Origin of the sequence: Afipia massiliensis, assembly GCF_001006325.2 — a bacterium.
GTDB lineage: Bacteria > Pseudomonadota > Alphaproteobacteria > Rhizobiales > Xanthobacteraceae > Afipia > Afipia massiliensis_A.
On the sequence record NZ_LBIA02000001.1, the window covers coordinates 461,374 to 575,421 of the forward strand.

The 114,048-nt window shown below is 62.2% G+C and carries 106 protein-coding genes and 2 tRNA genes (2 of these 108 cut by a window edge); 52 read left to right on the forward strand and 56 right to left on the reverse strand.

Translation table 11 applies throughout. The annotated features are described in order from the left end of the window. On the forward strand, positions 1-204 hold the 3' portion of the coding sequence (locus tag YH63_RS21985) for a DUF6527 family protein (RefSeq protein WP_433995110.1). 36 nt of this gene lie to the left of the window's left edge; only the last 204 of its 240 coding nucleotides appear in the window; the start codon falls outside the window, past its left edge; the stop codon is at positions 202-204. Positions 205-439: 235 nt separating this feature from the next. On the opposite strand, the gene YH63_RS02055 is transcribed toward YH63_RS21985, so the two are convergent. The 4 genes from YH63_RS02055 to YH63_RS02070 all read right to left on the reverse strand — a co-directional run bounded on the left by YH63_RS02055 (position 440) and on the right by YH63_RS02070 (position 4,459). Beyond that, positions 440-2,290: a hypothetical protein gene (locus tag YH63_RS02055; protein WP_052753874.1), complete on the reverse strand. Its 1,851-nt coding sequence runs from the start codon at positions 2,288-2,290 to the stop codon at positions 440-442. After that, positions 2,290-2,799 carry an ABC-three component system middle component 2 gene (locus YH63_RS02060; protein WP_046829046.1) on the reverse strand — a complete coding sequence of 170 codons (510 nt, stop codon included), beginning with the start codon at positions 2,797-2,799 and terminating at the stop codon, positions 2,290-2,292. Before YH63_RS02060 ends, YH63_RS02055 begins: the two co-directional genes overlap by 1 nt. Next, positions 2,796-3,935 (reverse strand): ABC-three component system protein, encoded by a 1,140-nt coding sequence (locus YH63_RS02065; protein WP_246658000.1) that lies wholly within the window; start codon positions 3,933-3,935, stop codon positions 2,796-2,798. The genes YH63_RS02060 and YH63_RS02065 overlap by 4 nt, the downstream gene beginning before the upstream one ends. Before the next feature lie 449 nt (positions 3,936-4,384). Then, positions 4,385-4,459, reverse strand: a tRNA-Gln gene (locus tag YH63_RS02070). 512 nt (positions 4,460-4,971) lie between these two features. Here YH63_RS02070 and YH63_RS02075 point away from each other — a divergent pair. Continuing rightward, positions 4,972-6,756, forward strand: coding sequence for an acyl-CoA dehydrogenase (locus tag YH63_RS02075; protein WP_046829045.1), 1,785 nt, complete (start codon positions 4,972-4,974; stop codon positions 6,754-6,756). A gap of 6 nt (positions 6,757-6,762) precedes the next feature. On the opposite strand, the gene YH63_RS02080 is transcribed toward YH63_RS02075, so the two are convergent. Genes YH63_RS02080 through YH63_RS02090 form a run of 3 tightly spaced genes read right to left on the reverse strand, consistent with a single transcriptional unit; the run spans position 6,763 to position 9,158 of the window. Further along, a complete protein-coding gene (locus YH63_RS02080; protein WP_046829044.1) occupies positions 6,763-7,734 on the reverse strand; it encodes an NAD(P)H-dependent flavin oxidoreductase in 972 nt (323 codons plus the stop codon). Between the two features lie 52 nt (positions 7,735-7,786). Further along, complete coding sequence (locus YH63_RS02085) at positions 7,787-8,164, reverse strand: nuclear transport factor 2 family protein (RefSeq protein ID WP_046829043.1); 378 nt, start codon at positions 8,162-8,164, stop codon at positions 7,787-7,789. 46 nt (positions 8,165-8,210) lie between these two features. Beyond that, complete coding sequence (locus YH63_RS02090; protein ID WP_046829042.1) at positions 8,211-9,158, reverse strand: ring-cleaving dioxygenase; 948 nt, start codon at positions 9,156-9,158, stop codon at positions 8,211-8,213. Between the two features lie 136 nt (positions 9,159-9,294). Here YH63_RS02090 and YH63_RS02095 point away from each other — a divergent pair, with 136 nt between their 5' ends. From YH63_RS02095 to YH63_RS02105, 3 genes are all read left to right on the forward strand, one after another. After that, on the forward strand, positions 9,295-10,059 hold the full coding sequence (locus YH63_RS02095; RefSeq protein ID WP_046829041.1) for a crotonase/enoyl-CoA hydratase family protein: 765 nt from the start codon (positions 9,295-9,297) through the stop codon (positions 10,057-10,059). 138 nt (positions 10,060-10,197) lie between these two features. After that, the gene (locus YH63_RS02100) at positions 10,198-11,127 is read left to right on the forward strand and encodes a histone deacetylase family protein (protein WP_046829040.1); all 930 of its coding nucleotides are present in this window, start codon (positions 10,198-10,200) and stop codon (positions 11,125-11,127) included. A gap of 231 nt (positions 11,128-11,358) precedes the next feature. After that, positions 11,359-11,610, forward strand: a complete 252-nt coding sequence (locus tag YH63_RS02105; RefSeq protein WP_046829039.1) for an exodeoxyribonuclease VII small subunit — start codon at positions 11,359-11,361, stop codon at positions 11,608-11,610. 21 nt (positions 11,611-11,631) lie between these two features. Here the strand turns inward: YH63_RS02105 and YH63_RS02110 are convergent, their stop codons facing one another. After that, the gene (locus tag YH63_RS02110) at positions 11,632-12,168 is read right to left on the reverse strand and encodes a hypothetical protein (RefSeq protein ID WP_137325091.1); all 537 of its coding nucleotides are present in this window, start codon (positions 12,166-12,168) and stop codon (positions 11,632-11,634) included. Between the two features lie 264 nt (positions 12,169-12,432). Here YH63_RS02110 and dxs point away from each other — a divergent pair, with 264 nt between their 5' ends. The 3 genes from dxs (at position 12,433) to YH63_RS02125 (ending at position 16,529) form a co-directional block, all read left to right on the forward strand. Next, positions 12,433-14,367, forward strand: coding sequence for a 1-deoxy-D-xylulose-5-phosphate synthase (gene dxs / locus YH63_RS02115; RefSeq protein WP_046829037.1), 1,935 nt, complete (start codon positions 12,433-12,435; stop codon positions 14,365-14,367). A 186-nt stretch (positions 14,368-14,553) separates the two neighbouring features. Beyond that, positions 14,554-15,285 carry a TlyA family RNA methyltransferase gene (locus tag YH63_RS02120; protein ID WP_046829036.1) on the forward strand — a complete coding sequence of 244 codons (732 nt, stop codon included), beginning with the start codon at positions 14,554-14,556 and terminating at the stop codon, positions 15,283-15,285. 5 nt (positions 15,286-15,290) lie between these two features. Then, on the forward strand, positions 15,291-16,529 hold the full coding sequence (locus YH63_RS02125; RefSeq protein ID WP_046829035.1) for a class I SAM-dependent RNA methyltransferase: 1,239 nt from the start codon (positions 15,291-15,293) through the stop codon (positions 16,527-16,529). A 158-nt stretch (positions 16,530-16,687) separates the two neighbouring features. Here YH63_RS02125 and YH63_RS02130 read toward each other — a convergent pair whose 3' ends face one another. Then, the gene (locus tag YH63_RS02130) at positions 16,688-17,530 is read right to left on the reverse strand and encodes a DUF1194 domain-containing protein (protein WP_137325092.1); all 843 of its coding nucleotides are present in this window, start codon (positions 17,528-17,530) and stop codon (positions 16,688-16,690) included. Between the two features lie 328 nt (positions 17,531-17,858). Here YH63_RS02130 and YH63_RS02135 point away from each other — a divergent pair, with 328 nt between their 5' ends. From YH63_RS02135 to YH63_RS02145, 3 genes are all read left to right on the forward strand, one after another. Then, positions 17,859-19,541 (forward strand): methyl-accepting chemotaxis protein, encoded by a 1,683-nt coding sequence (locus YH63_RS02135; protein ID WP_046829033.1) that lies wholly within the window; start codon positions 17,859-17,861, stop codon positions 19,539-19,541. A gap of 318 nt (positions 19,542-19,859) precedes the next feature. Further along, positions 19,860-21,551: a methyl-accepting chemotaxis protein gene (locus YH63_RS02140; protein ID WP_046829032.1), complete on the forward strand. Its 1,692-nt coding sequence runs from the start codon at positions 19,860-19,862 to the stop codon at positions 21,549-21,551. 306 nt (positions 21,552-21,857) lie between these two features. Next, complete coding sequence (locus YH63_RS02145) at positions 21,858-23,540, forward strand: methyl-accepting chemotaxis protein (protein ID WP_046829031.1); 1,683 nt, start codon at positions 21,858-21,860, stop codon at positions 23,538-23,540. A gap of 89 nt (positions 23,541-23,629) precedes the next feature. On the opposite strand, the gene YH63_RS02150 is transcribed toward YH63_RS02145, so the two are convergent. From YH63_RS02150 to fabI, 5 genes are all read right to left on the reverse strand, one after another. Further along, positions 23,630-24,856 carry an adenylate/guanylate cyclase domain-containing protein gene (locus YH63_RS02150; protein WP_046829030.1) on the reverse strand — a complete coding sequence of 409 codons (1,227 nt, stop codon included), beginning with the start codon at positions 24,854-24,856 and terminating at the stop codon, positions 23,630-23,632. 56 nt (positions 24,857-24,912) lie between these two features. Next, on the reverse strand, positions 24,913-26,079 hold the full coding sequence (locus YH63_RS02155; RefSeq protein WP_046829029.1) for a GNAT family N-acetyltransferase: 1,167 nt from the start codon (positions 26,077-26,079) through the stop codon (positions 24,913-24,915). A 130-nt stretch (positions 26,080-26,209) separates the two neighbouring features. After that, positions 26,210-27,292, reverse strand: coding sequence for a chorismate synthase (gene aroC, locus YH63_RS02160; RefSeq protein WP_046829028.1), 1,083 nt, complete (start codon positions 27,290-27,292; stop codon positions 26,210-26,212). Positions 27,293-27,407: 115 nt separating this feature from the next. Then, positions 27,408-28,007, reverse strand: a complete 600-nt coding sequence (locus tag YH63_RS02165; protein WP_046829027.1) for a histidine phosphatase family protein — start codon at positions 28,005-28,007, stop codon at positions 27,408-27,410. A 108-nt stretch (positions 28,008-28,115) separates the two neighbouring features. Next, positions 28,116-28,937 carry an enoyl-ACP reductase FabI gene (gene fabI / locus YH63_RS02170; RefSeq protein WP_046829026.1) on the reverse strand — a complete coding sequence of 274 codons (822 nt, stop codon included), beginning with the start codon at positions 28,935-28,937 and terminating at the stop codon, positions 28,116-28,118. Between the two features lie 337 nt (positions 28,938-29,274). Here fabI and YH63_RS02175 point away from each other — a divergent pair, with 337 nt between their 5' ends. Then, positions 29,275-29,766, forward strand: a complete 492-nt coding sequence (locus YH63_RS02175; RefSeq protein WP_046829818.1) for a sigma-70 family RNA polymerase sigma factor — start codon at positions 29,275-29,277, stop codon at positions 29,764-29,766. 218 nt (positions 29,767-29,984) lie between these two features. After that, the gene (locus tag YH63_RS02180) at positions 29,985-30,755 is read left to right on the forward strand and encodes an anti-sigma factor family protein (RefSeq protein ID WP_046829025.1); all 771 of its coding nucleotides are present in this window, start codon (positions 29,985-29,987) and stop codon (positions 30,753-30,755) included. Between the two features lie 6 nt (positions 30,756-30,761). Here the strand turns inward: YH63_RS02180 and YH63_RS02185 are convergent, their stop codons facing one another. The 5 genes from YH63_RS02185 to YH63_RS02210 all read right to left on the reverse strand — a co-directional run bounded on the left by YH63_RS02185 (position 30,762) and on the right by YH63_RS02210 (position 36,535). Next, complete coding sequence (locus YH63_RS02185) at positions 30,762-32,036, reverse strand: hemolysin family protein (protein WP_083992659.1); 1,275 nt, start codon at positions 32,034-32,036, stop codon at positions 30,762-30,764. Between the two features lie 122 nt (positions 32,037-32,158). Next, positions 32,159-33,043 (reverse strand): DMT family transporter, encoded by an 885-nt coding sequence (locus YH63_RS02190; RefSeq protein WP_046829024.1) that lies wholly within the window; start codon positions 33,041-33,043, stop codon positions 32,159-32,161. Positions 33,044-33,079: 36 nt separating this feature from the next. Then, positions 33,080-33,367, reverse strand: a complete 288-nt coding sequence (locus YH63_RS02195; RefSeq protein ID WP_083992658.1) for a hypothetical protein — start codon at positions 33,365-33,367, stop codon at positions 33,080-33,082. A gap of 1,425 nt (positions 33,368-34,792) precedes the next feature. After that, positions 34,793-35,812, reverse strand: a complete 1,020-nt coding sequence (locus tag YH63_RS02205; RefSeq protein WP_046829023.1) for a DnaJ C-terminal domain-containing protein — start codon at positions 35,810-35,812, stop codon at positions 34,793-34,795. A 201-nt stretch (positions 35,813-36,013) separates the two neighbouring features. Beyond that, complete coding sequence (locus tag YH63_RS02210) at positions 36,014-36,535, reverse strand: RT0821/Lpp0805 family surface protein (RefSeq protein ID WP_046829022.1); 522 nt, start codon at positions 36,533-36,535, stop codon at positions 36,014-36,016. A 15-nt stretch (positions 36,536-36,550) separates the two neighbouring features. On the opposite strand from YH63_RS02210, the gene pdxH reads away from it, so the two are divergent. Next, on the forward strand, positions 36,551-37,192 hold the full coding sequence (gene pdxH / locus YH63_RS02215) for a pyridoxamine 5'-phosphate oxidase (RefSeq protein ID WP_046829021.1): 642 nt from the start codon (positions 36,551-36,553) through the stop codon (positions 37,190-37,192). Between the two features lie 207 nt (positions 37,193-37,399). Then, the gene (locus YH63_RS02220; protein WP_046829020.1) at positions 37,400-38,164 is read left to right on the forward strand and encodes an SDR family NAD(P)-dependent oxidoreductase; all 765 of its coding nucleotides are present in this window, start codon (positions 37,400-37,402) and stop codon (positions 38,162-38,164) included. Between the two features lie 62 nt (positions 38,165-38,226). Here the strand turns inward: YH63_RS02220 and YH63_RS02225 are convergent, their stop codons facing one another. After that, positions 38,227-38,652, reverse strand: a complete 426-nt coding sequence (locus YH63_RS02225) for an organic hydroperoxide resistance protein (protein WP_046829019.1) — start codon at positions 38,650-38,652, stop codon at positions 38,227-38,229. A gap of 215 nt (positions 38,653-38,867) precedes the next feature. Between YH63_RS02225 and YH63_RS02230 the strand changes: the two genes are divergently transcribed. Continuing rightward, complete coding sequence (locus YH63_RS02230; protein ID WP_046829018.1) at positions 38,868-39,326, forward strand: MarR family winged helix-turn-helix transcriptional regulator; 459 nt, start codon at positions 38,868-38,870, stop codon at positions 39,324-39,326. A 2-nt stretch (positions 39,327-39,328) separates the two neighbouring features. Here YH63_RS02230 and YH63_RS02235 read toward each other — a convergent pair whose 3' ends face one another. Beyond that, a complete protein-coding gene (locus YH63_RS02235; RefSeq protein WP_046829017.1) occupies positions 39,329-40,204 on the reverse strand; it encodes a Ku protein in 876 nt (291 codons plus the stop codon). A gap of 134 nt (positions 40,205-40,338) precedes the next feature. On the opposite strand from YH63_RS02235, the gene ligD reads away from it, so the two are divergent. Next, a complete protein-coding gene (gene ligD, locus YH63_RS02240; RefSeq protein ID WP_046829815.1) occupies positions 40,339-43,011 on the forward strand; it encodes a DNA ligase D in 2,673 nt (890 codons plus the stop codon). Positions 43,012-43,058: 47 nt separating this feature from the next. On the opposite strand, the gene YH63_RS02245 is transcribed toward ligD, so the two are convergent. Then, positions 43,059-44,033: a magnesium transporter CorA family protein gene (locus tag YH63_RS02245; RefSeq protein ID WP_046829016.1), complete on the reverse strand. Its 975-nt coding sequence runs from the start codon at positions 44,031-44,033 to the stop codon at positions 43,059-43,061. A gap of 583 nt (positions 44,034-44,616) precedes the next feature. On the opposite strand from YH63_RS02245, the gene YH63_RS02250 reads away from it, so the two are divergent. Beyond that, a complete protein-coding gene (locus tag YH63_RS02250; RefSeq protein ID WP_046829015.1) occupies positions 44,617-45,309 on the forward strand; it encodes a L,D-transpeptidase in 693 nt (230 codons plus the stop codon). Between the two features lie 52 nt (positions 45,310-45,361). Here YH63_RS02250 and YH63_RS02255 read toward each other — a convergent pair whose 3' ends face one another. Beyond that, a complete protein-coding gene (locus YH63_RS02255) occupies positions 45,362-46,357 on the reverse strand; it encodes an extensin family protein (RefSeq protein ID WP_137325093.1) in 996 nt (331 codons plus the stop codon). 63 nt (positions 46,358-46,420) lie between these two features. On the opposite strand from YH63_RS02255, the gene YH63_RS02260 reads away from it, so the two are divergent. After that, positions 46,421-48,049 carry a fatty-acid--CoA ligase gene (locus YH63_RS02260; protein ID WP_046829013.1) on the forward strand — a complete coding sequence of 543 codons (1,629 nt, stop codon included), beginning with the start codon at positions 46,421-46,423 and terminating at the stop codon, positions 48,047-48,049. A 146-nt stretch (positions 48,050-48,195) separates the two neighbouring features. Next, complete coding sequence (locus YH63_RS02265) at positions 48,196-49,044, forward strand: DUF1499 domain-containing protein (RefSeq protein WP_046829012.1); 849 nt, start codon at positions 48,196-48,198, stop codon at positions 49,042-49,044. Here the strand turns inward: YH63_RS02265 and YH63_RS02270 are convergent. The 4 genes from YH63_RS02270 to YH63_RS02285 form a co-directional block, all read right to left on the reverse strand. Then, entirely contained in the window at positions 49,017-49,946 is a 930-nt protein-coding gene (locus YH63_RS02270; RefSeq protein ID WP_046829011.1) for an MBL fold metallo-hydrolase, read from the reverse strand. The two genes, YH63_RS02265 and YH63_RS02270, sit on opposite strands and share 28 nt — an antisense overlap. 27 nt (positions 49,947-49,973) lie before the next feature. After that, complete coding sequence (locus YH63_RS02275) at positions 49,974-51,188, reverse strand: acyl-CoA dehydrogenase (RefSeq protein WP_046829010.1); 1,215 nt, start codon at positions 51,186-51,188, stop codon at positions 49,974-49,976. 98 nt (positions 51,189-51,286) lie between these two features. Continuing rightward, complete coding sequence (ribB, locus tag YH63_RS02280; protein ID WP_046829009.1) at positions 51,287-52,363, reverse strand: 3,4-dihydroxy-2-butanone-4-phosphate synthase; 1,077 nt, start codon at positions 52,361-52,363, stop codon at positions 51,287-51,289. A 235-nt stretch (positions 52,364-52,598) separates the two neighbouring features. Continuing rightward, the gene (locus YH63_RS02285) at positions 52,599-54,326 is read right to left on the reverse strand and encodes a cation:proton antiporter (RefSeq protein WP_046829008.1); all 1,728 of its coding nucleotides are present in this window, start codon (positions 54,324-54,326) and stop codon (positions 52,599-52,601) included. A gap of 352 nt (positions 54,327-54,678) precedes the next feature. On the opposite strand from YH63_RS02285, the gene YH63_RS02290 reads away from it, so the two are divergent. Continuing rightward, positions 54,679-55,119, forward strand: a complete 441-nt coding sequence (locus YH63_RS02290) for a DUF2147 domain-containing protein (protein WP_046829007.1) — start codon at positions 54,679-54,681, stop codon at positions 55,117-55,119. A 79-nt stretch (positions 55,120-55,198) separates the two neighbouring features. Here the strand turns inward: YH63_RS02290 and YH63_RS02295 are convergent. After that, a tRNA-Pro gene (locus tag YH63_RS02295) sits at positions 55,199-55,275 on the reverse strand. Between the two features lie 98 nt (positions 55,276-55,373). Between YH63_RS02295 and YH63_RS02300 the strand changes: the two genes are divergently transcribed. Genes YH63_RS02300 through YH63_RS02310 form a run of 3 tightly spaced genes read left to right on the forward strand, consistent with a single transcriptional unit; the run spans position 55,374 to position 58,287 of the window. Beyond that, entirely contained in the window at positions 55,374-56,360 is a 987-nt protein-coding gene (locus YH63_RS02300) for an L-threonylcarbamoyladenylate synthase (protein ID WP_046829006.1), read from the forward strand. A gap of 44 nt (positions 56,361-56,404) precedes the next feature. Further along, positions 56,405-57,832, forward strand: a complete 1,428-nt coding sequence (locus tag YH63_RS02305) for an FAD-binding oxidoreductase (protein ID WP_046829005.1) — start codon at positions 56,405-56,407, stop codon at positions 57,830-57,832. Continuing rightward, the gene (locus YH63_RS02310; protein ID WP_046829004.1) at positions 57,829-58,287 is read left to right on the forward strand and encodes a GNAT family acetyltransferase; all 459 of its coding nucleotides are present in this window, start codon (positions 57,829-57,831) and stop codon (positions 58,285-58,287) included. The genes YH63_RS02305 and YH63_RS02310 overlap by 4 nt, the downstream gene beginning before the upstream one ends. A gap of 72 nt (positions 58,288-58,359) precedes the next feature. On the opposite strand, the gene YH63_RS02315 is transcribed toward YH63_RS02310, so the two are convergent. After that, a complete protein-coding gene (locus YH63_RS02315) occupies positions 58,360-59,133 on the reverse strand; it encodes an SOS response-associated peptidase (RefSeq protein ID WP_046829003.1) in 774 nt (257 codons plus the stop codon). A gap of 96 nt (positions 59,134-59,229) precedes the next feature. Between YH63_RS02315 and YH63_RS02320 the strand changes: the two genes are divergently transcribed. The 4 genes from YH63_RS02320 (at position 59,230) to YH63_RS02335 (ending at position 61,032) form a co-directional block, all read left to right on the forward strand. After that, a complete protein-coding gene (locus YH63_RS02320) occupies positions 59,230-59,724 on the forward strand; it encodes a hypothetical protein (protein WP_046829002.1) in 495 nt (164 codons plus the stop codon). Between the two features lie 2 nt (positions 59,725-59,726). After that, entirely contained in the window at positions 59,727-60,155 is a 429-nt protein-coding gene (locus tag YH63_RS02325; protein ID WP_046829001.1) for an NUDIX hydrolase, read from the forward strand. A 52-nt stretch (positions 60,156-60,207) separates the two neighbouring features. Continuing rightward, a complete protein-coding gene (locus YH63_RS02330; RefSeq protein ID WP_046829814.1) occupies positions 60,208-60,585 on the forward strand; it encodes a TIGR02301 family protein in 378 nt (125 codons plus the stop codon). A 180-nt stretch (positions 60,586-60,765) separates the two neighbouring features. Next, positions 60,766-61,032, forward strand: a complete 267-nt coding sequence (locus YH63_RS02335; protein WP_046829000.1) for a hypothetical protein — start codon at positions 60,766-60,768, stop codon at positions 61,030-61,032. 283 nt (positions 61,033-61,315) lie between these two features. Here the strand turns inward: YH63_RS02335 and YH63_RS02340 are convergent, their stop codons facing one another. Continuing rightward, positions 61,316-61,489, reverse strand: coding sequence for a hypothetical protein (locus YH63_RS02340; RefSeq protein WP_170978636.1), 174 nt, complete (start codon positions 61,487-61,489; stop codon positions 61,316-61,318). A gap of 657 nt (positions 61,490-62,146) precedes the next feature. Between YH63_RS02340 and YH63_RS02350 the strand changes: the two genes are divergently transcribed. The 5 genes from YH63_RS02350 (at position 62,147) to YH63_RS02370 (ending at position 64,623) form a co-directional block, all read left to right on the forward strand. Beyond that, entirely contained in the window at positions 62,147-62,416 is a 270-nt protein-coding gene (locus YH63_RS02350) for a hypothetical protein (RefSeq protein WP_046828997.1), read from the forward strand. Continuing rightward, complete coding sequence (locus tag YH63_RS02355; RefSeq protein ID WP_046828996.1) at positions 62,409-62,705, forward strand: hypothetical protein; 297 nt, start codon at positions 62,409-62,411, stop codon at positions 62,703-62,705. The genes YH63_RS02350 and YH63_RS02355 overlap by 8 nt, the downstream gene beginning before the upstream one ends. 85 nt (positions 62,706-62,790) lie before the next feature. Continuing rightward, complete coding sequence (locus YH63_RS02360) at positions 62,791-62,994, forward strand: hypothetical protein (RefSeq protein ID WP_046828995.1); 204 nt, start codon at positions 62,791-62,793, stop codon at positions 62,992-62,994. A gap of 27 nt (positions 62,995-63,021) precedes the next feature. Further along, positions 63,022-63,750, forward strand: a complete 729-nt coding sequence (locus YH63_RS02365) for a sensor histidine kinase (protein ID WP_046828994.1) — start codon at positions 63,022-63,024, stop codon at positions 63,748-63,750. Between the two features lie 69 nt (positions 63,751-63,819). Continuing rightward, the gene (locus YH63_RS02370; RefSeq protein ID WP_137325278.1) at positions 63,820-64,623 is read left to right on the forward strand and encodes a transglutaminase-like domain-containing protein; all 804 of its coding nucleotides are present in this window, start codon (positions 63,820-63,822) and stop codon (positions 64,621-64,623) included. Positions 64,624-64,708: 85 nt separating this feature from the next. Here YH63_RS02370 and YH63_RS02375 read toward each other — a convergent pair whose 3' ends face one another. Next, a complete protein-coding gene (locus YH63_RS02375; RefSeq protein WP_046828992.1) occupies positions 64,709-66,043 on the reverse strand; it encodes a dihydroorotase in 1,335 nt (444 codons plus the stop codon). 159 nt (positions 66,044-66,202) lie between these two features. On the opposite strand from YH63_RS02375, the gene YH63_RS02380 reads away from it, so the two are divergent. Together YH63_RS02380 and YH63_RS02385 are read left to right on the forward strand one after the other, a co-directional pair. Continuing rightward, complete coding sequence (locus YH63_RS02380; RefSeq protein WP_046828991.1) at positions 66,203-67,084, forward strand: YgfZ/GcvT domain-containing protein; 882 nt, start codon at positions 66,203-66,205, stop codon at positions 67,082-67,084. Continuing rightward, complete coding sequence (locus YH63_RS02385; RefSeq protein ID WP_046828990.1) at positions 67,081-67,695, forward strand: DNA-3-methyladenine glycosylase I; 615 nt, start codon at positions 67,081-67,083, stop codon at positions 67,693-67,695. Before YH63_RS02380 ends, YH63_RS02385 begins: the two co-directional genes overlap by 4 nt. Before the next feature lie 4 nt (positions 67,696-67,699). Here the strand turns inward: YH63_RS02385 and YH63_RS02390 are convergent, their stop codons facing one another. After that, positions 67,700-67,936: a hypothetical protein gene (locus YH63_RS02390; RefSeq protein ID WP_046828989.1), complete on the reverse strand. Its 237-nt coding sequence runs from the start codon at positions 67,934-67,936 to the stop codon at positions 67,700-67,702. A 139-nt stretch (positions 67,937-68,075) separates the two neighbouring features. On the opposite strand from YH63_RS02390, the gene YH63_RS02395 reads away from it, so the two are divergent. The 5 genes from YH63_RS02395 to YH63_RS02415 all read left to right on the forward strand — a co-directional run bounded on the left by YH63_RS02395 (position 68,076) and on the right by YH63_RS02415 (position 74,445). Beyond that, the gene (locus YH63_RS02395; RefSeq protein WP_046828988.1) at positions 68,076-68,702 is read left to right on the forward strand and encodes a YfbR-like 5'-deoxynucleotidase; all 627 of its coding nucleotides are present in this window, start codon (positions 68,076-68,078) and stop codon (positions 68,700-68,702) included. An 82-nt stretch (positions 68,703-68,784) separates the two neighbouring features. Further along, complete coding sequence (locus tag YH63_RS02400; protein ID WP_052753873.1) at positions 68,785-69,939, forward strand: OmpA family protein; 1,155 nt, start codon at positions 68,785-68,787, stop codon at positions 69,937-69,939. Between the two features lie 123 nt (positions 69,940-70,062). Further along, positions 70,063-70,569, forward strand: coding sequence for a tyrosine phosphatase family protein (locus tag YH63_RS02405; protein ID WP_046828987.1), 507 nt, complete (start codon positions 70,063-70,065; stop codon positions 70,567-70,569). Positions 70,570-70,666: 97 nt separating this feature from the next. Beyond that, positions 70,667-71,647 carry an NUDIX hydrolase gene (locus tag YH63_RS02410; protein ID WP_046828986.1) on the forward strand — a complete coding sequence of 327 codons (981 nt, stop codon included), beginning with the start codon at positions 70,667-70,669 and terminating at the stop codon, positions 71,645-71,647. A gap of 74 nt (positions 71,648-71,721) precedes the next feature. Next, positions 71,722-74,445: a DUF2339 domain-containing protein gene (locus YH63_RS02415; RefSeq protein ID WP_046828985.1), complete on the forward strand. Its 2,724-nt coding sequence runs from the start codon at positions 71,722-71,724 to the stop codon at positions 74,443-74,445. A 109-nt stretch (positions 74,446-74,554) separates the two neighbouring features. On the opposite strand, the gene YH63_RS02420 is transcribed toward YH63_RS02415, so the two are convergent. Together YH63_RS02420 and acuI are read right to left on the reverse strand one after the other, a co-directional pair. Further along, entirely contained in the window at positions 74,555-75,094 is a 540-nt protein-coding gene (locus YH63_RS02420; protein WP_046828984.1) for a hypothetical protein, read from the reverse strand. A 137-nt stretch (positions 75,095-75,231) separates the two neighbouring features. Then, positions 75,232-76,218, reverse strand: coding sequence for an acrylyl-CoA reductase (NADPH) (gene acuI / locus YH63_RS02425; protein WP_046828983.1), 987 nt, complete (start codon positions 76,216-76,218; stop codon positions 75,232-75,234). A 348-nt stretch (positions 76,219-76,566) separates the two neighbouring features. On the opposite strand from acuI, the gene nadA reads away from it, so the two are divergent. From nadA to nadC, 3 genes are all read left to right on the forward strand, one after another. Then, a complete protein-coding gene (gene nadA / locus YH63_RS02430; protein ID WP_046828982.1) occupies positions 76,567-77,679 on the forward strand; it encodes a quinolinate synthase NadA in 1,113 nt (370 codons plus the stop codon). A gap of 148 nt (positions 77,680-77,827) precedes the next feature. After that, entirely contained in the window at positions 77,828-79,441 is a 1,614-nt protein-coding gene (locus YH63_RS02435) for an L-aspartate oxidase (protein WP_046828981.1), read from the forward strand. 2 nt (positions 79,442-79,443) lie between these two features. Next, complete coding sequence (gene nadC / locus YH63_RS02440) at positions 79,444-80,337, forward strand: carboxylating nicotinate-nucleotide diphosphorylase (protein ID WP_046828980.1); 894 nt, start codon at positions 79,444-79,446, stop codon at positions 80,335-80,337. Positions 80,338-80,517: 180 nt separating this feature from the next. Here the strand turns inward: nadC and YH63_RS02445 are convergent, their stop codons facing one another. Both YH63_RS02445 and ppdK read right to left on the reverse strand, forming a co-directional pair. After that, positions 80,518-81,960 carry a cell wall hydrolase gene (locus YH63_RS02445; RefSeq protein WP_046828979.1) on the reverse strand — a complete coding sequence of 481 codons (1,443 nt, stop codon included), beginning with the start codon at positions 81,958-81,960 and terminating at the stop codon, positions 80,518-80,520. A gap of 456 nt (positions 81,961-82,416) precedes the next feature. After that, a complete protein-coding gene (gene ppdK, locus YH63_RS02450) occupies positions 82,417-85,287 on the reverse strand; it encodes a pyruvate, phosphate dikinase (protein ID WP_246658001.1) in 2,871 nt (956 codons plus the stop codon). On the opposite strand from ppdK, the gene YH63_RS21780 reads away from it, so the two are divergent. Continuing rightward, on the forward strand, positions 85,184-85,456 hold the full coding sequence (locus tag YH63_RS21780) for a hypothetical protein (protein ID WP_246658150.1): 273 nt from the start codon (positions 85,184-85,186) through the stop codon (positions 85,454-85,456). The genes ppdK and YH63_RS21780 overlap by 104 nt on opposite strands. Positions 85,457-85,465: 9 nt before the next feature. Here YH63_RS21780 and YH63_RS02455 read toward each other — a convergent pair whose 3' ends face one another. Continuing rightward, positions 85,466-85,609, reverse strand: coding sequence for a DUF3096 domain-containing protein (locus YH63_RS02455; protein WP_083992656.1), 144 nt, complete (start codon positions 85,607-85,609; stop codon positions 85,466-85,468). A gap of 313 nt (positions 85,610-85,922) precedes the next feature. Here YH63_RS02455 and YH63_RS02460 point away from each other — a divergent pair, with 313 nt between their 5' ends. After that, positions 85,923-86,285 carry a DUF1236 domain-containing protein gene (locus YH63_RS02460; protein ID WP_046828977.1) on the forward strand — a complete coding sequence of 121 codons (363 nt, stop codon included), beginning with the start codon at positions 85,923-85,925 and terminating at the stop codon, positions 86,283-86,285. A 204-nt stretch (positions 86,286-86,489) separates the two neighbouring features. Here the strand turns inward: YH63_RS02460 and YH63_RS02465 are convergent, their stop codons facing one another. From YH63_RS02465 to YH63_RS02495, 7 genes are all read right to left on the reverse strand, one after another. Further along, a complete protein-coding gene (locus YH63_RS02465) occupies positions 86,490-87,596 on the reverse strand; it encodes a hypothetical protein (RefSeq protein ID WP_046828976.1) in 1,107 nt (368 codons plus the stop codon). A 230-nt stretch (positions 87,597-87,826) separates the two neighbouring features. Further along, a complete protein-coding gene (gene glyS, locus YH63_RS02470) occupies positions 87,827-89,899 on the reverse strand; it encodes a glycine--tRNA ligase subunit beta (protein ID WP_046828975.1) in 2,073 nt (690 codons plus the stop codon). 1 nt (position 89,900) lies between these two features. Beyond that, positions 89,901-90,848: a glycine--tRNA ligase subunit alpha gene (locus YH63_RS02475; protein ID WP_046828974.1), complete on the reverse strand. Its 948-nt coding sequence runs from the start codon at positions 90,846-90,848 to the stop codon at positions 89,901-89,903. A gap of 373 nt (positions 90,849-91,221) precedes the next feature. Beyond that, complete coding sequence (locus tag YH63_RS02480) at positions 91,222-91,407, reverse strand: hypothetical protein (protein ID WP_046828973.1); 186 nt, start codon at positions 91,405-91,407, stop codon at positions 91,222-91,224. Between the two features lie 15 nt (positions 91,408-91,422). Continuing rightward, complete coding sequence (locus YH63_RS02485; RefSeq protein ID WP_046828972.1) at positions 91,423-92,310, reverse strand: S49 family peptidase; 888 nt, start codon at positions 92,308-92,310, stop codon at positions 91,423-91,425. Between the two features lie 364 nt (positions 92,311-92,674). Then, on the reverse strand, positions 92,675-93,466 hold the full coding sequence (locus YH63_RS02490) for a tRNA1(Val) (adenine(37)-N6)-methyltransferase (protein ID WP_137325094.1): 792 nt from the start codon (positions 93,464-93,466) through the stop codon (positions 92,675-92,677). Continuing rightward, the gene (locus YH63_RS02495; protein WP_046829812.1) at positions 93,459-93,686 is read right to left on the reverse strand and encodes a DUF2007 domain-containing protein; all 228 of its coding nucleotides are present in this window, start codon (positions 93,684-93,686) and stop codon (positions 93,459-93,461) included. The genes YH63_RS02490 and YH63_RS02495 overlap by 8 nt, the downstream gene beginning before the upstream one ends. A gap of 264 nt (positions 93,687-93,950) precedes the next feature. On the opposite strand from YH63_RS02495, the gene YH63_RS02500 reads away from it, so the two are divergent. Continuing rightward, on the forward strand, positions 93,951-94,961 hold the full coding sequence (locus YH63_RS02500) for a polyprenyl synthetase family protein (RefSeq protein WP_046828970.1): 1,011 nt from the start codon (positions 93,951-93,953) through the stop codon (positions 94,959-94,961). Positions 94,962-95,112: 151 nt separating this feature from the next. Here the strand turns inward: YH63_RS02500 and YH63_RS02505 are convergent, their stop codons facing one another. From YH63_RS02505 to YH63_RS02515, 3 genes are all read right to left on the reverse strand, one after another. After that, entirely contained in the window at positions 95,113-95,997 is an 885-nt protein-coding gene (locus YH63_RS02505) for a 4-(cytidine 5'-diphospho)-2-C-methyl-D-erythritol kinase (protein ID WP_046828969.1), read from the reverse strand. Between the two features lie 146 nt (positions 95,998-96,143). Continuing rightward, positions 96,144-97,952, reverse strand: coding sequence for a tetratricopeptide repeat protein (locus tag YH63_RS02510; protein WP_046828968.1), 1,809 nt, complete (start codon positions 97,950-97,952; stop codon positions 96,144-96,146). Between the two features lie 151 nt (positions 97,953-98,103). After that, the gene (locus YH63_RS02515; RefSeq protein WP_046828967.1) at positions 98,104-99,765 is read right to left on the reverse strand and encodes an electron transfer flavoprotein-ubiquinone oxidoreductase; all 1,662 of its coding nucleotides are present in this window, start codon (positions 99,763-99,765) and stop codon (positions 98,104-98,106) included. 130 nt (positions 99,766-99,895) lie between these two features. On the opposite strand from YH63_RS02515, the gene YH63_RS02520 reads away from it, so the two are divergent. After that, a complete protein-coding gene (locus YH63_RS02520; RefSeq protein ID WP_046828966.1) occupies positions 99,896-100,690 on the forward strand; it encodes a uracil-DNA glycosylase in 795 nt (264 codons plus the stop codon). 94 nt (positions 100,691-100,784) lie between these two features. Here YH63_RS02520 and YH63_RS02525 read toward each other — a convergent pair whose 3' ends face one another. Next, a complete protein-coding gene (locus YH63_RS02525; RefSeq protein ID WP_046828965.1) occupies positions 100,785-101,207 on the reverse strand; it encodes a GFA family protein in 423 nt (140 codons plus the stop codon). 201 nt (positions 101,208-101,408) lie between these two features. Here YH63_RS02525 and YH63_RS02530 point away from each other — a divergent pair, with 201 nt between their 5' ends. Then, positions 101,409-102,623 (forward strand): MFS transporter, encoded by a 1,215-nt coding sequence (locus YH63_RS02530; RefSeq protein WP_083992728.1) that lies wholly within the window; start codon positions 101,409-101,411, stop codon positions 102,621-102,623. Between the two features lie 151 nt (positions 102,624-102,774). Here YH63_RS02530 and YH63_RS02535 read toward each other — a convergent pair whose 3' ends face one another. The 4 genes from YH63_RS02535 to YH63_RS02550 form a co-directional block, all read right to left on the reverse strand. After that, positions 102,775-104,103: an NCS2 family permease gene (locus YH63_RS02535; RefSeq protein ID WP_046828964.1), complete on the reverse strand. Its 1,329-nt coding sequence runs from the start codon at positions 104,101-104,103 to the stop codon at positions 102,775-102,777. Between the two features lie 27 nt (positions 104,104-104,130). Continuing rightward, on the reverse strand, positions 104,131-105,657 hold the full coding sequence (locus YH63_RS02540) for a glycosyltransferase family 39 protein (protein ID WP_137325095.1): 1,527 nt from the start codon (positions 105,655-105,657) through the stop codon (positions 104,131-104,133). A 231-nt stretch (positions 105,658-105,888) separates the two neighbouring features. Further along, a complete protein-coding gene (locus YH63_RS02545; protein ID WP_046829810.1) occupies positions 105,889-106,644 on the reverse strand; it encodes a ribonuclease HII in 756 nt (251 codons plus the stop codon). A gap of 72 nt (positions 106,645-106,716) precedes the next feature. Beyond that, positions 106,717-107,877 carry a PA0069 family radical SAM protein gene (locus YH63_RS02550; protein ID WP_046828962.1) on the reverse strand — a complete coding sequence of 387 codons (1,161 nt, stop codon included), beginning with the start codon at positions 107,875-107,877 and terminating at the stop codon, positions 106,717-106,719. Positions 107,878-108,117: 240 nt separating this feature from the next. Between YH63_RS02550 and YH63_RS02555 the strand changes: the two genes are divergently transcribed. Next, positions 108,118-108,690 (forward strand): glycosyl transferase, encoded by a 573-nt coding sequence (locus YH63_RS02555; RefSeq protein ID WP_046828961.1) that lies wholly within the window; start codon positions 108,118-108,120, stop codon positions 108,688-108,690. Positions 108,691-108,778: 88 nt separating this feature from the next. Beyond that, a complete protein-coding gene (locus YH63_RS02560) occupies positions 108,779-109,714 on the forward strand; it encodes a bifunctional helix-turn-helix transcriptional regulator/GNAT family N-acetyltransferase (protein ID WP_046828960.1) in 936 nt (311 codons plus the stop codon). 7 nt (positions 109,715-109,721) lie between these two features. On the opposite strand, the gene moaB is transcribed toward YH63_RS02560, so the two are convergent. Both moaB and ypfJ read right to left on the reverse strand, forming a co-directional pair. Next, complete coding sequence (gene moaB / locus YH63_RS02565) at positions 109,722-110,270, reverse strand: molybdenum cofactor biosynthesis protein B (RefSeq protein WP_046828959.1); 549 nt, start codon at positions 110,268-110,270, stop codon at positions 109,722-109,724. A gap of 9 nt (positions 110,271-110,279) precedes the next feature. After that, the gene (ypfJ, locus tag YH63_RS02570) at positions 110,280-111,227 is read right to left on the reverse strand and encodes a KPN_02809 family neutral zinc metallopeptidase (protein ID WP_046828958.1); all 948 of its coding nucleotides are present in this window, start codon (positions 111,225-111,227) and stop codon (positions 110,280-110,282) included. Positions 111,228-111,622: 395 nt separating this feature from the next. On the opposite strand from ypfJ, the gene YH63_RS02575 reads away from it, so the two are divergent. After that, a complete protein-coding gene (locus YH63_RS02575) occupies positions 111,623-112,756 on the forward strand; it encodes a site-specific DNA-methyltransferase (RefSeq protein ID WP_046828957.1) in 1,134 nt (377 codons plus the stop codon). Positions 112,757-112,770: 14 nt separating this feature from the next. On the opposite strand, the gene YH63_RS02580 is transcribed toward YH63_RS02575, so the two are convergent. Both YH63_RS02580 and YH63_RS02585 read right to left on the reverse strand, forming a co-directional pair. Further along, positions 112,771-112,908, reverse strand: a complete 138-nt coding sequence (locus YH63_RS02580) for a DUF1127 domain-containing protein (protein ID WP_083992727.1) — start codon at positions 112,906-112,908, stop codon at positions 112,771-112,773. Positions 112,909-112,996: 88 nt separating this feature from the next. Beyond that, positions 112,997-113,425 carry a nuclear transport factor 2 family protein gene (locus YH63_RS02585; protein WP_046828956.1) on the reverse strand — a complete coding sequence of 143 codons (429 nt, stop codon included), beginning with the start codon at positions 113,423-113,425 and terminating at the stop codon, positions 112,997-112,999. 92 nt (positions 113,426-113,517) lie between these two features. On the opposite strand from YH63_RS02585, the gene YH63_RS02590 reads away from it, so the two are divergent. Next, positions 113,518-114,048, forward strand: the 5' portion of a protein-coding gene (locus YH63_RS02590) for a LysR family transcriptional regulator (RefSeq protein ID WP_046828955.1). 396 nt of this gene lie beyond the right edge of the window; the window shows 531 of its 927 coding nt (coding positions 1-531); its start codon is at positions 113,518-113,520; its stop codon lies beyond the right edge, outside the window.

Below are 114,048 nucleotides of genomic sequence, written 5' to 3' on the forward strand. Positions count from 1 at the left end.
TCTTTGCCCATGCAGCCGCCACACAACCCACGATGGCGCCTATCATTGAGCGCAGCTGGCCGCGCGACGCTTTCACCCTCGGTGTGGCGCAATAAGGGCTGCATGAGCCACTTCTGGATCAGGGACGGCCGCGTGTACTGGACGCGAGATACAGGAACGGAACCCTGGCTGGCTCGACCAGATAGGTATTCCAAGCGAGCATAGATTGTTCGGCCACGCGCGGATGCCATGCAGATCGCGACGTCCGATATAAACGCAACCGTTGCCGGTGCGCCTTTTTGGATAGAGTCCGCTTTCAGGAACATAGAGGGTCGTCTTCGACGACCGAATTTGGGGGCAAAGCAGTAATCCGAGACTTGATCTATTGAGTCATCTTTGGGTCAGGACCACACGTTCGGATAGCTGAGCTGATAATGCCCACAATCAGTTGACCCAGCCATCATTTTGGGATGAAGCCTTTTCTTTCACCGTCCTTGGCTTTTTTACCGGGGAAGAACGTGTAGGCTAAAATAGCCGCAACGCCTTTCGGCGGCTCTTTGTTGTCCAGAACGATGATCTGCAAATCTGACTGAAGCTTTGCGATGCTTGCCCAAAACGCCGTTTGGATGCCCTCACCAACGCTATCATTTGGATCCTCTTGACCCTCATCTCGACCTTCTTTGAATGTCGTGAGAGGCGAGTCTAGAACGAGAAAGCCCGGATGCGGCATACTATTTTCATGACAGAAACGCAGAAGTCCAATCGCGAACGCTGCGTGAAGAATCGCTCGGACACCCTTGCCGTTTGATTGGCGCGGCTTGCCATCAACTTTGATATCGAACCGCTTGTGGTCGAACTCAACTCGCGCAGGTCCGTCCCAAGCCCATTCTTTAAGAACTTTTTCGATTACCAAACAAAATTTGTGTACAGCGATCTCATCAATACTCGCCCAGTCCTTCGGCGCAGATATTGGCTTGACGAGAGTGCTCTCCAAGGATTCTCGCACGGTATTAAGCGCGTTCGCCTGTTCCGAATCAGATTTGAGATTTTCTAACTCAAGGCGACGCGCAATCAATTCATCCAACTGGAGTTTGGTTACGCGCAATGCCGGCGCAAGTTCCTGCTCGACACGCGCATCGATCTTTGCGAGGGCAGCACTACCAGTCGCCCTCTCGGTTTCCCTCGCGCCGCGGCGAATTCCAAGGCTGCTAATTGTATCAACTAACTCGTTCCGAAGTCCGAGAATTTTAGCAGCTTCGGACTGCGCCGATTTGTAAACTGTTCCGACCTTCGCATAGCCCTCGAACTTGTGACGGTGTTCGTCATTCATTGGCTGGTCACAAACCGGACAGCGCGCTTCTTGCAAGCCCCCGAGAAAGTGCGAGCCTTCCGCAATGAAATCCAATCTCTGAAGATCAGAATCATAACGTTCAGTAAGTAAATTATAGCGGCTCAAAAGCTCATCAATCGCAATCAATTGCGATTCTGCGTTTTGAACAATTGCAATAGCTTCACTACGGTCCCGATGTAGCCGCGCTCTTTCTTCCCGATCTTCTGCGAGGGAATTCGATAAACGCTCAATTGCTTCATCGACACGTTCAATTGTCGACTCTTGCTCCTTAGACCTAAACGGCTCCAAACGCTGCTCGATCGGTTTAAGTAACTCCGAAATCAGCGCCAATTTCGCCCTAGCTTCCGCCTGGGCAATTTCAGATCGTTCAGCGCTAATGATTCCTTCGTCATCGATCCCGGTCAGAAGATAAGACAGCAACCGTTTTCTCGCCGTCTGATCATATCCCGAATTGCCGAACATCGGTGAACTCTCAGCGATGATAGAGGTTTCATCGACAAGGAATGCAGGCAATAGAGTCCTAACAGTTAGGCGCTGGGTTTTGCCTTTGGCATTTGAGCGAAGTTGCGCTTCTTTCATTCCAGCAAAAGAAAGAAAGATCGATGAAATATCAGGACCAGCGCTTTTTCCAGGACGTCTTTTCCACGCCACGGTCGTCCCATCACCGCTGATACTGTCAATCCTTGAGTAATGGACTTTGATATCGCCGCCGGTTAGGTGACGTATCAATGTCAATGGCTCATTGTTCGCACCGGCGAACTCCAGATGAACTAATTCATATCCGGCGTCCTCGTCGATCTTTTTAGTCATCTCCGACGCGCCCAAGACGTAATCCATACAGCGCAGCATATAACTCTTGCCCGTGTTCGATAGGCCGGCCAGCACATTTGCGCCGGGCTCAAACTTAACCGATGCGCTGAGCTTTCCGGCACCCGTTAGGCGGATTTCGCGAAGCTGCATCAACCCAGCTCCAAATCGCGCAAGGCCGTCAAACGCTCAAACTCAGCACCCCAGCGACCTACGTTTTCGGTCATAAAATCTTCCAATTCAGCATCGGTGATTTCGCCAAACCTTTCCACCACCCAACTCGCACGCGAAACTAGGCTTTTCGCGTAGCCAGATTTCAGAAGCGCGATAAAATTGGCGGTAAGTGGTGAGGCGGCATAAAAAATGCCCTTCGCCTCTAGCCGCTTGTCGACCAGTTCGCGTGCAAACATTAAATCAAGTGCATCTCTGACTATATCGCGCTTAACCAGCCATTCGGAACCCCTGAATGGTACAGCGGGATGTAAGCTACCTAGGCTTCCGTCGACGTCACCAGAATGCACGAGCAAATAGTCGTAAGTAATGAGGCGCTGTAGGTCCAGTTTCTTTGGCTTGCTGGCGTTGAGCAAATACAGCAACCTCAGCCCGCATTCCAAGGGAGTATTGAATAATCGCTCCATCGGCGTCGCTTCTGACAAACTCATTTCTCGCACCACTCGATAGAACCATCATTCGCCAGATGATGACAAACGCCTTCGCGATCGTTTGGCGTGGCGTGAAGATCGAGAACATGTCCGCCTAATTGAAGCGATTGAGACGCAAGCACTGTGCTCTGAAGGCGAACAAGTCCAGCTTGGCCAGAGGTCGTGTAAGCGTGAAAAAGACCGTCCCGGAAATGCCCTAATAGGGTATCGAAGAATGTAGCATCGGCCATCTGATCACGCGCCAATTCTTTCAATCCCTCCGCACTGTAGAAAGTGATGCGTGACCGATCAAAGAGTTTTTGCATCGCTGGGCTTTGCGCAAAATCGGCAATCGACGCGACATTGACACCCAATTTTTCCGCAATGACTGCATAAAGCTGCGTCACGTATCGCGTTTCCTCGGGCGCGACCGTCGACGGTGGAGCTGGCGGCGCGGGTCTATCAATCAAAGGAAGGCCGAAGACAGCTAAGTGATACGATGTTTGTGCGTGTTCGTTGATAAGCTGAAGAGGCTGCTTCGCTTTAAAGATGCTGAAGTCGAACGCGTTGATATGCGCTGTCAATTCCGGAGATAGCGCGACGGGATCTGTAGTTATTTTGGTCGCGCAATGCTTTGACCAGTTCGCAAGAATGAACGATCTCAATTTAGATGGATCGTCCAATAAGTCTTGCAAATCCCCAGTCACGCCTTTGTGCGTGACAAACCAATAGCTTTCTGGCGGCGTGTAATCTCCACGCTCCGTATAGTATAGAACCTTTGCGATTTCAGCGGCTGCAACACCTGAGCCGAGCCGACCTGCATAGCGCTTACACTGATATAGATGCCACCGACGGGGTTGGATATTCGAAGGGTCTAGCCAAACAACGATATCGCGGCCTTTGTCGCCCGCCCCTCCCCGCTGTTGAACATCAGCAACGCCGATTGGCAGTTTTGCCAAATAGCCGTCAGCCCATTCCAGAATGAATCTCTCAAAATCATTCGGGCTAAAGGTTGCAAGACGATCAAGGCTACTGACTGGCAGGCCTGCCCCAATACCGAGAAGACGAGCGTTCGCGTTCGGCCAAGGAGCGGGCTTGGGAATCGCGACAAACGCGCCGGGACCGATAGCCGCCGCTTTAATAGTCGTCTTCGCCACCCGCCCCCCAAGACGTTTGGGCTAACGCTATCACACGTTGTGAATTCGTCGCAATTTCGTCGAGAAACTTGCGATTGATAAAATGTCAGAGGAGCTGGATTTGACGGTACGCATCCGCTTCACGACTTTCGCCACCGTTCTTTGGAGCTTGCACGCGTATGCTTTAGGGTAGGCAAACATAACAAGTTCGGGACGCCCCTGCGACATAAAGGGTCGTCTGCGCATGTTTTGACGACTGCCAGCCGCCCACTCCGCACTGATCGAACCGCGTCTCCGCCAGCAATCTCTCGAAAACGGGAATATCGGGGGCACCCGCCGGAGACTTCGCTCGTTCCACTGCGAGACAATGCTAATCGGGAGGCCAGAGACCGCACCGTTGACGTCAAAAGCCCGCCAATGGCGGGCTTTTCTGCGATTTCGGAAGAAGAAATTCTACTCGCTAGACTGGCTGGCTGGGGCGGGAGGATTCGAACCTCCGCATGGGGGAATCAAAATCCCCTGCCTTACCACTTGGCGACGCCCCAATAGCGCTGAACGGTTTACGGCGAGGCCGGCCTGAGCCGTTTCGCGCCGCTCGTGTCGGAAGGTGGCGAGCAGATGTCCTTGACGGAAGTCATGCGCCGCACCGATTCACCGTGGCAGCGCAGGTCTTAGAGCATTTTCCGTCAAAGTGGAAACCCGGTTTTCGGTGGCAAAATGCGGCCAAACACAACCCTTTTATCGTAATCGGCCGCCATGGTGCCGGATACCGCGACAGAGCACCGAACGACAAAACGACCGGCCGCTGGTCCGCCTGCGCGATAGTCCGCCAATAGAAAAGCCGTCACGGGCTCGCGAAAATCGGCCTGCGCCGCAGTTGAGAGCCGGTCGTTTTCATGGGAAGACAGGGGGCGTCGGGCGGGCCGGACAAGACCCGCCGGCGCGAGGAAAACTGACCACCAAACAACGAGTTGCAGGCGTTCTCCCGCCTCCGGCCAATGGCCGTAGCGCGGAACGAGCGCCGCCCGAGGCTCTGCCCGAACAGCGAGATCATGCCATGACCTACCGCGCGCCGATCAACGACATGCTCCTCTCCCTCAATCACGGCGCCGGCCTTTTGGCCGCCGTGGAAGCGGGACATTATAATGGCTACGATCCGGAGTTCTCGGCCGCAGTGATCGAGGAAGCCGGCAAGTTCGCCACCGATGTGCTCGATCCGCTGAATCAGACCGGCGATCGCGAGGGCATCAAGCTCACCGACAAAGGCGTCGTCACCGCGACCGGCTGGCCCGATGCCTACAAGCGCTGGTGCGAAGGCGGCTGGAATGCGGTGTCCGGTTCGGAGGACTTCGGCGGACAGGGCCTGCCGCTCGCCGTGCATTCCGCGGTCAATGAAATCTGGAGCGCCTCGAACCTCGCGTTCGGCCTGTGCCCGCTGCTGACCCTGAGCGCGATCGACGCGCTCGATGCCCACGGCAGCGACGAGCTGAAAAAGATCTACCTCGCCAAACTGATTTCCGGCGAATGGCCGGGCTCCATGCAGCTCACCGAGCCGCAGGCCGGCACCGATGTCGGCGCGCTGCGCACGCGGGCGGAAAAGCAGGACGACGGCAGCTATCGCCTGTTCGGCACCAAGATCTTCATCACCTACGGCGACCACGACATGAGCGACAACATCGTTCATTTCATTCTCGCCCGCCTGCCCGGCTCGCCTCCCGGCTCGAAGGGCATCACGCTGTTCCTGGCACCGAAATATCTCGTCAATACCGACGGCTCGCTCGGCGCGCGCAACGACATTTACGCCAGCGGCATCGAGCACAAGCTCGGCATCCATGCCTCGCCCACCTGCACCATGACCATGGGCGACAAGGGCGGCACCATCGCCTGGCTCGTCGGCAAGGAAAACGGCGGCATGGCCGCGATGTTCACCATGATGAATCAGGCCCGCCTCGGCGTCGGCCTGCAGGGCGTCGGTCTCGCCGACCGCGCCTATCAGCGTGCGCTGGCCTATGCGCAGGAGCGCAGGCAGGGCAAGGCGCCGGGCAGCAAGGGCGACGGCTCCGATCCCATCATCATGTACCCGGACGTGAAGCGTAACCTGATGCTGATGCGCGGCATGACGGCGGCAGCGCGCACCATCTGCTACGCGACTGCAGTGGCCATCGATGTGTCGCATCGCGCCACCGATCCGAAGGTAAAGGCGAAGGCCGCGGCGCGCGGCGCATTGCTGACGCCGATGGCGAAGGCTTTTTCCACCGACATCGGCAACGAGGTCGCTGCCATCGGCGTGCAGGTGCACGGCGGCATGGGCTTCATGGAGGAAACCGGCGCCGCGCAATACGTCCGCGATGCGCGCATTCTCACCATCTATGAAGGCACCAATGGCATTCAGGCCAACGACCTCCTGATGCGCAAGCTTGCCATGTCCGGCGGCGAGGCGGTGTGGGATCTGCTTGGCGAACTGACCGCGATCGTCAAGAAGGTCGAAGCCTCCAACGATCCGGCCTTCGGCACCACCGGCGAAAAGTTGCGCGATGCGGTTGCCTCGGTGGAGCGCACCAGCAAATGGCTGCTGGAAAAGATCGCAAGCTCGCCTGCGGAAGCGCTGGCTGGCGCGACGCCCTATCTGCGGATGTTCTCCACCACGCTTGGCGGCTGCATGCTGGCGAACGAAGCGCTGGCGGCGCGCACCGACGAAGCGCTGCAGAACGATGCGCAGCGTTATGTCACGCTGGCTCGGTTCTTCGCGGAGAATGTCACAGTGCAGTCCGGTGCGCTGGAACGCACAGTGATAGACAGCGCCGGTGCGATCACCGGCGCGGATGCCGTGCTGGTGGCGTGATCCGCGCTATCGGCCTGATGTTGAGAAAGCAGGGCCGCGCCGCAACAACTCTTCTGCCTGCGCAATCATCGCATTCATGATTGCGTCGGCAGGCTGTTGCACCCGCACCAGATCGATACCCTCGCCGACGATGATTGCGGAAATACTGGTATCGCCGGCGTCGCGCGCCTTGGCGTAACGCGCCTGCTCCTGCGTCAGATTGCGGCCAAGTCCATCGAGATCGTTGACCCACTGCCGCGTAAAATCGTTGGTCAGCGTGCGGATCGTCCATTGCTCGGGCCAATCGATCCCGCGCGCGATATCGAACAACGAACCTCTTGTGGTGGCGTCGCCGTTACCCGCGACCGCGTCCTTCTTGATGTTGGGATGAGCCAGCGATTCATCGGCGACCACAAAGGCCGTACCGCAAAGCACGCCCGCCGCACCCAGCATCAACGCCGCTGCAAGGCCTCGACCATCGGCGATCCCGCCGGCCGCGACGACGGGAATGTCGCCGACGGCGTCCACCACTGCAGGCACCAGCGGCATGGTCGCGCGCATGCTGCCATGACCACCGGCCTCTGTTCCTTGCGCAATGATCACATCGGCGCCCTCACCGGCGGCGCGGCGCGCCTGCTCGACCGACTGCACCTGCGCGATCAGCGGCAGATTGGCGCGCTTCACCGGAGCGGCGAAACTTCCGAGCTCGCCGAATGACAGAAAGATTGCTTTCGGCTGCTGATCGATCACCCTGTTCAGAACGTCCGGATTTCGCTCCAGCGCCCAGGTGATGAACCCGACGCCGACCCGTGTATTGCCAGCCTCCTTCATCTCTTTCGCGATCCAGTCCGGATCGCAGTAGCCGCCGCCGATGAAGCCAAGCCCTCCAGCGTTGGTCACCGCAGCAGCGAGTTTTCCGCCGCTCACACCCGCCATCGGCGCCAGCAGCACCGGCGCGGAAATCCCGAGTTTTTCAGTCAGAACAGTTTGAATAGCCACGTCTCGCCCCTCGCATGGTCTTGATACTGCGGCACGCCTCGGTGCCTGCTGTTTATGAATCGCGAAGGTCGAAATGAAAGACTTTCGAGATGATCTGCCAGCGCCCGTCGAGATGGACGAAGGTCAGAAAATCCTTGAAGCGCTTCGGCCCGATGGCGCATTCGGCATGAACGAACGCCGTGACGGGTCCCGCGAACTCGATCGAGACGATCTTGTCCGCGCGCGCCTCGTTGCTGCTCGCAGGCGAAGGCCGCTTGTCCACAATCGGAAAATACTGCGCCATGGTCAGCTGCGTTAGCGTGCCTTCCGTTGCGCAAGCATAGAGTGCCTGAGTATGGAACACTTGTCCCAGCAAAGACGTATCGCTGCGATAAAGGCCGTCGAAATAGGTCGACATCGCGGCGGTTACTTCGGCAAAACGCTGGTCCATCAGCCCCCCTGAAATTCTGCACGCATCCTTCGATGCAACGGTACGCCTATGTGATCGGCTTCAGCCCGGCTTCGATTTCCTTGCGGCGCGGCTCAAGAAATGGCGGCAGCGCCAGTTTCTCGCCGAGCGTTTCCATCGGCTCATCCGTGGCGAAGCCAGGCCCGTCGGTCGCGATCTCGAACAGGATACCGTTGGGCTCGCGGAAATACAGGCTGCGGAAATAGAAGCGGTCGATCTCGCCGCTGGAATGAACACCGAACTCCGAAAGCCGCGCCGTCCAGGCGTGATACTGCTCTTCATCCGGCGTGCGGAACGCGACGTGATGCACCCCGCCCGCGCCCTGACGCGACGCCGGCAGATCCTTCTGCTCAAGCACATGCAGTTCGGCCGCAGGCCCGCCCTCGCCCATCGAAAACACCTCGATGCGATGTTCGCCGTCGGGCGAGGCGTAATCCCGCACGCGTTTCATGTTCATGACGTCGCTCAGCACCGGCGCGGTGCGCGCGAGATCCGGCACGTTCAGCACGATCGGGCCGAGACCGCGAATCTGATGTTCCGCCGGCACCGGACTTTTCTCCCACGGATGCGCCTCGCCGCGGCCCCCGTCATCGACCAGCACCAGCCGCTGGCCTTCGGGGTCCTCGAACGGCAGCGTCAGGCGGCCGTCGACCTCGGTGACCTTGCCGACATGCGCGCCGAGCTTGATCAGCCGGTCCTGCCAGAAGCCCAGCGCCTTTTCGCCGTTGACCCGCAACCCGGTGCGCGACACGCTTCGGGTGCCGCGATGTTCCCGCGCCGCCGGCCAGTCGAAGAAGGTCAGGTCGGTACCCGGGTTGGCCTTCCCGTCCGCATAAAACAGGTGATAGGCGCTGACATCGTCCTGATTGACGGTCTTTTTGACCAGCCGCATGCCCAGCACGCCGGTATAAAACGCCACATTGCCCTTGGCGTGCGCCGAAATCGCCGTCAGATGATGGATGCCGGTCAGTTGCATGGCAGCGTCCCTTTTGAACTGGGGCCGGAAATCGGCTGGCCAAGATTGCCGTTCTGGCCATGATGTAGGATGAACAATCGGGCAGCGCCAGCCACCTCCATGCTGCAGCGCCCTTCACTCTTCCAAGGAAACGACCATGACCGACCATGTAACTGTCACCGACGAGGATAGCGCGCGCATCATCACCATGCGGCGGCCCGACAAGAAGAACGCGCTGACCCAGGGCATGTACACCGCGATGGCTGACGCGATCAATTCCGCGCAGTCCGATCCGAACATCCGCAGCATTGTGATCTCCGGCGGCCCCGGCGTATTCACCGCGGGCAACGACCTTGAGGATTTCGCCAGAGCCAATACATCGAACGACGACAGTTCGCGGCCGATGGCAGCGACCCTGTTTCTCAGGGCGCTCGCCGACAACGAGAAGCCGCTGATCGGCGCGGTCGACGGCATCGCCGTCGGCGTCGGCACTACCATGCTGTTTCACTGCGACTATGTTGTCGCGGGCTCCACCGCGACATTCTCGACGCCGTTCATCCATCTCGGTCTGGTTCCGGAAGCCGCCTCCAGCCTGCTCGCGCCGCGCGTGATGGGACATCAGCGCGCCTTCTCCATGCTGGTGATGGGCCGCACCGTCACCGCCGAGGAAGCCCGCGAGGCCGGTTTCGTCAACGCGGTGGTCGCACCCGGACATACCGAGGCCGAGGCGCGCAAGATTGCGCGTGAAATCGGCTCGCTGCCGAAGGACGCCGTGGCGCTGACCCGCAAGCTGCTCAAGCCGGCGCGGGAAGATGTGCAGCGCAGGATGGACGAGGAATCGCACCATTTCGGCGAGCGGCTAAAATCTGACGAGGCGCGCAACGCTTTCAGCGCCTTTTTCGCGCGCAAGAAGAAGGCCTGAGCGCGGTTTATCGACCGCCCGCATCCTCAGCTAATATCGAAGTCAAGGCGCAGATGCCCGGGACAAGCCCGGGCATGACGCGTTAATATAGGCCACTTGCGAGGAATCCCTTCGGCACCAGAAGAAAGACAACGGTCCATGCCGACACTGTACTATCACCACAAAGCAGGCCTGAACCATGTGACCGCCCCCGGCCACCCCGAGCGGCCGGATCGGCTGCGTGCGATCGAGGAAGGCTTGTCGGCGGATCGGTTCAAGACAATGGTCCGCGTGGACGCGCCGGAAGCGGATCTCGATGTGGTCGCACTCTGCCACAGCAACGAATACATCGACGAGTTGCGCCACATCGCCCCGAAGGACGGCATCGTCTATCTCGACGGCGATACGTCGATGTCGCCGGGCACATTGGAAGCCGCACTGCGCGCCACCGGCGGTGCAGTTGCCGCCGTCGATGCGGTGATGAAGAACAAGCGCACCAATGCCTTTGTCGGCACCCGTCCGCCGGGGCATCACGCCGAAACGTCGCGGCCGATGGGCTTCTGCTTCTTCGACAGCGCTGCGATTGCCGCGCGCTATGCGCAGCGCAAGTACGGCATCACGCGCGCCTGCGTGGTCGATTTCGATGTCCATCACGGCAACGGCAGCCAGGAAATCTTCTGGGCCGATCCAACCGTGATGTACGCCTCCACCCATCAGATGCCGCTGTTTCCCGGCACCGGCAGCATGCAGGAGCGCGGCGATCAGGATACCATCGTCAACGCGCCGCTGCGCGCTGGCAACGGCAGCCGCGAATTTCGCGAAGCCTTCGATCTTGCGATCCTCCCCCGACTGGAAGCCTTCGAGCCCGAACTGATTGTGATTTCGGCGGGCTTCGATGCGCACTGGCGCGACCCGCTCGGCAGTCTCGAATTGCGCGAAGAAGATTTCGCATGGGTCACGCGCAAGCTGATGGAGATCGCCGACAAGTCGGCCGAGGGACGGATCGTCTCCGTGCTGGAAGGCGGCTACGACCTGCAGGGCTTGCGGGATTCGGTCGCCGTTCACGTCGCCGCGCTGATGAACAACTGAGTCGTCACCCTGAGGTGCGCGCTCTTGCGCGCCTCGAAGGGCGACGGCCTTCACGGAGAAAACCAGCAACGCGCATCCTTCGAGGCTCGCCGCACGAGCGGCTCGCACCTCAGGATGACGCTGCGCGAACCTCTTCCCCCACCGCCGCAAATCGCGCTAGATTGCCGCCACATTGCGCCCGCAAATCGTTTCTAGATTCCGCAGCGCTATCACCGATTCAGGATTCGCATCATGACCGACACACCCCATGCGGACGTCAAGAAGCTCAGCTTCGAACGCGCAATCGAGGAATTGGAAACGATCGTGAAGCGCCTCGAGGACGGCAAGGTGCCGCTCGAGGAATCGGTTGCGATCTATGAGCGTGGCGAAAGCCTCAAGCGCCGCTGCGAAGAGCTGCTGCGCCAGGCCGAAGCGCGCGTCGACAAGATCACCACCGACGCGTCAGGTCAGGCCGTGGGCACCGAGCCGCTCGACGTTCAGTGAACTTCGACTGCCTGAGCTTACTCATTCCAATTCGCCGCTTTGCAACGCTTCCCATTCACTGACTTGTTTTTTAGCTAGCCCCACGAGCGCGAGCGAAAATAATCTATGCGTATCAACGCGACGGTTGAAGACATAAATATTCTTTGAAATGCACTTATTGGGATTTGCTCGTCCATTGGAAGTACGCTCGCAAATCCCTACTGAAATTAGATAGTTTGCGAGTTTGCCGTCGTGCCGAACGGCAGAAATCGTCTTGTTTTCTCCAACAATATGAAACGCCCAAGGGCATATCGCGACATCCGCGTTAAATAAAACCCTTTTGATCGACAATATGTTTCCAATCGCCTCAACCAATTTGGGATCCGAATATTTCTTCCCATTAAAGGCCTGATCGCGCGATTCAATCGAAAGACAACTAACCTCGTCGATACGGACCACCGATTGATTCTGGGCAGTTACAGCCAGAAGTTCGCGCGTGTTGCCGGGTACCGCCAACGCGATGGCTGCGATAGTAAAACCAGGCAAAAGCAACCCTGCGACAGCCCAACGGGGTTTCATCTTCCTCAAAATATGCACTCGAATACGTTCGTAGAACCGCGCGCAGGGGAACTTTGCCCGAGATTGCCGCCAATACCTAGGGCTACAGGGGCGATTTAAACCGGTTTACCCGACCCTTTATGCCCGAAAAGTGAGACTTTTCGCGCCTGCCTAACGGATTGGCATTGTTTTGGAATTGGTATAAGTCACGGGTCCGTTTCGGGCCTTTCTGGGCATTTTTGCATGCCGGGCCGAGCGCCCCAAAATCATTGCGGATAAATTGAAGTGTCAAATTCGAGCAAGACTCCCCTCCTCGACGCTGCGCCGACGCCTGACCTGCTGCGCAAGCTCAAGCCCGAGCAACTGCGCCAGTTCGCCGACGAACTGCGGCTGGAGACCATCGATACGGTGTCGGTGACCGGCGGTCATTTCGGCGCGGGCCTCGGCGTCGTGGAACTGACCACCGCGCTTCACTACGTGTTCAATACCCCGGCCGACCGCATCATCTGGGACGTTGGCCATCAGGCCTATCCGCACAAGATTCTCACCGGCCGCCGCGATCGCATCCGCACGCTGCGCACCGGAGGCGGCCTGTCCGGCTTCACCAAGCGGGCCGAGAGCGAATACGATCCGTTCGGCGCCGCGCATTCCTCGACCTCGATTTCGGCCGGCCTCGGCATGGCCGTGGCGCGCGATCTCACCGGCGGCAAGAACAACGTGATCGCTGTGATCGGCGACGGCTCGATGTCCGCCGGCATGGCCTATGAGGCGATGAACAATGCCGGCGCGATGCACTCGCGCCTGATCGTTATTCTCAACGACAACGATATGTCGATCGCGCCTCCAGTCGGCGCGATGTCGGCCTATCTCGCACGCCTGCTCTCCGGGAAAACCTATGGGTCGGCGCGCGAAGCGCTGAAAAATCTCGCACACAAACTGCCGAAGTTCTTCGAGGATCGCGCGCTGCGCGCCGAGGAATATGCCCGCGGCATGGTCACCGGCGGCACGCTGTTTGAAGAACTCGGCTTCTTCTACGTCGGGCCGATCGACGGCCACAACCTCGACCATCTTCTACCGGTGCTCACCAATGTGCGCGATGCCCCGACCGGGCCTATCCTGGTTCACGTCGTCACGCAAAAAGGCAAGGGCTACGCACCCGCTGAAGCTTCTGACGACAAATATCATGCTGTTGCCAAGTTTGATGTCGCGACCGGCGCACAGACCAAGGCGAAATCCAACGCGCCGTCGTACACGGCTGTGTTCGGGCAAAGCCTGGTGAAGGAAGCGCAGAAAGATGACAAGATCGTCGCCATCACCGCGGCGATGCCGGGCGGCACCGGCGTCGACATATTCGCCAAGGCCTTCCCGAAGCGCACCTTCGATGTCGGCATCGCCGAGCAGCATGCGGTGACGTTCGCGGCAGGCCTCGCCACCGAAGGCTTCAAGCCGTTCTGCGCGATCTATTCGACGTTCCTGCAGCGCGGCTACGATCAGGTCGTGCACGACGTGGCGATCCAGCACCTTCCGGTGCGCTTCGCCATCGACCGCGCCGGCCTCGTCGGCCAGGACGGCCCGACCCACGCCGGTTCGTTCGACAACGTCTATCTCGGCTGCCTCCCCGGCTTCGTCATCATGGCGGCGGCCGATGAAGCTGATCTGGTTCACATGGTGGCAACGCAGGTTGCGATCGACGACGCGCCGAGCGCCTTGCGTTATCCGCGCGGCGAAGGCCGCGGCGTCGACATGCCGGAAGTCGGCGTGCCGCTGCCGATCGGCAAGGGCCGCATCATGCGCCAGGGAGATAAAAAGGGCTCGAAGGTCGCGCTGCTGTCGTTCGGCGCCCGGCTCGGCGAATGCCTCAAGGCTGCCGACGAACTCGATACGCTCGGCTTGTCCACCACCGTCGCCGACGCGCGCTTCATGAAGCCGCTCGATCTCGACATGATCCTCAAGCTGACGCGCGAGCATGACGTGCTCATCACCATCGAGGAAGGCTCGATCGGCGGCTTCGGCACCCACGTGCTGCAGGCGCTGGCCGATCATGGCGCGCTCGACGGCCACGTGCGCGTGCGCAATCTCGTACTGCCGGATACCTTCATCGATCATGACTCGCCGGCGGCGATGTATGCGCAGGCCGGTCTCGATGCCAAGGGCATCGTCGCCAAGGTGTTCGAGGCGCTGGGCAAGGATATGAAGTCCGAAACGGTGAAGCTGGCCTGACCACCGGGCCCGGCGGTCACCGCAGATACGTGCTGTCACCCCGTATGCGATGCGCTCCCTCTCCCCGGTGGGGAGAGGGTTGGGGTGAGGGGCTCTGGATGTCTGAGCAAGGTTATCGAGCCCCCTCACCCGCCGCGCTTCGCGCGTCGACCTCTCCCCCTCGGGGAGAGGTGAAAAGGTAAACAGATGACCTCACGCAAGCGCGCGGACCTTCTGCTGGTTGAACGCGGCCTGTTCGAAAGCCGTGCCCGCGCTCAGGCTGCCATCGAGGCGGGCCGCGTCGTCGCCAACGGCAAGCCGGTTCTGAAACCGTCGGAAACCATCGCAGCGGACGCCGAGATCGTCGCCGAACCCGCCCATCCCTGGGTGTCGCGCGGCGGCGTCAAGCTCTCCGGCGCGCTGGAGCAATACCCGATCGACCTTGAAGACCACGTCTGCGTCGATGTCGGCGCATCGACCGGCGGCTTCACCGAAGTGCTGCTCGCCAACGGCGCCAGCCTCGTCTACGCCATCGATGTCGGTCGCGGGCAGTTGCATCCGAGCCTGCACGGAAACCCAAAAATTGTCTCAATGGAAGAAACCGATATCCGCTCGCTCGCCGGCAGACGCCTCGAAATCCGGCCCGATGTCGTGGTGATCGATGTCAGCTTCATTTCGCTGAAGCTTGTCCTGCCTGCGGTGTTGCCGATCGCGGCCGCGCCGACCTATCTGCTGGCGCTGATCAAGCCGCAGTTCGAGGCCGAGCGGAAGCATTCCAAGAAAGGCATCATCCGCGACGAAACCGTTCACAAGGCCGTCTGCGACGATATCTCCGCCTTCGCGGAATCGCTGGGCTGCACCGACATCAAGGTGTTTCAATCCTCGATTACGGGCGGCGACGGCAACGCCGAGTTCTTCATCGGCGCGCGGCGCGGCTAGAGATCATGACCGAACGTCTCACCATCGATCATGTCGGCCATTTCGGCGACGGCGTCGCGCTTTCTGAAAGCGCAAACATCTACGTGCCCTATGCACTCGGCGGCGAGACCGTCGACGTGCTGCCCTCCCCCGGACATCCGGACCGGCGCGCGCTCGCGCATGTCGTGACCGCAAGCCCGGAGCGGATCGATCCGTTCTGCCCGCACTTCGGCACCTGCGGCGGCTGCGCCATCCAGCACTGGCAGCCGGAGGCTTACCGGACATGGAAGCGGCAGCTTGTGATCGACACGCTGCATCATGCCGGCATCGACTGCGAGGTCGGCGAGTTGATCGACGCGCACGGCACCGGCCGCCGCCGCATGACGCTGCATGCGCGGCAGAGCCAGCAGGGCATTCTGCGCGTCGGCTTCGCGGCCGCCGGACGCCACGAGATCATCGCCATCGATCACTGCCCGATCCTCGATCCCGCAATGGACGGCGCAATCGAGGCGGCGAACGAGATCGCGGAGTTGCTCAGGCCGGTGAGCAAGCCGCTCGATATTCAGGTTACCGCGGCGGACAACGGCCTCGACATCGATGTGCGCGGCTCCGGTCCGCTCGGCACCGCGCTGCTGACATCGCTATCGAAGCTCGCCGAGAAACACAATCTTGCGCGGCTGACGCGCCACGGCGAGTTGGTCATCATGCGCAAGCCGCCGGTGGTGCGCGTCGGCAAGGCGCAGGTCACCCTGCCGCCGGGTTCGTTCATGCAGCCGACCGCTTTGGGCGAAGCAACGTTGGCTGAACTGGCCTTCGCGCGGGCCAAGGGCGCGAAGCATATCGCCGATCTGTTTTGCGGGTTCGGTCCGTTCGCGTTTCGCCTTGCGGAGAAATTCAAGGTCTCGGCGTTCGACAGCGATGCGGTCGCGGTGGCGGCGCTGCAGAACGCCGTGAAGCTGACGCAAGGCCTCAAGCCGATCAAGGCCGAGGCGCGCGACCTGTTCCGCCGTCCGCTGATGCCGCAGGAACTGCGCGACTATGATTGCGTGGTGTTCGATCCGCCGCGTCAGGGCGCGCAGGCGCAGGCGCAGCAACTCGCCGCCAGCAGGATTTCGCTCGCGGTTGCAGTGTCCTGCAATCCGGCGACATTCGCACGCGACGCGCGCATTCTGATCGACGGCGGATTCAAGATCGACAGCGTCACGCCGGTCGATCAGTTTCGTCACACGCCGCATGTGGAACTGGTGGCGCGGTTCAAGCGATAACGCTCCATTATTTGAGACTGTCATGGCCGGGCTTGTCCCGGCCATCCCGATCAGCGGCGCACCGAATTCAATCAATCGAGATCACCGGGACAAGCCCGGTGATGACAATTGAATGTGCGATAGCATTGTGCACCACTTCAGGGTGCCCTTGAGAAGACTCACCTTCCCCAGCGCTCCTGCCAGATCTTCTCGCCGATCAGGCATGAGATGCGCGGCTCGCGGGTCGCGGCCGGCACGATGCGCGGCTCGGGCATCCGGTGCGCGACCTCCATCACCAGTTTGGTGCGGATCGCCTCCTTGAACTTCTCCCTGGTCTTGATCGGCACCACGAACGATCCCGCCCCGCCGATCACGCAATCCTCGTAGTAGATGTCGAGGTTCTCGATATCCATCGTCGCGTAGTTTGTTTCCTTGGACATGATCGGCAGGCCGTTGATGGTCACGCCCTTGGCCAGCGCAGCATCGCGCGCCACCGTCACCGGCTCGCCGTTGTTGTTCGGCCCGTCGCCCGAAATGTCGATCACCCGGCGCAGTCCCCGGTAGTCGTTGGTCTCGAACAGCGGCATGGCAAAATTGATCGCGCCCGAGATCGAGGTGCGCGAGGCGCGGCGCAGTGGCGCTTTCAGGATTTCCTCGGCCAGCGCACCGGCCGATTCCGGGCCGTCGATCACCCGCCACTGCACGACGATCTTCTGGTCGCTCGCCGCTGCCCACTCGAAATAGGTCACCGCGACCTTGCCGGTCGGCCCGGTCTTCAGCGCCTGCAAAAACTCTTTCGAGGTGACCGCGAGCGCATAGCCTTCGCGCTGAAGCGCCAGTTCATCCATGTCCATGGAATAGGAGACGTCGACCGCCAGGACCAGTTCGACATCGACCCGCCTGGCTTCGTCGGCAGCCTGCGTGGACGAAGGCGGCGCAGCCGGTGCAGCAAGGCCAGTAACATCCCCGCCGGCGATAGCTCCCGCAACAAGCACCGCTCCGATCGAGACACACCAGCGCATGGCGGACCTCCCATCGTTCAGATCTGGATGGTGGCACGGTCCGTCCGAACCGGAAAGCTAAAACCCGGGCCGCCCCCTTCCTGTACACAGCAACCCCCATTCATGCCCTTTTTCGGGCCGGTTGCCCGATCCGGAGGCATTTACCAACATTTCACGGAATTTGTTTACGTTTCGGATCGCGGATGCCCTCCTTGAAGACGGGCCACCGACTGGAAATTGCCAACACCGCCAAGCCTTCCCAGGCGTCGAACTCGTTTCGACAGCCAAGCGGCAGCGTTTGGATTCGTATTTTCTTGAACGGGTCAGAAAGACCCTAAGAGGACCATTCATGCTTTCCCGGCTCTCCATTCGAACCAAGCTTATCGCCCTCGTTTCCATCCTGCTCGTTGCCCTCACCGCCATGGGTGTCTTCGCCATCGTGGAAATGCGGGCCATCAACGCCTCCGCGCAGGTCATCAAAAATAGCTGGCTGCCGAGCGTTCGCCTGGTCGGCGAATTGCGCACCCAGTCGGCGCGCTACCGGGCGGTGCTGCGCGACTACCTGACCGAGCCGGACGAGAAGTTCATGGCGGATATCCAGCGCAATCTCGATGCCCGCGCCAGGGATTACGACACCGCGAACAAGGCCTATGAGCCGATGATTTCCTCGCCGCAGGAAGCCGCCCTGTACAAGGAACTGTCGGCGACCTGGAAGACCTTCCGCGAAGCCGCCGACGAAGTCATCGCCCATGCCCGCAAGCGCGAGACCGCGCAGGCACGGGCCGTCAACGCCCAGCGCGCGACCGTCGCGGGCCGCAGCATGGACGCGGTGCTGACAAAACTTGTCGAGTTGAACGACAATGGTGCTGCGGCGTCCGGCCTTAAAGCTGAAAACGATTACGAGATGGCGTTCCGCATCGTGCTGGCGGCCCTGATCGCCATGGTGCTGGCGGGGCTTTGCGCCGCGATCCTGATCGTGCGCGACGTCGCTCGCGGGATCGGCTCGGTCCTGACCCCGATGCGCGCACTGGCCACCGGCGATCTCACCACGCAGGTTCCCCATCAGGGCGAGAGCACCGAGATCGGCCAGATCGCCGACACTGTCCAGGTGTTCAAGGACGCCATGATCGCCAAGAAGGCTGCCGACGAGGCCGCCGCGGCCGAGGCCGCCGTCAAGATGCGCCGCGCCGAAATGCTGGATAAAGCCACCGGCAGCTTCGAGGGCATGATCGGCGAACTGATCAGCTCGCTCTCCTCGGCTTCCACTGAAATGGAAGCCACTGCCAGCACGCTGACCAACGCCGCCGACAACACCCGGCAGCTCTCCAGCGCGGCTGCGAACGCGTCGCATGACGTCTCGGAAAGCATCCAGTCCACCGCCACCGCCACCGAAGAGATCACCTCCTCGGTCAAGGAAATCGGCCGTCAGGTGCTCGAATCCAGCCGCGTTGCCCAGGTCGCCGTCCAGCAGGCCGAAAAGACCGACACCAGCATCGCGGTGCTGTCGCAGGCCGCGAACAGGATCGGCGACGTGGTGAAGCTCATCACCGCCATCGCCGACCAGACCAACCTGCTCGCGCTCAATGCCACCATCGAGGCCGCCCGCGCCGGCGAAGCCGGCCGTGGCTTCGCCGTGGTCGCCTCCGAAGTGAAGGCGCTCGCCGCGCAGACCGCGAAGGCGACCGACGAGATCACCGCGCAGATCTCGGACATGCAGATCGCCACCGGCGATTCCGTGGTCACGATCAAGGAAATCAGCAGCACCATCAACCTGATGTCGGAAATCTCCTCGACCATCGCGGCTGCGGTGGAAGAACAGGGCGCCGCGACGCAGGAAATCGCGCGCAATGTGCAGCAGGCCGCCGAACTCAGCATGCGCGTCGCGACCAACATCACCGACGTGGACCGCAGCAACGGCGAGACCGGTGCGGCTTCGGCGCAGGTGCTCTCCGCCGCACAGTCGCTGTCGAAGGAAAGCAATCACCTGCAGATGGAAGTGCGCAACTTCCTCTCGACGATCCGCGCCGCCTGACTCGATTCGCCTGGCGAACATTTTGAAGCCGGCGGCGCGAAAGCACCGCCGGCTTTTTGCATGGGAGCACGCGAACGAGGCGCATGCATTCCGCGCAGCCGGCATCGGCGCAAACGCCGCAAGCGAAACGCGTTTTTCGCCACCGGATGCGGACAACCTTTACGAACATTTCACTTCACGCAACGAAATTGAGAATGAGCGAATCCGAGCCGCTGAAAGCGGGCCGGTGTTCGATCAGCCATCGCCGTTCCGGCACATTCGCCCACTCTGCCGATCCATCCATCGATCAAACTGGTCAGAAAGACTCAGGATCCCACCATGCTTTCCAGGATGTCCATTCGCGCCAAGCTCACTGTCGTTATCGCATTCCTGCTCGTCGCCATGTCGGTCATGGGCCTGCTCGCCGTCCGGCAGATGCAGGGAATCTACGCCAGCGCCTCCGAGATTCAGAACAGCTGGCTGCCCAGCGTGCGCGTGCTCGGTGAATTGCGCGCCGGCGTCATCACCTATCGCAACGTGATCCGCGAACACATGCTGTCGGAGCTGATCGAAGAAAAGCAGGCGCAGGAAAAGACGCTGGAATTGGTGGTCGAAAACAACCAGAAGCTCCGGCAGGCCTACGAGAAGATGATCACATCGCCGGAGGAACGCGCGCTGTACAACGAGTGGGTTCAGGTGTGGGACAGCTACCGGAAGGGCTCGCAGGAAGTGATGGCCCTGTCGCGCAAGGCCGCTGGCTCATACCCCCGCGAAGCGCATGACCTGAATACGATGACCGTCAACCTGCTCGGAATTAAGGCCGACGGTATCCTGAAGAAGGACGTCGATCTGAACAACAAGGGCGCCGACGACGCTGGCCAGGCCGCCAGCGACGGCTACAACGCCGCCTTCAAGATGGTTGTGATTGCGCTGGGTCTTGCCATCGTCCTGGGTCTTGCCGCCGGCTTCTATCTGATCCGCGACGTGACAAAAGGCATCGCCTCGATCGTCACGCCGATGAAGGCGCTCGGCGAAGGTGATCTCACCGCCGACGTGCCGCATCAGGGCGAGAAAACCGAAATCGGGACCATGGCCGACACCCTTCAGGTCTTCAAGGAAGCCCTGATCGCCAAGAAGGCCGCCGACGAGGCCGCCGCAGCCGACGCCGATGCCAAGATCGCACGCGGCCAGCGCGTCGACAGCATCACCCGCGACTTCGAAAAGCTGATCGGCGAGCTGGTCGGTTCACTGTCATCGTCCTCCACCGAACTCGAGGCCGCCGCGAACACCCTGACCTCCACCGCCGAAATCACCGGCAAGACCTCGGGCGAAGCCGCTGCCGCCTCGCAGGAAGTCTCCAGCAACGTCCAGTCGGTCGCGGTCGCCACCGAGGAGATCACCTCCTCCGTCGGGGAGATCGGCCGTCAGGTGCAGGAATCCAGCCGCATCGCCTCCGAGGCCGTGCGTCAGGCCCAGAAGACCGACACCAGCATCACCGAACTGTCGCAGGCCGCAAGCCGCATCGGCGACGTGGTCAAGCTGATCACCGCGGTGGCCGAGCAGACCAACCTGCTGGCGCTCAATGCCACCATTGAAGCAGCCCGCGCCGGCGACGCCGGCCGCGGCTTCGCCGTGGTCGCGTCGGAGGTGAAGGCACTGGCAGCGCAAACCGCCAAGGCCACCGACGAGATCAGCGCTCAGGTCGCCGGCATGCAGACCGCGACGCAGGAATCGGTTTCGACCATCAAGGAAATCGGCAAGACCATTACCCTGATTTCGGAAATCTCCTCGACCATCGCAGCGGCGGTGGAAGAACAGGGCGCGGCGACCCAGGAAATCTCGCGCAACGTCCAGCAGGCCGCGTCGCTGAGCGGCGAGGTCGCCACCAGCATCACCGACGTCAGCCGCGGCGCCGGCGAAACCGGGGCTGCCTCCGGCCAAGTCCTCTCCGCAGCGCAAATGCTGTCCACCGACAGCAACCGCCTCAAGATCGAAGTCGAAAAATTCCTCACCAACGTGCGCGCTGCTTAAAGCGCTCACAAAACAGACACTCCGACATCGGCGGCCATCACGGCCGCCGATTTTTTTATGCCGCGAAAACAGCCGTCCTTACACCCAACGTGTGCAACACAGATACGCGCCTGGTGAAGAGATGCCTTTACTAAGATTTCACCTGATCTGTTCATGATTCAATTGCGAATCCAGGCCTGAAGGCCGCGGCGTTCGACTGGTACTGCCCCTCCGCACTTCGTTGCGCCGATCGCGCTGCATCCGGATACGGCCGTCATCAGCGTCCTGTCCGCCAAAGGGTTAGAAAAACCCAAGGATTCGTTCAAAATGCTCTCCAGGCTTTCGATACGCGCCAAGATCACCGCTGTTATTTCCTTCCTGCTCCTCGTCCTGCTCATCACCGGCGGTTTCGCCGTGTACCAGATGCGCACGATCAACAACTCCGCACAGGATATCCAGACCAACTGGCTGCCAAGCATCCGCTGGCTCGGCGAGCTTCGTACTCAGGCCGCGCGGCACCGCGCCAACCTGCGCGATCACCTTCTCGCCACCAATGACAAGGGTCGCACCGAGGCGGAAGCCGCGATGGACGCGCGGATCAAGAACTATGACAACGCTACCAAGCGCTACGAGACCATGATTTCCTCGCCTCAAGAGCAGGCGCTCTACGACACGGTGAGATCGCAATGGCAGAGCTATCGCAAGGCCGTCGATGACGTTGTCGCCATGTCGCGCAAGGGTGAATTCGAGAAAGCGCGCGAGCTGAACGAGCGTACAACTGTGCCGATTGGCCGGGACATGGAAGTCTCCCTGACCAAGCTTGTCGAGTACAACACCACGGGATCGGACAACGCCGGGCAGAAAGCCAATGACGACTACTCGTTCTCCTTCCGCGCCGTCCTAGTGCTGCTGGTGTTGGCCGCGACCGGCGGCATTATCGCCGGGTTCTATCTGGTGCGGGACGTGACAAAGGGCATTGCCTCGATCGTGAACCCGATGAAGGCGCTGGGCGAAGGCGATCTCTCAGCCAACGTGCCGCATCAGGGCGAGAAGACCGAAATCGGGACCATGGCCGACACGCTGCAGGTCTTCAAGGAAGCCCTGATCGCCAAGAAGGCCGCGGATGAGGCCGCCGCTGCCGACGCCGACGCCAAGATCGCACGCGGCCAGCGCGTCGACAGCATCACCCGCGACTTCGAAAAGCTGATCGGCGAACTGGTCGGCTCGCTGTCGTCGTCCTCGACCGAACTGGAAGCCGCCGCCAACACCCTGACCACAACGGCGGAATCCACCGGCAAGACCTCGGGCGAGGCCGCCGCCGCCTCGCAGGAAGTCTCCAGCAACGTCCAGTCGGTCGCGGTCGCCACCGAGGAAATCACCTCGTCGGTCGGCGAGATCGGCCGTCAGGTGCAGGAGTCCAGCCGCATCGCCTCCGAGGCCGTGCGTCAGGCCCAGAAGACCGACACCAGCATCACCGAACTGTCGCAGGCCGCCGCCCGGATCGGCGACGTGGTCAAGCTGATCACCGCGGTGGCCGAGCAGACCAACCTGCTCGCGCTCAACGCCACCATTGAAGCAGCCCGCGCCGGCGACGCCGGACGTGGCTTCGCAGTCGTCGCTTCCGAAGTGAAGGCCCTCGCCGCTCAGACCGCCAAGGCCACCGACGAAATCAGTGCTCAGGTCGCGGGCATGCAGACCGCGACGCAGGAATCGGTCTCGACCATCAAGGAGATCGGCAAGACCATCACGCTGATCTCGGAAATCTCCTCCACCATCGCGGCGGCGGTGGAAGAACAGGGCGCGGCGACGCAGGAAATCTCGCGCAACGTCCAGCAGGCAGCGTCCCTGAGCGGCGAGGTCGCCACCAGCATCACCGACGTCAGCCGCGGCGCCGGCGAAACCGGAGCCGCCTCAGGCCAGGTTCTCTCTGCAGCGCAAATGCTGTCCACCGACAGCAACCGCCTCAAGATCGAAGTCGAGAAATTCCTCACCAACGTGCGCGCCGCGTAAGGCGTCGTCTTCATCACATAACAAAAACGGCGGCTTCACAGCCGCCGTTTTCTTTTGCGACAATGGCAACGGCTTGCGAACGGTCGGCGCTAGCTGGCGCTGGCGGATGACTGCGGCTGCCGAGCGCCGTTCGTGGCAGGCGTCTCGTCCGCTAGGCCATAGACGCGCTCGGCGGCGGAAAATCCCGCAACCGAGAACAGGCCGAGGTCGGTCCAGCCGGCATCGACATGGCTGGCGAATTCGGTGGACGCCAGCACCGTGCGGTTAAGACGTCCGGTGATCTTCTCGATGCGGGCGGCCAGATTCACCGCCGGACCGATGCAGGTGAAGTCGAGCCGGTCGCCGCCGCCGATATTGCCGTACAGCACCTTGCCGACATGCAACGCCAGCCCGAAACGGAAGTTGTCGAGCGTTTCGCGCTCATAGGCGTAACTCATCGCCGCCACACTGGCGCGGCACGCGCGCGCGGCCTCCAGCACGCGCCGGCAGACGGTTGCGGTATCGCCTTCCTTGTCGGTGATCGGAAACACCGCGAGCAGGCCGTCGCCCATGAACTTCAGGACTTCCCCGCCATTATCCAGGATCGCCGGCACCTGACAATCGAAATAGGTATTGAGCACATCGACCACGGCTTCGGACGACAGCCGGTCCGACAGCGGCGTGAAACCGCGCAGGTCCGACAGCCAGATCGCAGCATGCATGGATTCGGTATGGCCGCGGCGGATTTGCCCGGCGAGAATGCGCGCGCCGGCGCGCGCTCCGACGTAGTTGTCGAGCAGGCCCGCCGCCGTTCGCCGCAGCAGCCAGATCTCGATCATGCGTGTCAGCGACGGCATCAGCGACCGCAGGCCGTCGATCTGGGCATCGCTGAAGCCCTCGGCGTGTTGCGTCATCCAGCTCGACGCATGAATTTCGCCGTCCGACATGTGAAGCGGGAGCGCAATGTAATCGGTCGCCCCGCTGGCACGCATCTCCGCCAGAAACGGCGAATTTCCCACCTTCTCGTCGAGCAACCGGCGCCGCACTTCCAGCCCCTGCTCGAACACGGTGGCAAGCGGGCTCGAGAGATAATCGTCGGACTCCTCGGACCCATAGGCCATGCTGCCCATGGTCACGCCGGAGCCGCGCCGCCAGATGAAATTGCGGCCGACCATGTTGGGATGAAGCGTGGTGACGAACACGCCGACGCGTGACAACGGCAGTCCGCCATCGATCATGCGTTGGCACGTCTCGATCACGAACTCATCGACGCGCCTTGCCGACTGTGCTCCGCTGATGAGCCAGTCCGTGACGCCCTGAAGGTTTACAGCCTGCATACGGTCCGTTTTGCGACGGCAGACCGGGCCTGGTCAAGATCGATGACGCCCCGCGCTCACCACAAATCACCATAGTTCGGGAACTTCTTCAGCGTGGCGTCATAACGCACCGGCTGCAGCCACGGCAGGGCCAGTTTCATGACAGGGTTCAACAGCGGCGAGACGTGACGCACATAAAGGTCGATCGGGTCGAGCCGGTGTCCGTAACGCAGCTTCGGATCGTAGTTGAGGCCGCTGCTGCGGACCCCTTTGAATCCGCACTCGATCGCCCAGGTCGTCATGTCCCTGACCACGTAGTGATAGAGGTGCAGATCGAGCGCGACGGCATAGTCGAAGCCGAGATACTCGGAGAACAACTGGTCCTCCTGAATCATGAACATGCCGAAGGCAGCCAGCCTGTTGCCGCGGTGCCAGAGCAGGAAACGGACCTTGTCCTTCATTCGTACGCTTAGCTGGCGGAAGTAATCCCTGGTCAGTTTTTCGAAGCGAAGTTTTGAGCGTTCGTACACCTGCAGATAGAGCGGATAGATCTCGTCGAGCTGGGCCGAGACGTCATCGGTGACGCTCATGCGAATGCATTCCCCCTCCGCCGCCTTGAGATTCTTGCGGAAGTGCCGGCGCGAGTTGCCGCTGATGGCCTTGGAGGCGTAAGCGTCGAAGCTCTCATAGTCGACATTGAGCATGGTCATCGGCATGCTCGGAGCACGGGTAAATCCGGCTTTCACAAAGCACGCCAGAGCTTCACGGTACCGCGCCGGAAATTCCTTCAAAACGATAAGATCCGCGCCCAGCGCCCGAGCATGTTTGACGATCTCGCGTGACAGCGATTCCGCTGCAACAGCGGCCGGCAGATCGTGCGCGCAGGCAAGATGCCCCTCGCCGGCGGAGCAACCGACCATCAGGGTTCGCAACTTGAGAAAGCGCGGATTGATCCGGCGGACGAACGACACCCAACGCACGTATTCAGGCCTGACGCCTTCCACGATGTCCTGATCGATCAGGAAGAACGGCTGGATGGCCCGTGTTTTTCCGCTGTCATCGACAATGGCGAAATACCGGTATTCGAACCTGTCGGTGAGCGCGTCCTCGACAATCTCGTAATAGCGATGATCCTTCCGCTCGGGGGCGAACATCGACGGCCAGACGGCGCACGATTTCAGATCGTCGCGAGAGACGACCTCCACCGAAAATGGCGTCTTGCCCGAGCCGGCACGCGTATCCATGACCCGTGTCCATCGGCAGCGACAATAATGGCCGAACAATCAACGCTGCAGATCGGGCTTGTTTCCGCGTCCAGCCGAATTAGTTCGCGGCCACAGGCCACAACAGCCGGAATACTTTCCGTGGAAGGTGTTAGCCGCCGACCTGCCCGCGATGGCGCAGCAAGTGGTCCGCGATCACGCAGGCCATCATCGCCTCGCCGACCGGCACCGCGCGAATGCCGACGCAGGGATCGTGGCGGCCCTTGGTCATGATGTCGGTGTCGGCGCCCGATTTGTCGATGGTCCGGCGGGGCGTCAGGATCGACGACGTCGGCTTCACCGCGAAGCGCGCCACCACCGCCTGCCCGGTCGAGATGCCGCCGAGGATGCCGCCGGCGTGGTTGGACAGGAACACCGGGCCGTTGTTGCCCATGCGCATCTCGTCGGCGTTTTCCTCGCCGTGCAGTTCGGCAGCACCAAAGCCCGCGCCGATCTCGACGCCCTTAACCGCGTTGATGCTCATCAGCGCCAGTGCGAGATCGCTGTCGAGCTTGCCGTAGATCGGTGCGCCCAATCCGGCAGGCACGCCCTCCGCCACGACCTCGACCACCGCGCCGATGGACGACCCGCGCTTGCGGATGTCGTCGAGATACTCGGCAAAGAATTCGGCCTTCGCCTTGTCCGGGCAGAAGAACGGATTGCGGCCGACCTCATCCCAGTCCCATGCGGCGCGGTCGATCTTGTGCGGGCCCATCTGCACCAGCGCGCCGCGCACCTTCACATCGGGCATGATCTTGCGCGCCACCGCGCCGGCCGCGACCCGCGCCGCGGTTTCGCGCGCGCTGGAGCGCCCGCCGCCGCGATAGTCGCGCAGGCCGTACTTCGCCTCATAGGTGAAGTCGGCGTGGCCCGGACGAAACTTGTCCTTGATCTCGGAATAGTCCTTCGAGCGCTGGTCGGTGTTCTCGATCATCAGCGCGATCGGGGTGCCGGTGGTGACCTGGCCCTTGTCGGTGTCCATCACGCCGGACAGGATTTTGACCTGATCGGCTTCCTGCCGCTGGGTCGTGAACCGCGACTGGCCGGGGCGGCGGCGATCAAGATCAAGCTGGATCTCCTCCACCGTCAGCGGAATCTGCGGCGGGCAGCCGTCGACCACGCAGCCCAGCGCCGGCCCGTGGCTTTCGCCGAAGGTCGTAACGCGAAACATATGGCCGAAGGTGTTGAAAGACATGGGAAATACCTGACAGGCCGCCGGGCCTCTATTCGCGATAATTGACGTAAAGTCGTAACGCGCAGCACCCTTAGGGTCAAATGCGAGGTGCTTAAAGTGTCAAGTTAAGGAAGCACTAACTATGCTTTGTGACCTGCCCGTCGGCGAAAACGTAGACCACGCCCTGCTCCACCATCAGGTCCGACGCCCCGACCGGGGTCTCGACATCGAGCGCCACCAGCAGCGCCCGCATCGAGCCGCCATGCGACACCGTCACCGTGTCCTGAATCAGCGAGTCGTACCAGTCGCGCATGCGGATTGTCACCGAGGCGTAGCTCTCGCCGCCCGGCGGCGGCACGCCCCACTTGTCGATCTGGCGTTCCGCAAAGACCTCCGGGTGCGACAGCTCCATCTGCGGCAAGGTCGAGCCTTCCCAGTGGCCGTAGCCGATCTCGCGCAGACGATCGTCCAACTCGTAGTCGTGCGGCGGCACGCCGAGCGCGCCGCGCAGCAACTCCATCGTGTTGCGGGCGCGGCCGAGCGGCGACGACACGAACGGCATCTTGGCCGGGATGTGGGAATCGCCCGCGAGGATATCGACCAGCAGTTCGCCGGAACGGATCGCTTGGCTCTTGCCGAGATCGTTCAGCGGAATGTCCTGCGTGCCCTGAAAGCGGCCCGCGGCGTTCCATTCGGTCTGGCCGTGACGGACGAAGTAAACGGTGGGAGATGGCATTCGAAAAACTCTAAGTTCTAGCCGTCATTGCGAGGAGCGTAGCGACGAAGCAATCCAGTTCTTGTTGCTCTGGATTGCTTCGCTTCGCTCGCAATGACGTTGTTGGCTTTATTCCTTGCCGCCCAGCGAGATGTCCGGCGCCTCGGGGCGCTTCATGCCGGTGACGTGATAGCCGGAATCGACGTGATGCACTTCGCCGGTGACGCCGCGCGACAGATCGGACAACAGGTACATCGCGCTGTCGCCGACTTCTTCCTGCGTGACGTTGCGGCGCAGCGGCGCGTTGGCTTCGTTCCACTTCAGGATGTAGCGGAAATCGCCGATGCCCGATGCGGCCAGCGTCTTGATCGGTCCCGCCGAGATGGCGTTGACGCGGATGTTCTTCTCGCCGAGATCGGCCGCGAGGTAACGCACGCTGGCCTCGAGCGCGGCCTTGGCGACGCCCATGACGTTGTAATGCGGCATCCACTTTTCCGCACCGTAATACGACAGCGTCAGGATCGAGCCGCCGTCGGTCATCAGATGCTCGGCGCGCTGGGTGATCGCGGTCAGCGAGTAGCACGAGATCAGCATGGAGTTGGTGAAGTTCTCCTGCGTGGTCTCGAGGTAGCGGCCGTCGAGCTGATCCTTGTCCGCAAACGCGATGGCGTGAACCACGAAATCGATCTTGCCCCACTGCTTCTTCACTTCGGCGAACACCGCGTCGATGGTCGCCGGATCGGTGACGTCGCAATGGCCGAGCGTGATCGCGCCGAGTTCCTTCGCCAGCGGCTCGACGCGCTTTTTCAGCGCATCGCCCTGCCAGGTGAACGCGAGTTCCGCGCCTTGGTCGCGGCACGATTTCGCGATGCCGTAAGCAATCGAGCGGTTGTTCGCCACACCGAGGATAACGCCGCGCTTGCCGCGCATCAGGCCCATATTTTCAGCCATCACCTAGTGTCCCGTATCCGACGTTCGCTTTACTCTGCAGCGCCTTCCGAGCGAACGTCGGATACGAAAGGACACTAGCAAACCATGATTCCAGTGATCCTTTGGTTCTGACATTCGTAAAAGTGCCTGCGAAAGATACGATACGAATGTCAAAACCGGATCACTGGTCCAGATTGTCGCGTGAAGGGACGCCCCTCATGACATAGGCGCCAAGGCCGTTCAAGCCGGACCAACGGCGCAGCCCTAACCTTAACGGGCAAAACCGCCGGAATACTCCCCGGTTTGCGGTGTTTTTCAGAGTAGAATGGCACATGCGCCGTCGCGCTGGACGACCTGGATGAGCAACGATTTCCGCCATAGCGTCGAGACCATGATCCCGGCCCTGCGGCGCTACGCGCGCGCGCTGGCGCGGGACACGGACATCGCCGACGATCTGGTGCAGGACACGCTGGTGCGGGCGCTGCGCTCGGAGAAGCTGTTCCTGGGCGGCGACCTGCGCGCCTGGCTTTATACGATTTTGACCAACCTCAATCGCAACCGCCGCCGCTCGCTGGCGCGGCAGCCGACGATGATGGAATTGCACGACACCACCGCCGACGCCTCCGGCACCGAGGCCGAGGGCCGCGACATTTCCCGCGCGCTCGCCACGCTGGCGGAAGACCAGCGCGCGGTGCTGCTGCTGGTGGTGCTGGAAGGTCTGAGTTACCGCGACGTTGCCGACATTCAGGGTGTGCCGATCGGCACGGTGATGTCGCGGCTTGCCCGTGCGCGGGCGCATGTGAGAGCCGTCATCGAGGGCGAACGCCCGGCGCTGCGGCGAGTGAAGTGAGACACGACAGGGGACGAGCGAGATGGACTTGATGCGCGATGAATGGGGAGACCCGCTTTCTTCTCCCTCTCCCGTGTGGAGAGGGTGGCGCGCTGAACGCCATGCGATCGGCGCGCGGGGTGGAGGTAGACTCTGTACCTTGCGTAACCTCCACCCCACTTATTCGCGAACATGATGCCAATGCTGCCGCAAGATACCGAAGCCGAGAGACAACGAAGATGACCGACCACAACATTCCCGTCACCGAGGACGAGCTTCACGCCTACGTGGACAATGAGCTTCCCGCGGAGCGGCGCTTGGCAGTCGAGGCCTGGCTCGCGGCGCATCCCGACGACGCGGCGCGGGTGACGTCATGGCGCACGATGAGCGACGCGCTGCATGCCAAGTACGATGCGGTTGCGGACGAACCGGTCCCGCCTCGCCTTTCGGTCGATCAACTGTCGCGGCCGCCGCGCCGCTGGATGGTGGGCGCCATCGCCGCGTCGCTGCTGGCGTTCGCCGTTGGCGGCGGCGTCGGCTGGGCTGTCCGAGGCGCAAGCGCAACGCCGTCGGTGTTCGCGAATTTCACCGGCGACGCGCTCGAAGCACACAAGCTTTACGTGGTCGAAGTGCGCCATCCCGTCGAAGTGGCGGGCAGCGAACGTGCGCATCTGCAACAGTGGCTCACCAAGCGCTGCGGCTGGCAGGTGCGTGCGCCGGAGCTGGGCGATAGCGGACTGAAGCTGGTCGGCGGACGGCTGCTGCCCGGCCCCACCGGCCCCGCGTCGTTCCTGATGTACGAGACCGCATCGGGCGAGCGGTTCACGATCTTCGCCTCGCGCGCGGAAACCGAGACGACGCAGATGCGCTATGCCGCAAGCGGCGGCAACGGCGCCCTGTTCTGGGCTGATCGCGGCGTGGGCTATGTCGTGAGCGGCGGCACCGACCGCGACCGCCTCACGCAGGTCGCGCGGCTGGTCTACGACCAGAACGAGAAGGCGGGGCTGTAAGCCTACCTACTCACTCCTTGTCGCCAGCACCTTGTCGATGCGGCGGCCGTCGAGATCGACCACCTCGAATTTCCAGCCATCGGCATTGATGCTTTGCCCGACGGACGGGATCGCGCCGAATTTCTCCAGCAGGAAGCCCGCGAACGTCTGGTACGGGCGCGATGCAGGCAACGGAATGTCGAGCAGGTGCGCGAATTCGAGCGCCGGCATCCATCCCGCGATCAGAATCGATCCGTCGTCGCGCTTGACGAAAGCCGGTTCGGCGGGCCCTTCCTCGGTGTGAAAGCTGCCGACGATGGATTCGAGAATGTCCGCGCTGGTGACGACGCCCTGAAACGTGCCGTACTCGTCATGCACCAGTCCCATGTGAACCGGCGAGTCGCGCAGAATCGCGACCACGTCCCGTGCGTCGACGGTTTCCGGAATCACCGGCGCGTCGCGGATCAGCGCCCGGATATCCGGCTCTTCATCCGACAAATATACATCGAGCATGTCCTTGGCCTGAACGATGCCGAGGGTTTCCTCGCCGTCGAACACCGGCAACCGCGAATGCGAGCTGTGTTTGAACGCAAGCCGGATCACCTCCGGCGGGTCAGACAGATTGATCGTGCTGACTTCGTGGCGCGGCGTCATCATCGCACCAACGGAAAGATCGCCGAGCCGCATCACGCCCGCGATCATCTCCTTCTCGCCGGGCTCGAGCACGCCGGCATTCTCCGCTTCCACCACGAGCGTGCGGATCTCCTCCTCGCTGACTTTTTCCTCGGCATCGCCGCGATGGCCGAGCGCCCAGAGCAAGGCCTTGCCCGAGCGATCGAGAACCCACACCAGCGGCAGCGAGATTTTCGCAAGCACGACCATGGCCGGCGCGACCTTCACCGCGACCGCCTCAGGATCGCGCAGCGCGATCTGCTTCGGCACCAGTTCGCCAACGATGAGCGAGGCATAGGTGATCAGCGTGACCACCACGCCGACGCCAATTGCGTCGGCGACGCCTTGTGACAATCCGGTGCTCACAAGCCAAGCGGACAGGCGCGGGCCGAGCGTTGCGCCGGAGAATGCGCCCGAGAGCACGCCGACAAGCGTGATGCCGATCTGGACGGTGGAGAGAAATTTTCCGGGATTGGACGCCAACGCGAGTGCGCGGCGCGAACCGCTCACGCCCTTTTCAACCAGGCCCGTCAATCGCGCCGGGCGGGATGAGACAATGGCAAGCTCCGACATCGCGAGCAGGCCGTTGATCACGATGAGAACGGCAACAATTCCAAGTTCGAGTAACAATTTGTTCCTTTGCGGTGAAGTACTCCGGGTACGAGTGATAGCATGCCGGAGGCTCGCATGCAGCATCGCCATCGCCGCAGGACCATGTGGCATGCGCGAGATCATTTGCATGTCAGCCGCGATCAGGACCGCTGCAGCGCCAGTGTGACACCGCCGAGCGTAAACGCCATCGCCAGCACTTCCCTGATGCCGAGCGGTTCGCCCACCACGAGAGCGGCAGACACCACACCGATGACAGGAACCATCAGCATTCCAGTGGACGCGGTCGCGGGCGGCAGACGGCGCAAGGTTTCAAACCAGGTGAGGTAACACACGCCCATCGGAATGATCGTCATGTAGCCGATCAGCGCCCAGCCGGTGAACGACACCGCTTGAAAATCCGGCTTCTCGAACAGCAAACCGAAGATCAGCATCACAAGGCAACCCAAGCCGACCTGCCACGCCACAAGCGCAACCGGCGGCACCGGTATCGGCGCGCGATTGAGAACATTTCCAAGTGCAAAGAGGATTGCCGCCGAGAGCGCCAGCGATGCGCCGGCCAGTTTCTCATAAGTGAAAGTGAAACCTTCGCCGCCGAACAGGATCACGATCCCGACGATTCCGAGACACAGGGAGACAACATTGCGAAGCGTCGGCCGCATGCCCAGCAGCGGCCATGCAAACAGCGTCGCCCAGATCGGCATCGTGTAGGCCAGCAACGCGCCTTCGCTCACGCTGACCCATTTCATGGCGACGGTGCCGAAGCCCATCCACGCAATGACATTGGTGAATGTCGCCAGCAGCAGCCGCGGCACGACCTCGCGCGGAACGCTCAAGCGTTCATGACGGCTGAGCGCGACAATTGCCAGAATGAGACAAGCAGTGACGCCCGCCAGTCCGCGCGCGGACAGCGGCGGCAGTTCGCGCAGCAAGAGTTTCATGAAAGGCCAGTTCAGGCCCCAACCGAATGCAGTGATCCCGAGACAAGCGACGCCGATCCATCGCGCATGGCCATGAGAGTTATCCATGCATGCGATGGTACGACCAGTCGCCGTGATTCGGCTTTACTCGCCGACAGCTTCCGGCTCGGGTGCCTTGACGACCGCCAGTTTCTTCGGTGCGGCCTTTTTCTTTTTCGGCTCCACCGGTGGCGGATTGGCGGCGTCGTGCGCCTCCTTCGCCAGTCGCAGCGCCTTCAGGCGCTCCATGTTCCTGCGGACGTCGACATACTCCTTGTCGACCTGGGCGAGAGCCTGTGCGCCCTCGATCTTGGCCAGACGCTGCTTTTCGAGGCGGGCCAATTGTTCGGGCGTTTGCGGCTTGGTCTGCGATTTGCTGGTCATGATCAACATATGGGTATTCCGACCCCGGATTGCCACCGCTTGTAAAATATCGTTCCACGACGGAACTTTCCCGCTTCCAGCAGGCAGATTTGACAATCTCACAACTTATGATTATATTCCTATTATCCTGTTCGTGAGGGGCGCTTCTCGAGGGCGCTTTTGAAGCGGAGCAGGATGCGGCGCCTGCGCGCACGGTTCGCACCCGTTGCGTCCGGGAGGCTGGGGTCACCGTCCGGGCCAACTACGTGGCTCTGCCGTTCGCGGCTGGACGTCGGTGAGGACGAAGGCGGCGAAAGCCGCCGGATCGGGGCGTGAAAGCGTCCGTCCTCACCCGGAAGTACGGTCCCCTCGCCCAAAATCGCCGCAATGGAGCGCCGCAAGGCGATGCGCTTTCGGAGTTCACCGCCTCGCACGCGGTGCCGGAAGCGAAACGATACCAAGGTGCGCCTCGCGGCGCTCCATGCCCCTCATCTTTTCAAGGGGCGCGATTGAAAGCCCACCTCGCGCGATGCGCGAGAACGAATGCGCGTGCGCAAAATGGAAGTGGCTGTTTGAAAATCGAATCTGGAATGCGGAATGACGCAAGGCGCTTCAACACCCACAATCGTCATCACCGGGCTTGTCCCGGTGATCCACGTCTTACTTGTAACGCGTGGCAAACTCCAAAGTCGTGGATGGCCGGGTCAAGCCCGGCCATGACGAACTGTAAGTAAGGTGTTCGCTACACCCACGATGTCGTCCCCGCGAAAGCGGGGACCCATAACCACCGAACGCCGTGGTGATGGCGAGAAGATTGCTCCGACAACTCCCTCAAATCGAAAACTCAGGGAGTATGGGTCCCCGCTTTCGCGGGGACGACCGGAGAGAAATTGCGATACTGCACACACTCACAGTCGTCATCACCGGGCTTGCCCCGGTGATCCATGTCTTGTCCATGTCTTACTTGTAACGCGTGGCAACTCCAAAGTCGTGGATGGCCGGGTCAAGCCCGGCCATGACGAACTGTAAGTAAGGTGCTCGCGACACCCACAATGTCGTCCCCGCGCAGGCGGGGACCCATAACCACTGAACGCCGTGGTGATGGCGAGAAGATTGCTCCGACAACTCCCGCAAATCGAAAACTCAGGGAGTATGGGTCCCCGCTTTCGCGGGGACGACCGGAGAGAAATTGCGATACTGCAACACTCACAATCGTCATCACCGGGCTTGTCCCGGTGATCCACGTCTTCACTTCCGTCATTGCGAGCGAAGCGAAGCAATCCAGGCGGGAACCGCATCAAGCGAAGACTAGATTGCTTCGTCGCGAGTGCTCCTCGCAATGACAACGAATGCCTCTCCAAAACGTGGATGGCCGGGTCATAGGCGAGCGGAAGCGACGCCGTTCTTCGAACGGCTATGCCCGGCCATGACGAACAGAGAGATCACGCTTACCCGTCACTCGAAATCGCTGCGCGGATTGGTCGGATGCTCGGTGCGCCATTTCTCCATGAGCGCTTCAAGCTCCGCGTCATTGGCGTCCGGCAGGACGATGCGCGTGGTCGCGAACAGATCGCCCGCGCCATCGGCTCCCGAAACGCCCTTGATCGGCATGCCCTTGCCCTTGAGGCGGAACGTGCGGCCTGACGAGGTGTTCTTCGGAATCGACAGTTGCACCGCGCCGTCGAGGGTCGGCACCCGTACCTTCGCACCAAGCACCGCTTCATACAGCGTGATCGGCAGTTCGAGCCGCAGGTCGTTGCCGTCCACCTTGAAATACGGATGCGGCGCAATGTTCACGGTGATCAGCACGTCGCCGGGACGATGACCGGGCGCGGTGTCGCCCTGTCCCTTGAGACGGATCTGCTGGCCGGCGGTGACGCCCGCCGGAATCTTGACGTTCAGTTCCTTGCCGGTCGGCAGCCGCACGCGCCGCGTCGCGCCCTGCACAGCTTCCTCGAGCGCCACGCTCATGGTGACATTGAGGTCGAGATCGGCAGCAAACGGCGCGTCGTATTCGAACGTGCCCGCGCCGCCGCGCGGACCACCGGGACCGCCAGCACCCATGCCGGCGCCGGCCTGACCGCCGAACATGCTTTTGAGAATGTCCTCGAACGCCCCGCCGCTGGCATAACCGCCGGCGCCCGGCCCGCCGGGATTGCCGCCGGTGCGGAAGGAATATTCGAAGCCGCCCGGCCCCGCACGGCGTCCACCGCCGCCTCCGGGGAAGCCGCTTTCAAAACTCTGAAATTTCGGTTTGCCCTCGGCGTCGATCTCGCCGCGATCGAACTGCTTGCGCTTGTCCTCGTCGCCGAGAATTTCATTCGCAGTGTTCAATTCGGCGAAGCGGTCGGCCGCTTTCGGGTCGCCCTTGTTGGCATCGGGGTGGTGCTTTTTGGCGAGCTTGCGAAACGCGCTCTTGATCGCCGCAGAACTGGCACCCCGCTGCACCCCCAGGACCTCATAGGGGTCGCGCATCCGTCAGGTCTCCTTAGTGGAATTCAGGTGAGAGCCGAGTGGCCCCTTTGCCCTGATGTGGGGTTTTCGTGACAATCCTGCAACGGGTTTCCCCCGTTGCGGTGTCAAAACTGCGGTGGGCGCGGCGGTTCTGGCCGTGCGTTTCGATCTACTGGCTGCGCCATTAGCTGCGCTTCCAAACTTCAACTTCGCTTCCAGGGCTCAACTTCGCTTCCAGGGCTTCAAGTTGCGAATTTCCCAAGACCCTTTGGGCTGCTGGCAGGCTTCGCCCTGCAGCCAGCCTTCATTGGTGCCGCGCACGTAGCTCGCCAGGAAATCCCGGCAGGTCCGGCCCTCGGAAGTATAGGTCGAGGCCAGCGGCGTGACCGAGCCGCGCGCCCCGGTTTCGGGATTTTCCCAGGGCTGGCTGACATCCTTCTGGCCCCGGGTCAGCACGTCGGAGGCTGCGTTGCGGGCCAAAGCGAGGTCGGCGTCGGTGAGATTGGTATCGTCGTGGGACCGCAGGATCGGGCCGATGGAGCCGGTGACGTCCGAGGCGTCATCCTTCTTGGGCTCCTTGCTGAACATGGTCCCCATGCTGCAGCCGCTGGCCGAACAACCCACAGCCACCAGCGATGCCGCCGCGATCAACCGCCCGATCGGCGATAGGCCGCGGCCCTCACGTACCCTATATAGGGAACGCTCGAGAACAGGCTTGGCACGAAGGGGCGCCAGGATACGCAATCGGATACTCCAGACATGACCGGTCCAAACACCATCAAAACCCCAGCCGAGTTAATTTCCGGTGATTTCACCGCCGCCGACGAGCCTTTTGGGCTTTTTGCGGTGTGGTTTGCCGAGGCTGTGAAGTCCGAGCCGAACGATCCCAACGCCATGGCGCTGGCCACCGTGGACCCGGACGGGCTGCCTGACGTCCGCATGGTGCTGCTGAAGGGGTTCGATACCGCCGGTTTCGTGTTTTACAGCCATATCGACAGCGCCAAGGGCCGGGAGCTGGCCGCCACCCCCAAGGCCGGACTGCTGTTCCACTGGAAATCGCTGCGCCGGCAGGTCCGGATCCGCGGCACCGTCACCCCGGTCACCGACGCCGAGGCCGACGCCTATTTCGCCACAAGGCCGAAGCAGGCGCAGATCGGCGCCTGGGCCAGCAAGCAGTCGCAGCCGCTGGAAAGCCGCATGGCGTTCGAGAAGGCCATCGCGCTCAATGCTGCAAAGTACGCCCTCGGCGAAGTCCCCCGCCCCCCCGGCTGGAGCGGCTGGCGCATCGCGCCGCAGGCGTTCGAATTCTGGCACGACCGCCCGTTTCGCCTGCACGACCGCATCACATTCACGCGCACCGCTCCCGATGCCGAATGGAGCAAGACGCGGCTCTATCCATGACCGACATGTCCTGAATGCGAACGCCAGTGTCCCGTATCCGACGTTCGCTTCACTCTGCAGCGTCGCCGGAGCGAACGTCGGATACGAAAGGACACTGGCAAATCATAATTCTAGTGATCCTTTGGTTCTGACATTCGTAAAGGTGCTCGCGAATGGTGTGATACGAATGTCAGAACCGGATCACTAGCGAAGGCGAGACCCTTATCCATGCCGACTTCAACTCCTGCCGATTCCAACGCGCCCAAACGCACCTTGCTGCTGACCGGTGCGAGCCGCGGCATCGGCCACGCCACCGTGATCCGGTTTTCCAGCGCAGGCTGGCGCGTCATCACCTGCTCGCGGCATCCGTTTCCCGAACAATGCCCGTGGGGCGCCGGGCCGGAAGACCACATCCAGGTCGACCTCGCCGATCACAACGACACCGCACGCGCCATCGATGAAATTCGCGAGCGGCTCGACGGCGGCGCGCTGCATGCGCTGGTCAACAACGCCGCGATTTCGCCGAAGGGCAAAGACGGCGCGCGCATGGGCTCCATCGACACCGACGTGGATGCCTGGAGCCATGTGTTCCGCGTGAATTTCTTCGCGCCGATCATGATGGCGCGCGGTTTGATCGAGGAATTGAAAGCGGCCAAGGGATCGGTGGTGAATGTCACGTCGATTGCAGGCTCGCGCGTGCATCCGTTCGCGGGCGCGGCTTACGCGACATCGAAAGCAGCGCTCGCATCGCTGACGCGCGAGATGGCCGCGGACTTCGGCCGCGTCGGCGTCCGCGTCAACGCGATCGCACCGGGCGAGATCGATACATCGATCCTGTCGCCAGGCACCGACAAGATCGTGCACGAGCAGATTCCGATGAATCGCCTCGGCACCCCGGATGAAGTGGCAAAGATCATCTACGTGCTGTGCACGGAGACAAGCTCCTACGTGAACGGCGCCGAGATTCACATCAACGGCGGCCAGCACGTGTAAGGGCGCGGCAAACGAAAAGAGCGGAGCCGAGGCCCCGCTCTCTCGTTCGATTGACGCGGCAATCAGACGACGGTGATCTTGACGTCGAGGTTGTTGCGCGTCGCGTTGGAGTACGGGCAGACCTGATGCGCGGTGGCGACCAGTTTCTCCGCATCGGCGCGATCGACGCCCGGCAGTGCCACGGTCAGCGCGACATCGAGACCGAAACCGCCTTCCGAACGCGGGCCGATACCCACATCAGCCGTGACGGTCGCATCCGCCGGCACTTTGATACCGACCGTTCCCGAGACCGCCTTCATGGCGCCGATGAAACAGGCCGAATAGCCGGCTGCGAAAAGCTGCTCGGGATTGTTGCCTGCCCCGCCGCCGCCACCGAGTTCCTTCGGGGTCGAGAGGCTGACCTGAAACGTTCCGTCCGTGGTGGAGGCTTTGCCGTCGCGGCCGCCGGTTGCAGTGGCCTGGGTGCGATAGAGAACTTTCGTGGGCATGCGCTTTCTCCTTGGTGGGCCTCTTTAAGAGGGCTGAATCTAGCAGCCTTCGGCCGGTCTCGGCCGGGAAGGAACGGTCATTTATATCGTGCACGATATAATCGTACAATACATAATTTGGCTAACAGCCATGCAAAAATGCGTTGCGCGATTCAATCGCGCGCGCCTTAAATATAGAGTGTGATCCAGCCACCGATCGAACCTTGAGGACAGCCATGACCGCCCGACCGACTGCGGACGATCTGCTGAAGATCGATAATTTCGTCTGCTTCGCCCTTTATTCGGCGGGGCACGCCTTCACGCGGCTTTACAAACCCCTGCTCGACCCGCTGGGACTGACCTATCCTCAGTATCTGGTGATGGCGGTGCTCTGGGAAAAAGACGGCAGAACGGTCGGCGAGATCGGCGAGAAGCTCTTGCTGGAATCAAGCACGCTCACCCCGCTACTCAAGCGGCTGGAGACAGCTGGCATGGTGCGCAGGACACGCGATCAGAACGACGAACGGATGGTGCGGATCCAGTTGACGCCCAGAGGCGCTGAACTGAAACAGAAGGCGGTCGAGATTCCGCAAGCGATCGGCTGCTCGACCAACATCACTATTCCCGAAGTGATGAAGCTGACCGCCGATATCAAGGCGCTGCGTGAAAAGCTGCTCGCCGCGCAGGCCGCGTAAGTTTAACCGGCCTTCCTCTGCCGCGCTGTCGAACGCCCTGCCTTCTTCGCGGCAGGAGCTGGCGCTGCACGGGACGCACGCGCCGGCCGCGGCGCAGGCGCCTTGCCCTTCAGACTCTGCTTCAAAGCATCCATCAGGCTGATGACGTTGTCGGCCTTCGCCGGGCGCTCGACGGACTTGATGGTCTTGCCCGAAGCCTTCTGCTTCACCAGCGCCTTCAGCGCATTTTCGTATTCGTCCTCGAATTTGGAGGCATCGAAGTTCGCCGCCTTGCTATCGAGAATGTGCGCAGCAAGTTCAATCATGTCCTTCGAGATTTTCGGTGTCTTGATGTCGGCGAAGAAATCTTCCTCGCTGCGCACCTCATAGGCATATCGCAATGTGGTCGCGAGCAGGCCTTTGCCGAGCGGCTCGATCGCCACGATGCGTTCGCGGTTTGACAGCACGACGCGTGCAAGCGCCACGCGATCCTGATCCTTCATCGCATCGCGGATCACTGCAAAGGCATCGATGCCGGCATTGCCGTCCGGAACCATGTAATAGGGACTGTCCAGATATCTGCGGTCGATCTCGTCGCGCGGCACGAAATTGTCGATATCGATGGTGTGATTGCTTTCGAGCTGAACCGCTTCCAGTTCTTCCTTTTCGATCTGAACGTACTCGCCCTTGCTGACCTCGTAACCGCGGCCCTTCTGTTCCTTCTCGACCACTTCGCCAGTCTCGGAATCGACCATCTGCTGCTTCAGCCGATTTCCGGTCTCGGTATTGATCATGTGAAAGCGGGTTCGTTCGACCGTGGTCGAGGCGGGATAGAGCGCCACGGGGCACGTGACCAGCGACAGCTTCAGCGAACCCTTCCAGTACGCACGCGGCAACATCGGCGACCTCCAACTCAAACGCATATCTGCGACGGAGCCTCAACTGAAGTGGCAGGTTTTGGTTCCTGCACCCCCGCCTGATGGCGCATGATACAATCGTTCCGCGTTTATTGCACCGTCGGGAATGCCTCGCCGTGACCCAAAAGAAACTTAAGGTTTACCGAACAAAACGTGATTTCACCAAAACGGCTGAGCCAAGCGGTCGCACCCCGGTCGCAGCGGCCAAGGCGCGCCGGTTTGTTATTCAGAAGCATGATGCGACGCGGCTACACTACGATCTGCGGCTAGAATTTGGCGGCGTGTTCAAGTCATGGGCCGTAACGCGCGGCCCTTCGCTCGATCCAAAGGACAAACGCCTCGCGGTCGAAGTGGAGGATCATCCGCTCGACTATGGCGATTTCGAAGGCACCATTCCCAAAGGCCAGTACGGCGGCGGCACCGTGCAACTGTGGGATCGCGGCTATTGGCTGTCGGACGATCCCGAGCGCGGTTTCAAGAAAGGCGATCTCAAATTCGCGCTGGAAGGCGGCAAGCTCCACGGCGAGTGGGTGCTGGTGCGCATGAAGCATGATCGCAACGGCGGCAAGCGCACCAACTGGCTGCTGATCAAACATCGCGACGAGTACGCCCGCGAAGGCAGGGCGAACAATCTTCTCGACGACGACACGTCTGTCGCCTCCGGCCGCAGGATGAGCGAGATCGCCGCCGGCAAGGGCCGCGGCCCGACGCCGTTCATGACGCGCAAATCAACGCGGGCTCAAGCCGATGCGGTGTGGGATTCGAACAAGGGTGCCGCTGCGGAAGCACGCAAGAAAGAACGTTCCAAGACCATCACCACGAAAAGCAAGCCTGCTGCCAAAACCGCAACGTCAAAAACCACGGTCAAGCGCATCGCGAAGCTCCCCGACTTCGTTGAACCGCAGTTGTGTGCGTCCGTCGAGAAACCGCCCTCGGGCGGCAACTGGGTGCACGAGATCAAGTTCGACGGCTATCGCGTGCAGATGCGGATCGAAAGCGGTGATGTCACACTGAGAACTCGCAAGGGTCTCGACTGGACCGAGAAATTCTCCGCGATTGCAAAGCAGGCCGCGAAACTTCCTGATGCCGTCATTGATGGTGAAGTGGTCGCGCTCGATCACGAAGGCCGTCCGAGTTTCGCCTCGTTGCAGGCGGCGCTATCCGACGAGAAGACGGATAACCTGATTTTCTTCGCCTTCGACCTTCTGTTCGCTGGGGGCGAGGATTTGCGACCACTTCCGCTATCGGAGCGGAAGAAACGGCTCCAGCTTCTGCTCAACGGCAAACGAAAGCGCGATGAGGGAACCATCCGCTACGTGGAGCATTTCGAGTCCAGTGGCAACGCGATCATGGAATCCGCTCGCGCGTTGTCGCTTGAGGGCATCGTGTCGAAGAAAGTTACAGCGCCCTATCGTTCGGGACGTTCGGATAGCTGGACCAAGGCGAAGGTCCGCGCCGGACATGAGGTCGTGATCGGCGGATGGAAAAGCAATGGCGGCAAATTTCGCTCGCTGATGGTCGGCGTACCGCGCGACGGTCACCTCGCCTATGTCGGTGTGGTCGGCACAGGTTACGGACAGACGACAGTCAAGCGGATCATGCCCGAGTTGAGGGCCACCGCCGCCGCCAAAAATCCGTTCGGCGGCGAGAACGCACCGAAGAAAACCGCCGACGTCCATTGGCTGAAACCTGAACTTGTCGCTGAAATCGAGTTCGCCGGCTGGACCGGTGACAACATGGTGCGGCAGGCAGCGTTCAAGGGCTTGCGCAAGGACAAGCCGGCGAGCGACGTGACCGCCGATAAGCCCGCTAGGACCCATGTGGCCGCGTTGTCCCCGAAGACGAACGGCAAGGCTCCGGCGACGCGGATCGTGTCCTCCCGCAGCAACGACAACACCATCATGGACGTGACGATCTCCAATCCGGACAAGGCGATGTGGCCGGACGGCGGCGACGGCGAGCCGGTCACCAAGCTCGATCTCGCCCACTACATGGAGCAGGTCGGCGACTGGCTGATCGCACATATCAAGGGCCGTCCCTGTTCGATCATTCGCGCGCCGGACGGGATCGGCGGCGAGACGTTCTTTCAACGGCACGCAATGGCCGGCATGTCGAAGTTGCTCGATCTCGTGAAAGTCTCGGGAGATCGCAAACCGTATGTGCAGATCGACCGCGTCGAGGGACTTGTCGCAGTCGCGCAGATCGGCGGACTTGAACTGCATCCCTGGAATTGCGCGCCGGACGAACCTGATGTGCCGGGGCGGCTGGTGTTCGATCTCGACCCCTCGCCTGACGTCGCGTTTTCCGCGGTGGTCGATGCCGCGCGCGAAATGCGCGAGCGATTGACGGATCTTGGGTTGGAAAGTTTCTGCAAGACCACCGGCGGCAAGGGGCTGCACGTGGTCACGCCGCTGAAGGATGCGAAGAAGGACAAGATCGACTGGAAGACAGCGAAGACGTTCGCGCAGGCCGTGTGTCAGCAGATGGCGGCGGACAGCCCCGAGCATTACCTGCTCAACATGTCGAAGAAGCAGCGCGAGGGAAAAATCTTCCTCGACTATCTCCGCAACGACCGGATGTCGACGGCAGTCGCGCCACTGTCGCCCCGCGCGCGCGACGGCGCGCCCGTGTCGATGCCGATGACATGGGCGCAGGTGCGCAGCGATCTCGATCCGATGAAATATACGTTGCGCACGGTGCCGGCGCTGCTAGCGAAGACAAAGGCTTGGGCCGATTACGACAGCGCCGCGCGATCAATCAAGGCGGCGATCGCGAAGCTTGCGAAGTAGCTAGGGATCCCAAAAAATCGGAGCCGGTTTTCGGAAAATGCCCAGACTTAGAGCCACCGCTTCCACTTGAAGAACATGTAAGGCAGCACGGCCGCGACCAACATCATGCCCAGCGCCATCGGATAGCCGAACGCCCATTCCAGTTCGGGCATCATCTTGAAATTCATGCCGTAAGCGGAAGCGATCAGCGTCGGCGGCATCAGCACTACCGCCATTACCGAGAACAGCTTGATGATGTTGTTCTGCTCGAGATTGACGACACCGAGCATGGCGTCGAGCACGAAGGTGATCTTGTTCGACAGATACGAGGCGTGATCGGTCAGCGAGGAGACGTCGCGCTGCAGCGTCTTGAACTGCGCCTTCTGTTCCTTGCTCCAGCGCACGTTGTCGGTTTCGACCGTGACGAAGGAAATCAGCCGCCCGATCGACACAAGACTCTCCCGCACCTTCGAGGTCAGGTCACCCTTCTTGCCGATCGTCAGCAAAATTTGTGAATAGGTGCGAGCATGCCCGCGCTCCGCGGACGGTTCAAAAATCTGCGATGACACGCTATCCACGTCCGCGCCGGCACGCTCCAAAATATCGGCGCAGCGGTCGATCACGGCGTCGAGCAGTTCGAGCAGCAGTTCGTCACCTGTCATGTTAGGCGAGCATGATCGCGCCAGCTTCGCGGCGACCAGCGCGAACGGCCTCGGTTCGTCATAGCGTACGGTCACCAGGCGATGGTCGGTCAAAATAAAGGTTACCGGCGTGGTGCGCGGCGCCTGGGAATCGGCCGCGCACATCAGCGTGGCGGTCATGTAGCGCGCACCGTTCTCGACGTAGAGACGGCTGGAAATTTCGATTTCCTGCATGTCCTCGCGAGTCGGGATTTCGATGCCGACCAGTTTCTCGACCGCCTTGTCCTCGCCGGGGGATGGCGACTTCATGTCGATCCAGATCGCGTTCGGCGGCAGGGCGTCCGCCTCAACGTTATCAAGCTTCTGCAACGCTGATGCAGTGGGAACGAAGACCGACAACATAGGCGACTCCCGGAATATCTTTCGCGAACAACGTGTCGTCTATCTTCTCTCAAAGCGCAATCTCTCCGATTTTCCGCAAGGGCGGCGGCGAGACATACAGGTGTCATGAAGGTCAGCACGTCCGGCACCGTCAGATAGGCCGGCATGTGTGGATAGTTATCTACCTTCCGTGGAGGCGAACGGCATTGCATCGTCCGACAAAGTTCGCAGGCGAAAACTAGGAATAAAATCTACGAGACCGGATATTGGCCGGCTGGCAATCGAGAGAATGAAGCTCAGCAGCCCGCCGCTTCGTGAGGCTATGGCGATTCGCGTACGGTTTGAAAATCGCGCTCCAGCGCGGCTACTGGGGGCGTCCTGCTGGCCTAAATGCGCGTTCTTGCCACGCATTTGAGCACGCTCTGGCTTATTCGCCCCCGGTCCTGAGGCTCAAATGCCACAGGTGACGTGCTGCATAGCAAAACCGATGCGGAATCGCTGGAAAAACGGCCGGTTTCAGCGCAAATAAGGGGTAACGAAATCGGAAGCATCTTCCGGCTAAATCTAGGTGTGAAGACACGCCAGCGCCCATTGGAACTTCGGAATGTCCTCGTTCGGCTCAAAAATTATCGTTCTCCTCGCAGGTCTTGCGCTCGCCGGCTGCATGCAGGCGACCTCGGCCACTTTCGAGAAATCATCGGATGCCAATCTCAAGCCGCGCGACAAAGAGCTTCTCGCGAAGGCGAAGTACGAGAAGGTTGAGGTTCCGCAGCCGTTCCGGCGCGCGATCGTGAACTATCATCGCAAGGAAACGCCGGGCTCCATCGTCGTGGATTCCGACAATCACTATCTTTACTACGTCCTCGAGGGTGGCAAGGCGATCCGCTACGGCATCACCGTTGGCGAGGAAGCGCTTGCGTTCTCCGGCATCGCCCGCGTCGGCAACATGCAGGAATGGCCGAAGTGGACCCCGACCGCAGACATTCACAAGCGCATCGAAGGCCTGCCGCAGTCCGTGCCCGGCGGTCCTGACAATCCGCTCGGCGCGCGCGCGCTCTATCTCTATCAAGGCAACAAGGACACGCTGTTCCGCATTCACGGCACCAACCAGCCGGAATATATCGGCGCATCGATTTCCTCGGGCTGCATCCGCATGACCAACGAGGACGTGATCGATCTCTACAGCCGCGCGAAACAAGGCAGCGTGGTGGTTGTGCTCGAACCCAAGCAGGGCGACTCCCCCTTCAATTCGAAGATGGCATTGCAGGGCGCAAGCGGCGGCACGGGTCCGTTCTGAACGCTTCGCTTTCCTTGATCTGATCAAAAGCGCCGGCCGGTCCGGCGCTTTTTCATTGAGGGCTGGTCTGACGCGAGAGCGCACGGCGCGGCTTGGCGGATGATGCAGGCTTGTCGCCCGCGCCGCCTGAAGCCGCCTGCGGCGCATCATCGGAAGGCTGCTCGGACGCACCCTCCTGCTCGCTGGCGCGCGGCGGAGCCTCCTGCGGCCTCTCCGCCGGCATCAGGGGCGCAACGGCCGGCAGCGGATCGTAGACGCCCCACTGGCAGAGCTTGTAGCCGTTGCGCCGCTGGGCGAGATCGAGATGGATATGGTCCTCATGGTACCAATCCGAACCCGGCCCAAGCACGGTGGTAAATCGGGTACAGACCGACGCCAGCACCTTCTCACGGATCTCACGCGACACAGTACGGTCGGTCAGCGACAGCGTATTGCCATTGGCGAACCTCAGACCGCGCACGTCGAGCGCATTGGCAAGTCCGTGTTCGGAGAGTTTGGCATTCTTGACCCGATTGCGGCCACGGCATTCGAATGAATCGAAGTTATCGAGCTCGCTGATCGTGGTGCCCAGCGTCGCTGCCAGTGGCGCCATGTCGGCGCGGACCCAGTCGGCGACCGCGGCAGCCATCGTACAGCGCAGGATCGCGGCAGGCTTCACCGCCACCCGCTGGGTCGGCGACAACACGATCGCCTCCAGCCGGACGAGATCCTCGCCGCCGCATCCACCCGGGCCCTTAATGGCCGGGATCGAGGGCGCGATGGCGATGCTTTCGGTCAGCGCCAGCCTGCATGCCGAAAGTTCAGGCGGTTTAACCTCTTCGGGCTGCTGCGTGGGCTCTGCCTGATCAGTTGCACGCCCCTGTACGCCTTCGGCTGCCGGCGCTTCGGCCGGGCGTGGCCGCGGCAGCGGCACATTTGCGCTTGCCTCCATCAAAACGGCGAAGGTAAGGACCAGCGCAACCGCCATGGTGACGGGCAGCGGTGGCCGGCGGGTGGCATGCCAGCCAGAAGGCCATTTGCGGCCCGCGTTGTCCGCGCTAAAGTTCATTCAGGTCCCTTCGGGGAGCGCCCAATCACCAAACAAAAGACTGCCTTCAGGAGGAGATACCGGATGCTTGGATTGATGCAAAATTGGCCCTTGTTGTGTCATCGGATTATCGATCACGCAGCGGCCATTCACGGCAAGCAGGAAGTCGTGACGCGATCGGTCGAAGGACCCATCCACCGCACCAACTATGCCGAAATCCGCGCGCGCGCGCTGAAGGTCGGCCAGCAGCTCGACAAGCATGGCATCAAGATCGGCGACCGCGTCGCCACCATCGCGTGGAATACCTGGCGTCATCTCGAAGCATGGTACGGCATCATGGGCATCGGCGCCATTTGCCATACCGTGAACCCGCGGCTGTTCCCGGACCAGATCGTCTGGATCGTCAATCATGCGCAAGACCGCATCATGATGACGGACCTCACCTTTGTGCCGCTGCTGGAAAAGATCGCCGACAAGATGCCGTCCGTCGAACGCTTCATCGTGTTCACCGACAAGGCGCACATGCCGCAGACCACGCTGAAGAACGCGATCTCCTATGAGGAATGGATCGCGGAAGTCGACGGCAACTTCCAGTGGAAGGAGTTCGACGAGAACACTGCCGCTGCAATGTGCTACACGTCAGGCACCACCGGTGATCCGAAGGGCGTGCTCTATTCGCACCGCTCGAACGTTCTCCACGCGCTGATGGCCAACAACACCGACGCGCTCGGCACCCGTGCCAGCGACACCATGCTGCCGGTGGTGCCGCTATTCCACGCCAACAGCTGGGGCATCGCGTTCTCGGCGCCGACCATGGGCACCAAGCTGGTGATGCCGGGCGCCAAGCTCGACGGCGCATCGGTCTACGAACTGCTTTCGACCGAGAGAGTGACCTATACCGCCGGCGTGCCGACGGTTTGGCTGATGCTGCTACAGTACATGGCCGCGGAAAAGAAGACGCTGCCCGACCTCAAGGTCCTGATCTGCGGCGGCTCGGCGATGCCGCGGTCGATGATCAAGGCTTTCGTCGATCAGGGCGTCGAGGTTCGCCATGCCTGGGGCATGACGGAAATGAGCCCGATCGGTACGGTCGGCGCGCTCAAGCCGCCCTTCGCAAACCTCACCGGCGATCCCCGGCTCGATATCCTGCAGACGCAGGGTTATCCGCCGTTCGGCGTGCAGATGAAGATCACCGACGACAACGGCAAGGATCTGCCGTGGGACGGCAAGACCTTCGGCCGCCTCAAGGTGAGCGGTCCGTCGATCTCGAAAGCCTATTACCGCGTCGAAACCAACATCCTCGACGACAAGGGCTTCTTCGATACCGGCGACGTCGCCACCATCGACGCCGACGCCTACATGCGGATCACCGACCGCTCCAAGGACGTGATCAAGTCGGGCGGCGAATGGATTTCGTCGATCGATCTCGAAAACCTCGCGGTCGGCCACCCGAAGGTGCTGGAAGCCGCCGTCATCGGCGTCCATCATCCGAAGTGGGACGAGCGGCCGCTGCTCATCGTGCAGCTCAAGCCCGAGCAGAAGGCAAGCCGCGACGAGATCCTGCAGTACATGGACGGCAAGATCGCAAAGTGGTGGATGCCGGATGACGTCCAGTTTGTGGACGCCATCCCTCACACCGCAACCGGCAAGATCCTGAAGACCGCCCTCCGGGATCAATTCAAGAACTACCAGTTCCCGACCGCAGCCGCCTAAGGCTGTTGATCCGGTTCGACGTAATGCCCGGCCTCGTGCCGGGCATTTTCGTGCCTGATTTCCAAACGTGCTTCCCACCGGCCCTGAAAATGCGCTAGGTCACCGGCGCGCCCCTTTCAGTCCGGCGCAGGGAATGGATTCGAGGCATGGCTCGCCGAATTGCCGCCGCTTATCAGATGGAGCCTATCTCCGCTCTCGCGTCGTGGTCGCGGCGTCTTGCGGTGTTCTCGCTGATCGCATCGATCGTGGCGGTCGTCATCGTCCGGTTCGGATTTCTCGACTTCAAACCGGCGCTGACGACGTTCTTCGGCGCGCTCGCCTGTGCCGGTCTCTCAATCCTGGTCGGCCTCGCCGCGTTTGCCGCCATCTGGCAAAATGGCTCGCGCGGCATGAGCCGCATCCTGCTGGCCTTTCTGATCGACGCCGCGATCCTCGCCTACCCGGCTTACCTCGCCTTCCAGTTCCGCACGCTGCCGGCGATTCACGACATCACCACCGACCCGATCGATCCGCCACGCTTCGAGGCGCTGGCGCGGCTGCGCGCCGGCGATGGCGCAAACCCGGCCGTCTACGCGGGTCTCTACTCCGCCGAACAGCAGCGTATCGCCTACCCTGATGTCGAACCGATCAATATCGACGTGCCCGTGCTGAAAGCCTACGAGATGGCGCTGCGTCAGGTGAACCGGCACAAGTGGCTGGTGATCGACGAACGCCCGCCGCAGCCGCCCCAACGGATCGGCCGTATCGAGGCCGTGGCACGGACGCCGATCATGGGTTTCCGCGAAGACGTCGCGATCCGCATCATGCCCGACGGCGACGGCGCGCGTGTCGATCTTCGCTCATCGTCTCGCTATTTCGAGCATGACCTCGGCTCCAACGCGGCACGCATCATCAAATTCGCGGAAGAACTGAATGACGCCGTGGATACCGCGCAGCCGGTGAAGAAGCTGATTACGCCAGCGAAGCCTCAGGCCAAGGGCGCGACCAAGCGATAGGTGCCGTCGATGGTCGGATCGCCGTCGGTCGCAACCACGTCGCGCGCAACCAGATCTTCAAGGTGTGCCAGCACCGAATAACCGGCAGCGCCCACCAGCCGCGGATCGATGCCGATATAGCTCGCACGCACGATGGTCGGGATATCGGCCTCGCCCTTGGCCAGCCGGTGCAAAATCGACGCCTCGCGAGCCTTGCGGTGACGGATGAGGAACTTCACGAACCGCACGGCATCAGGAATTTCCGGACCGTGACCGGAGAAATAGAGTTGCTCGTCGCGAAGCGCCAGCCTCTCGAGCGAGGCCATATAATCGACCATCGATCCATCGGGCGGCACCACGATCGACGTCGACCAGCCCATCACGTGATCGCCGACGAACATCAGCTTCCGTTCGGGCCAGGCAAAGGCGATGTGGTTGGCGGTGTGTCCTGGCGTCGCGATAACTTCCAGCCGCCAGCCATCCCCCTTCACGACATCGCCATCCTTGAGGATGCGATCCGGGCGGAAATTCCAGTCGCCGCCGGACTCGGTGGCGCGGGTTTCACTGGCATAGGCCGGGCGCGAAGCGCGATGCTGCCCTTCGGCGTACACTGTCGCACCGGTCGCGGCCTTGATGCGGGCGACGCCGGGTGAATGATCGTTGTGGGTGTGCGTAACGAGAATATGCGTGACGGTCTCGCCGCGCACCGCGTCGAGCAACACCTGCGTATGAGCCTCATCGACCGGACCAGGATCGATAATCGCGACATTCCCCTTGCCGACGATATAGCTCACCGTTCCGGTAAACGTGAACGGGCTGGGGTTGTTGCACAACACGCGCCGTACGCCGGGGACCACTTCGTCCACGACACCGGGCGCGAGAGGAAAATCCCGATTGAACGGAATGTCGTCGTTATCGCTCAAGCTTGCACCTCACGCGATCAGGCGTTCTTAAGAAAACGCCTGAATGCCGGTGATGGCGCGGCCGAGGATGAGGGCGTGGACGTCGTGGGTGCCCTCATAGGTATTCACGGTTTCCAGGTTCTGCGCGTGACGCATCACGTGATACTCGCTCGAGATGCCGTTGCCGCCGTGCATGTCGCGGGCCATGCGCGCAATGTCCAGCGCCTTGCCGCAGTTGTTGCGCTTCATGATCGAGATCATCTCGGGGGCCATCCTGCCGTCGTCCATCAGGCGGCCGAGTCGCAGCGAACCCTGCAGGCCGAGTGCGATCTCGGTTTCCATGTCGGCGAGCTTCTTCTGCACGAGCTGGGTCGCGGCCAGCGGACGGTTGAACTGCTTGCGGTCGAGCGTGTACTGCCGCGCGCGGGCGAAGCAGTCTTCCGCCGCGCCCATCGCACCCCATGAAATACCGTAGCGGGCGCGGTTGAGGCAGCCGAAGGGACCCGCCAGACCCGACACGTTCGGCAGCAGCGCGCTTTCCGGAACGACGACGCCGTCCATCACGACTTCGCCGGTGATCGAGGCGCGCAAGCTCAGCTTGCCGCCGATCTTCGGCGCGGACAGGCCCTTCATACCCTTCTCGAGGATGAAGCCTCGGACCTTGTTGTCGTGCGCGGTGGACTTCGCCCACACCACGAACACGTCGGCGATCGGCGCATTGGAAATCCACATCTTCGAGCCGGTCAGACGATAGCCGTCGGCGACCTTCTCGGCGCGAGTCTTCATGCCATCCGGATCCGAACCGGCATCGGGCTCGGTCAGGCCGAAGCAGCCGACCCACTCGCCGGTGGCGAGCTTGGGCAGATACTTCTTGCGCTGGCTCTCGTCGCCGTAGGCATAGATCGGATACATCACCAGCGACGACTGCACGCTGTTCATCGAGCGATAGCCGGAATCGACCCGCTCGATCTCGCGCGCGACCAGGCCATAGGCGACGTAGCTTGCGTTGGCGCAGCCGTACTCTTCTGGCAGCGTGACGCCGATCAGGCCGAGTTCGCCCATCTCGTTGAAGATTTCGCGATCGGTCTTCTCTTCAAGATACGCCTGCGTCACGCGCGGCAGCAGCTTGTCCTGAGCGTAGGCCCGCGCGGTGTCGCGGATCATGCGCTCGTCCTCGGTCAACTGATCGTCGAGCAGGAACGGATCGTCCCACTGGAATGTCGCCTTGGCGGGCTTGTCCTTGGTCTGCGGACGGGCACTCATGACAGTATCCTTTCAGCTTACATCTGCTGTTGAGAAATCACGATAAATCGTCGGCGTCAGGTTGCAAGCGCAAAACCAGTTCCGCGCGCGCGTGACGATCAGCCTTCAAACGGCTCGTTGGCGACGATTTCGATGCCAAATCCCGAGAGGCCTTTGTAATCGTGCGTCGATGACGTGAGATGCCGGATCGATGTCACGCCGAGATCGCGCAGAATTTGCGCGCCGACGCCGACTTCGCGCCATTGCCGGTGGCGATCCGCTTCCGCCGAATGATCTTCAGGAATCGGCGCGACCGGCACACCTGCGGCACCGTCGCGCAGATAGACCAGCACACCGCTGCCGTTTTTCTTGAAATGTTCGAGCGCGGCGAGGACGCGGCCCGACCCAAAGAAGATATCCTTGACGATGTTCGGCTTGTGGAAACGCGCCAGCACGTTCTGGCCGTTGCCGACGCCCTTGTAGACGAACGCGACGTGATAAATCGGATCGAACGGCGAGCGGTAAGCATAGCCGTCGAGTTGACCGATCGGGCTATCGACGGTGAAGGTCGAGACCCGCTCGATCAGCTTCTCGCGCGCCTGCCGGTACGAGATCATGTCAGCGATAGTGACATGCTTGAGGTTGTGCTGGGCCGCGAACTTCACGACCTGCTCACCCTTCATCACCGTGCCGTCATCGTTCATCAGTTCGCTGATGACGCCGACCGGCGGCAGGTCGCACAGCTTGCAGAGATCGACCGCGGCTTCGGTATGACCCGCGCGCAGCAGCACACCGCCATCGCGCGCGATCAACGGAAAGATATGGCCGGGGCGCGCGAAGTCGCTGGCGCCCGCATTGGGATTGGCCAGCGCGCGGCAACAGACAGTGCGCTCCTCGGCCGAAATGCCGGTGGTCATGCCGGGCTTGTAGTCGATCGACACCGTGAAGGCGGTGGTGTGATTGGAGTCGTTATGGGCGACCATCGGATCGAGCCGCAGGCGGCGAGCGTTATCCGCCGTGATCGGTGCGCAGACGATGCCTGAGGTGTGGCGGATGATGAAGGCCATCTTCTCCGCTGTACACAAGGTCGCGGCGACGATCAGATCGCCCTCGCCTTCGCGGTCGTCGTCGTCGGTGACCACGACGATTTCACCCGCTGCAAACGCCTTCAGAACTTCAGGGATAGGATGGGCCATAACGTGCTCGCTCTCAAAAAGGTGCTGATCGTATGGCGCAGGGCGCGGGCGCGCGCAACTGTCCCGTCCACATGGCCGTCATCCGTAGGCGTTTGACCCGCATGAATGAGAGATATGCCCTCGCTCAATCAGAGCAAGGTCCGGATTTGCGCGCAGGACACCGGATTTTCGCAGTTTTAAACGGGAAGGCTTTCGCATGGCGAAACGCGCTCCGACAGCCCCCCGGCAACAGGTATCAGGGCAAGACTTCTTTGCGCTCGGCCAAAAGACCGTCCATCTCGGCGCGCTTCTCCTGCAGCAGGCCCTGGTCGGCGGCGTCGATGACCTTGTAAAGTTCCTCCGCGTCCGTGATGCGGGTCACCGTCACGTAATCCGCGCCGGCGGCGTAAATATCCGCTACATCGACCAACAAATCCGCCGTCGATATGATTTTCGCGTCCGGATTCATCGAACGAACATGGCGGACCAGCTTTTCGTTGTTGGCGCCCTTCAGCAGCGAATCCGGCACGCTGAGAATGATGATCTCGGCGTTGCCGACACCGGCATGCAGCAAGGTGTCGATATTGCTGATATCGCCATAGATAACGTGAATGCCGCGCGCGGTCAGTGTGCGAAACACATTCGGATTGAAGTCGACCACGCTGATCTGATCGAGCAGGGATTTGTTCTGCCGTTCGATCTCGCTGACCAGCGCGCTCGCCGCACGAAAAAAGCCGAGAATGACGATGCGTCTGGCTGCGCCGTGGCCTCCCTCGTGATCCTCATCGGCAGCTTGTGTCTGGTCGAGATCGCGAAACCCTATTCGCTTCATCGCTCCGATGGCCCATCGGGTAATCGGGTCGCTGCGCATGATCACAAAGGTCGACAGAACTGCGAGGATCACGAACGCGAATGACGCCGCGTTGGATGTCTCCTGCGTGATGTGCCCGGCGAGGATGCCGGTCTGAATCACGACCAGCGAGAATTCGCTGATCTGCGAGAGGTTCAACGCCGGCAACAGGCTGGCGCGAAGCCCCTGCTTCATGAAGTAGAGCGGCAGGAACGTCGTCACCGCCCGGCTGATCACCGTAAACGCCGCGATAACGAGAGCCAACCCGATCGTCGACGAACTCGGGATCGGGATCGTCATGCCGAGGGCCACGAAAAACAGCGTAATGAAGAAGTCCCGCAGCGTGGTGACTTTAGCCGTGACGTCGAGCGCGTAAGGGAATGTCGAGAGCGACACGCCCGCCACGAGCGACCCCATCTCCCGCGACAGATGAAGTCGCTCCGCGATTTCACCGATCAGGAAGCACCAGGCCAGCGCCCCGAGCATGACGAGTTCCGGGCTCCGCGCAATCTGGTGAAATATCCTGGGCAGCACAAAGCGGCTGAGGATCATCGCCGTCGCAACCAGCAGGCCGACCCGGCCGATCGACATCAGGACGATGCTGATCTGGAGGTCACCGAGGCTCGGCTGGACCGCAAGGAACAGGATCGCGAAGATGTCCTGAATAACCAGGACGCCGAGCGTGATGCGCCCCGGCAGCGTATCGAGCTCACGCTTTTCGTAGAGAACCTTGACGATGATGACCGTGCTCGAGAGAGCGCAGGCAACCGTCAGATACAGCGCATCGAACTTGCCGCCCCCCAGCGACAGGCCGATGGCAAGGAAGAACGCGAGACCGAGCACGCAGGCGCCGATCAATTGCCCGCCCGCGGCGAACAGGATCACGCGGCCGGCCCGGATGATCTTTTTCAGGTCGATTTCCAGCCCGATCATGAACAGCATGAAGATCAGGCCAAGCTCGGAAATCGTGCGGATCGATTCCTCGGACTTCACCCAGCCCATGCCGAACGGGCCGATGATGAAGCCACCGACCAGATAGGCGAGGATCAGAGGTTGCCGGAAAAAATGCGCGGCTAGGCCAAGCACCCAGGCAAACAGGATCGAAAAGGTAATATCGCGAATAAGTTCGTGCATGCCCTCGGCCGGCTCGGCAGCGTCAAAAATGCCTGAATCAAGCCTGTGTATAAGGACCAAAGACCGCCATGAAAGCAATATCCATGGCGCATTTTACGCGATCCGGGTTCTCGGCTGAGAGCAGTTTGCCGCAGCTTTTACCTCTGGCCTTGAATTTGAACATGTTGGCGGCCGAGAGTGCAGAGGGTGCCGCATGATTGTGCGACAAGTCCGCGCGGAACGCTGCCCGATGGTGACCGCGAAGTGACAATCATTAAAAACACGCTCACCCGAATCGCTCCGTGGCTTGAATAACGACTCCGCCTGTATAGGTTCGCGCGGGGACTCGGGGCACCACAAGAAGAAGCTGGTCATGAATTCAAAATTGAATCTCATTTTGGCGCTGGTATTTTTGAGCGGTTTGAGCGCCGCCAATGCCGACGAAGGATCCCCTCTTGGCCTTTGGCTCACGGAGAAGGGCGATGCCCGTATCCAGGTCACCCAGTGCGGGCGCGCGCTCTGTGGCAAGGTCGCGTGGCTGCGCGAGGCGATCGACCCCGCAACCGGCAGGCCGCAGACCGACGACAAGAATCCAGATCCCGCGCTGGCGTCGCGTCCCATGATCGGTGTGCAGCTTTTTCTCAGCATGGTTCCGAGCGGGCCCGGCACATGGGCTGGCCACATCTACAATGGCGATGACGGCAAGGTGTACGACAGCAAGGTTTTGCTGACGGGGCCGAGGACACTCCGCATCGAAGGATGCGTCGGCGCGATTTGCGGCGGTGAAAACTGGACCCGGGTCGGCGGCCGCTGAGGCGTGTCCCGTCGACCGCACAACCGGCAGCGGACCCTGGCGGCGCGAAAGGGAAAATAGCTGGATTTTCGGGGAGTTATGGTCGGAGTGGCAGGATTTGAACCTGCGACCCCTGCGTCCCGAACGCAGTGCTCTACCGGGCTGAGCCACACTCCGACATGGGCGCCGGTATAGCGTCGGCTCTCGCAGACCGCAAGAAGCTGTATAAGGGGGCAAACCCCTCCAGAAAGGCCACCCATGGCGCGGCTCATGCGATGAAACTCGGTCTGAATACGGCAATGATCCCGGCGGATGGAGCAGCGGGCACCGCCGCGCGCTGCCTCGAGGGCGGCGGACTTGTCGCGTTCCCGACCGAAACCGTCTACGGCCTTGGCGCCGATGCCACCAATGCCCGCGCGGTCGCCCGGCTTTACGAGGCGAAGGGCCGGCCCTCCTTCAATCCGCTGATCGCCCATGTCAGCGATTTGAAGGCCGCACGGGAGATCGCGCGTTTCGACGACAAAAGCCTCCGGCTCGCGGAAACATTCTGGCCGGGGCCGCTGACGCTGGTCTTGCCCAAGGCGTCCGGCTGCCCGGTGTCGGATCTTGCCACCGCCGGACTTGAGACCATCGCCGTGCGCATTCCGGCCCATCCGGCAGCACGCGACATTCTGCGTGCCTTCGGAAAACCGGTGGTTGCGCCATCGGCCAACATCTCCGGGCACGTCTCGCCCACGACGGCGGCGCACGTCATGGGCGATCTCGCCGGGCGCATCGATCTGATCGTGGACGGCGGGCCGGTGTCGGTCGGTGTCGAATCCACCATCGTCGGCTGTTTTGAAACACCCCTGCTGCTGCGTCCCGGCGGGCTTCCCCGCGAGGACATCGAGCAGGTGCTGGGCGAGAAGCTCGCGCGAATGCCGGAAGAAGCCGGCACGACCGACGCGCAACCGCTGTCGCCGGGCATGCTGGCCTCGCATTATGCGCCGCGCACGCCGGTTCGGCTCAATGCGCGCGAACTGGAAGCCGGCGAAGCGCTGCTGGCATTCGGGCCGCACATCATCCCCGGCTCCGAGCGCGCCAGCGTCATGAATTTGTCGGAAGCCGGCGATCTGGTGGAAGCTGCTGCGAATCTTTTCAGCTATCTTCGCGAACTCGACGCGGGCGGTTCTCGCGCGATCGCGGTGATGCCGGTTCCGCATGACGGCCTCGGCGAAGCCATCAACGATCGGTTGCAACGCGCCGCCGTTCCGCGAAACTGATCGCGCCAGGATTTCGGCAAGAAGCAAAGAAAAGAACATGAATCATGAATATCGTGCAGCCACCGCCGTCCGTTCTCTCACCTGAGTTACTGGCCCGCTTCGCGGCGATTGTCGGCGCCAAATACGCGGTGACCGATCCGCACGAAGCTGCACCCTACCTCACCGAGGAGCGCGGTCTGTTTCAGGGCCACTCGCCGCTCGTGCTCCGGCCCGGCTCGACGGCGGAGGTTGCGGCGATCTGCAAGCTCGCGACCGAGACGAAAACCGCTTTGGTGCCACAAGGCGGCAACACCGGGCTGGTCGGCGGGCAAACGCCGCACAACGGCGAAGTCGTGGTCTCGACGCGCCGGCTCGACAAGATTCGCGCGATCGACACGCAGTCCAATACGATGACCGTCGAGGCCGGCGTGATCCTCGCCAACGCGCAGCAGCGTGCAACTGACGCCGACCGGCTGTTCCCGCTGTCGCTGGGCGCGGAAGGCAGTTGCACCATAGGCGGCAATCTCTCCACCAACGCGGGCGGCATCGCCGCGCTGGCTTACGGCGTCGCGCGCGATCTCGTGCTCGGACTTGAAGTCGTGCTCGCCGACGGGCGCATCATGCACGGCCTGTCGAGCCTGAAGAAGGACAACACCGGTTACGATCTGCGCGATCTCTTCATCGGTGCGGAAGGCACGCTCGGCTTCATCACCGCGGCGACGCTGAAGATGTTCCCGAAACCGCATTCGGTCGAAACTGCATTCGCCGGCATCGTCTCCCCCGCCGATGCGCTCACCCTGCTGGACATATCCCGCAACATCGCGGCGGGAAGCCTGACCAGTTTCGAATTGATCCCGCAGATCGCCATCGATTTCGTGGTCAGGCACGGTCCGTCCATTCGCGCGCCATTGGCCGGCCAGCATCCTTGGTATGTGCTGATGGAAATCTCCTCGCCGCGCGACGACGCCCGCGACACCATCGAAGCGATCCTGACCAGAGGCATGGAAGACGGCATCGTCAACGATGCTGTGATTGCCGCCAACCTCGATCAGCGCGCGGCATTCTGGAAGCTGCGCGAAGTGATTTCGCCGGCACAGAAGCCCGAAGGCGGATCGATCAAGCACGACGTGTCCGTGCCGGTCGCCGCTGTTCCCGAGTTTCTGCGCGAGGCCGATGCCGCCGTGCTGAAACTAATCCCCGGCGCGCGTCCGTTCGCGTTCGGCCACCTCGGCGACGGCAACATCCACTACAACGTCAGCCAGCCGATCGGCGCCGACACGGCAGCGTATCTGGCACGGTGGCACGACATGAACGACGCGGTGCACGCCGTCGTCGCAAAGCTCGGCGGATCGATTTCCGCCGAACACGGCATCGGCGTGCTGAAGCGCGATGAGCTTCCGCACGTGAAGGACCCGGTCGCCCTCGACATCATGCGATCGATCAAAAACCTGCTCGATCCGCATAACATTATGAATCCGGGCAAGGTGCTGTGACCGATTCACCGGCTCCAAAAAGCAATTTGGCGGTCGCAGCGGCGGAGGACGCCGACATTCCTTCCATTGTCGCGTTATGGGAGCGCTGCGAACTGACGCGGCCATGGAACGAACCGCGCGCCGACATTGCCCGCGCGCAGCAAGGGCCGAGTTCAGCCGTGCTGGTGGGCCGTGACGGAAACGCCATCGTCGCAACCGTCATGGTCGGCCACGACGGACACCGTGGCTGGGTCTATTATGTCGCCGTGGATCCCGATCAGCACAATAAGGGATACGGGCGCGCAATCATGGCGGCCGCCGAAGACTGGTTGCGCGAACGCAGCATCGAGAAGCTTCAACTGCTCGTGCGCGCGGACAACACCCGCGTGCAGGCATTTTACGAAACGCTCGATTACGATCAGCAGGAGCGCGTTGTCTTTGCAAAGTGGCTCGATGGCCGCCCGATGACACCGTGAGATTGCAGCATCGCGCCTAGAACGAGGCTCTCCTAAAACAAAGAGCCTTTTCCTAAAACAAAGAGCCTTTTCCTAAAACAAAGAGCCCTGCCCGTTGTCCTCGGGCGCAGAGACCTTGATCTTTCTTTGCGACTCCCTGGGTTGCTTGCGGCTCGCAGCCTCGGCGATGGCGATGTCCTCTTCGCTGCACGGCAAAATGAGATCCGCACTGTCGTTGGCTACGCGATTGACCGCCGTGGAAACCTCGTGCCAGACAAATGTTCCCCGCGGCGGAGCGACCAGCATGGTCATCGCATCTTCCGCCTCGGTCATGCTGCCGTCGAGCCAGCGATCGAAGTCCGGCGGATCGATCGTCACCGGAACGCGGTCATGCAGCGATGCCATTTCCGGGCCTGACGCGGCGGTGACGATAGCGACGGTGTCGACTTCCTCACCGTTCGGGCCGGTCCAGGTTTCGGCAACGCCGGCAAAGGCGACCGGCTCGCCGTCGCGGCGGCGAATGAAAAACGGACGCTTGCGCGCCGGCGTCGCCTGCCACTCGTAATATCCATCCGCCGGAAGAAGACACCGCCGCCGCCTGATGGCATTGCGGAACGAGGGTTTTTCCAGAACCGTTTCGGCGCGCGCATTGATAACGAGCGCGAACGTGCGGGGATCTTTCACCCACGACGGCAGGAAACCCCAGCGCATCAATTGAAAATGACGCGTGCCATTTTCGAGCATGACCACCGGCACCGGCTGGGTCGGAGCAACGTTATACCGCGGTGGATAATTGGGATGCTCGGAATAGCCGAACAGGCGCCGAAGCGCTTCAGGACTAGATGCAATTACGTATCGCCCGCACATAAAAAGACTCGAAATACGTCATCTGCGGTGGAAAATGACACAGAAGTAAAACTTGTTCAGCCACCTTTAACTTCAGATGCTCAAACATCCACCACGATGTCGAATTCAGCCCTGCAAGAAATGCCCCCCACCGACGACGCGGCCGCACGCGCCCAGCGCCTGCTTGAGGCCAACATCAACCCCCGCACCGGGCTGGCGACCGATTACCTGAATCATTTCAACGAGGCGATTATGCTGCTTGAAATGGTCCCCGACATCCCCGAATGCATCGACGATTTCCTCGGCTGGGAGCCCATGAGCTATCGCGAGCATTTCGCGGCCTCGAATTTCAAGGCCCGGGACCTCGCCATCAGCGCCTATGATTCGAGCGACCCCGCCCTTCGCACCGAGTTCGACAACATCACCACGACGATGACCTCGATCCTGACCTCGGTGGGTGCGGCCATGCGCCAGGCGAGACATACCGAGACCCGCACCATCCTTGCCGAGCAGGCCGCAGGCTGGGTCAAGCCGCTGGTCACGCTGGCAGGCGCCATGATCAATGGCGGCAGCAGCGACGCCGACGACGTCGACCAGATCATGAACCGCTGACCGTGACCGACCTCTCGCATACCGGCCCCCGACTCGCCGTCAGCGCCGGCATTTTCCGCGACGGCAAGATCCTGCTGGTTCGCCGCGCCCGCGAACCGGCCAAGGGCGTCTACACCTTTCCCGGCGGCCGGGTGGAGTTCGGCGAAAGCCTGACCGAGGCGCTGACCCGCGAAATCCGCGAGGAAACCGGCCTCGTGATCGAGATCGTGGGCCTCGTCGGCTACCGCGAGGCGCTTCCCGCCCGGACCGGTGGCCACGGCCATTTCGTCATCCTGCCGTTCGCCGCCCGCTGGGTCGCCAACGAGGTCGCGCTCAACGACGAACTGGACGACGCCCGCTGGCTTTCGCCCTCCACCGCGGTCGACGGCCTGCGGGTCACCCAAGGTCTGGACGAGACCATCCGGGCGGCATCCGCCATGATGGGCCTGTAAAGCGGGCCCTTGCCTTGCTTCCGGCCCGTTGAACGGGCATATGGCGGCCTTCATGCTGAAGCGGATTTTCGCGATTTTCCTTTTGGCGGCAATGGCCGGTCCGGTTCCGGTCCGGGCCCAGGACGCGGCTGCGCCGTTCGACGGCGACCTGCAGAGGCTCGCTGAAATCCTCGGCACCCTGCATTACCTGCGCGGAATCTGCGGCACCAATGAAGGCCAGAAGTGGCGCGCCGAAATGCAGGCGCTGGTCGATGCCGAGACGCCCTCCGGCGAACGGCGCAACCGCATGATCGCAAGCTTCAACCGTGGCTATAACGGGTTCCAGCAGACCTACCGCTCCTGCACCCCGGCCGCGAATGTCGCGATTCGCCGTTATCTCGAAGAAGGCTCGAAAATCTCGCGTGACCTGACCGCGCGTTACGCCAACTGACATTTTCCGGTGGATGACGTTTCGGCCGCGGCAAGAAAATGCAGGAAATAACGGGATAACTTGCGTTCGCGCCGTTAACCTTTCCTAAAGAACCGGCTCGCGGGCCGCGCCCTGCATGCTATTCCTTGTGCAGTTTCAACCGTGCAGTCCGCCGGACGCGTTCCACAGGCAATTGATTTCATGTCGCATACTTACCCTTGGACGTCCGCTCACGGCCTTTCGCCCGATCAGGATCAGAAGCGGGCTGCGCTGAATTATCTCAACGAAGCATGGGCGGAAGCGCGTCACGACGGCGTCGACGGCGATTGCCTCGCGCAAGCGAGCCTGTTCGCCGCGTTCGCCGAGCTCGTCAGCACCTATGGCGAAGACCCGGTGGCCAAGTTCGTCGAGGGCCTCGCCGGCCGCATCCGCAGCGGCGAATTCTCGGTGGTGGAATTCCGGCAGTAATTTCCGGTACGCGCTCTTTCCCACAATTTGTCATGGCCGGGCATAGCCGTTCGAAGAACGGCGTCGCTTCCGCTCGCCTATGACCCGGCCATCCATCTTTTAAGAGAAGCATTTTCAATGAGTGATGGATCACCGGGTCAAGCCCGGTGATGACGCATCGCGTGTGTTGAGACGGCGCGCGTGATCTCTCTCCGGTCGTCCCCGCGCAGGCGGGGACCCATACTCCCTGAGTCATCAATGTTGCCGCGATAGCGGACAACTCTTTTCGTCGCCACCATGATGTTTAGTGGTTATGGGTCCCCGCCTTCGCGGGGACGACATCGTGGATGTGGCTACATCGCGCATCACGCTCGGGTTCGTCATGGCCGGGCTTGACCCGGCCATCCACGCCTTCAGTTGATTCCGCAAGCAAGACGTGGATCACCGGGTCAAGCCCGGTGATGACGATTGAATGCATGGAAGCATCCCGCGTCATTCCGACTCCCGATTCAGTTTTCAAACAGCAAACAGCCACGCGGCATCGATCTCGCGCTTGATCGCGCGAGTTGAGCTTTAGTTCCGCCCCAAGAGCGAGGGGCATGGAGCGCCGCGAGGCGCACCTTGGTATCGTTTCGCTTCCGGCATCGCTTGCGAGGCGATGAACCTCCGGAAGCGCGTCGCCTTGCGGCGCTCCATTGCGGCGATTTTGGGCGAAGGGACCGTACTTCCGGGTGAGGACGGACGCTTTCACGTCCTGATCCGGCCGGCTTTCGCCGCCTTCATCCTCGCCTCGTCCAGCCGCGAACGGCAGAGCCACGTAGTTGGCCCGGACGGTGACCCCAGCCTCCCGGACGACGTGTGTGCGAGACACGCGCGCAGGCGCCGCATCCTGCTCCGCTTCAAAGCGCCCTCGAGAAGCGCCCCTCACGAACAGGACGTGCCGAACATAAGAGTGCTTCAGAGCACGGGGATTCGTATCCCCATCACGAAGTGTTTCAGGAATTCGCGAGGAACAGCGTCTGCCTTATTCGCGCGAATTGCCGCGATTCTCGTGTAATAAACCGATGGCTATCCGCGCCACAAAGGCGCACAGTCAACTCATGCACAACCATTACGTTACCGCGCAGCGTCTCTCATGACCATGAGAACGCGGCGGGAGACGGTCATCTTCAAGCATCCGGCGCGCATCAAGGGTATTGAACGCCAGCTTCCGGCTGGCGCCTACGAAGTGGTCACCGACGAGGAAATGATCGAAGGTCTTTCCTTTCCGAGTTTCCGGCGCATCGCCACCATGATCATGGTGCCGGGCGCACCGCCGCATCATCACTCGATGGAAATGCTGACGATCAGTTCGATCGATCTCGCGGACGCGCAGCATCACGACGCGGTGGCCTCAAATGTCTGACGATCCCGTCGAACTCGATTCCCGTCGTGGCATGGCCGCGCAAAAAGCGACAGGGCTGCGGCGGATTCTCGCTGACGCCGAGGCTCATGCAGCCGTCTTGCGCGAGCGGCAGCTCCAGATCGAGAGAGAGCTGCTCGATGCGCCAGTGACGTCCTGGCCCGAAGCGGCCGCAAAGGCGCGTTATGTCCTGAATCTTTATTACGCGACGCTGGGTGCGCAGGACTCGCACCACCGGGATCTCGTTGCCTCGGTCCTCAAGGACTTCGCGAGGCTCGACAGCGAAAGCTGACTACGTTTTCCGCCTCGATTGTTTTCCGCGAACGATTGATCCTGAAACTTCATTGAGACGTTCGGCGGGAACGGGAGAATTATGCATGCTTGATATGACAACGAAAGAGCTCTCATCGCGACACGTCAAGGCGGAGGAGGCACTGCGGCTTGGCGTCGTTTCGGGATGGTACACTACGAAGATGAGCGGCACTTTCGTCACCGGTCCGCACGACACCCATGAGGACGCGCTTCGCAAGATCGCTGAATTGAGACCACCAGCTCCGCCCGCTCCAAAGCGCAAGTCGTGAGGCGCGGCCGCAACATAGGGATGATCCATGAGTCCTGTGAGATATCTCGCGCCGCTGCGTGACGTCGAGAACGAAAACGACCAGCTTCGGCAGTTGCTCATTCAGGCAGGTGTCGAAGCCCACGCCCATGTTGTCGCCGCAAAGCTCCAGACCGTCCTGATCGGGGAGCTTCATCACAGGGTCAAGAACATGCTGGCGATTGCCTCGGCGATCGCCTCGCAAAGCCTGCGCGGCGCGACCAGCATCGAGGCGGCGGAGAAGACCATCGCCAGCCGCCTGGCTGCACTGGGGATTTCCCACGATCTTCTCATTCGCGAGAGCTGGACCGGCGCGGGTTGCCGGACGCTGATCGAAAACGCGATTCTCGCGTTCCAGACCGAAGGGCTGGCGCAGTTCACGATCACCGGCGAGAACATCGCCGTGTCGTCGGGACCCGCGGTCGGATTGTCGATGGTGATCCATGAACTCAGCACCAACGCGCTGAAATACGGCGCGCTGTCGGTGCCCGGAGGCCGCGTCTCAATCACATGGTCGGTCGATGTCGAGGCGGAGCGCTTCAAGCTTGAATGGCGCGAAAGCGGCGGTCCCATCGTCATTGAACCAAAAACAAAAAGTTTTGGCAGCCGCTTCATCGAGCAAGCCTTGCCCGGCCAGCTCCAAGGCGAAGCACGATTGATCTTTGAACCAACCGGCCTCGTCTGCGACGTCAATATCCCGATAAGTTCGCTGCAGGAGCCGGTGATCGCGCTCAAGTAGCGGCATCAAAGGCCGCGGCAATACTGCCGAGGTCATATCCCCGCACATGATTGGAAACACGTGACCGGTATCAGGATTCGCGTCGGCTACGAGATGATCTACGATTTTCCGCAGGCCACGCCGATGATCATGGTGCTGGGTACGCACTTCACGCGCGCATCGGATGTGATCACGCCCGATTACCTCACCACCACGCCTTCGGTTCCAATTTTTCCCTATCGCGATATGTTCGGCAACTGGTGCAGCCGCATGGTCGCGCCGCCGGGCAGGATGCGCCTGTACGCCGATGGCATGGTCCGCGACAGCGGGCTGCCTGATGTCATTGTCACGTCGGCCGTCCAGCATGCGGTGGAGGATCTGCCGCCGGATACGCTGGTTTATTTGCTGGGCAGCCGGTACTGCGAAACGGATCGCCTGTCGGATATCGCGTGGAAGCTGTTCGAGAAGACGCCGCCGGGCTGGGCGCGCGTGCAGGCGATCTGCGATGTCGTTCATAACCATATCAAGTTTGGCTACGAACACGCGCGGGCGACCATGACCGCGTATGAAGTTTATCACGAGGGCAAGGGCGTCTGCCGCGACTACGCGCATCTTGCCGTCACGTTCTGCCGCTGCATGAATATTCCGGCGCGATACTGCACGGGCTATCTCAGCGACATCGGCACACCGAAGCCGTGGGTGGGGGATTTTGCCGGCTGGTTCGAGGCCTATATCGGCGGCCGCTGGCAAATGTTCGATCCACGCAACAATGTGCCGCGGATCGGTCGCGTGCTGATCGCGCAGGGCCGCGATGCATCCGACGTTCCGATCACGCAGACATTCGGGCCGAACACGCTGGTCAGCTTCAAGGTCTGGACCGACGAGGTCGACTGAGGCGGCTTGCGATCCATGCTGATGGATATCGCCAAATAAAAACCCCGGCATCGCTGCCGGGGCATTCCTCGGGCAACTCTTCAGATCACGCCTTCAGCGTTTCCAGAAACCGCACGGTCTCGCCGGTCGATGGGGTCGCGAGTTCGCCCTGCCACATCACGCGCCTGCCGCGCACAAAGGTGCCCACCGGCCAGCCCTTGACCTTCACGCCGTCATACGGCGTCCAGCCTGCGCGCGAGGCGACCCACTTGTTGGTGATGGTTTCCTCGCGCTTCATGTCCACGACGGTGAAGTCCGCGTCGTAACCCGCCGCGATGCGGCCCTTGCAGGCAATATTAAACAGCCGCGCCGGGCCGGCGCTGGTGAGATCGACAAAGCGCGCCAGCGACAGCTTCCCGGCGTTCACATGATCCAGCATGATCGGCACCAGCGTCTGAACGCCGGTCATGCCGGACGGCGACGCGGGATAGACCTTGTCCTTCTCTTCCAGCGTATGCGGCGCATGGTCTGAGCCGAGCACGTCGATGATGCCCTGCTCGATGCCGCGCCAGATGCCGTCGCGGTGGCTGGCGTCGCGCACCGGCGGATTCATCTGCGCGCGGGTGCCGAGCCGCTCGTAGGCCTCGGGGCCTGCGAGCGTGAGGTGGTGCGGCGTTGCCTCGCAGGAGGCGACGTCCTTGTGGCCGCGCAGATATTCGATTTCCTGCTTGGTCGAGATGTGCAGAACATGAATGCGCTTTCCCGTCTCGCGCGCCAGCGTCACCAGACGCTGTGTCGCGATCAATGCCGCGTCCTCGTCGCGCCAGACCGGATGCGAGCGTGGATCGCCCTCGATGCGCAGATGCTTGCGGTCGTTGAGACGGTATTCGTCCTCGGCATGAAATGCGGCGCGGCGACGGATCACCTTGAAAATGCGGCGCAGGCTGTCGTCGTCTTCCACCAGCAGCGAGCCGGTGCTTGATCCGATGAACACCTTCACGCCCGCGCAGCCCGGCGCGCGTTCGAGATCGGGCAGATGATTGACGTTCTCGCGGGTGCCGCCGATGAAGAACGCGAAATCGCAATGCATCCGGTGCTGCCCGGCCTTCACTTTGGCGGTGAAGGTTTCCTCGGTCACGGTCAGCGGATTGGTGTTCGGCATCTCGAACACGGCGGTGACGCCGCCCAGAACCGCACTGCGCGATCCGGTCTCCAGATCTTCCTTGTGAGTCAGGCCGGGTTCGCGGAAATGCACCTGCGTGTCCATCACGCCGGGCAGGATGTGCAGGCCCTTGCAGTCGATTACTTCACCCGCGCTGGCGCCCCCGAGCGACCCGATTTCCGCGATTCGCCCGCCGGAAATGCCGATATCCCGGACCCCCTCGCCGTCCTGGTTGACCACGGTGCCGGATTTCAGGATCACATCAAATGTCTGGGCCAATGCTCGAAACTCGTCTGGTGTTGGGGTGATTCTGCGCATCCAATGCTGTCTGCGCAGGGCCGCGCGGGCCTTGTTGTCCGCACCTTAGCGCCTTACGTTGCGGTGTAACAACCAACGGGCGAATTTTCCCAAAGAACTTGAGAATCCTGAGAAAACTTTATGAAAGCAGCGTTTCTGCCGGATCGCGGCGTCGTCAAAGTGAGCGGCGAAGATGCGAGGGCATTCCTCGACGGCCTCCTGACCACCAATGTGGAACTGGTGCGCCCCGGCATCGGCCGGTTCGGCGCGCTGCTGACGCCGCAGGGCAAGATCATCGTGGACTTTCTCGTCACCGAAGCGCCGGAGGCCCATGGCGGCGGCTTCGTGTTCGATTGTCCGCTGGTGCTCGCACAGGCGCTGACCGACCGCCTCGGCTTCTACAAGCTGCGCGCGAAGGTCACCGTCGATAACCTGTCGTCGCAGCTCGGCGTGATGGCCGCATGGGGCGGCACGCCCGCGATGACGCCCGACCTCGCGTTCGAAGACCCGCGCGATCCGCAGCTCGGGTGGCGCATCTTCGTGCCCGACGATCTGGTGGACGAGACGGCGGCCGCCATCGGTGCGGAGGTCGACGAGAGCGACGCCTACGAGACGCACCGCATCGCCTGCGGCATCCCGCGCGGCGGCGTCGATTTCATCTACAGCGACGCCTTCCCGCACGAAACCAACATGGATCGCCTGCACGGCGTCGATTTCGACAAGGGCTGCTATGTCGGCCAGGAGGTCGTGTCGCGCATGGAGCATCGCGGCACCGCACGGACGCGCACCATCCGCGTGCGCCTCGACGGCTCGGTGCCGGAAATCGGCCTGCCGGTCACCGCCGGTGACAAGCCGGTCGGCACCATGGGCTCGTCCGCCAACGGCCTTGGCCTCGCGCTGCTGCGCACCGACCGCGTCTCCGATGCACTCGACGCCGGACTGGCGCTGACTGCGGGCGGCCTCCCGATCAGTCTTGTTTCGCCTGATGACGTGAAGGCCGCGCCGAAGAAGGCCTCGGCATGAAAAGCGTGCGCCTGCACGACGACGGGTTGGTGCGCTGCCCGTGGCCGGGCGAAGACCCGCTCTACATGGCCTATCACGACAATGAATGGGGCGTTCCGGAATACGACGACCGCGCGCTGTTCGAAAAACTGATCCTCGACGGATTTCAGGCCGGTCTGTCGTGGATCACGATCCTGCGCAAGCGCGACAATTTCCGAAAGGCATTCGATGAATTCGAGCCGGCGAAAATCGCACGCTACAGCGACAAGAAAGTCGCCGCGCTGATGAATGACGCCGGCATCGTGCGCAACCGCGCCAAGATCGAGGGTACGGTCAACAGCGCCAAGGCCTATCTGAAGATCATGGAAGAAGGTCCCGGGTTCTCGGCGTTCCTGTGGGACTTCGTCGACGGCAAGCCCAAGGTCAACAATTTCAAGACCACGGCGTCGGTGCCTGCCGCAACCCCGCTTTCGACGACAATGTCCAAGGAGTTGATCGGCCGCGGCTTCAAGTTCGTGGGCCCGACCATCGTGTACGCCTTCATGCAGGCCACCGGCATGGTCAACGATCATCTCGTGACCTGCCACTGCCATGACAAGTGCGGAAAAATGAAGAAGCCGAAGCGGCGCTGATGCGCTATTTGCGTTCGACCTTCTTGGTCAGCAGATAGAGATAGGCGCAGACCGCGACCACAATCGGGAAACATCCGAGCCCGAACAGCGTCGCGGAAAACTCGAACCGGTCCCAGAATACCCAGCTCAACGTCCAGCACACGATCGCATTGACCAGCGCCAGCAGATAAATCGGCGTGAGTGCGGTCTTGAAGCTCAGCAGCCGCTTGCGGCGGGGTGGATCTTGCGGGGTCGCTGCCATGCGAATGACCTGTGTGGACGGGGCCTGATTCAAACGCAATCTACACCTTGAAGTTCCGTTTCTGCGATGCCCGGCTCGCGGTTTGATGCTATCAAATCGTCCCGCACGCTTCGCACAAACAATCGATTCTTATCCCTGCATGACCGCCAAGAAAACAGCACCGCACAAGCCATCTCCCCGCGCCTGGCAGCGCATGCTGTCGGGCCGCCGCCTCGATCTGCTCGATCCCTCGCCGCTCGACATCGAAGTCGAGGACATCGCTCATGGTCTCGCGCGAGTCGCGCGCTGGAACGGGCAGACCCACGGCGCGCATATCTTCTCGGTGGCGCAGCACACGCTGCTGGTCGAAGCCGTGCTGCGCCAGCAGACGCCGCGCGTCGATCATCGCGTGCGGTTGGCGGCGATGCTGCACGACGCGCCGGAATACGTCATCGGCGACATGATCTCGCCGTTCAAAGCGGTGATCGGCGGCTCCTACAAGGTGGTCGAGAAGCGGCTGCTGTCCGCGATCCATATCCGCTTCGGGCTGCCCGCCGTGCTCTCGGCCGAGATCGAACGGCAGATCAAGGCCGCCGACATGGGCGCGGCGTATCTGGAGGCGACGCATCTGGCGGGCTTCGCGCAGGCCGAAGCCCGGCGCCTGTTCGGCCGCGATCCGAAGCTGCCCGCCGCCACCGAAAAGGATTACGTGACCCCATGGTCCGCCGGGCGGGCGGAAAAGCAGTTTCTCGCGCGATTCAAGACCTTGTTCAGCAACAATCCTTGAGGCTAGGTTCTAGCTCCGAAAAATGGAGACTGGAATGAACCTGCGGATTGATAAAATTGTTTTTCTTTTAGCGATATTGGGGTTGAGCACGACGGGCGCGGCAAAAGCCGCAGATTGCCCTCCGATCGGAAGCCTTCCGAATTACATCGGCGAACCGAAGCCGACACTGCACAATCACAACACATCCGATTTCAAGGTGAAGCGCGGCGAGGAAACCGAAAACATTTCGGTGGCCGGAAAGAAATGTTTCCAGGCCTACCGGCTCAAGGACGACGCCCAGGCGATGAGCGACATTGAAATCCAGACCAACTACCGCGAGCAGGTCAAGAAGCTGGGCGGCCAGATCCTGTTTGCGGACGAGCACAACATGACGGGAAAAATCGTGAAGGGCGCGCAGGAAACCTGGGTCGCGGTCTACAACGAGGAGCGCCTGATCGAGGTCACGGTTGTCGACAAGGCCGCGTTCAAGCCGTCGCTGCTGCCGCCGTCGGGCAGTGACTACCGGCTCGCCGGCCGCATGCCGAAATTTGTCGCCGATCCGCCGGTGAAGCGCAACTTCGACAAGGTGGCCTTCAAGATTCACGACGGCGACGATACGCGCGAGGTACAGGTCGCAGGCGCGAGGCATTCCGTCGCCTACCGGGCAGCCAATCCGCGGGAGGGCGCGAGCCCTCTTGAAGTCCAGGAAAACTACAAGGCCACGTTTCTCGCGGCAGGCGGACAGGTCGTGTTTTCCGAACCCAACCTCATTGTCATGCGCCTTGAGGACAAGGGACAGTCGATCTGGGTCAGCGTCTACGCCGAAGAAAGCCTGATCGAACTCACCGCGATCGAGGAAAAGCCGTTCCAGTCCAGCGTCCAGCCGCCCACGGCGAGCGCGCTGAAGACCGCGCTCGACAAGGATGGCCGCGTCTCCCTCTACATCAATTTCGATTTCAACAAGGCGGCGCTGAAGCCCGACGCCGCACCCATCATCGAGCAGGTCGTCAAGCTGCTGAAGGACAATCCCGCGCTCAAGCTCGAGATCGGCGGCCACACCGACAATATCGGGGGCCGCGATTACAATGTGAAACTGTCGGGCAGTCGCGCCGGCAGCGTTGTCTCCGCCCTTGCGGCGCAAGGGATCGATGCCAAGCGGCTGAACGCCGCTGGCTATGGCCCCGACAAGCCTGTGACCACCAACGACACCGATGAAGGGCGCGCCAAGAACCGGCGCGTCGAACTGGTCAAATCCTGACGGCGTCGCTGTGTCCCGGCGGTTGCCGGGACACATTGCCCTCCGGTTCCGGAGGCGACCGCTCATCCGGTGATGGCGGAGCTGCAAGCCCGGGCTATAATGGCGGCCAACACAAGGATCGCCATGATTCACGTCTGCTCGCTTGCCGCCCTGCCCGCCACCGTCGAAGCCACCGGCGCGCAACATATCCTCACCGTGATGGCCAATGTCGCGCAGGTGGTGCGTCCGGTGTCGGTGCTGGAAGCCAATCACCTGCGCATCCAGATGGACGACATCAACGAGCCCGCGCTGGGTTTCGTCGCGCCGTCGCACGCCCATGTCGAGCAGGCGCTGGCCTTCATCCGCAAGTGGGACCGCACAGCACCCATGGTCATTCACTGTTACGCCGGGATCAGCCGCTCCACCGCCAGCGCGTTCATGGCGGCCTGCGCGCTCAATCCAAATCGCGACGAGACCTCCATCGCCCGGCAGATCCGCGCCGCATCGCCGAGCGCGTATCCCAACCGCCTGATCGTCACGCTGGCGGACGAGGTGCTGGGACGCGACGGGCGCATGGTTCGCGCGCTCGATGCGATGGGTCCGGGCAACATGACCATCGAGGGTCGCCCGTTCCGCGTGGATCTCGAATGAGATCCGTCATTGCGAGCAAAGCGAAGCAATCCAGAGCAACGAAAAAGACTGGATTGCTTCGTCGCTGCGCTCCTCGCAATGACGGGGCTTTTGCGCGATGACCGATAAAATTCTCACGCCAATCGAGATCGGTTTGACCGCCGCCATCGTGTCGATCGACGGCAACGAACCGTCGATCCTGACCGCATCCGGCAACGACGGCGAGGCGCTGGAAGGCCTGCCGTTCGGCCCGTTCGACGCGGTGGCGCATCGCACGCTGGAAATCGGCCTGCGCGCGTGGGTGGAAGAACAGACCGGCCTGCGCCTCGGCTATGTCGAGCAGCTTTATACGTTCGGCGATCGCGGCCGCCACGCCCAGCGCGGCGACACCGACGCGCATGTTGCATCGGTCGGTTATCTGGCGCTGACACGCGCCGCGGACAACACCTCGAAGCCGCAGGTGGCGGGCGCGACGTTCAAGCCGTGGTACCGCTACTTTCCGTGGGAAGACTGGCGCGATGCGCGCCCCGCAATCATCGAGAAAGAAATCATTCCCGCGCTTGAGACCTGGGCCGCGCAGGAAAAGCCTGATACCGAGCGCGCGCTGGCGCGCGGCGACCGCGTGCGGCTTTGTTTCGGCACCCACGGTGCGCAGTGGGACGAAGAGCGCGTGCTCGACCGCTATGAGCTGCTTTACGAGGCCGGACTGATCGAGGAATCGCGGCGCGACGAGCGGCCCGCGGCACTGGCGCGCAAGGCCATGCCTGCGCTCGGCGCGCCGATGCGCTTCGATCACCGCAGGATTCTGGCCACCGCCATCGCGCGGCTGCGCGCCAAGCTGAAATATCGTCCGGTGGTGTTTGAACTTCTGCCGCCGGAGTTCACACTAACTGACTTGCAGCGGACCGTTGAGGCGATCTCGGGGCGTCATTTGCACAAGCAGAATTTCCGCCGGCTGGTGGAGGCCGGCGCGCTGGTCGAACCCACCGGCGAGATGTCGACCCAGACCGGCGGACGGCCGGCGGCGCTGTTTCGCTTCCGCCGCGAAGTATTGCAGGAGCGGCCCGCACCGGGATTGCGCGTGCGCGGCCGCCGTTAGGTTTAAGGCTTCGAATTTTCGAAGCCGCTTTGAATTTGCGCGTGACCCGGCGGCGGGCCACGCAAGGAGGAACGATGGAATTTATTGCAATCGTCATTGCGATTGTTGCTTTCATTTTTGCACGCAAGGCCAGCAACAGATCTCTCGAACTGAGCGCGCGGATGGCGCAGCTCGAAGCTTCGCTCGCAGGCGGCGCACGTCCGGCAACATTGCCAGCGGCGGACGCCCCCATCGCACCGCCGATTGTGCCAGACACTGCAGCATCCGAGACGGAGACAACTGAAAAGGCTCCGTCAACGCCGCCGCCGCTTCCACCTGCAGGATCTCGCTACCGGGAGACGGTTGACGGCGCGCTGCCGGGCACACCGGCGACACCTGCGCAGGCTGGTCCCGGATTCGAAGAACGAATTGGTTTTGAAGAAAGACTCGGTTTTGAGGAAAGACTTGGCACCCGCTGGGTGGTCTGGGTCGGCGGGTTGACGCTGGCGCTCGGCGGCGTGTTTCTCGTCAAGTATTCCATCGAAGCCGGCCTGCTCGGCCCCGAGGTGCGCGTCTTGCTCGGCGGCCTGTTCGCGCTTGGGCTGCTTGCTGTCGGCGAATTCGCGCGCCGCAAGGAGAGCCTCTTGCCGATTGCGGCGCTGCCAAAAGCCAACATCCCTGCGATTCTCACCGCAGCTGGAACCGCCGTCGCCTTCGCAACCGTCTACGCGTCCTACGCGCTCTACGGTTTTCTGTCGCCGCCCATCGCATTCGTCCTGCTCGGCGCGGTTGCGCTCGGCACGCTTGCGGCTGCACTTTTGCACGGCCGCGCGCTTGCAGGGCTCGGCGTGGTCGGCGCATTCGTGACGCCGGTGCTGGTGTCGTCGGACAAGCCGGATTACTGGGCGCTCTACATCTACATCGCCATCGTCACCGCGGCGGCGTTCGGTCTGGCACGGATCCGGCTGTGGCGCTGGCTGGCCGTTACGACCATCGCGTTCGGCGCGCTCTGGATGCTGTTCGATATCGTGCGTCCCGATACGCTCGGCCCGCATGCGTTCGACATCATCGTTAGCTTCGCGCTCGCGGCACTTCTGGTGGTCGCCGGATTCATGTTCGGACCGCCCGCCGATCAGGGCCGCGTTGAGCCGGTGTCGTCGATTTCACTGGGCGTGTTCCTGTTCGGCGCAGCCGTGCTCGTTCTCATCAACAATCACGCCGACCCCGCCATGATCGTGTTCACGCTGCTGGTGGCGGCCACGTTCGCCATCGCATGGCGTGCGGAGAGCGCGACCGCCGCAATCGGTGCTGCCGCCGTGCTGGTGTTCGCGGTGTTCGCGGAATGGGCCATTCGCGCCAATCCAGATCTCGCCGTGGTGCCCGGCGGCGCGATGCCCGGCATCGGCACACGCGCCGATGATGGATCGATCGGCATGCATCTCATCACCGCGGCGGGTTTCGGCGTAGCGTTCGGCGCGGCGGGATTTCTCGCACAGGGCCGCTCCATCGGCGCCATTGTCCCGGTGATCTGGGCAGCGGCCGGCGTGTTCACGCCCCTCGCGTTGCTGATCGCGCTCTACGCACGCATCGCGCATCTGGATCGCTCGATTCCGTTCGCGATCATCGCCATCGCCGTTGCTGCTGCCTTCGCCGCGGCGACCGAATTGCTCACGCGCCGCGAAGCACGTCCCGGCCAGATGATTTCAACGGCGCTGTTCGCCACCGGCACGCTCGCCGCACTGGCGCTGGCGTTTACGTTCGCGCTGGAAAAAGGCTGGCTCACCATCGCGCTCGCCCTGATGTCGCTCGGCACCGCGTGGATTTCCATGAAGCGGCCGATCCCGTTCCTGCGTTCGCTCGCTGCTATTCTGGCGGGCATCGTGGTGCTGCGGGTCGGCTACGAGCCGCGCATCGCCGGCAACGATCTCGGCACCACGCCGATCTTCAACTGGCTGCTGCTCGGCTACGGCATTCCGGCAGCCTCATTCTGGCTCGGCAGCATCTTCCTGCGCCGGCGCGGCGACGATGGTCCGCTCCGTAGCGTGGAAGCCGCCGCGATCCTGTTCGCGGTGCTGCTCGCCTTCACCCAGATCCGCCACTACATCAACAACGGCGACATCTATCGTACATCGTCGAGCCTGATCGAGGTCGGCCTGCAGGTCTGCGTCGCACTCGCGATGGCGATCGGGCTGGAGCGGCTTCGCATCCGGACAGGGAGCGTCATTCATAACATCGGGGCGTTGCTGCTGACATGGTTCGCGGGCCTCGCGATCCTGTTCGGGCTATTCTTCATCGCAAACCCGCTGATCTGGCGGATCGAGATCGCGGGAGCGTTCTTCAATCCGCTGATCCTCGGCTACGCGATCCCGGCCATCCTCGCGCTGCTGCTGTCCTACGCCGTGGCGGGACGCCGCGCCGCGGCCTATGCCAACACCATCGCGGCCGGCGCGCTCGTCCTTGCGCTGGCCTACATCACACTGCAAATCCGTCACCTCTATCACGGGCCGTATCTGAACAGCTTCCGCACCTTCGACGCCGAGCAGTACACCTACTCGGTGGCGTGGCTGGTGTTCGGCGTGATCCTGCTGGGGATTGGCCTGCTGCTGCCGTCGCAGCGCGCGCGCCTTGCGTCGGCGGTGATGATCGCCATCACCATTCTCAAAGTGTTCCTGATCGACATGTCGAACCTGACCGGGGCCTACCGGGCGTTCTCGTTCATCGGTCTGGGACTGGTGCTGGTGGCAATCGGATGGCTGTATCAGCGCATTCTGTTCAGGCAGACGACAACGCCGCCGGCTCCAGGCAGCACGACGGCGTGATTCGATAGATCGTCATTGCGAGCGAAGCGAAGCAATCCAGCGCAACGAAAAGAAAACTGGATTACTTCGTCGCAAGTGCTCCTCGCAATGACGAGGTAAATTTCCCTAATTACTCGCTGGCGGAGCGGCGCAGCTCAAGCGCCGGTTCGCTGCGCACCGAAGCCGGACGCACTTCCGCGCGCGGCGTCGCATCCGCCGACTGTGTCCCCGGCGCGCGCAGCGAGCGCGGGCGCGAGATCGAACGCGCGAGGAACACGCGCGCATTGCCATGCTTGCGGAAATCGCAATAGGCGAAGCCCATGCCCGACACCGAGCCGCGGAAGCTGACATTGTCGGTCTTGTTCAGGTTGAAGCAGGGCTCGAAGGGAATGCCCTTGATCGATGCGCAGATCTGCTGACCGCGGACCTGAAGCGTATTGGACGGCAGCCGCATATGGCGGGTCTCGCCGGCGCCGCTGAATTGCACCGCGCCTGCCGCCGCACCGTCGGTTGTGATCTTGCCGACGCCCTTGGTGCCGTCGAAGCAGGTGAAGGCGAACATCTTGTTGGCGACGAACTTGCGGGCTTCGTCCGCGTTCAGGGTTTCAGCAAACACAGGCGCTGAAACCGAACAGGCCAGCGCGGCTCCAAGAACGATGCGAACGAGCATGAGCTACTCCAACTGACTAACTGCGGATCAGATGAACCGGCCGGGCAAAGCGCCCGGCGGTTTACGCCTTAACCCGGTGATTACCATACCAACCGTGGCAACATTGGAGCACCATGGTTTGCAAAGTCTGAACATCCTCAGGAAATTTTCACCACCGTCCGGCCGCGAAGCTGCCCGGCGAGAATTTTCGGCGCTGCGCCGATAACCTCGTCGAGACCGATTTCCGTAGTCATTTCAGCAAGTTTCGCGTGGTCAACATCCTTCGCGATGCGCGCCCAGGCGGCCTTTCGCGGTGTGAGCGGGCACATCACGGAATCGATGCCCAAAAGGCACACTCCGCGCAAAATGAAAGGCGCCACCGACGACGGCAGGTCCATACCGCCGGCAAGACCGCAGGCGGCGATGGCGCCGCCGTACTTCGTCATCGAAAGCAGGTTCGCCAGCGTGGTCGACCCGACGCTGTCGATACCGCCGGCCCAGCGCTCCTTGGCGAGCGGTTTGCCCGGTGCGGACAATTCGTTGCGGTCGATGACTTCGGCAGCGCCAAGACCGCGCAGATAATCCGCCTCGGCTGCACGTCCCGTCGATGCGATGACGTGGAAACCGAGCTTTGAGAGGGTCGCCACCGCCACCGAACCGACGCCGCCGGCAGCACCGGTGACAACCACCGGGCCATTGTTTGGCGTCAGACCGTGCTTCTCCAGCGCCATCACCGACAACATCGCGGTGAAACCCGCCGTGCCGATCGCCATCGCCTGACGCGCGGTCATGCCCTCGGGCAAACGCACCAGCCAGTCGCCCTTGACGCGCGCCTTCTGCGCATACGCGCCGAGATGGGTCTCGCTCAGACCCCAACCGGTGGAGACAACCTTGTCGCCCGCCTTCCAGCCGGGATGCGACGATTCCAGAACCGTGCCCGCGAAATCCACACCGGCAATCATCGGGAAACGGCGCACCACCGGCGACTTGCCGGTGACGGCGAGGCCGTCCTTGTAATTCACCGTGGACCACTCGACCGCGACGGTGACGTCGCCGTCCATCAGTTCCGCTTCGTCGAACTGCGTCAGCGCTGCCGTGGTGCCTTTGTCGGCCTTGTCGATTCTGATTGCCTTGAAGGTTGCCAAACCCGATCTCCGTTTTTTCTTGTGCGAATGAATCCGGCCCCCTGATTGGCGGCTCCTGCCGGGTTTGCCAAGCCCTTAGCCGCAGGTTCGCATCGGGTTGAGGGCAGATTGCATTTCCGCCATGCGGAAAATTCCGAATACCCCTCTGGCGAGGTCGGAACCAACCTGCTATATTTGTTTTGCTCGTTATGAGAATAAGTAACGATCTCGCGAGCCAGGGAACGCGGACACGCTGAATCCGTCGTCCCTGAGGGGAAACCGAGTTTGGAGCGCCGGCCCAAAAGGCCGGATTTCTCAAAACCCTAATATGCTCAAATTGAGTATATTAGGCGACTTCAGGAGGCTGCGATGCCGATCACCGGAATTTATGGTCCCGACGATTTCGGGAATCCGATCCACCGCCAGCCCACCGGCGCGACCCGCCCCCGCGTCACCGACGCGGAGCGCGCGCGCGCGTTGCCGATGCCCTCGCTGGAATGGACGCCCGAGGTCGAGCGCGCCACCGCGCATCTCTACGCCAGGGTGAAGAACGTCATTCCCGAAATCGAATGGCCGTTCATGGCGCCTTACGTCAAGGCGATCAACGATCTGAAGCAGCAGCGCAACGCTGTGATCCTGGCGCACAACTACCAGACGCCGGAGATTTTCCATTGCGTCGCCGACATCGGCGGCGACTCGCTGCAGCTCGCCCGCGAGGCGACAAAAGTAAAAGAGAAAGTCATCGTCCAGTGCGGCGTGCACTTCATGGCCGAGACCTCGAAAATCCTGAACCCCGACAAGACCGTGCTGATCCCGGATTCGCGCGCCGGCTGCTCGCTGGCCTCAAGCATCACCGGCGCGGACGTGCGCCTGCTGCGTGAGCGCTTCCCCGGCGTGCCGGTGGTGGCTTACGTCAACACGTCTGCCGACGTGAAGGCGGAGGTCGACATCTGCTGCACCTCGTCGAACGCCGTGCAGGTGGTGGAAAGCCTCAACGCCGAGACCGTGATTTTCCTCCCCGACCAGTATCTGGCGAAATACGTCGCCTCGAAAACCAGCGTAAAGATCATCGCGTGGAAGGGCGCATGCGAGGTACACGAGCGTTTCACCGGCGACGAGCTGCGCACCTATCGCGAGGCCGATCCCAGCGTGCAGATCATCGCGCATCCCGAATGCCCGCCCGACGTGATCGCTGAAGCGGACTTCACCGGCTCGACCGCGCACATGATCGACTGGGTCCGCAAGCACCAGCCGAAGCGGATCGTTATGGTCACCGAATGTTCGATGGCGGACAACGTGCAGGCCGAACTGCCGAATGTGGAGTTCGTCAAGCCGTGCAACCTGTGCCCGCACATGAAGCGCATCACGCTGCCGAAGATTCTCGACAGCCTGATTTACATGCGTGAGGAAGTCACCATCGACCCGATGATCATCGACAAGGCCCGGCGTTCGGTGGAACGCATGATCAACCTGAAGAACTGATCTGATCTTGGGCGCCATGCGTCCACAACAAAACCGTCATGCCCGGCCTTGTGCCGGGCATCCACGCCTTCCTTGTTAAACGACGCAAAGTCGTGGATGGCCGGGACAAGCCCGGCCATGACGATCTAAAAGTTGCAGGCCCAGCGGCATGACACTTAATCCAAACAAGCTCTCAAGCATCACCACCCACGACGTCATCATCGTCGGCGGCGGCCTCGCGGGGCTATTCTGCGCGCTGAAACTCTCGCCCCGTCCGGTCACGGTGATTTCCGCAGCGCCGCTCGGCGAAGGCGCGTCGAGCGCATGGGCGCAGGGCGGCATCGCGGCGGCTGTTGCCGAAGGCGACAGCGCCGAGGCCCATGCGGCCGATACGATCGCGGTCGGCGGCGGCATCGTCGATGAAGATGTCGCGCTCGCCCTCGCCCGCGAGGCCGGCGCACGGATCCACGATCTCCTGCACTACGGCGTGCCGTTCGACCGCGATCTCGAAGGCAAGCTCGCCGTCGGACGCGAGGCCGCGCATTCCGCCCGGCGCATCGTCCATGTTCAGGGCGACATGGCGGGCAAGGCGATTATCGCGGCGCTGATCGAGGCCGTGCGAAAAACGCCGTCGATCCGCGTAATCGAAGGCTATGTCGCCGAAGCCCTGCTGAGCGAAGGCGACGCGGTTTCAGGATTGCAGTTGCGCAAGGCGGACGACGCAATCGCGGCGCCGATCATCATCCCGTCGCGCGCCATCGTGCTGGCGACCGGCGGCATCGGGCATCTCTATGCAGTCACGACCAATCCGGCGGAGGCCAGCGGATCGGGGCTCGCGATTGCCGCACGCGCCGGCGCGGTGATTGCCGATCCCGAATTCGTGCAGTTTCACCCGACCGCCATCATGGTCGGCCGCGATCCCGCACCGCTGGCGACCGAAGCCTTGCGCGGCGAAGGCGCAACCCTGATCAACGGCAAGGGCGAGCGGTTCATGCTGGCGCTCAACCCGCTGGCCGAACTCGCACCCCGCGACATTGTCGCGCGCGGGGTGTTCGCGGAAATCGCTGCTGGCCGTGGCGCATATCTGGATGCAACCAGGGCGCTTGGCACGACGTTCGCGAAGAAATTTCCGACGGTCTATGCGAGTTGCATGGCGGCGGGTATCGATCCCGCGACGCAGCCGATCCCGATTGCACCAGCGGCGCATTACCACATGGGCGGCATCGCCGTGGACAGGCACGGCCGCACCTCTCTCAAGGGCTTGTGGGCCGGCGGCGAAGTGTCGAGCACCGGCGCGCACGGCGCCAACCGCCTCGCCTCGAATTCACTGCTCGAAGCGGTGGTCTATGCCGCGCGGATCGCCGAAGATATCGACGGCAACATGTTTGCGCGCAGTCCCCTCGTCGTGCCGCCTCAGATCCCGCGCAACTGCGCCATGCCGCCGCTCACCGAAGCCAACCTTCGCACCATGATGAGTTCGCATGTCGGCGTCGTCCGCGACGGCGACCGCCTGATGGAAGCCGTACAGGCGTTCGCGGCTATCGAACAGAGCACCGGAAACATTGCGCTGCGCAACATGGCGACCACGGCGCTGATCGTTGCGGCGTCGGCATGGTCCCGCCGTGAAAGCCGCGGCGCGCATTTCCGCTCCGACTATACGGCGGAAGATCCGGCGCAAAGACACCGCACCATGACAACGCTCATTGAGGCGCGTAACATCGCGCTCATGTTGTCGGATGGTGCAACCGCCAAACGATCCGCTAAACTATCCACGGGAGTTTGAACGTGAGCGTCACCGATGTCCTGAACCCCGCCGCCCTGATGCACCCGCAGGCATTTCTGTCGCCGCTGGCGATCGATGACGCGGTGGAGCGCGCACTTGCCGAAGACCTCGGCCGCGCAGGAGACGTAACGTCCATCGCCACTATCCCGGCCAACACCCAGGCCTTTGCCAAACTGGTGGCGCGACAGGCCGGCGTGATCGCGGGCTTGCCGCTGGCGGTGGCGACGTTCCTGAAACTGTCGCCTGACGTCCGGATCCAGGCCCACGCCCATGACGGCGTCAACGTCGCCAAGGGTGTGCATGTGCTGACGATCTCGGGCCCGGCCCGCGCGGTGCTTTCGGGCGAGCGCACCGCGCTCAACTTTGTCGGACGCCTCTCCGGCATCGCGACCCTGACGTCGGATTATATCCGCCACGCCGGCGTGACCAAGACGCGCATTTGCGATACCCGCAAGACCACGCCGGGGCTGCGCGCGCTGGAGAAATACGCGGTGCGCTGTGGCGGCGGCTTCAACCACCGTTTCGGCCTCGACGACGCCATCCTGATCAAGGACAACCACATCGCGGTCGCCGGCGGCGTCAAAGCCGTGCTGCAACGCGCGCGTGCGCATGTCGGTCATCTGGTCAAGATCGAGATCGAGGTCGACACACTCGATCAGTTGCGCGAAGTCCTTGCGACCGGCCTTGCGGACGTGGTGATGCTCGACAACATGGACATTCCGACGCTGCGCGAAGCGGTCGCGATAACCAACAAACGCGTGGTGCTGGAAGTCTCCGGCGGCGTCACACTGGCGTCGATCGGCGAGATCGCGACAACCGGCGTCGATTATGTGTCGGCTGGTGCGCTGACGCATTCCGCGCCGAACTTCGACGTCGCACTGGATATTGATGCGTAGGGTTCTTCTTATCCCTCCCCCTTGTGGGGAGGGTGGCGCATTGAGAGCGAAGCGAACAATGCGTCGGGTGGGGGAAATTCCCACCGCGTGCAATGACCCCCACCCCGGCCTCCGCTTCGCTCGGCCGACCCTCCCCACAAGGGGGAGGGAAAAGAACCACGACAGTCGATTTACTGACCGCTACTTGCCGCCCGATATTTCAGCCGAACTCCTGGCTGCTTCGGCGAGCTTCGCGGAGATCGCTGCCGTTTCCGCCGCCGTGCCCCAGGTCGGCGCGTCCTTGCCGTCGCCCCAGGCGCGCGGACGATAGAAAGTATGCACGCCGTACTTGTACATCTTCTTCATCTCGTTGGCCCATGACGGGCGCACCCAGTAGGCGTGATAGTGCGTCGACTTGCCAACTTCCGGCAGCCAGAGCCGTCCGTCCAGACTTTCCCGCGCGATCTTCTTGGCGCGTTCCCACATGTCCGGCTCTTTCACCACGTCGCGGATGCCGTCACAGGCGAAGGTGAACTGGCACGACAGGTGGCGGTGCGAATTCTGGTAGACGACTCCGCAGACCGTGGTCGGATAATAGCCGGAGAACGCGCGGTTGAGCACGACCTGCGCCACCGCGATCTGCCCGCGCACCGCTTCGCCGCGCGCCTCGAAGTAGATCGCATCGGTGAGGCACTTTTCGGATTTCGCACGGTTCTTGGCATCGAGGCCGAGGCGTTCCGCCGGCGTGCGGGGGCGCTGGTGCTCGCCGGTCACTTCGCCCTTGCTGGCGACGCTTTCGCCGCCGGCCGATGGCGCGGCGGACTGATCGGGCAAGGTCGCCGGCATTTTCATGTCCGGATCGACGCCCGGAATCACGATGATCGGTTCTTCGCCGGGCTGCCAGCGCTCGAGTGACCCGCTCGATACGCCGAGCGATGAATTGCCGAAGAACAAGGTCGCGGTCTGGAACGAGAAGCCGTCGCGGCCCGGTTCCGGCTCGACGGCATTGCCGTCTTCCTTGGTCGCCGGAACGGCGTTGAGCGGATGGTCGGCAGGAATGTTCTGCAGCGAAACAGCGGAATCATACTGAGGCAAGCGCGGCGCATTCAGCGCGGCTTCCAGTTCGGCATCGAGTGGCGCGGCTGCATTCACAGGCGCAGCCTCGGCCGTCTTCGCGCCGCGCACCGACGCATTGGAATTCGGCTGATCCTGCTCCGGCGGCGGCGCGGCGACAGGCGCGACAACCTCAGGCGCATAAACCGGAAGACGATCGCCCTTCGACGAGCGCACAACCTTGGGAAAATCCGATTTCTGCAATGGGCGCAAAACGGGTCCGAGCGGATCGCGGCCGAGCGAGCCGGTCACGTCGACGCCCTGGCTGACGAGACTTGCCAGATGATACGCCGGTGTTTCGCGGGTATTGGTGCCGATCGGGCGGGGCAGATTGAACGATGCCACCTGCAGCATGCGGCGCGACGATGCGAAGATGTATTCCTGCCAGCGCTCGGCAACGCCGGGCTGGCGCGCCAGCAACGATGCGAGATCCTGATAGCCGATTTCGGTCGGGCTCACTGTCAAGAGACAGAGAACAAAGCCGAAGGGCGCGAACCGCGCGCCCTTCGACCCGTTACGCAACACAGACATCGATACGCTCACGCAACTAACGCTATACACACGCAACCGAACCGCGCATTCAGTGCAATTCGATCAATTTCGTTGGTATCGAATTAAAGTTGCCGGGGGGTTAATCGCCGCGTCCTGCGCGCCACACGCAAGCGCGCGCTTGAAATCACGCCATCACATCGAAAGCGTTGGTAAACAGCGCCTCCAGCAAGGTGGTAAAGATCGCGTCAACGAAAAGAAGAACGCGCGAAGTGACGCGGTTCCATTTTGGCAGGCGACGAGTGAAGGCTAGATCACGCGACAATCACAATGTCGTCCCCGCGAAAGCGGGGACCCATAACCACCGAACACCGTGGCGATTATAGAAAGAGCGGCACCAACATCGTGCGCAGATCGATGGCTCAGAGAGTATGGGTCCCCGCTTTCGCGGGGACGACATCATTGTAAGCGACACACCATACGATGCGGTGCGATGAATTACGCCTGGCTGGCGACAGCCTTGCCGAGTGCTGCCTGTGCCGCCGCCAGACGCGCGATCGGCACGCGATACGGCGAACACGACACGTAGTCGAGACCGATCTCGTGGCAGAACGCGACCGACGCGGGATCGCCGCCGTGCTCGCCGCAAATGCCCATCTTGAGGCCAGGACGCGCCTTGCGGCCGCGCTGCACCCCGATCTTCACCAGTTCGCCGACGCCGTCGCGATCGACCGAAATGAACGGATCGATCTCGAGAATGCCGCGGGCAATATAGGTGCCGAGGAAACTCGCGGCGTCGTCACGGCTGATGCCGTAGGTGGTCTGCGTGAGATCGTTGGTGCCGAACGAGAAGAACTCGGCGGTCTTCGCGATCTCGCCCGCGAGCAGACATGCGCGCGGCAGTTCGATCATGGTGCCTGTCTGATAGTTGAGCTTGACGCCGGTGTCCTTCATCACCGACTGCGCGGTCGCATCGATGCGCGCCTTGGTGATATCGAACTCGGCACGGGTCGCGATCAGCGGCACCATCACCTCAAGGCCCACCGGCTTGCCGGTGCGCTTGCCGGCCTCGACCGCGGCCTCGAAGATCGCACGCGCCTGCATCTCGGCGATTTCCGGATAGGCGATCGCCAGACGGCAACCGCGGAAGCCGAGCATCGGATTGAACTCGGCGAGTTCACGTGCGCGGTCCGCGATCCTGCGCGGATCGGTGTTCATTGCACGGGCGACTTCCTCGATCTCGCTCTGCGAATGCGGCAGGAATTCATGCAACGGCGGATCGAGCAGACGGATGGTGACCGGCAGCCCCTTCATGATCTCGAACAGATCGACGAAATCGGCGCGCTGCATCGGCAGAAGCTTGGCCAGCGCCGCGCGGCGCGCGCCTTCGTCTTCGGCGAGAATCATCTCGCGCACCGTGCGGATGCGCGTTTCCTCGAAGAACATGTGCTCGGTACGGCACAGGCCGATGCCTTCGGTGCCGAACTTCAGCGCAGTGCGCGCATCCGACGGCGTATCCGCATTGGTGCGGACCTTCAGCTTGCGGACCTGATCGGCCCAGCCCATCAGCGTGGTGAAGTCGCCGGACAGTTCCGGCTCGATCATCGGCATGCGGCCGGCCAGCACCTGACCCAGCGAGCCGTCGATGGTGATGACATCGCCGGCCTTGAAGCTGCGGTTGCCGATGGTCATCAGCCCGCGGCCGTAATCGACGCGCACGGTGCCGCAACCGGACACGCAGGGCTTGCCCATGCCGCGCGCGACCACCGCCGCATGGGAGGTCATGCCGCCGCGCGTGGTAAGAATGCCTTCCGCGGCGTGCATGCCGTGGATGTCTTCCGGCGATGTCTCGACGCGCACCAGAATGACCTTGCGGCCATCGGCCTGCAGCTTGGCGGCTTCATCGGACGAGAACACGATTTCACCGGCGGCCGCACCCGGCGATGCCGGCAGACCAGTGGCGATGACATCGCGCTTGGCGACCGGATCGATGGTCGGATGCAGCAACTGATCGAGCGAGGCCGGATCGATCCGCATGATCGCATCCTTCCTGGTGATCAGGCCTTCGTTGGCGAAATCGACCGCAATACGCAGCGCCGCCTTCGCGGTGCGCTTGCCGTTGCGAGTCTGCAGCATCCACAACTTGCCCTGCTCCACCGTGAATTCCATGTCCTGCATGTCACGGTAGTGCTTTTCGAGCAGCGTATAGATCCGCGTCAGTTCCTTGAACGCGTCCGGCATCGCGACTTCCATCGATGCCTTGTCGGAACCGGATTCCTTGCGCGCGTATTCGGTGATGTCCTGCGGCGTGCGGATGCCCGCGACCACGTCCTCGCCCTGCGCGTTGATCAGGAATTCGCCGTAGAGACGCTTTTCGCCGGTGGACGGATTGCGCGTGAACGCAACGCCGGTCGCCGAGGTGTCGCCCATGTTGCCGAACACCATCGACTGGATGTTGACGGCGGTGCCCCATGACTCAGGGATATCGTGCAGGCGGCGATAGGTCACCGCGCGTGCATTCATCCACGACGAGAACACGGCGCCGACCGCGCCCCACAACTGCGCGTGCGGGTCCTGCGGGAAGTCCTTGCCGGTTTCGCGCGCCACAGCGTCCTTGTACCTGCCGACCAGATCGACCCAGTCGTCCGCGGTCAGTTCAGTGTCGAGCGAATAGCCCTTGCTGTCCTTGTAGGTGTCGAGGATGTCCTCGAAATGATGATGTTCGAAGCCGAGCACGACGTCCGAATACATCGTGATGAAGCGGCGATAGCTGTCATAGGCGAAGCGGCGGTCGCCAGAGAGGTGTGCCAGCGCCTCAACGGTCGTGTCGTTCATGCCGAGGTTGAGCACGGTGTCCATCATGCCCGGCATCGAAGCGCGTCCGCCGGAGCGAACCGAAACCAGCAGCGGGTTCTTCGCATCACCGAAGGTCTTGCCGGCGATCTTGCCGACGGTGACGAGCGCCTTCTCGACCTGCGCCTTCAGATCCTTCGGATAGGTTTTGTCGTTGGCGTAGAAATACGTGCAGACCGAAGTTGGAATCGTGAAACCGGGCGGCACCGGCAAACCGAGATTGGCCATCTCGGCGAGGTTCGCGCCCTTGCCGCCGAGCAAATCGCGCATGCCGGCCTTGCCCTCGGCGCGACCGTCACCGAACGTGTAGACCCACTTGCCAGCCTGAGCTGTTTGCTTCGCCGCTGGCTTCGCAATCTTCTTGGCCGCTGGCGCGGATGTCTTCACGGCTGCTTTCGCAGCGGCTTTGCCTGTGGGTTTCGCCGAGACCGGCTTCGCTTTTGCGGCCGGCTTCGATTTTGAAACTGATTTCGGGGAGGACTTCGCGGCGGATTTCTTCGATGAGGCTTTGGCCATGGCTTCCAGACGCTGCATGAGTGAAACGGCAGCGGCGTTACACCACGGTTGCCCGCTGACGTGCAAGCGACTCCCGGCCGATATCCGCGTTGTTTATCACGGACGGTTACAGATTGTTACAGAATCGCGCAAATCGCGATGTTTTGTTACCAAGCGTGTAACAATCTGAAATATTCCGTTACTTAATGATCCCCAACCCGATGATGCCGATCAGGATCAGATAGATCGCCACGATGAAATTCAGCAGCCGCGGCATGACGAGAATCAGTACACCGGCAATGAGTGCGACGATCGGCTGAATGTTGGCGACGCTGATGGACATCTGATGTCTCCCGGACATTGAAGGGATGAAACGGCACGCGAATCGGGACAAAAGTTATCTTCCCGCCGCGTGCCGCAACAGCCAACGGCCTCGATAAGCGGTGAGTTCCATTGCGGATGAAAACTTGTGCAGCCACCGCACTGCCGTCACTTTCATGAAAATGCCCCGGTGAAATCACATTCCGTCAGGAACGATGCTCCGCGCTCGCCATTGTCACCGCTGTTGATCGGCCTTCACCGATTTTCCGAGCGTGATCGACATGAGCGAAGCCGCTCGGCGCGCGATCAGGCTCCTTTTGATCAAGGAGAAACCCATGCGTAATCCCCTTCTCGCAGCAGCGCTGCTGGCCACTGCCACAGCAATGCCGCTCGCGGCACATGCCCAGCAGCGCATCATTGTCGAGGAAGGCGTGACGACCGGTCTCGTCGGCCCCGGCGTCGGCATCATCGCAGAAGACGAGCGCCCGCGGTTCCGCCAGTACATCGTTCAGGAGCGCGTCCCCTCATATGCGATCGAGTCGCCTGTGCGCGTCGGCACCATCCTGCCGGAAAGCGGCGTGACCTATTATGACGTGCCGCAGCAGTATGGCGCGACCAGCTATCGCTACACGGTGGTCAACGACCGGCCGATCCTGGTCGAACCGCGCACTCGCCGCGTGATGCAGGTGATCGACTAGCACGCTGGGAAATCAAACTCCGCTCATTCCCGCGAACGCGGGAATCCAGACCTTCAACAAAAGACTGGGTCCCCGCTTTCGCGGGGACGAGCGGGAATAGCAATAACGGTCTCGTTTGGGCCGATGGTCGTCCCCTCCATGGTGGCCCAAACGAAATTGCCCCGCACGGTTTCCCGTGCGGGGCTTCTTTTTTGAAACTTGCTGTTACGATCCCTGCAGCATCGACAGAATGTTGCTGGTCGATCTGTAATTCTGGACCACATTGTCGCGGAACGACGGAGACCATCCCGACGCCAGACGTTCCTCATCGCTCATCGCGGAATAGCTCTGAAGAATTCCGAGGCTGAGCTGTGTAGGATCGCCGCTCTGCTGGCTTTGCTTGAGAGAGCTAAGAATGTTGGCGCGTGTGCGCGAATCCAGTTCCTTCTTGGCCGCGTAGATTTCCTGGTTGGAGAACTGCTGATCCTGATTGAGCGTGATCGCCGACAGCGAGCGGTTGTCGATCGACGAAAAATCCACAAGCTGTCCGAATTTCCGCGCCGGATCGTAGACCAGTTCCGTGCCCTTCTCAGTGGCGAGGCTGGCCTGCGCATCAAGCGCGGCGCGGACATTGGTCGCAACCGTGCTGAATGTCTTGGTCGTGCCGACCGGCGCGCCGTCCGGATACAGCGCGAGATAGCTGGCGACCGGATCGCCTGAAATGCCGGATGGTGCAGTGTCAGGCTTCTGCTTCGCGGCCTCATAGCCCTTCAGTACGGCGGCGCGCTGCGCCGACCATGCTGCGGTCCCCTTCTCCTCAACGCTCGCGCCGTCGAGATACTCCAGCGCCGCCTTGTAGACGACGGTGTAATTCTTCGTCATCGACGTGGCCGCGGCGGCAGGCGCGAGCGCGGCGTTGAAGCGAGCGGTCAGTTCGCCGGACGCGACGCTTTGTTCGTCGGGCGTGAACTTTCCGCCGCTGTTGGTCGCGATGGCGAATAGCGAGCGGCGATCCAGCGCCGACAGATCGACGGTGGTTTTTCCGTCGGCGCCTAGCGGGCCGGTCACCTTCGCCGCGACATAGAGCTTGTCGAGCGCCGCGCGCGTGTCATTCGTGACCGTCGCGAAATCCGGCGTCTTCGCCTCGGCCGCCATGCGCGCCTTCGCAGCATCCGACAGCGTGAGATTGGTCGCTGCGTTGGGATCGGACGAACTGGCCGTCTCGGTCGTGTTGATCGCGTCCAGCAGCGACGGCTGCGTCGCCGCCGCCGTGCGCGCATAGGCAGAACCGAGTTGGGCGTAAGGATTGGTGCCGGTATTGATCGACGTCATGGGTCGTCCGCCGTCATGCCTTGTTAACGAAGGTTACCGGAACCTTTCAGAACATGGTTAACGAGGGGTAAACGCACGCCGCTACCGCAGTTGAAAGATCACCCCACCCGACTGGCCTTCGGCCAGCCACCCTCCCCATCAAGGGGAGGGATAAACTTGCGGGACGTAAGCGGCTCTTTCTTCTCCCTCCCCCTTGTGGGGAGGGTCGGACCGAAGGTCCGGGGTGGGGGTCAATCCTGAATCTTGGAGAAGTCCGCCACCGCGCGCGTGGCTTCGCGGATTTCGTTGAGCAGCTTCAGACGATTTTCGCGCACGGACTTGTCGTCGTCGTTGACCTTCACCTTGTCGAAGAAAGCATCGACAGCGGGCCTCAGCTTGGCCATCGCCGTCATCGCTGAGCCGAAGTCTTCCTTGGCCACCGCAGCGCTTGCCTCAAGCTTAGTCTGCGCGATGGCGCCGGCGAGGGTCTTCTCTTCATCGAGTTTGTAGAGCGTCGCATCGGGTGCGCCGTCGAACTTGCGCTTGTCCTTCTTCTCTTCGATGGAGAGGATGTTCGACGCGCGCTTGGTGCCCGCGAGCAGGTTCTTGCCGTCGTCGCTGTCGAGAAATTTGCCCAGCGCCTCGACGCGGCGCACGACCATCAAGAGATCGTCCTGACCTCCGAGCGCGAACACCGCGTCAACGAGATCATGCCGTGCGCCCTGATCGCGGAGCTGAACTTTGAGGCGATCAGCAAAGAAGGCGAGGAGATCCTTGCCGTCATGCGGCTTATCCGCCTTGGCGAAAGCGGCAAGCAACGGCAAACGAATTCCATTGTCACCCACAAGACGGATGACTCCCAGCGCCGCGCGGCGCAATGCAAACGGGTCTTTGCTTCCGGTCGGCTTTTCATCGATGGCCCAGAAGCCGGTCAGAATGTCGAGTTTGTCGGCGAGTGCGACGGCAACTGAAACCGCATCAGTCGGTACACGATCGGCAGGCCCCTGCGGCTTGTAGTGATCCTCAATGGCTGTCGCGACGGACGCGTCTTCGCCCTGCGCAAGCGCGTAATACTTGCCCATCAGCCCCTGCACTTCGGGGAATTCGCCGACGACTTCGGTGAGCAGGTCGGCTTTCGCGAGTTGCGCAGCACGTTTGGTCTTCGCAGCATCGGCACCGACCAGCGGCGCGAGTTCAGCGGCGAGCCGCTCGATGCGAGCAATGCGCTCGGCCTGCGTACCGATCTTTTCGTGGAACACGATCTGCGCGAACTTCGGCAGCCGGTCTTCCAGCTTCGTCTTGAGATCGGTCTCGTAGAAGAACTTCGCATCCGACAAGCGCGCGCGGATGACGCGCTCGTTACCCGCAACAATCGCCTTGCCGCCATCGCTGGCTTCGACATTCGCGGTGAGGATGAATTTGTTGGCGAGCTTGCCGGTCTTCGGATCGCGAACGACAAAGCATTTTTGGTTGTTGCGGATGGTGGCGCGGATCACTTCACCGGGGATCGACAGGAATTCTTGGTCGAACGATCCCATCAGCACCACCGGCCATTCGACCAGTCCGGCGACCTCGTCGAGCAGCACGTGATCCTCGACCAGTTCAAAGCCCTGTGCGAACGCCAGTTCCTTGGCGTCTTCAAGGATGATGTTCTTGCGCCGCTCGGGATCGAGCACGACCTTGGCGGCTTCCAGCTTCGACACATAGTCGTCGAAACGGCGCACCTCGATGGCGGCGGGCGCCATGAAGCGGTGACCATGCGTGGTCTGTCCGGCTTCGATACCGGCGACATCGAATTTCACGATTTCCGGCTCTTCGGTCTCGGGACCGAAGGTCGCGATGATCGAATGCAGCGGCCGCACCCAGGTCAGTGCGCCGTTTTTCGCGGAGCGCTCGCCCCAGCGCATCTGCTTCGGCCACGGGAAGGTGCGGATGATCAGCGGGATGATTTCCGCGATCACGTCGATGGCGGGACGACCCGGCTTCTCGATCAGCGCGATATAGAAATCGCCTTTCGGGTCGCGCTGGATCTTCGCTTCATCGAGCGACTTGAGGCCGGTGGCTTTCAGGAAGCCCTGCACGGCGGCATCGGGCGCGCCCATCTTCGGGCCCTTGCGCTCCTGCTTGAGGTCCGGCTGACGCGCGGGAATGCCGTGCACGGTGAGCGCGAGACGGCGCGGCGTCACGAATGCCTTGGCGCCTTCATAGACGAGGCCCTCGGCGACCAGCTTGTCGGTGACCATCTTGCGCAGGTCATCCGCCGCCTTCGCCTGCATGCGCGCGGGAATTTCTTCGGAGAACAGTTCGAGAAGAAGATCAGGCATCTTACGCCACCTTGCCCGCTTCAGTGTGCATCCATGCTTCGCCGCAGGCCTTGGCAAGTTCGCGCACGCGCAGGATGTAGCTCTGACGCTCGGTGACCGAGATCACGCCGCGCGCGTCGAGCAGGTTGAACACGTGGCTCGCCTTGATGCACTGGTCGTAAGCCGGCAGCGCCATCAGATGCGCCTCGCGCTTGCCGGGCTCTTTTTTGTTTTCTTGCCACCCGGCATCGAGATATTTCTTGCAGGCGCTCTCGGCCATCTTGAACTGCTCGAAGAGCATCGCGGTGTCGGAGTGTTCGAAATTGTGCCGCGAGTACTCCTGCTCGGCCTGCAGGAACACGTCGCCATAGGTGACCTTCTCGTCACCATCGCGGCCGTTGAAGTTGAGATCGTAAACGTTGTCGACGCCCTGCACATACATCGCGAGGCGCTCGAGCCCGTAGGTGAGTTCGCCTGCGACCGGCGCGCATTCGACGCCAGCGACCTGCTGGAAATACGTGAACTGCGAGACTTCCATGCCGTCGCACCAGCACTCCCAGCCGAGACCCCACGCGCCAAGCGTCGGGCTCTCCCAGTCGTCCTCGACAAAACGGATGTCATGCAGCGCCGCATCGACGCCAATCGCCTTCAATGACTTCAGGTAGAGATCCTGAATGTCCGGCGGCGACGGCTTCAGGATCACCTGAAACTGATAGTAGTGCTGCAGGCGGTTCGGGTTCTCGCCGTAACGGCCATCCTTCGGGCGGCGCGACGGCTGCACGTAAGCCGCGTTCCAGCGCTTCGGGCCGAGCGCGCGCAGCGTGGTCGCCGGATGGAACGTGCCCGCGCCGACTTCCATGTCGTAGGGCTGCAGGATGACGCAGCCATGGTCGGCCCAATAGCGCTGCAGCGTCAGGATCAGGCCCTGAAACGAGCGCTCGGGTCGCATGTGCGGAGGTAGGGAATCCATCGGAAATCTTTGACAATCTGGAAGGGGTGATTTGCGCGCGGACCGTATCGGCGCAGGCTAACGGAATCAAGGCGATAGCCCCGTTCCCACGGCAATTCCTGCCGGAATCGGCCGGATTTTAGCGATCGCCCGAACGCCGGTTTAACCGCAGCGACAGGTGAGCGCCCGAGGCCGGGTCGGAGCTTTCCCTTTGTTAGCAACTGCCAGCTAGCAAAGCCGGGTTGCAACCAACGGCCGGATTTAACCGGCGGTGCATTCTCGACAGGGACGACAATGATTGTTTTTCAGGTTTTGGCCGCGGCGGCCATCATGGCCTCGCTGTGCATCATGATGATCAACGACGTGCGCAGGCACGGCTAATTTTCAAGACCAACTAACTCGGCCGATAAGTTCCCGTATCAGGATCGCGGCGCAGTTTCGGCATACTCTCCTTCTCCGCGGGCTTGGCCTTGCGCGCCTCCTCAAGCTCGCGGTTGATGCGCCTGCTTTCGCGCACCGCGAGGCGCAGCAGCGCGGCCCCGCCGAGAATTCCGGCAGCGACCAGGATCAGCGGCGGCATGACCAGTCTCCCATCCTACAATCCGTAACGCGCCCAGATCGCGCGCTCTTCCAGCGCCGAAATCAGGTCTTCCGAAAATCCCGGGAAACCCGGCAATGCCGCTCCCGCGCCGGGCTTGCGGCCCGCGAGCCCTGACAGAAGCCCGGTCGGCGGTGCAATGACCGGCATCTGCACCTTGTCGCCGTAGCGTGAGCGCAGCACAGTGCGCAGATCGCCAATCGCATCAGCGAGGCCGAGCTTCACCGCGCGCTCGCCGGCCCAGTATTCGCCGGTGAACAGATAATCGTCCTCGCCCTTCAGCCGCGCGCCGCGGCTGTCCTTCACCAGTGCGATGAAAGTGTCGTGGATCTCGCGCTGGATCTGCTTCAGGCGTGCGACGTCTTCCGGATTTTCCGGAAGAAACGGATCGAGCTGCGACTTGTGATCGCCCGATGTGTAAAGCCTGCGTTCGATGCCAACCTTCTTGATCAGTTCCGTGAAGCCAAAGGTTCCGCCGACAACGCCGATGGAGCCGACGATGGAAGACGGATCGCAGAAAATCTCGTCGCCCGCGCAGGCAATCATGTAGCCGCCGGATGCCGCAACGTCCTCGACGAATACCAGCACGCGCTTGTTCTTCTCGGCGGCGAGCTGGCGAATGCGCTGATAGATCTGCCGTGACTGCACCGGCGAGCCGCCCGGCGAATTGATCACCAGCGCGACGGCCTTGGCGCCCTTGATGGAAAAGGCCCGTTCCAGCGTCCGCGACACGCCAGTCAGCGACATTCCCGGCCGCAGCGGCGTCACCGCTCCGATCACCCCGGACAGGCGCACCACCGGCACCACCGCGTCGCCGCGCCATCGCGCCGGCAGCCAACGCTTCAACCTCTCGCCAATGTGACCGTTGGCGTCATTCTCAGCCATGGAATGTCCTTCATCTTCACGGTTTATTATTCGGTAACTGGCATCAGGAGCCCAGAGCACATTCGACAATCGTTAAGCACGTCCATTGTACCTGAATTCCGTCTAAACATCTGATCGGACGGGATTTCTTACAAAACTCTCCGGTTCTTCCCCGGAGCGCGACAAGAAACTGGAACGCACTTTGCTTTGCAACAACGACGCAAGCTGCAACGGCGCAGCCTCAAAGGTGCAGAAATGAAGATTTACCTCCTGATCTTGCTGATTGGCGCTCTCCTGACGACGATCCACTTCACCAAGACCCCTGAAACCGGTCAAAAATCGGTACCGCAGTAAGCAGACCGCCCGTCTGCCGAGCAGCCGGCATTCAACGGCTTCCTGGCTCCCGCGCCAGCAACAGAACGGCCTTTCCGCCGAGGACCGCCGCAGCCTCCGCTCCGCCCCCGCCTTCCGGGTCCTGCAGAACAAGTCCGGGATGCAGCGCCATCGGCGCGCGCCCGCCCTTGACGGCACTGACGATGACGCGGATCGCCGCCCCCTGCGGATTGGGATGAACCGGCAGAATCCCGATGCTGCCGAAGCCGCGCTCCAGCGCCGCCAGCACCTGCGCCAGCCCGTCCGCGCGCCAGATCAGCGTCAGCACCCCGCCGGATTTCAGCACCCGCCGCGCCGCATGGGTCCATGTCTCCAGCGTATCCGCTGCAGCCACATGCGCGGATTGCCGCGCCGGGTCCGGTGACGCGCGATGCCGCTCCGCATCGTTGAACGGCGGATTCATCAGCACGATATCGGCGCTGTCGGGTCCTAATTCAGAAGCGGCGAAAACATCCGCGCTCGCGGTGACGTCGAGCACCGTCACCTTCGCCTCGATGCCGTTCGCCTCGGCATTGGCGCGCGCCAGCGCTGCAAGCCCATCGTCGATTTCGACGAGCACCAGATCGAGCCCCGTCACGCGGCGCGCAACGGCCAATCCCGCCGTGCCCACGCCCGCGCCGAATTCCACCACGCGATGCCCTGCCCGCGCCGGCGTCGCCGCAGCCAGCAGGATCGCATCGTGGCCCGCACGGTGGCCGCGCCTCGGCTGGCGCAGCAGCAACTGCCCGCCGAGAAACATGTCCTCGGTCACATCCGCAAATTCAGCCTGGGCGGGGTCAGTCATTGTCCCGCAATTCATGGGCCAGACCCGCATCGGTGAGCAGGCGGCGGGCGGCCAGATTGTCGTCCTCGTGAACCAGAATGCGCCGGGGAAGCACGCCCAGCGATCCATCCATAATGCTCATGTTACTGTCGAGCACGAGGTGGTGGATATTGGCGCCGTCCAGCAGCGCCCCCACCGCGGACATCAGCACCACATCGTTGGTCCGCACGAGTTCACGCAAGGCCGCTGTCTCCCGCGGTTGGAACGGCCCCTGGTGATCCGGTTCTGACATTCGTACGTATCCTTCGCAGGCACTTTTACGAATGTTAGAACCAAAGGATCACCAGAACCGTAGTTTGCCAGTGTCCTTTGTATCCGACGTTTGCTCGGAAAGCGCGGCAAAGTGAGGCAAACTCGGCTACGGACACTGGCGGGGCCGTTCGTTGCTCTTGCCGCATCGCACGGCAGTTTCTATGGTGCCCTCAAATTCATCCGGAGACCGGACGTGGCGGTTATTGTACCCTTTGAGAGCCACTCGACGCCATCGATAGATCGGCTGGTTGAGCTTGTCGCGCCCGACATGGAACGCGTCAACAGCACGATTTTGTCGCGAACCGGCTCCGAAGTCACGATGATCCCGGAGGTCGCCAACCACCTGATTTCGTCGGGCGGCAAGCGCCTGCGGCCGATGCTGACGCTCGCCATGGCGAACCTCACCGGCTATGCCGGCGACGGCCATATCAAGCTCGCGGCAGCCGTCGAATTCATGCACACCGCGACACTGCTGCATGATGATGTGGTGGACGAAAGCGAACTGCGGCGCGGCAAGCTTTCCGCGCGGATGCTGTGGGGCAATGAGGCCAGCGTGCTGGTCGGCGACTTCCTGCTCGGCCAGGCCTTCCGCATGATGGTGGAAGTCGGATCGCTGCGCGCGCTCGATATTCTCTCATCCGCCGCCGCCACCATCGCCGAAGGCGAGGTGATGCAGCTCGCGGCGGCGAAGAACACCGCCACCACCGAGGACGAGTATCTCGCCGTGATCCGCGGCAAGACGGCTGAGCTGTTCGCGGCGGCCTGCGAGGTCGGCCCGGTGATCGCCAATCGCCCGAAGGCGGAGCAGACCGCGTGCCGCTCGGTCGGGATGAATCTCGGCATCGCGTTCCAGCTTGTCGATGATGTGCTGGATTACGGCGGCAAGGCCGCCAAGCTCGGCAAGAATGTCGGCGACGATTTCCGCGAGGGCAAGATCACGCTGCCGGTGGTGCTGGCTTTCCGGCGCGGCAACGATGTCGAGCGCGCGTTCTGGATCCGCACCCTGGAAAAGGGCGAGATCGGTGATGGCGATCTCGATCAGGCCATCGGTCTCATGACCAAGCACCGCGCTCTGGAAGACACCATGAGCCGCGCGCAGCACTACGGCGCGATGGCGGTCGATGCGCTGGCGCTGTTCCCGCCGTCACCGATGAAGACCGCGCTCGAACAGGTCGTCGCGTTCTGTCTGGCGCGATCGCACTGAGCCACCGTCAAAGCAAAACAACCGATTCAATGTATCTGCCTTCATGCCCGGCCTTGTGCCGGGCATCTACGTCTTCTTGCGTATGGCGAAACAAAGACGTGGATGGCCGGGACATGCCCGGCCATGACGATTGTCAATTTATGCGGAATAGCTAGCTCAGCACACCGGCGTGAACCCACCAGCCCGGATGGGCTTGCGAAATCGCTTTCGCGGCCTGTCCGGCATCGCCGATGGTCTCATAAATCGCAAAACACGTTGCGCCGGAGCCTGACATCCGCGCGAGTTGCACGCCGTCCGTCGCGCGCAGCGCGGACAGCACCTCATCGATGACAGGTTCGACCTTGAGCGCGGGCCGCTCCAGATCGTTGGTGCCGGAGCCGATGGCCTCGATCCATGCGTCGAACGACGCGCCATCCGCCGGCCAGCCCCGCGACAGCACGATGTCGCCGGTGCCTGCGAGAAGCTCGCCCTTGCCGAGACCCAGTGCTGCGAACACATCCTTGGTGGCGACGCCGACACGCGGATTGACCATCACGCACGGCATCGAAGGAACATCGAGCATCGACAAATTCTCGCCGACACCGGTCATGGTGCAGGCGCGTGACGCGAGACACACCGGAATATCCGCACCGGTTTCGCGCGCGACATCGACAATGCGCGGATCGTCGATCGCAATGTTGTTTGCACGCGCCAGCAGCCGCAAGGCCGCGGCCGCATCCGCCGATCCGCCACCGATGCCGGCGGCAACCGGAAGATGCTTGTCCAGCGTGAATTGCCCGAACGTGAGACCCGGAATGCGTTCGCCGAGCAGCCTTGCTGCGCGGATCACGAGATTATCCGACATCTCGCCGCAGTCCGCCGCGCCCGGTCCTCCGGTCACAAGGCCAAGCTCAGCCCCCGGCGCAAACGTCAGCGTGTCCGCGCAATCGGCGAACACCACCAGGCTCTCGATGTCATGATAGCCGTCCGGGCGGCGGCCAAGGACGCGCAAGGTGAGGTTGACCTTGGCGCGCGCGGTTTCAGTCAGCAGTGTCATCGGGCGCAATCTTTCGTTCGTCGTGCCCGGGCTTGTCCCGGGCATCCACGCCTTTTCCAGTCCATAAGACGTAGATGGCCGGGACAAGCCCGGCCATGACAACTGTGATAATTTGCCAATCGCGATATGGCAACGAGCGATCGGGACTAACCGCCCCTGCCGTCGTCCTTCTTCTTCTCGGCGGCGGCGGCGTTGGACGTGTCCTCGGGCAGGCCGTCACGCAGCTTGGTCTCGATCTTCGGCAATTCGTCCGCCTCGGGCTTGAGATCCTTCGCATGCTGCCACTGGAATTTCGCTTCCAGCGTCCGCCCGACGCGCCAATAGGCATCGCCAAGATGATCGTTGATCGTCGGATCTTCCGGCTTGAGATCGATCGCGCGTTCGAGGTGCTTCACGGCGTTCTCGTAATTGGCGATGCGGTAGTAGGCCCAGCCCAGCGAGTCCACGATGTAGCCATCGTCCGGCCGCTGCTCGACGGCGCGACGGATCATCTTCATGCCCTCATCGAGATTGATGCCCTGATCGATCCACGAGTAACCGAGATAGTTCAGGACATGCGGCTGCTCGGGCTGCATCTCGAGCGCCTTCTTCAGATCGACTTCTGCCTTCGCCCACTGCTTCGAGCGCTCGTTGCAGATGCCGCGGAAGTAGTAGAACACCCAGTTCGGCTTGTCGGTGGTGCTGGCCTGGGCTTCGATGCCCTTGCCGTAGGTCTCGCTGCAATCGGCGAACTTCTTGCGGGCGCGCTCGATATTGCCGAGCGCCATGATCGCCTCGACATCCTTCGGATCGTCGGCGACGACACCGTTCAGGATCTTGATCCCTTCCTCGGTGCGATCAACAGCATCGAGATCGGTCGCAAGCTGGATTTGCGCGTTGCGCTTGAGCGGAGAATTCGCGGGCACGCGCTCATAGATCTTGATCGCCATCTGCGGCTTCTTCACCGTTTCATACAGATCGGCCAGCGACAACAGAGCGAGGGAATGGTTCGGGTTGAGGTAGAGCGCAAGCTGAAGATAGACCAGCGCAAGGTCCTCGCCGCCGCGGCGCGTCAGCGATGCGCCGATGCCGTACAGCGCTTCCGCCGCGCCCTGCTGCGGATTTTCCGCCAGCGGCGACAGCTTCTTGCCGGCCTTGGTTTCGCGAATGCCTTCCACCACCAGCGGATGACGCGCGAGCTTCTTGTCGAAGCCCTGATAGACGGCAGTCGCGGCCGCTGCGTCCCTGTTGCGCGACAGCCAGCGCGCATAGGCATCCGACACCCGCAATGCGGAGTCGTCGAGCTTGTAGGCGCGCTCGAAGCGGGCGCCGGCTTCCTTCTGCTTGTTGGCGAGTTCAAGGATCATGCCGGTGTGCAGGTCCTTGAAGATCGGATACCACTCCGGCCCCGCCAGCTTGTCGATGCTTGAGACCGCGGTCTGGGTGTTGCCCGCGCCGTAGCTGGCCCAACCGGACAGCAGCGTCGCGACAAGATCGGTGATCGGTCCGCGGATGGACTGATTGATGTTCTGCTGGGCGACGGCGTAATTCTTCTGCTTCAGCGAGCGGACGCCCGCCACCAGCCGCGCAACGCGGTTGTTCTTGTCGACGGTCAGAATGCGGTCGGCGAGCTTCACCGCCGCGTCGATGTCGCCATCGGCAAGGGCCGCGATGAAGGCACGGTCCAGCAGTTCGCTGTTCTTCGGATCGGAGCGCAACGCCGCGCGGTAGAAGGCCGACGCCGCAGTCGCGTCGCGCTCGACACTGGCATGGCGTGCGGCGAGATAGCTTCCCGCTACCGTCAGGCCGATCAGATCACGCGCGCTCGGATACGGTGCCTGCTTGGCGTCTTCGCTGGCGCTGGTCCGGGTCTGCGCCGCGAGCGGCCCGTTGGAGGCGAGAACCGATACAAATCCGAGTGTGGCGACGGCCACGCGGCTGAAACGACGTTGGAATTTCACGCTCGCCGGCTCCATTCTGATGGGTAAGGTGCGCAACCGGGTCAGGCCAGCAGCCTACGGACAATGGCTCTTTTGGCCGTCATCCGCAAGGATTCGGGGCCGTCAAACGACGAGCCCAGCCAGTGTGGCGCAATCGTGGCGATCAGCGGTTCTCGCGCAATCGTGCTTACATCGACTGGTAATTCGGCCCGCCGCCGCCTTCCGGCGGAACCCAGGTGATGTTGCCGTTGGGGTCCTTCACGTCGCAGGTTTTGCAGTGGACGCAATTCTGCGCGTTGATCTGGAACCGTGGACCTGAATCTTCCTCGACCCACTCGTAGACGCCCGCGGGGCAATAGCGGTTCGACGGACCGGCAAACACGTCATGTTCCGAGGTCTTTTGCAGGTTCATGTCCGCAACCCTGAGGTGGATCGGCTGATCTTCCTCGTGGTTGGTGTTGGACAGGAATACCGACGACAGCTTGTCGAAGGTCAGCTTGCCGTCCGGCTTCGGTCCGGGAATCGGCTGATGCGCCTTGGCGGGATCGAGCGTCTTGCGGTCGGGCTTGGCGTGGGACAGCGTTCCGAACAGCGAGAAGCCGAACAGCGTGTTGGTCCACATGTCGAAGCCACCGAGCCCGACGCCGATGATGGTGCCGAACTTCGACCAGAGCGGCTTGACGTTGCGGACCTTGTGCAGGTCCTTGCCGACTGCGGAATCGCGCCAGCCATTTTCATATCCGACCAGTTCGTCATTGGTCCGGCCCTCAGCCAGCGCAGCCGCGACCTGCTCGGCCGCCTGCATGCCGGTGCCCATCGCATTGTGCACGCCCTTGATGCGCGGCACGTTGACGAAGCCCGCCGCGCAGCCGATCAGCGCGCCGCCCTTGAAGGTCAGACGCGGCACCGACTGATAACCGCCTTCGGTGATCGCACGCGCGCCGTAGGCGATGCGCTTGGCGCCCTCGAACACGCCGCTGATCTTCGGATGGGTCTTGAAGCGCTGGAATTCCTCGAACGGCGACAGATACGGATCGTCGTAATTCAGATGCACCACGAAGCCGACGGCAACGAGATTCTCATTGTAGTGATAGAGGAACGATCCGCCGCCGGTGGACAGGTTCAGCGGCCAGCCGAAGGAATGCTGGATCAGCCCCTTCTTGTGCTTGGCCGGATCGATCTGCCAGACCTCCTTGAGGCCGATGCCGAACTTCGACGGCTCGCTGTCCTTGTCGAGCGCGAACTTCGCAATCAACTGCTTGGTCAGAGAGCCGCGCGCGCCTTCGGCGAACAGCGTGTACTTGCCGAGCAGTTCCATGCCGCGCGTATAGGAGGCCTTGTGCGAACCGTCGCGGGCGACGCCCATGTCGCCGGTGGCGATACCGCGCACCTCACCATTCTCGCCGTACAGCACCTCGACCGCGGCGAAGCCCGGATAGATTTCGACGCCGAGCGCTTCGGCGCGCGGTCCAAGCCAGCGGCAGACGTCGCCGAGCGAGCCGATGTAGCAATGATGGTTGTCCATCAGCGGCGGCATCATGAAGTTCGGCAGCTTGATCGCGGCGCTCGACGTCATCCAGAAGAACTGGTCGTCCTTCACCTGCGTCTTCAGCGGGCAGTCGGCATCCTCGCGCCAATCCGGAATCAGTTGGTCGAGCGACACCGGATCAATCACCGCGCCGGACAGAATGTGAGCGCCGACTTCCGAGCCCTTTTCGACCACGACAACCGTCAGTTCCGGGTTGATCTGCTTCAGCCGGATGGCTGCAGCCAGGCCTGAGGGTCCTGCTCCGACGATCACAACGTCAAATTCCATGGAATCGCGCGGAGGAAGCTCTTCGGTACTCATGATGTCATCTCAAAATGATGGTTCAGAATGTTTCTAATCATCGTTCTTCCCGATTTTTCGCGCAAGAACAACCCCGTTTCGCTGCAGCGCAATCCGTCCTAGTGTGAGAGCCGTGACCACACCCGAACCCATGCCCACAGCCCGCGAACTTCTCGCCTTTTATCTGGAGGCGGGAGTGGATTGCGCGTTGTCGGAAACCCCCGTCAATCGCCTGGTGGAAGAACCGGTGGTCGAGGAGCGGCCTGCCGCGAAGCCCGCACTGTTTCGCACTGCGAACCCGCCCCCCGTTGTTCCGGCTTCCGCCCAACCCGCGCCCGACACCGCGATCATGTCGGCCCGCGAGATCGCGCCCAGGGCGGCGTCGCTGCAGGAACTGCGCGAACTGCTCGAACGCTTCGACGGCTGCGCGCTGAAGTCGACCGCGACGCGGCTGGTGTTTGCGGACGGCAATCCGGAAGCGAAGATCATGTTCGTCGGCGAGGCGCCGGGACGCGACGAGGACCTCGAGGGGCTGCCGTTCGTCGGACGCTCCGGCAAACTGCTCGACCTGATGATGGCCGCGATCGGCCTCGACCGCAGCAAGGTCTACATCGCCAACATCATTCCGTGGCGGCCGCCCGGCAATCGCGATCCGTCACCGCAGGAAACACAGATCTGCCTGCCCTTCATCCGGCGGCAGATCGAACTGGTCGATCCGGACGTGCTGGTCTGTCTCGGCAAGCCTTCGTCGCAGGCGGTGCTCGACCTCAAGGACGGCATCATGAAAACGCGCGGCAAGTGGATCGACTACGACACCGGCACGCGGACGATCAAGGCGATGGCGACGTTCCATCCGGCGTATCTGCTGCGGCAGCCGATCTACAAGCGCCTGACCTGGCAGGACCTCCGCTCTGTGCAGAAGGCGCTGGCCGGTGTTGCAAGCTAGCGGACGACATCAGGCGCACAGCCCGCGCGCCTGAACACTCGCCAGACCGGACATCCACGGCATTGACGGTCAGCCGCATCGAAGCGACCAGCCGCTATTCCGCGGCGATCTCGCCGGAGCCGCCAAGTTCGGCCGGGAAGTCTTTCAACTTGGGCAAGCCATCCCGCATGGGCATCACCGTCTCAGCGTAGTTCACATGTACGCCAGGAATGAAGGCAAGGGTCGGGATCGTCGAAGCGAACACGTCCACGAGGCCGATGGGCGGATGATTGGTCATCAAATGCCCGCCGCATTTCGAGCAATACTGACGCTGGCTGAGTTCCGATTTCTGGAACGTCGCAACGTACTCGGCTCCCGATGCGATCCGCACAGCCTCCGGCTTCCATAGGCTGAAGGCGTTTACAGGCCCGCCGGACCACGAACGGCAGGAATTGCAATGGCAGTAACCCATGGCCTCCGGTGAGCCGGTAACCTCCAGTTTGACTGCGCCGCAAAAACAGCTTCCAAGGTGGGGCATCGCTTCCTCCTTCGAATTTGCTCGCTATCGATCCGCCGGCAAGCGCGCGGGAACGTCCGATAATACACCAGATGGGATCGCGGCGTCCCGCGATCGCACGGAATACAAAGCCTCTATGCATCCACGCGTGTAGCGCCCACGACCGGTTCAGGCCATAAGCCATCAGGGTTGCTCGTCACGCAGCCAAGCGGGGCGCTTATCATGAATATGCACATTGCAGACGGAGCGATCGACGACACGGTGGCGCGGGCAAATGTGCGGCGGCTTGCGGCTGCGCAGGCTCTGACCGGCGCGAATGCCGCCGTCGTGTTCGCGACCGGCTCGATCGTCGGTGCGACGCTTGCGCCCAGCATGTCGCTCGCGACCCTGCCGCTTTCGATCTACATGCTCGGCCTCGCCGCCGGCACATTGCCCACCGGCATGATCTCGCAGGCTTTCGGCCGCCGCGCAGCCTTCATCGCAGGCACCGCGTGCGGCGCGCTGTGCGGCGTCCTCGCGGCTGTCGCTATTCTGTACGGTTCCTTCGCTCTCTTCTGCTTCGCGACGTTCCTCGGCGGCGTCTACGGCGCGGTCTCGCAATCCTATCGTTTCGCCGCGACCGACAGCGCCAGCGCGGCCTACCGGCCAAAGGCGATCTCGTGGGTGATGGCGGGCGGCGTGTTCGCAGGCGTGCTCGGGCCGCAGCTCGTGCAATGGACCATGGACATCTGGCCGCCGTATCTGTTCGCGGTGAGCTTTCTGGTTCAGGCCGTCGTTGCATTGATTGCCATGGCGGTGCTGGCCGGCGTCAATGCACCCAAGCCTGCCCCCGCACAAATGACCGGAGGCGGCCGGCCATTGCTGGAGATCGTCCGGCGACCGCGCTTCATCGCCGCCGTCGTTTGCGGTGCCGTCTCCTATACCGCGATGAACTTCCTGATGACCTCCGCTCCGCTGGCGATGAAGTTTTGCGGACTGACTCTGAGCGATTCAAATTTCGGCATTCAGTGGCACATCGTCGCGATGTTCGGGCCGAGCTTTTTCACCGGACACCTGATCGCCCGCTTCGGCGCGGCGAAGGTCGCCGTCGTCGGCCTTATCCTGGAAGCCGCAGCCGCGGTGATCGGACTGGCGGGCATCACCGCGATGCACTTCTGGGCGGGGCTGTTCGTGGTCGGCGTCGGCTGGAATTTCTCATTCGTCGGCGCATCCGCGCTGATCGTGGAGACGCATGGTCCGCAGGAAGGCAAGAAGGTGCAGGCCTTCAACGACTTCATCGTATTCGGCCTGGTGGCGATCGGCTCGTTCTCGTCGGGCCAGTTGCTCGCGAGCTACGGCTGGTCGATGGTCAACATGGTGGTGTTTCCGGCGGTTGCCCTCGCGCTGGCCGCTCTTGGCATCGCCGCGCTCATGCAGCGGCGGGCTGTGGCCAGCTAGTGATCCGGTTCTGACATTCGTATGTGTTTTCGTAGGCACTTTGCGAATGTCAGAACCAAGGATCACTAGAATTATTATTTGCTAGTGTCCTTTCGTATCCGACGTTTGCTCGGGAAGCGCTGCGAATGAAGCAAACGTCGGATACGGGACACTAGCCGATCGCGAACTTCACGGCGAACACGACCGCGAGCACCAGCACGGCGGGCTTCGCATCCGAGAATCGGCCTGCGAGAATTTTGATCACCGCGTAGCTGATGAAGCCGAGACCGAGGCCGGTCGCGATCGAATAGGTCAGCGGCATCGCAATCGCAGTGACCACCGCTGGCGCGTATTCCGTCACGTCATCCCACGCCATGTCCGCAAGTCCCCGCGCCATTACGCAGGCGACGTAGAGCAACGCCGCGGCTGACGCATAGGCCGGCACCATCCCGGCGAGCGGCGCGAAGAACAGCGCCAGCAGAAAGAACAGCGCGACGAACACCGCCGTCAGCCCGGTACGGCCGCCCGCCGCGACGCCCGATGCGCTTTCGATGTAGCTCGTGGTGGTTGATGTCCCGATCAGCGCTCCGAACATCGCGGCGAAGCTGTCCGCCATCAGCGCCTGCTTCATACGCGGCAGGTTGCCGTCCTTGTCGGTGAGGCCGGCGCGGTGGGTCACACCGATCAGCGTTCCGGCATTGTCGAACACGTCAATAAAGAGAAAACTGAACACCACGATCAGGAATGTCAGCTCGGTTGCGCGCGAGAAATCGAGCTGGAACAATGTCGGCGCCAGCGACGGCGGCAGCGACACCACGCCGTTGAAGCTGGTCAGTCCCAGCGGCAGCCCGATCAGCGAGACCGCGAGAATGCCGATCAGCGTGCCGCTGGCGATGTTGCGCGCGTTCATCGCCACGATCAGCGCGAAGCCCAGCAGGCACAGCACGGGCGCCGGATGCGCGATGCCGAGCGGACCCGCGGTCACCAGCGTCACCGGGCTCGCCACCACGATCTTCGCCTGTTCGAGCGCGATGATCGCGAGAAATAATCCAACGCCTGCGGAGATCGCGAATTTCAGGTTTCGCGGAATGGCGTCGATGACATACTCGCGCAGCCGGAAGATCGACAGCGCGAAGAAGATCACGCCTGAACAGAACACCGCGGCGAGCGCCTGCTGCCATGTGTACTTGTAGCCGAGCACGACGGTGAACGCGAAGAACGCGTTCAATCCCATGCCGGGCGCGAGCGCGATCGGATAGTTTGCCAGAAACGCCATCGCCAGCGTCGAGACCGACGCTGCGAGACAGGTCGCGACGAACACCGCGCCCTTGTCCATCCCCGCATTGGCGAGAATGACCGGATTGACGAACACGATGTAGACCATCGTCAGGAACGTGGTGATCGCGGCGACAAATTCAGTGCGGACTGTCGTGCCGTGCTCCGTGAGGCCGAAGTGGCGGTCGAGAAATGTCGCCCCGGATTTTTCCGCCTGCGCGCTCATGATGTCTCGCTGTGATCCGGAGCCTTGTTATCGAGAGCTTTGCCTTGGTGTCTGCGGGCGGACGATTCCCCAGCCGATCCGCACCAGCGCCTGGCGGCCCTTGACCAGGCGTTCGAAAGATCGCGGCACTTCCGGCACGAGGCCGGGAAACCGCTTCAGGATGTCAGCGGGCGGCGTGCCGACGGTATCCGCCGCACGCCAGACCACCACGCCGCCGTTCTCGGTGAACAGTTTGGGCGTGATCCACGGTGTCTCTTGTGGTGTTGCATCGAACATGACGTGCGGGCGCGAGGACGCCCCGAAGCCGATCAATGTCGCAAGATGCGGATCGCCCGCCACCGCGGCGAGCGGTCGGCCGGTGCGGCGCTCGAAATTCTCGCCGAAGAAGCGCCCGATATCGCGCGCCGGAAGCGAGGTCTTGACCTCGGTGCTTCCGATCCAGGGCTGGATGAATGTCATGCCGAGGACAACCACAATCGGCGCGGCCATGATGACCAGCCACACCGAGCGCAGATGCTGTTGCCGCCGCAGCGCGATGAGATCTCCCGCCGCAACGATCACCGCAAGTCCTGCGAGCAGCAGGGCGATCCCGTCGCCACCAATGACCTGATCCTGGCCGAACAGCGCGGCGATGAAACTAAGCAAGACCGGCGGGGCGAGCGCGAAGACGTAAACGAACAGCCGCGCGAAGGGATCGACCGGCGGACGAAAGATCAGCGGCGGATCCTCGCTCTTGCGGTCGAGCGCGCGGGAGTTGAAGATCAGCAGCAGCGCCACACCGGACAGGGCGAACAGCAGTCCCGCCAGCAGCCCGCCCCATCCGAGCAGCCGCTCCTGAAACTCCGCCACCGCAGGCAACGACGGCAGCGCCAGCGCATTCGCGCGGATCAGCCAGATCCAATATGGCAGCACCAGCACGATCACCACGACCGCTGCATAAAGCGGATCGGTCGATAACAATGCGCGGCGGCCTTTCGCCGTCGCCAGCACAAACACTGCCAGCATCGCCAGTAACGGTAGCGCGGCCGACGTGGTCAAAATCAACAGGCCGATCTCGACGGGCAGCCAGAACCACGCGCGCCGCCGCCCTTGCCCGACGATCTCCCAGGTGTGAAGCAGGATCAGCGCCCACAGCGGCCGCGCCACGATGAGCGGGCCGAGTTCAGCGCCGGGAAACGAGAAGGCCGTGATCGTCGCCGTCAGCAGCACCGCGAGAACGGCCTGCTGCGCACCCACCATGGCGCGGCCAAGCCTGAACAACGCCCAGAACGTCAGAATGAAACAGAGCTGCGCCAGCAGATAGACGCCGAACATATGATTGCCGGACAGACGGAACGCGACATCGGCGAGCCAGAACGCCAGCGGCGGGCCGAGGTGGGTGCCGACCTGGTATTCCCTGCCGAAAGCCAGCACCGTGGCGACGTCGCCCGGCGGACTTCCGTACAGGAGCCACGGCAAAAGCAGCCAGAGCGCCGCCTGCGCCAGCACCACGATCCAGAAGATCAGCCGCGGCCGGGCGCGGACCAGTTCAACGATCAGGGATGTGAAACGCATGAAACGCCTGAATGGTGATCCGGTTCTGACATTCGTATCATATCCTTCGCAGGCACTTTACGAATGTCAGAACCAAAGGATCACCACAATCATAGTTTGCTAGTGTCCTTTCGTATCCGACGTTTGCTCGGAAAGCGCAGCAGAATGAAGCAAACGTCGGATACGGGACACTAGCCCGTGGAAGGATGCCTCACTGATAGAGCGCACGAGGCAATCAGGCAACCGAACCGCTCAGATGGCCGCGATTGCCTCTTCGGACGACATGATCATCTCGATCTGGGCTGCCGCCGGGGTGTCGTCTTCCCCAAAATGCTTGCGGCGTGACGCCGCGACAGGCGCGAAAAAGCGGCGGTGATGAATGGTCGGCCCGAGCCGGTCGAGCGCTTCGAGATGGGCCGGTACGCCGTAACCCATGTGCTGCTCGAAGCCGTAGCCGGGATGATCCTGCGCCAGCCGACACATCAGCCGGTCGCGCGAGACTTTTGCAACAATCGAGGCCGCGGCAATCGACAGCACGATGCCGTCGCCGCCGATCACCGCCTCGCAGTCGCAGGACGTAGCCAGCCGGTCGCGCCCGTCGACAAAGACGTGCTTCGGCGTCTCAGGCAGCGCATGCACCGCGCGCGCCAGCGCCCAGAGCGAGGCGCGCAGGATATTGTCGCGATCGATCCGCGACGGCGGCGCAATCGCAACTGAAACCAGCGCGGTCGCGCAAATCTCCTCGAACAGTTCCTCGCGGCGCTCGCGCGTCAGCCGCTTGGAATCGTCGATGCCCTTCGGAACTTTTTTCGGATCGAGGATCACGGCAGCAGCAACCACCGGACCGGCCAGCGGCCCACGCCCCGCCTCGTCGCAACCTGCAACCGGCCAGACGCCGCGCTTCAGCAATGCACGCTCACGGCGAAAGCTCGGCGCCGCGACGGCGATCACGCCGCTTCGTTTCGCTTTTTTCGCCTCTTTTGGAACCGCTGGGGACTTCCGAATCATGCGGCGATGCTGCGGGCGCAGCAACCATCCCGCAAGCCGGAATTTTCAGCCGTGCCCGCTATTCAGCGGCGGCTAAAACAGATCCAGTTGCTCGTTGGCACGCTTGGGCCGCGCGAAGTGGGCTGTCGTCAGTTTCGACCGCCGCTTGTTGAGGCCGAGCTTCTCGCAGGCGATCTCGAACCGCCGCCCGATCATCCAGGCCATCGGCCCGGTGCCTTTCATCCGCGTGCCCCACTGCGAGTCGTAATCGCGACCATCGCGCATATCGCGGATCAGCGTGAAGACGTGGCGATACCTGTCCGGGTAATTCGCCATCAGCCATTCGCGGAACAGATCGCGCACTTCGAGCGGCAGCCGCAACAGCACGTAGCTCGCTTCCTTGACGCCGGCATGGGCGGCGGCATCGAGAATGCGCTCGATCTCGGAATCGTTCAGCGCGGGGATCACAGGCGCGACCATCACTGTCGTCGGAATTCCGGCGTCAGCCAGTTGGCGCAGCGCCTCCAGTCGTTTCGGCGGCGTCGCGGCGCGCGGCTCCATGGTGCGCGCGAGTTTCGGGTCCAGCGTCGTCACCGAAATCGCGACCTTGGCGAGATTGCGCTTCGCCATCCGCGCGAGGATGTCGATGTCGCGCGTCACCAGGGCCGACTTGGTGACGATGCCGACGGGATGCGAGGCGCGCTCCAGCACTTCGAGAATGCCGCGCATGATTTTGTGCTCGCGCTCGATCGGCTGATAGGGATCGGTGTTGGTGCCGATCGCGATCATGCGCGGCTCGTATCCCGGCGCGGCCAGTTCCTTTTCCAGCAGTTCCGGCGCGTCCGGCTTGGCGAACAACCGGGATTCGAAATCGAGCCCCGGCGACAGTCCGAGATAGGCGTGGGTCGGACGCGCGAAACAATAGACGCAGCCGTGCTCGCAGCCGCGATACGGATTGATCGAACGGTCGAATCCGATGTCCGGCGAGTCATTCCGGGTGATGACCTTGCGCGCGGTATCGACCGCAACCGTGGTCTTGAACGGCGGCAGCTCTTCGAGGCTCTGCCAGCCGTCGTCGAAGGTGACCCGCGCTTCGGCCTCGAAGCGTCCGCTGGCGTTGGATTGCGCTCCGCGTCCCCTGCTCCGCTGGCGGTCGATCGCGACTTCGATCTCGGGAAACGGAGAAGGAGCACCCGCCGGATCAGAGGGGGGCGTCACCGGCGGGTGCTTGAGGGCATGGGATGCATGGCTCATGGAGAGAACATAGCATCGCACGAGAACAAAACAAGAACTTCAAGGGCGCCTGTCCCCAAATATTTGGGCCGGTCTCGGCAAGTGCGCTATCAGTCCGGCGGGTCATCCAGCGACGGTTCCCGAGCCTGCCTAGCCGTTAATGAATGCCGCAAAAAGCTGCACCTGACGGGCTGTTCTGACTGTGACAAGATGATAACGGTTTCGCATCAATCGTTTGGCGGACACGTATTTCACCCACTCATGATCAGCGTTGTCATCCCCACTGAAGGCGTCGAGCAACCCGTTGTTGCCACCCTCGCGGCCCTGGTGCCCGGTGCGGCGGCCGGCCTCGTGCGGGACGTGGTGCTGGTGGATCGCGCTGCGTCCGAGGCGATCGAGCGGGTCGCCGATATTGCCGGCTGCCATTTCCTGAAGTTCGAGGGCTCACGCGCTGCCGCACTCGCGGCGGGCGCCCAGCAAAGCCGCTCGCCCTGGCTGCTGTTCCTGCTGCCCGGTGCTGTGCTGGATTCGGGATGGATCGACGAAACCACCCAGTTCATTCAGGGCGTTTCCCTGAGCGGCCGCCAGCGCGCCGGTGTCTTCCGCTACGCGCGCTCTCCCTATGAAGACGCCACGGTGCGCGACGGGGTGAAATCGCTGGCGCGGTTCATCTCCGGCCCGTCGCCCGATCAGGGTCTGCTGATTTCCCGCGACCATTACGAGCGGGTCGGCGGCTATGCCCCTGCGGCGCGCCGCGCCGAAGCCAAACTGCTCTCGAAACTAGGCCGAACCGGCCGAGCCGTGCTGCGGACACGGATTTTCGTCGCCGCCTGACATTAGTTGACCCCGTCAACAATAATATTTGACTGCGTCAACAATATCTCGAAAATGCCCGTCTGAACAGGACGAGGCGTCGCTCGCCATGAGCCCACATTCCAAAGCCGAACAGGAAACGCGGATCGACACGATCCGGCGGTTCAACCGCTTCTACACCCGCAAGATCGGCGTGCTTGAGCAGCATCTGCTCGAAAGTCCATTCACGCTGACCGAAGCCCGCGTGCTGTTCGAACTGGCGCATCGCGGCGGCGCTCTCGCCAAGGAGATCGGCGCCGAGCTGGGCCTCGATCCCGGCTACCTCAGCCGCATCGTTCAGGACTTCACGGAACAGGGACTGATCACGCGCAAGCTGGTCCCTTCCGATCGCCGTCAGTTCGAACTCGCGCTCACCGCCAAGGGCAAGCAGGCCTTCAGCCGCCTTGAGCGCGCGTCGCGTCAGGAAGTCGGCAATATGATTGAAGCGCTGCCTGGCGACGGCGGGCAGCGTCTCGTGGCCGCGATGACAACGATCGAGCGGTTGCTGGGTGATGCGGACGAACGTCCAGAAGTTACGCTGCGCACTCACCGGCCCGGCGACATGGGATGGATCGTGCAGCAGCACGGCCTGCTCTACGCGCGCGAATACAACTGGGACATCTCCTTCGAAGGTCTCTGCGCCGAGATCGTCGCGCAGTTCCTGAAAGACTTCGATCCGGCGCGCGAACGCTGCTGGATCGCCGAGATCGACGGGCGACAGGTCGGATCGGTGTTTCTGGTGAAGCATTCCGACGACGTCGCAAAGATTCGCCTGCTGCTGACTGATCCGGCGGGTCGCGGCCTCGGGATCGGCAAACGGCTGGTTGATGAGTGCATCGCCTTCGCGCGCAGTTGCGGCTACCGCAAGATCACGCTGTGGACCCAGAGCATCCTGCTTGCGGCACGCGGTATCTATCAGAGCGCAGGTTTCGTGCATGTCGCCACCGAACCGCATCGCAGTTTCGGCCACGACCTGATCGGCGAGACGTGGGAGTTGGCGCTTTAGCTGGCGGTTATGTCTTCGCCTTGCCGCGCTTCAGGTGCTCGTCCAGCCGCGGCATGATCTCGACGAAGTTGCATGGCCTGGTGCGGTAATCGAGCTGCGGCGCGAGAATGCCGTCCCATCCATCCCGGCACGCGCCCGGCGAGCCCGGCAGGCAGAAGATGAATGTCGCGCCGGCAACCCCGGCGGTGGCGCGGCTTTGAATGGTCGAGGTGCCGATCTTGGCGTGGCTCAGCATGTGGAACGCGATCGAAAAACCGTCCATCCGCTTCTCGAACAGCGGCTCGACCGCTTCCGGCGTCACATCGCGGCCGGTGAAGCCGGTGCCGCCGGTGGTGATCACCACATCGACGCCGGGATCGGCGATCCACATCCGCAGCTTGGTGCGGATCGCATCGGCGTCGTCGGTGACGATGTCGCGCGCCGCAAGGTGATGCCCTGCCGCCGTGAGGCGATCCGCCAGCGTCGTGCCGGATTTGTCGTCGGCCAGCGAGCGCGTATCGGACACGGTCAGTACCGCGATATTGAGCGGGACGAACTGAGGCGCCTCGTTGGTCATGAACAGGCTCTAGAGCTGAACGCCGGGCGCGAATGTATTGCAGGACTGCACCGTGCCCTGCTGGAAGCCGGTCATGAACCAGCGTTTGCGCTGCGCCGCCGAACCGTGGGTGAACGAGTCGGGCACCACGCGGCCCTGCGCCTTTCGCTGCAAGGTATCGTCGCCGATCGCCGCCGCCGTCTGCAACGCCGCATCGATGTCGCCCGCTTCGAGGAAACCCGGACGCTTCTTCTCTTCGCGGTTCACCCAGACGCCGGACAGGCAGTCGGCCTGCAGTTCGACGCGCACCTGAATATTGTTTGCCTCGGCCTTGCTGCTCGCCTGCTCCTGCATCTGCCTCGCCTTGGAGAGAATGCCGAGCTGATTCTGGATGTGATGGCCGACTTCATGCGCGATGATATAGGCCGCCGTGAACTTGCAGGCGCTGCCGGAGCAGCCGCGGAAACGGGTCTCGACCTCGCGGAAGAATCCGGTGTCGAGGAAAATCTGCTTGTCGGGCGGACAATAGAACGGCCCCATGGCCGACTGCGCCATGCCGCAGCGTCCGCCGTTGGTGGCATTCTTGAACAGCACGATACGTGGGCCGCGATAGGTTTGTCCGCTGGCCTGGAAGATCTCGCTCCAGCGGTCGTCGAGTTCGCCGAGCACACCGGCGATCATGCTGCCCATTTCGTCCGTCGGCGCGCCGGCCTTCGGCGGGCTGCCGGTTTTGCGATCGGTCTGATAGCTCGGCGCCTGCTGCTGGCCGCCGGTCAGGATCTCGGCGCCGCCGATCAGGATGCGCGGGTCGATGCCGACCGCCCAGCCGATCAGGCCGAGCACGACGATGGTGCCGATGCCGAGCCCGCCGCCTCCGCCCATCGGAAATCCGAAACCACCGCCCCCGCCTCCGCCATAGCCGCCGTCGTCGCGGCGGTCGTCGATATTGTCGCTGCGGCGGAAATCATCGTAACGCATCGGAAATCTCCTCAACCGGCGGGCGCGTCATAGCGACATGCAACGGGCGCAAAGTATCTGTTAACGATTCATACCGCGCCCGGCAAAAATTGCCTAGTTCGGATTCAGGACACTGGTGCGGCATTTCGATGTGTTTCCACTCCACGACATGAATGTTGGCTGAATTCCGCAACGAAACGTGCGCAGCGCCAGCAATTCTGGCGATTGGCTGCATTGTTCAACGCACTGCGCGCGTTTGCGATCCGCGATGCAAACCGGATTTCTGAATCAATTTCGGATTCGTCACAAACCTGTTTTTGATTAAGCCGATTTTTACCTTGGCCATTCATGGTGATGACAGTCGGATTAGTTAGTCCCGCGTCGCCGGCTGCGTCGCCTGAGTCAGGTTTTGAGTCATGGTAGTGTCGCGTCGCGGGGCGTCTGCAAAGGCGCCCCGCACTCAATTTGAAAATGCTCCGAGTTCGCATATCGTCATTGGCGATTGCGTCGCGGAGATGTCGAAGATGCAAGCCGGATCTGTCGATCTGGTCTTCGCAGACCCTCCATACAATCTGCAACTGAAGGGCGATCTCAAGCGCCCCGACGAATCCCACGTCGATGCGGTCAACAACGACTGGGACAAGTTCTCATCCTTCGCCGCCTATGACGATTTCACGCGCGCATGGCTGCTTGCCGCGCGCCGCGCCATGAAGCCGTCGGCGACGATCTGGGTGATCGGCTCCTATCACAACATTTTCCGCGTCGGCGCGATCATGCAGGATCTGGGCTTCTGGATTCTCAACGACATCGTATGGCGCAAGACCAACCCGATGCCCAATTTCCGCGGGCGCCGCTTCACCAATGCGCACGAGACGATGATCTGGGCGGCGCGCGACGAGAACGCCAAGGGCTACACCTTCAACTATGAAGCGCTGAAGGCCGCCAACGAGGACGTGCAGGCACGTTCCGACTGGCTGATCCCGCTTTGCACCGGCGACGAGCGCCTCAAGGGCGGCGACGGCAAAAAAGTTCATCCGACGCAGAAGCCCGAAGGCCTGCTGGCGCGCGTGCTGCTGTCGTCGTCGAAGCCCGGCGACCTCGTGATCGATCCGTTCAACGGCACCGGTACCACCGGCGCTGTCGCGAAACGCCTCGGCCGCAGCTATATCGGCTTCGAGCGCGACCAGACCTACGCCAAGGCCGCCGAGGCGCGTATCGCCGCCATCGAGCCGCTGCCGGAAGCCACGCTGGCGCCGTTCATGACCGCGCGAGGTGCGCCGCGCGTCGCGTTCTCCGAACTGGTCGAGCGCGGCATGATCCTGCCCGGCACCAAGCTCGTCGATTCCAAGAAGAAGCACGGCGCGCTGGTGCGTGCCGACGGCGCGATCATGCTGGGCGACAAGGTCGGCTCGATCCATCGCATGGGCGCGCTTGCGCAGGGGGCCGAGGCCTGCAACGGCTGGACCTTCTGGCACGTCGAGACCAAAAAGGGCCTCAAGCTGATCGACGAGCTGCGCGCCGAAATCCGCAGCGAGATGGCGGCGGGCTAAGCCGCCATCCATTTTTACTCCCGCCAGCACGGCTTTTCGATCTCGGCCGCGACCTCCGGCCAGCACATCCCCATATCGTTGAGCTGGCGTTCGCTCATCGCCCCGAGTTCGCGGCGATCGCGGATACGCCAGCCCCAGGTCCGGACAATCATCGCAACCGCCCGGGCAACATCCAGCAACGCGCTCGACGATAGCTCTGATCGCCGGCGGCCCGCTCCAATTCCGGTGCGAGCGAACACTTCAGCGCGCCCTCCGCAACTCAGGTTTCGGAAACGGTCCCAATACCCTTTCGATCAACGCAGAGTCACAGTATTCCTTGATCTGCTTGACCTTGCCGTTCTCGACGCGCCAGACCATGCAGTACTCGTTGTCGTACCGGTCGCCGGTCTTCGTGACGTTATCGCCTTTCGCTTCGACCACAACGGTGTCGCCCTCGGCGACAAAATTGAAGGCAACGGTCCTTGCGCGATCGGTCAGCAAGGTTCGCAAGTGGCCTAGAAGGCCGTTCGTGATGGCCTCCTTCCCTGTGTAGATTCCCGACCACGAATACTGCCCCATCACTACCCATGTCACATCCTCCGCAATGTTATCGACGAAGGTCGTCCCGCTGCGGTTGGCGGAGTCGGTGAATATCTGCTGGATCAATTTCTTGTTGGCTTCGGCGCTCATGAGTTCCGTCCTCTGCTTGTGTGGATGGACGGATGATGGAACGAGTATCGATATTCTTCCAATCGATGCTTCGTATGATATATATTCGCCTCATGAATTTAGCTTCGCTCGACCTCAATCTGCTGGTCGCCCTCGACGCGCTGCTGCTGGAGGCCAATGTCGGCCGCGCGGCGATGCGGATCGGCCTGTCGCAACCGGCGGCGAGCCACGCGTTGCGACGGCTGCGCGATGTGCTCGGCGACCCGCTGCTGGTGCGCGCCGGCGCGCGCATGGAGCTGACGCCGCGTGCACAGGCGTTACGCGCACCGCTGGCGCAGGCGCTGGATCAGGTGCGCGGGCTGTTTATGCCGGACGACTTCGACGCCGCGCGCAGCGAACGGCGCTTCCGCCTGATGATGCCCGATCTCGCCGTCGAACTGCTGATGCCGCCGCTGATGAAAAAGCTGGATGCCACAGCACCCGGCGTGCGGATCGACGTTGTGCCGTGGCGCGGCCCCGCGATCTTCACCGCCGAGTTCGCGCGCACCATCGACATGGTGATCAGCATCGGCGATGCGTTCAAGGGATTTCACCGGCAACTGCTTTACACCGACTCCGACGCACTGGCGGTGCGGCAGGGACAT

Excerpts from the sequence above, each read along its gene's own strand:
- YH63_RS02575 (WP_046828957.1), top strand. The coding sequence starts at position 111,623 with ATGGTAGTGTCGCGTCGCGGGGCGTCTGCAAAGGCGCCCCGCACTCAA.
- YH63_RS02315 (WP_046829003.1), bottom strand. The coding sequence starts at position 59,133 with ATGTGCGGGCGATACGTAATTGCATCTAGTCCTGAAGCGCTTCGGCGC.
- YH63_RS02100 (WP_046829040.1), top strand. The coding sequence starts at position 10,198 with ATGCCGACACTGTACTATCACCACAAAGCAGGCCTGAACCATGTGACC.
- YH63_RS02520 (WP_046828966.1), top strand. The coding sequence starts at position 99,896 with ATGCCCACAGCCCGCGAACTTCTCGCCTTTTATCTGGAGGCGGGAGTG.
- YH63_RS02530 (WP_083992728.1), top strand. The coding sequence starts at position 101,409 with ATGAATATGCACATTGCAGACGGAGCGATCGACGACACGGTGGCGCGG.
- YH63_RS02485 (WP_046828972.1), bottom strand. The coding sequence starts at position 92,310 with ATGGCTGAGAATGACGCCAACGGTCACATTGGCGAGAGGTTGAAGCGT.
- YH63_RS02055 (WP_052753874.1), bottom strand. The coding sequence starts at position 2,290 with ATGCAGCTTCGCGAAATCCGCCTAACGGGTGCCGGAAAGCTCAGCGCA.
- moaB (WP_046828959.1), bottom strand. The coding sequence starts at position 110,270 with ATGACCAACGAGGCGCCTCAGTTCGTCCCGCTCAATATCGCGGTACTG.
- YH63_RS02360 (WP_046828995.1), top strand. The coding sequence starts at position 62,791 with ATGCTTGATATGACAACGAAAGAGCTCTCATCGCGACACGTCAAGGCG.
- YH63_RS02490 (WP_137325094.1), bottom strand. The coding sequence starts at position 93,466 with ATGACTGACCCCGCCCAGGCTGAATTTGCGGATGTGACCGAGGACATG.
- YH63_RS02290 (WP_046829007.1), top strand. The coding sequence starts at position 54,679 with ATGAATTCAAAATTGAATCTCATTTTGGCGCTGGTATTTTTGAGCGGT.
- YH63_RS02550 (WP_046828962.1), bottom strand. The coding sequence starts at position 107,877 with ATGAGCCATGCATCCCATGCCCTCAAGCACCCGCCGGTGACGCCCCCC.
- YH63_RS02250 (WP_046829015.1), top strand. The coding sequence starts at position 44,617 with ATGTCCTCGTTCGGCTCAAAAATTATCGTTCTCCTCGCAGGTCTTGCG.
- ypfJ (WP_046828958.1), bottom strand. The coding sequence starts at position 111,227 with ATGCGTTACGATGATTTCCGCCGCAGCGACAATATCGACGACCGCCGC.
- YH63_RS02505 (WP_046828969.1), bottom strand. The coding sequence starts at position 95,997 with ATGACACTGCTGACTGAAACCGCGCGCGCCAAGGTCAACCTCACCTTG.
- YH63_RS02090 (WP_046829042.1), bottom strand. The coding sequence starts at position 9,158 with ATGCAACTGACCGGCATCCATCATCTGACGGCGATTTCGGCGCACGCC.
- YH63_RS02380 (WP_046828991.1), top strand. The coding sequence starts at position 66,203 with ATGAAAGCAGCGTTTCTGCCGGATCGCGGCGTCGTCAAAGTGAGCGGC.
- YH63_RS02120 (WP_046829036.1), top strand. The coding sequence starts at position 14,554 with ATGACCTCACGCAAGCGCGCGGACCTTCTGCTGGTTGAACGCGGCCTG.
- YH63_RS02545 (WP_046829810.1), bottom strand. The coding sequence starts at position 106,644 with ATGATTCGGAAGTCCCCAGCGGTTCCAAAAGAGGCGAAAAAAGCGAAA.
- YH63_RS02140 (WP_046829032.1), top strand. The coding sequence starts at position 19,860 with ATGCTTTCCAGGATGTCCATTCGCGCCAAGCTCACTGTCGTTATCGCA.
- YH63_RS02510 (WP_046828968.1), bottom strand. The coding sequence starts at position 97,952 with ATGGAGCCGGCGAGCGTGAAATTCCAACGTCGTTTCAGCCGCGTGGCC.
- YH63_RS02155 (WP_046829029.1), bottom strand. The coding sequence starts at position 26,079 with ATGGATACGCGTGCCGGCTCGGGCAAGACGCCATTTTCGGTGGAGGTC.
- YH63_RS02465 (WP_046828976.1), bottom strand. The coding sequence starts at position 87,596 with ATGACGTCGATCAATACCGGCACCAATCCTTACGCCCAACTCGGTTCT.
- YH63_RS02165 (WP_046829027.1), bottom strand. The coding sequence starts at position 28,007 with ATGCCATCTCCCACCGTTTACTTCGTCCGTCACGGCCAGACCGAATGG.
- YH63_RS02320 (WP_046829002.1), top strand. The coding sequence starts at position 59,230 with ATGTCGAATTCAGCCCTGCAAGAAATGCCCCCCACCGACGACGCGGCC.
- YH63_RS02365 (WP_046828994.1), top strand. The coding sequence starts at position 63,022 with ATGAGTCCTGTGAGATATCTCGCGCCGCTGCGTGACGTCGAGAACGAA.
- YH63_RS02195 (WP_083992658.1), bottom strand. The coding sequence starts at position 33,367 with ATGTTGATCATGACCAGCAAATCGCAGACCAAGCCGCAAACGCCCGAA.
- YH63_RS02235 (WP_046829017.1), bottom strand. The coding sequence starts at position 40,204 with ATGTTGCCGCGTGCGTACTGGAAGGGTTCGCTGAAGCTGTCGCTGGTC.
- fabI (WP_046829026.1), bottom strand. The coding sequence starts at position 28,937 with ATGGCTGAAAATATGGGCCTGATGCGCGGCAAGCGCGGCGTTATCCTC.
- YH63_RS02150 (WP_046829030.1), bottom strand. The coding sequence starts at position 24,856 with ATGCAGGCTGTAAACCTTCAGGGCGTCACGGACTGGCTCATCAGCGGA.
- YH63_RS02515 (WP_046828967.1), bottom strand. The coding sequence starts at position 99,765 with ATGAGTACCGAAGAGCTTCCTCCGCGCGATTCCATGGAATTTGACGTT.
- YH63_RS02385 (WP_046828990.1), top strand. The coding sequence starts at position 67,081 with ATGAAAAGCGTGCGCCTGCACGACGACGGGTTGGTGCGCTGCCCGTGG.
- YH63_RS02220 (WP_046829020.1), top strand. The coding sequence starts at position 37,400 with ATGCCGACTTCAACTCCTGCCGATTCCAACGCGCCCAAACGCACCTTG.
- YH63_RS02125 (WP_046829035.1), top strand. The coding sequence starts at position 15,291 with ATGACCGAACGTCTCACCATCGATCATGTCGGCCATTTCGGCGACGGC.
- YH63_RS02175 (WP_046829818.1), top strand. The coding sequence starts at position 29,275 with ATGAGCAACGATTTCCGCCATAGCGTCGAGACCATGATCCCGGCCCTG.
- YH63_RS02460 (WP_046828977.1), top strand. The coding sequence starts at position 85,923 with ATGCGTAATCCCCTTCTCGCAGCAGCGCTGCTGGCCACTGCCACAGCA.
- YH63_RS02260 (WP_046829013.1), top strand. The coding sequence starts at position 46,421 with ATGCTTGGATTGATGCAAAATTGGCCCTTGTTGTGTCATCGGATTATC.
- YH63_RS02350 (WP_046828997.1), top strand. The coding sequence starts at position 62,147 with ATGACCATGAGAACGCGGCGGGAGACGGTCATCTTCAAGCATCCGGCG.
- ribB (WP_046829009.1), bottom strand. The coding sequence starts at position 52,363 with ATGGCCCATCCTATCCCTGAAGTTCTGAAGGCGTTTGCAGCGGGTGAA.
- YH63_RS02180 (WP_046829025.1), top strand. The coding sequence starts at position 29,985 with ATGACCGACCACAACATTCCCGTCACCGAGGACGAGCTTCACGCCTAC.
- ppdK (WP_246658001.1), bottom strand. The coding sequence starts at position 85,287 with ATGGCCAAAGCCTCATCGAAGAAATCCGCCGCGAAGTCCTCCCCGAAA.
- YH63_RS02535 (WP_046828964.1), bottom strand. The coding sequence starts at position 104,103 with ATGAGCGCGCAGGCGGAAAAATCCGGGGCGACATTTCTCGACCGCCAC.
- YH63_RS02405 (WP_046828987.1), top strand. The coding sequence starts at position 70,063 with ATGATTCACGTCTGCTCGCTTGCCGCCCTGCCCGCCACCGTCGAAGCC.
- nadA (WP_046828982.1), top strand. The coding sequence starts at position 76,567 with ATGCCGATCACCGGAATTTATGGTCCCGACGATTTCGGGAATCCGATC.
- YH63_RS02435 (WP_046828981.1), top strand. The coding sequence starts at position 77,828 with ATGACACTTAATCCAAACAAGCTCTCAAGCATCACCACCCACGACGTC.
- YH63_RS02285 (WP_046829008.1), bottom strand. The coding sequence starts at position 54,326 with ATGCACGAACTTATTCGCGATATTACCTTTTCGATCCTGTTTGCCTGG.
- YH63_RS02475 (WP_046828974.1), bottom strand. The coding sequence starts at position 90,848 with ATGGATTCCCTACCTCCGCACATGCGACCCGAGCGCTCGTTTCAGGGC.
- YH63_RS02275 (WP_046829010.1), bottom strand. The coding sequence starts at position 51,188 with ATGAGTGCCCGTCCGCAGACCAAGGACAAGCCCGCCAAGGCGACATTC.
- YH63_RS02095 (WP_046829041.1), top strand. The coding sequence starts at position 9,295 with ATGACCGACCATGTAACTGTCACCGACGAGGATAGCGCGCGCATCATC.
- YH63_RS02580 (WP_083992727.1), bottom strand. The coding sequence starts at position 112,908 with ATGATTGTCCGGACCTGGGGCTGGCGTATCCGCGATCGCCGCGAACTC.
- YH63_RS02130 (WP_137325092.1), bottom strand. The coding sequence starts at position 17,530 with ATGCGCTGGTGTGTCTCGATCGGAGCGGTGCTTGTTGCGGGAGCTATC.
- YH63_RS02330 (WP_046829814.1), top strand. The coding sequence starts at position 60,208 with ATGCTGAAGCGGATTTTCGCGATTTTCCTTTTGGCGGCAATGGCCGGT.
- YH63_RS02230 (WP_046829018.1), top strand. The coding sequence starts at position 38,868 with ATGACCGCCCGACCGACTGCGGACGATCTGCTGAAGATCGATAATTTC.
- YH63_RS02340 (WP_170978636.1), bottom strand. The coding sequence starts at position 61,489 with ATGCATTCAATCGTCATCACCGGGCTTGACCCGGTGATCCACGTCTTG.
- YH63_RS02395 (WP_046828988.1), top strand. The coding sequence starts at position 68,076 with ATGACCGCCAAGAAAACAGCACCGCACAAGCCATCTCCCCGCGCCTGG.
- YH63_RS02540 (WP_137325095.1), bottom strand. The coding sequence starts at position 105,657 with ATGCGTTTCACATCCCTGATCGTTGAACTGGTCCGCGCCCGGCCGCGG.
- YH63_RS02410 (WP_046828986.1), top strand. The coding sequence starts at position 70,667 with ATGACCGATAAAATTCTCACGCCAATCGAGATCGGTTTGACCGCCGCC.
- YH63_RS02305 (WP_046829005.1), top strand. The coding sequence starts at position 56,405 with ATGAATATCGTGCAGCCACCGCCGTCCGTTCTCTCACCTGAGTTACTG.
- YH63_RS02110 (WP_137325091.1), bottom strand. The coding sequence starts at position 12,168 with ATGAAACCCCGTTGGGCTGTCGCAGGGTTGCTTTTGCCTGGTTTTACT.
- YH63_RS02355 (WP_046828996.1), top strand. The coding sequence starts at position 62,409 with ATGTCTGACGATCCCGTCGAACTCGATTCCCGTCGTGGCATGGCCGCG.
- glyS (WP_046828975.1), bottom strand. The coding sequence starts at position 89,899 with ATGCCTGATCTTCTTCTCGAACTGTTCTCCGAAGAAATTCCCGCGCGC.
- YH63_RS02390 (WP_046828989.1), bottom strand. The coding sequence starts at position 67,936 with ATGGCAGCGACCCCGCAAGATCCACCCCGCCGCAAGCGGCTGCTGAGC.
- pdxH (WP_046829021.1), top strand. The coding sequence starts at position 36,551 with ATGACCGGTCCAAACACCATCAAAACCCCAGCCGAGTTAATTTCCGGT.
- YH63_RS02255 (WP_137325093.1), bottom strand. The coding sequence starts at position 46,357 with ATGAACTTTAGCGCGGACAACGCGGGCCGCAAATGGCCTTCTGGCTGG.
- YH63_RS02585 (WP_046828956.1), bottom strand. The coding sequence starts at position 113,425 with ATGAGCGCCGAAGCCAACAAGAAATTGATCCAGCAGATATTCACCGAC.
- YH63_RS02480 (WP_046828973.1), bottom strand. The coding sequence starts at position 91,407 with ATGCCGCCGCTGATCCTGGTCGCTGCCGGAATTCTCGGCGGGGCCGCG.
- YH63_RS02415 (WP_046828985.1), top strand. The coding sequence starts at position 71,722 with ATGGAATTTATTGCAATCGTCATTGCGATTGTTGCTTTCATTTTTGCA.
- YH63_RS02190 (WP_046829024.1), bottom strand. The coding sequence starts at position 33,043 with ATGGATAACTCTCATGGCCATGCGCGATGGATCGGCGTCGCTTGTCTC.
- YH63_RS02265 (WP_046829012.1), top strand. The coding sequence starts at position 48,196 with ATGGCTCGCCGAATTGCCGCCGCTTATCAGATGGAGCCTATCTCCGCT.
- YH63_RS02085 (WP_046829043.1), bottom strand. The coding sequence starts at position 8,164 with ATGGACCAGCGTTTTGCCGAAGTAACCGCCGCGATGTCGACCTATTTC.
- YH63_RS02245 (WP_046829016.1), bottom strand. The coding sequence starts at position 44,033 with ATGTTGTCGGTCTTCGTTCCCACTGCATCAGCGTTGCAGAAGCTTGAT.
- YH63_RS02135 (WP_046829033.1), top strand. The coding sequence starts at position 17,859 with ATGCTTTCCCGGCTCTCCATTCGAACCAAGCTTATCGCCCTCGTTTCC.
- YH63_RS02060 (WP_046829046.1), bottom strand. The coding sequence starts at position 2,799 with ATGAGTTTGTCAGAAGCGACGCCGATGGAGCGATTATTCAATACTCCC.
- YH63_RS02075 (WP_046829045.1), top strand. The coding sequence starts at position 4,972 with ATGACCTACCGCGCGCCGATCAACGACATGCTCCTCTCCCTCAATCAC.
- YH63_RS02335 (WP_046829000.1), top strand. The coding sequence starts at position 60,766 with ATGTCGCATACTTACCCTTGGACGTCCGCTCACGGCCTTTCGCCCGAT.
- YH63_RS02145 (WP_046829031.1), top strand. The coding sequence starts at position 21,858 with ATGCTCTCCAGGCTTTCGATACGCGCCAAGATCACCGCTGTTATTTCC.
- YH63_RS02445 (WP_046828979.1), bottom strand. The coding sequence starts at position 81,960 with ATGTCTGTGTTGCGTAACGGGTCGAAGGGCGCGCGGTTCGCGCCCTTC.
- YH63_RS02205 (WP_046829023.1), bottom strand. The coding sequence starts at position 35,812 with ATGCGCGACCCCTATGAGGTCCTGGGGGTGCAGCGGGGTGCCAGTTCT.
- YH63_RS02525 (WP_046828965.1), bottom strand. The coding sequence starts at position 101,207 with ATGCCCCACCTTGGAAGCTGTTTTTGCGGCGCAGTCAAACTGGAGGTT.
- YH63_RS02420 (WP_046828984.1), bottom strand. The coding sequence starts at position 75,094 with ATGCTCGTTCGCATCGTTCTTGGAGCCGCGCTGGCCTGTTCGGTTTCA.
- YH63_RS02555 (WP_046828961.1), top strand. The coding sequence starts at position 108,118 with ATGATCAGCGTTGTCATCCCCACTGAAGGCGTCGAGCAACCCGTTGTT.
- YH63_RS02455 (WP_083992656.1), bottom strand. The coding sequence starts at position 85,609 with ATGTCCATCAGCGTCGCCAACATTCAGCCGATCGTCGCACTCATTGCC.
- YH63_RS02105 (WP_046829039.1), top strand. The coding sequence starts at position 11,359 with ATGACCGACACACCCCATGCGGACGTCAAGAAGCTCAGCTTCGAACGC.
- YH63_RS02560 (WP_046828960.1), top strand. The coding sequence starts at position 108,779 with ATGAGCCCACATTCCAAAGCCGAACAGGAAACGCGGATCGACACGATC.
- aroC (WP_046829028.1), bottom strand. The coding sequence starts at position 27,292 with ATGTCTTTCAACACCTTCGGCCATATGTTTCGCGTTACGACCTTCGGC.
- YH63_RS02300 (WP_046829006.1), top strand. The coding sequence starts at position 55,374 with ATGAAACTCGGTCTGAATACGGCAATGATCCCGGCGGATGGAGCAGCG.
- YH63_RS02225 (WP_046829019.1), bottom strand. The coding sequence starts at position 38,652 with ATGCCCACGAAAGTTCTCTATCGCACCCAGGCCACTGCAACCGGCGGC.